Genomic DNA, 81,443 nt, shown 5'->3' with positions numbered 1-81,443 from the left:
CACCACACAAGCCCTGGTCACCACGCCGACAGGCCGGTCAGTGTCCGTGAGGTCCTGAAACATCAACTGTCCGACATGTCCTGAACTCAGACATGTCGTTAGAACGACACTTGCCACTCACGACCTCACTCCTCCGAGGGCCTTGACGACGGCCACCATGTCCTCCTCACCGAGACCGAGCCGCTCGGTCTCGGCGTACAGGGCGCGGGACGCCTCGATCAGCGGCAACTCCAGGCCCGCATCACCGGCCGCCGCGGCGATCAGCTCGACGTTGGCCAGGACGTTCGCGATCGAGGCCTGCGGCGCGAAGTCCTCTTCGATCAGCTTGGGCACCTTGACCCGCAGGATCGGGCTGGCGAGCTGCCCCGCACCGAGGACGTCGGCGAGCAGGCCGAGCTCGAGCCCGTGCGCCCTGGCGAACTGCACCGTCTCGGCCAGCGAAGTCACGACCGCGGTCAAGTGCACGTTGACCGCCAGCTTCATCAGGAGCCCGTTGGGGACAGGCCCGCAGTACACGGTTTCCCGGCACATCGGCCCGAACAGCTCCCGGATCTCCTCGACCGCGCCGGGGTCGCCGGCGAGCATCGCGACCAGTTCACCCGCCTCCGCCGGGACACGCGAACCCGAAACCGGCGCCTCCACGTACTTCGCCCCCGCCGCGACGAGATCCGCCTCCAGCGGTCGGGAATGACCCGGTGCCGTCGTTCCCATGTGGACGATCGTGCGCCCCGCCACCCGCCCGGCGAACTCGGGCCCGCCGCGGCCGAGCACGGCGTCGACGGCGGCCGCGTCCTTGAGCATCAGGATCACGACGTCGCACCGTGCGAAGAGCTCGGCGACGTCGGCCACCTGGTCGGCCTTGCCCGGTGTGCGGTTCCAGACGAGCAACGGGATCCCGGCCCGCGCCAGATTCCGTGCCATCGGCGCGCCCATACTGCCCAGCCCGGCGAACCCGACCCGCGAGATGTCCATGGATCCACTGTGCGGCACCGGCGGGCGACACTACGCCCGGTGCGACGATTCCGGCGGAAATCGCGAGGATTGGGCCGCTCAGAACGGATGCTCCATCCACACGTTCGCCTCCACGTACACCCCGAGATCCCGCTCGACGTCCGCGTGCACCGGCGCGATCCCGCCGGGGATCACGTTGTCGCCGTCGACGAGGTTGACGCCGCTCCACTCCTTCCAGTCCGCGATCGAACCCGAGATGGTCACCGCGAACGGGCACACCTTGATCATCCGCGCGCCGAGCCGTTCGTGGGTGCGCAGCCAGCGATCGGCGAACAGCCCGTCCTCGCGCCGCCGGACGGCGTATTCCTCCATGGGGGCATCGGGTTCGTCCTCCTTGCCGATCGGGCGCACCGAGACGATCAGCCGTTTCAACCCCGTCTCGGCGGCCCGCGCCTTCAGTGCCTTGAGCATCGGCGTGGACAGGCCCGTCCCGCGCATCCGCGGCGCCACAACGACTTCGAGTGCGCACAGGGTGTCCGGCGCGCGGCCGTCCATCAGATCTTGCGCGGCCCACTGGATCGCCTCGTCCCAGCCGTGCGCCGGCAGTTCCCGGCGGTCTTCGGCCGGATAGGTCAACGGGACGGACAGCGCCCGGGCGATCGGTTCGCCGTCATCGTCCAGCGCGATCAGGAAATACCGGGACCAGTGGCGCAGGAAACGTTCCGGGGTGATCATCTTGCCGCTGGACCCGGCGTAGATGAACTCACCGCCGACATCGCCGAGATTCAGCGCGGGATCGAGGAGATCGGGACGGGACGCAAGATCGACGATTCGCATGCCGCCCAGTCAACCGAGCCGGTGACCGGCCCGATAGCTGCTTCCGGGCGATGATCAAGCCGGCTGACGCGGCGCGGCCTGCAACCGGGACAGGACGTCGGTGAGCCTGCCCGCGGCGACGTCCCATTCCTCGAGGACGCTGCTGCGCGCGAGCGCCGACGTCCGCAGGGAATGGCGGAGTTCGGCGTCGAGCGACCAGCGCAGCAACGCCGCCGCGAGCGCCGACGGGTTGTTCGGCGGCACCAGCAGGCCGGGGACCCCGCCGCCGGGCGCCGTGCCCAGTGCGTCGTGCGCGCCCGCGGTTTCGGTGGCCACCACGGGGATCCCGCGCGCCAGCGCCTCGGCGACGACCAGCCCCGAAGTGCCGCCGCGGGCGGGCAGGACCAGCAGATCCGCGCCGTCGTAGACCAGGTCGAGGTCGTCCGGCGGCTGGATGAGGCTGATCCGGGAGCCGAGCCCGAGCCGCTCGACCGTCCACCGCAGTTCGTCGACGTAAACGGGATCGTGGTGGGTCGCGCCGGCGAACACGCATTTGAACGCCAGTTCGTCGATCGTCGAGAGCGCCCGGATGAGCACGTCCTGGCCGTGGCGCGCGGTCATGGGCGCGAGACACAGCAGCCGGGAGACGCCGTCGGCTCCGGCGGCGAGCGGCGCCGCGTCCGTGCCGGGGGTCGCGACGTAGACCCGCGTCGGATCGAGGTCGTGCCGGTCGATCAGCTGCCGCGCGAGCCACGGCCCGGTGGCGACGATCATCCCCGTCAGCCGCAGGGTCTCCCGTTCACAGGCGTCGAGTTCGGCGGCCTGCGCCGGGTCGAGCGCGGGATCGTCGGCGAGCGGCCGATGGACCAGGACGGCCAGCCGGAGCCGCCGGGCGTGCGGGATCACGATCTCCGGGACCCCGCAGGCGACCGTGCCGTCGATCAGGACGACGGTGTCGTCGGGCAGCGCGGCGAGCGAACGGGCCAGTCTCGACCGGGACAGTGGCCCCGGCATCGGCCATTCCCCGGCGATCGGCAGTTCCAGCAACGGGAGGCCGGTGGCCGGCAGGTTCTGGCACATCCGGCGGTCGTATTCGCCGCTGGTGTCCTCGATGTCCCCCGGCAGGACGAAGACGACCGGTTCGGTCACGCGGACATTCGAGGTGAACACGGTTACCTCCAGATGCGGGCGCCTTATCAGGAGACACGGATACGGCGCCTGATCGGTTCACATCCGGGGCGAGAAATCTTCAGCCGTTCGCGCGTCCGACCGCCGCGACGATCTCGTCCCGCAGCCCGGCCCCGACCGCGATGGTCGCCGCCGAGCCCACCGTGTGGTCGGCGCCGTCGATGTCGACGACCACTCCCCCGGCCTCGCGCACCAGCAGGACACCCGCCATCGTGTCCCACGGCGCGTTGGCCAGTATCACGCTCGCGTCGAGTTTGCCGTCCGCGACCCAGGCCAGGTCGATCGCGGCGGAGCCGAGGAAACGGATCCGCTGCACGCGGCCGCCGAGTTCGTCCAGCAACGCGATCCGGACGCGGTTCATGACCTCCGCGCCCTCGCCGACCGCGAAGTCGCCGATACTCACGATCGCGTCGGACAGCTCCGTCGCTTTCGACGCTTCGAGACGATCTTCGCCCACGTACGCGCCCTGCCCCTCCGCGGCGGTGTAGGTGACGTCGAGGAACGGCAGGGAGATCGCCGCGACCGTGCTCTTCAGACCGTCGACGAGCCCGAGCGAGACACCGCACAGCGGAATTCCGCGCGCGAAGTTCGCCGTGCCGTCGACCGGGTCGAGCGCCCACCAGAGGTCCTTGTCGCCCTCGTGCCCGCGCTCTTCGCCGAGGATGCCGATCTCCGGTGTCTCACGCGCCAGGAATTCGCGGACGGCGTCCTCCACGGCGAGGTCGACGTCGGTCACCATATCGCGATCACCTTTGGCGGCAACGGAAAACGACGTCATCGAGCGGATGATCCCGGTGGCCTTGGCGACGGCCTCGCGGGCCACGGACAACAATGCGGCGTGGTCGGTCATATGGGTACCGTAGCCCGGTGAACCTGTTCCCGACGGCCACGACGGCCGACGAGCGCGCCCGCGGCGCCGAGGTCGCGGTGCTGCCCGTCGGCAGTTTCGAACAGCACGGCGCGCACCTCCCGCTCGCCACCGACGCGGTGATCGCGACGACGATCGCCGACGCCCTCGCCGCGGCGTATCCGGTGCTGCGGCTCCCGCCGATCACGATCGGCTGCTCGCACGAACACGCGGACTGGGCGGGCACGGTCAGCATCTCCGCCGCCACGCTGTACGCCGTGGTGAACGACGTCGCCGCCTCGCTGCGCCGTTCCGGCGTCCCGAAACTGGTGCTGGTGAACGCGCACGGCGGCAACTACGTCCTGTCGAACGTCGTGCAGGAATCGACGTCGCCGATGGCCCTCTTCCCCGGTGTCGAGGGCTGGCAGGCGGCACATGACGCGGCCGGGCTGGAAACCTCGCTGGACAGCGACATGCACGCCGGCGAGCTGGAGACCTCCCTTCTGCTGCACGCGCATCCTTCGCTGGTCCGGCCCGGTTTCACGGAGGCGGACCACCTCGCCGACGACAGGCGGCACCTGCTGACGGTGGGTCTGCGGCCCTATTCGGAATCCGGTGTGGTCGGGCGGCCTTCGCTGGCGACGGCGGAAAAGGGACGGCTGGTGCTGGAGTCACTGGTGGAGAGCTTCGGGGACACCTTGGCCGCTCTCGGCTGACTCGATCAGGTCCAGATGCGGCAGGAAATGGTGCATCCGTTCCTGTTTGGTCCGCAGGTACCGCAGATTCTCGTCGTTCGGCGTGACCAGCAGCGGCACCCGCTCGCTGATCCGCACGCCGTGCCGTTCCAGCTGGTCGACCTTCGCCGGGTTGTTGGACAGCAGCCGCACCGACCGCACGCCGAGATCGTTCAGGATCTCCGCCGCGGCGCGGTAGTCGCGCGCGTCCACCGGCAGCCCCAGCGCGATGTTCGCCTCGACGGTGTCGAGCCCTTCGTCCTGCAGCCGCATCGCTTTCAGCTTCGCGAGCAGGCCGATTCCGCGGCCTTCGTGCCCCTGGGCGTACACGAGGACTCCGGCTCCCTCGTCGACGATCGCCCGCAGCGCGGCGGCGAGCTGGTCGCCGCATTCGCAGTGCATCGAGCTGAACACGTCGCCGGTGAGGCATTCCGAATGGACCCGCGCCAGCGTGCCGGAGGTCGCGACGTCGCCGTGCACCAGCGCCATCTGTTCGGTGCCGTCGGCGTCCAGGTACCCATACGCGCGGAAGACGCCGTACCGGGTGGGCAGTCTGGTCTCCACGACCCTCTCGACGGTCATCGGGCTTCTCCTGTCTGTTCGGTGACTCTTGACAGAACGCGCGAGCAGGACGCCCGCACCGGGAAGGCTGGAGACGAGCGCGAGCACGCCGTAGACGACGGCCACGGTGACGCCCTGCGCCGAACCGAGGCCCGCGGCGCCGAAGAGCAGCGCGCAAACGCCTTCGCGCGGGCCCCATCCGCCGATGTTCAGCGGCAGGCCCATCGCGAGCAGGGCGAGGATCATCAGCGGCAGCAGGTCGCCGACCGGCGCGGTGACGCCCGCCGCGCGCGCGGCGACGACGAACAGGGCGAGGTGCCCGGCCAGAGTGGCGACCGAAAGCAGGCCTACCCCGGGCCAGGTTTCCTTGGTCAGCAGGCCGAGCCGGACGTCGGCGAGGGAGACGGCGAATCCGCGGCGCCATTTCGATCCACTGTGGATCCACCGCCTGCCCGCCGTCATCCCGGTGACGACGGCCGCGAACGCGAGCACGACCACCACGATCCCGGCGACCGTCACCACGCGATCGATCGGCGGCGGCACCACGGAAGGCGCGCCGATCACGACGGCGACCGAAGCGCCGATCACCACGATCTGCCCGGCTGTGCGCTCCAGCACCACCGCGCGGACGCCGCGCGGGACGTCGCCGGATTCGCGGCCGTGCTGCACGGCGCGGTTGACGTCGCCGAGGACGCCCGCCGGCAGGACACCGTTGAGGAACAACGCGCGGTAGTACTCGCCGACGGCGCTCGGCAGCGACAACCGCAGACTGAGCCTTCGCGCGACCAGGCACCAGCGCCAGGCGCTGAAAACCGTGGTGGCGAAACCGATTCCGAGCGCGGCGGCGATCCCGCCCGCGTCGACCTCGCGCAGCCCGTCCAGGAACGCGCCGGTGCCGAGCTGCCAGACCAGCACCCCGAGGATGGCGAGCGCGCCGAGGATCCGAAGCCAGGGCCAGAACCGCTTCACGCCGGCACCACCAGGAGATCTTCGTGCTGGATCACCGCGTTCAGCTCGCCCGCCGCGCATTGCGCGAGCCGCCACCGCAGGTAGGCGTCGCCGTCCTGGGCGAGTTCCGGCCGCTGCTCACACGCGGCGACGACCCAGCCGCTGAGCCATTCCGCGGTCAGCGCGGCCTGATCGGCCCCGAGCCGCCATGGGCTCGGCGCGCGCCGCACGGTGGCGCCGAGGCGTTCGAACACGCCGAAAGCGACGTCCACCGCGTCCGGGCCGAGCAGCCACCGGCCGTCGGTCACCCGGCGCTGGTGCGCGTTGAAGGCGTCGGAGATCTCGATGTCGAACTTGTCCTTGGGCGACAACACGACCCGGCCCGAAACGCTCAAGGTGAACAAGACCGCGCAGCGGGCTTCGACGCAGGCCTCCGCCAGCCGGGACATCTCCTCGGCGGTGAGCAGGTCGAGCAGCGCCGACGCCGCGACGAGCGAGGTCCCGGCGAGGTCCTCCGCCCGCAACCCGGTGATGTCACGCTGTTCGGTGACGACGGTGACCTCGCTTCCGTCCAACGCGTGCTCCGGACGGCTGGTGCGGGCCAGCGCGTGGGTGAGCAGTTCGGGATCGCGGTCGTGCAGGATCCAGCGCTGGCGGCCGGGCAGCCGCCTGGCCAGCCAGCGGCCGAGCGAACCGGTGCCGCAGCCGAGATCCCGGATGACGACCTCGTCCGGTCCGCGCAGGAACGCCCGCACCGGCTCGATCAGCTCGGTCGCGCGAGCGGCGGCGTCGGCGTCTTCACGCAGCTGGAGCCAGCTGGGCGCGTACCTGGTCATGCCGCCGCCGTCCGTTCGCTCAGCAGTACTGCGGCGACGCCGCGGGCGGTCGCGTCCCAGCCGGTTAGCGTCTCGCGGCGAAGGCGCGCGGAGGCGCGAAGGCGGTCACGCAGGTCGGGTTCGGTGAGCCAGCGACGGAGGGCCGCGGCCAGCGCGTTGACGTCCTCACCGGGGACGAGCATCCCGGGCACACTGCCGTCGGGCGCCCGGCCGAGCGTGTCCGGCAGGGCGTCGACGGCGGTCGTGAGCACGGGGATGCCGTGCGCGAGCGCCTCGGTGACGACCATGCCGTAGGTCTCCGCACGCGAAGGCAACACGAGAAGGTCTGCGCCCGCGTAGGTCGCTTCGAGCGCTTCGCCGGACCGGGGTCCGGTCAGGCTGAAACGGTCGCCGAGGGAGTGCCGCCGCAGACGTTCGACGTAGCGGGTCTCGCGGCGGATGGCGCCGACGCACTCACAGCTCCACGGGAGATCCTTGAGCGATTTCAACGCGTCCGCGAGCAGGCCCTGGCCCTTGCGCGGCGTCACGTTGGCGACGCAGATCAGCCGCGTCCCGCCCAGGCTCCCGGAAGCGACTTCGGCCTTGTCGGCCCCGGGTGGCACCGCGTGCACGCGGTGCGGGTCGAGGCCGTGGTGCTCGATCAGCCGTCGCGCCGCCCAGTCGCTGGTCGCGACCACGGCGTCGACCGCGCCGAGCGTCTCGGCCTCCAGCCGGTCCAGTTCGGCGGCGAGCGAAGGCGAAAGCCCCGTTTCGTCGGCCAGCGGCAGATGCACCAGCACCGCGATCGACAGCCGCCGCGCCGCGGGCCCGATCACCTCGGGCACCCCGCAGGCGACCAGCCCGTCGAGCAGGACCGCGGCACCGTCGGGCAGTCCGGCCAGCTTGCGCGCCAGCACCTTGCGCGTTTCGGTGTCGGGCCGCGGCCAGTTCCCGCGCACGGGGATCTCGTGGACCGCCACCCCCTCGTCGGCGAGGCCGTCGCACAAGCGGCGGTCGTAGACGTTGCCGCCGCTGGGCGCGCTCGAGTCGTCGATGTCGCCGGGAAGGACGACGTGGAGGTCGCTCACAGCGCACGCTCGTAGCTCGCCCACGCGACGTGGGATTCGTGGAGCGAGACGGTGAGCCCTTCGAGCCCGCGCGCGCCCTCACCGAGCGCTCCCGCGTGGACGCGGCCGGCGAGCCTGTCGGCGATGACCTTGGCGAGGAACTCGGTCGAGGTGTTGATCCCGGCGAACTCGGGCACGTCGTCGAGGTTGCGGTAGTTCAGGTCGGCGAGCACCGCTTTGAGCTCTTCGGTCGCCTTGCCGATGTCGACGACGATGTTGTCGGCGTCCAGTTCGGACCGGCGGAACGTCGCGTCCACCAGGAAGGTCGCGCCGTGCAGTGCCTGCGCGGGACCGAAGACCTCGCCGCGGAAGCTGTGGGCAACCATGACGTGGTCGCGGACGGTGATACTGAACAACGGACCTCCCGGGTCGAACCCTTAACGCGTGTCCTCCATCTGATAGGTGACACGGAGGCAGAGCGTTCCTGGTTCATTCGCGGCCAGACGCCCCACGACGTCCGGTAGTTCACGGAACTGACATTCCCCGCTGACCAGCACTTCAAAGCCCGGATCGGCGAGAAGACGCAAAGCGAGCGCCAAGCGGTCGGCGTAGCCCCGGTTCAGGCGACGGGACGACGAGACCATGCCGACCTGGCTGCTGCGGATCGCCAGCCGTCGTGAATGGAAGTTCTCGCCGAGCGGGACGCTGATCCTCCGGTCGCCGTACCAGCTCAGCTCGATGACCTCGCCCTCCGGCGCGAGCAGCTCCAGCGCCCGGGCGAGCCCGGCTTCGCTGGCGCTGGCGTGCACGACGAGGTCGCAGTCGCCCAGCGCGTCCTCCGGTGTCGAGAAGTCGACACCGAGCGCTTCGGCGATCTTCGCGCGCTCCGGGTCGACGTCGATCAGCTGGACCCTGGTCGCGGGGAAACCGGCCAGGAGTTTCGCGACACTGCTCCCGACCATCCCGGCACCGACCACGGCGATCCGGTCGCCGAGTTTCGGCGACGCGTCCCAGACTGCGTTGACCGCGGTCTCGATCGTCCCCGCGAGGATCGCGCGTTCCGGCGGCACCTCGCGCGGCACCGGCGTGACGGCCGACGCCGGGACGACATAGCGCGTCTGGTGTGGATAGAGGCAGAACACGACCTGTCCGGCCAGGTCATCCGGACCACGTTCGACCACGCCGACGTTGAGGTATCCGTACTTCACGGGACCAGGGAAGTCGCCTTCCTGGAACGGCGCGCGCATGGCCACACGTTGACTCGGTGGGACCTCGCCGCGGAAGACGAGCGTCTCGGTGCCGCGGCTCACGCCCGTGTACAGGGTGCGGACCAGTACTTCGCCGTCGCCGACCGGAGGGAGCGTGACCGGCCTGAGCTCACCGTCACCGGAGCCACTGAACCAGAAGGCGCGTTCCATCGTGTCCTCTCATGTCGGACCCTGGAAGCGGGGTCACCGCCACCATAACGAGGAGGCCTCGTGATCAACCCCGGAGTTTTCCTGGGGGTCCTCGTCCAGCTGGCGTTGCTGGGGACGCTGGACGCCGTCGCCGGGCTGGGCCCGCTGGGCTGGCTCACCGGAGCGGCCTACGGCCTCGCCGTGGGCGGATTCCTGACCTACGGCCTGAACCGGAGCACCGCGCGCTCCCTGGGCCCCGCCGACGCCGTCACGCTCGCCCGGTCCGGGCTGGTCGGCTGCGTGACCGCGCTCGTCGTCGACACCGCGGGCCGCGAGATCGTCACGATGGTCGTCCTCGCGTCGGTCGCGCTCGCCCTGGACGCCGTCGACGGCCAGGTCGCCCGCCGCACCGGAACGGCGTCGCCGCTGGGCGCGCGGTTCGACATGGAGGTCGACGCGTATCTGATCCTGATCCTGAGCGTGGTCGTCGCGCAGTCGCTCGGCCCGTGGGTGCTCACGATCGGCGCGATGCGCTACGTCTTCGTCGCCGCGAGCAGGCTGTGGCCGTGGCTGAACACGCCGCTTCCGCCGAGCCTGGCGCGCAAGACGGTCGCCGCGGTCCAGGGCATCGTGCTGGTCGCGGTGGCCTCGACGATCCTGCCGCTCTGGGCCGGTTTCGTGGTCACGCTGGGCGCGCTGGCGCTGCTGACCTGGTCGTTCGGACGCGACACGTGGTGGCTGCTGGAGCAGCACGCCTTCGCCGCCGCACCCGCCTGATCACGCGTACTGCGCTTCGCCGTTCCCGATCGACCAGTCGATCGGCTCGTTCTCCGTGATCGTGACGAGCACGTTCCGCGGCTCGGTCCCCGCGTACTCCTCGGCGAGTTCCGCGATCCGCCGGTAAAGGGCCTTCTTCTGCTCGTCGGTGCGCCCCCTCCGCATGGTGATCGCGACGAACACGACTCCCTCGTCGCGGTGGATCCCCAGGTAGTCGTCGTATTTAAGGGTGCCTTGGCCGTTGAGGACCTGGAAGCGGTCGTCGGCCGGGATGCCGAGCGCGTCGACCATCGCGTCGTGGACGGCGTTGCCGAGGGCTTCGAGCGTGTCGGTCCCGACGGCGTCGATACGGACGAAGGGCATGTCAGTTCTCCTTGGTGGCGAGCAGGCCGAGAGCGCCGTCGACGGCTTTCGCGAACACGTCCGGGGAGCCGGCGGCGCGGGCGAGGATGTACCCGCCCTGCAGCACCGCGACCAGCGCGGTCGCGGTGGCGAGCGGGTCGAGCTTCTGGTCGAGTTCGCCGGCCTCGCGCCCCTCGTCGAGCAGCTCGGCGAGACGGCCGGTGAGCCAGCCGAAGAACTCCTCGACCGGCTTTCGCAGATCCGCGTCGGCCATCACGTCGGGATCCTGGGCGAGCCTGCCGACCGGGCAGCCCTTGAGCACGGCGCGCTCGCGGCGCAGGTAGACGGTGACGCGCTCGACGACCGTGCCGGGACCGGAGAACTCGGCCTCCGCCCTGGCGCGCAGATCGTCGGCGCTGCGAGCGATCGCGGCGAGCGCGAGCTCGGACTTGCCCTGGAAGTGGTGGTACATGCTGCCCTGACCGGCGCCGGAACGTTCCTGGATCGCCTTCGGGCTGGTGCCGACGTAGCCGCGTTCCCACAGGAGCTCGCGGGTGCTCTCGATGAGCTGTTCCCTCTTGTCCACGCCTTGGACCGTACATACTAGTAGGTACAGAGACAAGTCGACCCCGCGGGGAGCAAGGGACCTTTGCTACCACTTTCGCGCTTTCCCGCAGGTCAGCGCCCACATTCCGCAGTTAGTCGACCAACTGCGCCCCACGAGGGGCCGCCTGTCCGTGAAGGCCTCCTTGAGGGACTCTGGGTCCCTCAAGGAGGCCTTCACGGACCACCCAAGCAACCCAAGACTCAAGACCGCGACTCATGCCCGAACCGTTCCCACTCCCGGTCCCAAGCCGCCGACCGCGCCCGGTCCAGCAGGTGCCGAGCCGTCAGATACCCCGCCGCCAGCAGCGTCACCGCGCCCAGCCACACCCCCACCCCGACGCCGATCCCCGTACTGGTCGCGTCCAGCGGCAGCACGGGCGGCCCGGTCACGGCACCGGACTCGTCGAGCCACACGGTCACCGCCTCCCCCGCCGAAGCGCCGAGATCGGAGATGACAGGCGCCTCCCGAAAGCCCCCGTCCGGCAGCGCCCAGCGAGCCGGCACCCGAGCGGTCTCCGCGGAAGGCGTCCCATCGACACCAACGCGCGCCGACGGAGCGTCTTCGAGCAGGAACGCGGTCGTCGAGTGACGCGAAGCCGTCTCGACGGCCGAGCGCGCCATCATGGTCGCGTAGGCCTCCGAACCGGCGGCCGCGGCGAGCGGCACACCGAGCAGCGCGATCAGGACGCCGACGACGAGGATCGCCGCCTCGACCCGGTCCGCGCCGCGGGCGAGCGGATTCCGGCCGAGGTGGATCCGGCGCCACAGGTACACAAGCGACACGACGGACCTCCTTCACCGACAAAGCGTGCGCCGGGAAGAGCCCGAGGAACAGGAGGCTTTGGTCCCGCATCCAGGACCACGTACGCGGTGAGCGCCCGGTTCACCGCACAACGTGTTCGTACGCGGGTTTCAGGTCTTCGACCCGGCCCGGCGGCGCCACGAGCGGCCCCTTCGCCCAATCGCAGCCGAGTTCGTGCAGGACCTCCAGTTGCCGCGCGGTCTCCACCCCTTCCGCGACGACCACGAGGTCGACGGCGTGCGCCATCGCCATGATCCCGGCGACGATCGGTTCGGCGTCGCTCGACCGCCCGAGGTCGGCCACGAACGACCGGTCGATCTCGATCACGTTCAGATCGAGGCGGCACAGCTGAGCGAGCGACGAATACCCGGCGCCGAACCGTTCCGCGGTCACCCGCACGCCGGTCTTCCGCAGCGCGTCGACGGCGTCGGCCGCGTCCTTCAGCGCCGTCTCGTCGACGTCGAGGCTCAGGTCCTGCGGCCCGAGGCCCGCCCCCTCCAAGGTTGTCTGAACCACTTGTAGCAACGTGGGATCGCCCAGTTGGCGGACCGAAAGGCTCACATTCACATTACAGTGCACAGCATGATCGGCACGCCATCGAGAGATCTCGCAGGCGGCCTTGGCAAGGACCTCCGCACCGATGACCGTCAAAAGATCGCCGTCGTCGGCGAGCTCGGCCAATTCCGCCGGATCGATCGGCCCGCGGACGGGATGATCCCAACAGGACTTCGCCTTCACCGCGACCATGCCACCGGTCCGCAAATCGACGACCGGCTGATAAACGGTCTCGACCAGGCCTTCGGCGACGGCGTTCCGCAGATCCTGTTCCAGCGCGAAACGGTCTTGAACGCGTTTACGCATGATCGGCGCATAGAACGCGTAACGGCCGGGGCCGAATGTTTTCGCTTGATACATCGCCAAATCGGCGTCTTCCAGCAATTCGTCGGCGCTGCGCGTATCGCCCGATTCGGCGATCACTATTCCAATGCTCGTATTGATATGCAGTTCGCGGCCGTGCACGGTGAGCGATTCGGCCAGCCGTCGCTGGAGATGATCGGCCAGTGCCCGCACCTCGGCGGCTTCGGTATAACCGGTGGTGATGACCAGGAACTCGTCCCCGCCGAGCCGTCCGACCAGGTCCGAAGGCCCGGCGGCGGCCCGCAGCCGGTCGCCGATGATGCGCAGCACCTGGTCGCCGACGGTATGCCCGAGCGAATCGTTGATGATCTTGAACTTGTCGAGGTCGATGAACATCACCGTGGCCGTCCGCGCCGGATCGGCGATCGTGCGGCGCAGATGGTTCAGCGCGAACGTGCGGTTCGCGAGCCTGGTCAGCGGATCATGCGTGGCTTCGTAGGCCAGCCGTTCGCTGATCGCCCGCCGTTCGGTGATGTCGGCGAAGGAGGTCAGCACCGAGGGCACGCTCTGACCCGGCGCCATCAACGGTCCCGACGTCAGCGAAAGCCACCGGTGCGCGCCGTCGCGCCGCCGCACTTGCACGACCCGCCCGGTCTCGACCTTTCCGGACCGCCGCACGCGCGCGGACGGCAGATCGTCGACGGGCACCGGAACGCCGTTCTCGTCGTGCAGCCGCAGCGTCCGGCTTTCCAGCCCGACCAGGGAACCCGGCGGCACCCCGGCGATCCGGTGCGCCGCGGAGTTCGCCAGCTCGATCCGTCCACCCGGGCTGACCAGCAGCACTCCTTCGTCGAGCGTCTCGACGACGGTGGCGAATTCGGCTTCGGCCCGGCGCTGCGCGGTCTCGTCGGCGCACAGCAGCACGTATCCGTCGAACATTTCGGCCGCGGAGACGCGCACCGCGAGCGCCGTGCCGTCGGCGCTGTAATGCGTCGCCTGCACGACACCGCCCGCCGCGACGACCTGCCGCGGGCTCATCGGCGCGCCGACGACCTCCGCCACCGGGACGCCGATGACCTCGTCGAGGTCGTGCCCGTAGACGGCCTCGGCCGCCGGGTTCCAGCTGGTCACCAGCCCGTCGGGCGAGGTCGCGATGATCGCGTCGCTCGCGTGGCCGACCAGCGCGGCTTGAAACCGCAGGCCCGCCTCGGCCGCCTTCTGCGTGGTCAGGTCGCGCATGATCACCTGATACGCGGGTTTGCCCTCCCAGGTGGTGAGCACCGCCTGCGATTCGACGGCGACGCCGTGGCCCTGCAGGGTCCGCAGCGTCATCTCGGTCGGTTCGCTGAACGAGCCGGGCGACTCCAGCGAGCCGATCCGCGCCAGCAGCGCGTCCTGCGACCCCGCGTCGACCAGATCCGTGATGTGCATCCCGATGATCTCGGTCGACACCTTCGCGCCGACGAAGCGCATGGTGGCCGAGTTCACGAACACGACTTTGCCCCGCTGATGGACACAGATCCCGTAAGGGCTCGCTTCCACCATCGTGAGATATTGCGTTCCCAAAGCGCCGCCGTCGGAGTTTTGCTCCAAAAGGCGGTACCCCTGACCGAGAAAGGCGAGCGCGGGTTCGCCGCGCCGATCCCTCTCGGTGGACAACTCGGTCAGCAAACGGACGAGCGACGCGTGCCGGCCGGGTTTTCCCACCGTGCGGGTCGCGGTGCCGTTCGCTGGCGAGGAATCCTGATCCGAGGGCCGGTGGGTGTCGGGAGTCCCACCGTCGAGATCGTCAGGATCCATCTTGATCCAAACCCCCTACTCGACTGATGTAGCTTCCGATTAGATCACTAAATCGACGTAGCCGTCCTCCCCGGACAGCTGATCGGTGCGGCAATTCCACCCTGGCGTTGACTGAATGTAGTTGAAGGGAAACACGTGCGGAGCAAAACAGACATCTGCGGCATCGGCGCCGTAACCGCCTACGGCTGGGGACGCGAATCCCTGTGGGAGGGCCTGGCGAGCGGCGTTCCCTGCGCGCAATTCACCGAAGGCTTCGGAGAAACCCCGGATCTGCCCGGCTGGGTCGCACACGTCGCCGAGGGCGGCAAGGCGCGGGACGGCAGCCTGCACGCCCGCGCCCTGCTCGCCGCGGCACGCGAGGCGATCGAAGACGCCGGCGCGCGCGGCTGGACGCCCGGACGCCGGGTCGGCGTCATCTCCGGCGGCGTCCGCGAAGACCTGCGCACCTGGGACAGGCTCACCGAACTCGGCGAACAGCTCATGTACCGGCGCGAGTTCATCGGCATGATGCCCTCGACGCCGATCGCCACGCTCATGGCGGAGTTCGGCTTCCACGGCCCTTCGATGGCCACGTCCGCGATGTGCGCGACCGGCAGCGCCGCCGTGCTCACCGCGAAGATGTGGCTGGACGCGGACATGGCCGACGACGTCGTCGTGGTCACCACCGATCTGTCCGCGACCAGGCCGATGGTGCGCAACTTCGTGCACTGCGGGGTGGCGGTCACCGACTTGCCCCCGCTCGAGGCCTGCCGTCCTTTCCAAGAGGGCACAAAGGGTTTCACCTTCTCCGAGGCCGCGGTCGCGGTGGTGCTCACCCAGCGGAAGACCGACGCGTACGCGACGCTGCGAGGCGGCGCAATGACCCATGAGGCGCACAACGCGATGGCTCTCGACCCCGATTCGACGAACGCGATCGAGGCGGTGACCGGCGCGCTCGAGAACGCGGCCGCCGCACCGTCGGACGTCCGTTACCTGAACGCGCACGGAACGGGGACGAAACTCTGCCACCGCACGGAATCCCAGATCCTCGAAGCGGTCTTCCCCAGCGAGACCGGGATCTACTCGATCAAACCGCTGACCGGGCACAGCCAGTCGGGCAGCGCGCTGACCGAGATCGCGGCGATCTGCCTCGCGGCGGAGCGGGACCTGATCCCGGCGCCGAAACCGGTGGCGGACGGGCATCCGCAGCTGATGGACGGGCCGTCCCGGCCGGAAAGCGGGCTCACCGTCAAGACGTCGATCGGGATGGGCGGGTACGTCGCGGCCGTCGTACTGGAAACCGCCTAGCGAGCAATTCGATAACACACGGTCTCAACGTCGTCACGAAACGTCATTCTCCGTGCTCAGCTGGTCGATACTTCCCAGTAGCGACAAGCGCTGAGCACGGAGGCGACCATGAGCGCGCGAACGGCATCCGACAACCTCGTCCGCAACTACCTGTTCTTGCGACGCGCCATAGGTTTCCTCGGGATCGGGCTGCCCTTCGTGCTGGTCTTCGGGAAGCTGGTCGTCGACGGTGGCGGCCTGCTCAATTCGATCAGCGGCTACTACTACTCGGGGATGCGTGACGTCTGGGTCGGCGTCATGTGCGCCATCGGCGTCTTCCTGTTGTCCTATCGGGGTTACGGCCGGGTCGACGACATCGCCGGGAACATCGCGGCGGTGGCCGCCGTCGGGGTGGCGCTCTTCCCCACGACACCGGCGAACGGTGATCGCACGGACGAGATCATCGGCTCACTGCATCTCGGCTTCGCCGCGGTCTTCTTCCTCACCTTGGCGTTCTTCTGCATCGTGCTGTTCACCAAGTCGGACAAGGAGATCCCCGGCGCCCGCAAACCCGAACGGAACCGGCTGTACGTCGCCTCGGGCGTGATCATGCTGGTGTGCCTGGCGTTGATCGTGCTCTGCGGGCTGGTGTTCGACGACCTGACGAAGGATCTGTATCCGGCGCTGTGGCTGGAGTCGGTGGCGATCCTCGCGTTCGGCGTCGCGTGGCTCACCAAGGGCGGGACGCTGCTGCCGGACAAGACGGCGCTGCCGGGAACGCGGGTGACGGCCTGACCTGTGCCGATCAAGGTAAAGGAACCTTTATCATCGGCCGGGTCGTTGACGCCGTATGACCGATCGCATCGCACTCCGGCTCGGCCGTCGCGACCTGCTGGTGGTGGCGGGGATTCCCGGGGCTGGCAAGACCACCCTGCTGTCCCGGGCGGCGACCGGCGCGCTACCGGTGCTCGATTCCGACCAGGTCCGCGCGCGGCTGCGCGAACGGCTGCCTCCCGCGCTGCCGTACCGGATCTACCGGCCGCTGGTCCACCTCTGGCATCGCGCGCGGGTCGTCCGTTCCGCACTGGCGGACGGCGGCCCGCTCGTCGTGCACGAACCGTCGACCAGGGCCACCACCCGCGGCCTGCTGGCCCTACTCGGCCTGCTGAGCCGCCGCCCGGTCCGGTTGCTGTGGCTCGACGTCGCCCCGGAGGACGCCCGCGCGGGCCAAGTCGCACGCGGGCGCGTCATCCGGCGGCATTCGTTCGCCCGCCACGTCAAAAGGGCCGAAAAGGTACGCCGGGCCCTGCGTGAAGGCTGGGTCCCGGCGGGCTGGCACAGCGCGCGGATGGTGACCCGCGAGGTCACCGGGGCGCTGCGGTTCGTCACCGAGGAGGAGCCGGGGAGACACCGCTCAGGCGGCGTCCGGCTCCTCCGCGTCGAGCGGCCCGCACCGCCCTCCGTCCGCGCGGGCTAGCGGTTCCGGCTCTGGTTCGTCCGCGGGGCGGGGACGGTCGGGATGCGGGTTCAACGGCGTCCAGCGAATGCGTACCGGCATCGTCGTTCGTCCTTTCCACTCCGCGAAGGCCCTCTTACCGGGATACGGACGCGACGAGCGATCGGTTCAGATACCCACATAGTTCTCGGCGAAGAAGTCTTGATGCGCACGGGAAACCCGCAGGCTCTCCAGTCGCGCGTCCCGCAGCGCCCGCTGGAAGACGGCCTCGTCGTCGTATCCCGCCGGGCCGTGCAGAAGGTTGATCATCCAGAGCGAGAACTCCTGCGCACGCCAGATCCTCGGCAGGCATTCGGCGGAGTAGCGATCGAGCGCCGTCCTGTCGTTCGCGGTGTGGGCTTCGATCAACGCGTGCGCCAGGATCTCGGCCTCCATCAGCGCGAGATTCGCGCCCTTCGCGGCGGCGGGGCTGATGAGGCTCGCCGCGTCCCCCGCGAGGAACAGGTTCCCCCGCTGGATCGTGTCCATCACGCGCGAGGCCATGTCCACGATCCGGCGCTCGATGATGGCGCCGCGTTTGAGCTCGCCGTAACGGTCGGCTCGCATCCGCAGGTGCAGTTCGTCCCAGATCCGGTCGTCTCCCCAGCCCTCCGGATCCTCGCCACGCGGGACTTCGAGGTAATAGCGTGTCACCGTCGGCGTCCTCGCCATATGCCCGGCGAATCCCCGTTCGTGGATCGCGTAGCCGATCGCGGACATGCTCGGCGGCGCCTCGGCGAGGATCGCGAGCCACGAGATGTCGTGATCCCGCCGGAAGACCCGCGCGGGGACGGATCTCAGCGACACCCCGCGCCTGCCGTCGCAGCCGGCGATGTACTTGGCACGCAACAGAAGATCATCGGCGATGACCGTCGCGTCCATCCCCGACACGGAGGTGACCTCGGTGCCGAACCTGATCTCCCCGCCGCGGGCGAGGAATTCCGCGATCAGGTCGGTGACCAGGAACTGTTGCGGATAAACGGTGTGCACCTCGCCGTTCCCGAGCTCGCTGTACTTGAGCTCGAATTCGGCCTGATCATTGCGGAAGGCGCAGGTGTCGTGCCTCGCGCCCTTCTCGATCAGCCCGGCGGCGAGCCCGTTCTCGGTGAGCACACGGACGCTGTTCGCGGCGAGGAAACCCGCCCTCGCCCGGTTTTCGACATGTTCACGGCTTTGCCGTTCGAGGATCAAGCAGTCGATTCCGGCGGCCCGTAACAGGTTTCCCAGTACGAGCCCCGCCGGACCGGCCCCCACGATCACCACGTCGGCATCGATCTTTCCCACGAAAGCCCCCAGTACCTTCGCCCGCCCCCAGCGCGGTCCAAGGTACACAAAAACGCCGTGGCGCCGTGGGCGTTCAGTCCTTCCGGTCGCGTGCCCTCGCCCGGCGCTTCCCTTCGTGCATCGCCACGACCCGCGCGATCGGGATCGTGTGTCCTTGCTCGACGAGGTCTGCGGGCAGGGCCTGCGGCTCCGGCATCGACTCGGCCCAGGGATCCTTGCCGCCCAGGAGATCGGGCGCCGTGCGCACGGTGAAATCGGCGGGAACCACGTTTTCGAGCTCGTCCCAGGACACCGGGAACGACACCGTCAGCCCTGGCCGCAGCCTCGGGCTGTACGCCGCCGCGACGGTGTTGCCGCCCGCCCGCGTCGGATCGAGGTACACCTTCCCCTCGCGGTCTTCCACGATGTACGCGGTCGTCGCGAGCGACGGATCGAGCCGCTCCGCACGGGCGGCGAGCGCGCGGGTCGCGGCCGCGACGTCTTCGAAGCCTTGTCCCGGCACGAGCGGGACGAAGATGTGCACTCCCTTGGAACCACTGGTCTTCACCGTCCCGACGAGCCCGGAATCGGCGAGCGCCTGCCGCACCAGCACCGCGGCCTTCACGACGTGCGCGAAATCGTCCCCGGCGGGCGGATCCAGGTCCAGCACGAGATGGGTCGGCCCCGCGTCGGCGTCCGCGGTCATCAACGTCGGGTGATACTCGACGGCGCGCTGATTCGCGAACCACAACAGCGTGCGGCGGTCGTCGCAAAGCGCGTACGACACCTGCCGCTTCGACGTCTCCGCCCACATCCCGTACCGCTTCACCCAGTCGGGCGTGTACTTGGGCAGGTTCTTCTGCATGAACGGGCCCTGGCCGCGCAGGATGCGGATCACCGAAAGCGGCCGGTTAGCCAGCACCGGGACGAGACGGTCCGCGACGGCGTCCAGATAGTCCACCAGCTCGCGTTTGGTCACGCCCTCGAACAAGGGCTGGTCGAGGTTGGTCAGCTTGACGCCGTCCCGTTCGCACATGGGACGAGCCTGACATAAAAGCCTCGTGAGCGGTAACGACGGCCGGAGCCGTCATCACCGCTCACGCACGCCGCCCTTAGCTGATGTTGGCGTCGATACAGGCGTAGAACGCGTTCGCCGTGTCGTAGACGTTCCAGCGGGCGAGGATCTTGTGCCGCCCGCTCTGCTGCAGGTTCACGCTGTGGGTGACCGTGGCGCCCGGCTGCGCGCCGTTGTCGTTGATGCTGGCGACCTTGGCGCCGTCGACGAAGTACTCCCAGGTGCTGGTGCGGTGTCGAGCCGTCAGCGTCCACCGGAACGTGGTGGTACGGCCGAGGGAATGCACCTGCCAGCCCTTGCTGTCATCGTTGAGGTCCGCGAAACGGCCGACACCGCCGTTGCAGCTCATGAGACCCTTGGGGCCTTCGACACTTTGCGGCTCCCATTTGATGGAGCCACAGGAAACGGTGTTCTGGGCGCATTGCGCCTGCCTGCTCGCAGGCGAGGAAACGTAGCCGTGCGCGCTGGCGGTGCCCGCCGGGATCGCGACCAGTGCCGCCGGCACCATCGCCGCACCTGCCGCCAGGGTCAAAAGCCGTCGTTTGAAGCTCATGCCTACCCCTTTTCCCATCTCTACACCCACCGCGGACTCGAGATTCCTGGGCCACAGCGAGCGAAATACCAATGAAGGTCGGGACACATCCGCCGAAGCGCCGAGCAGGCGAATGTGGTCTAGACCATAATTGGTTCAGACGACTCGGTCAAGAGTAACCAACCGGGCACTTGGAGTCGTGAAGATCGAACAGGGATTGTCAAGCCGGGCGCTCAGCCCGCACCCAAACAGACGAACGGTCGCCGGAACGGATCAACGGCGACGGTGTCCGCCAAGGCCGTCGCCGGCCCGGCCCCACCCGCGAGGCCGCGGTGGTAATCGTCCATCGCGGCCGCCGCGGCCTCGTCACCGACTCGGCTCAACGGCGCGATCACCGTCCGCGAACCGCTCGCGAGCAACGCGCTGGCGAAACCGAGGACCTCGTCGCCGGGACGGATCCGGTTCAGCGCCAGTTCGCACGCCGCGAAGACGACCTGTGACGGCGGCTGCGCGAGACCGGCCATCTCGTGCGCGAAGAGCGCGCCATCGGCCAGTTCCAGCCGGGAGAACAAGGCGTTCTCGGGTTCGTGCGCGCCGTGCGCGGCGATATGCGCGAGCTTCGCCCCGTCCAGTGCGCGCAAAACGGAGGACACGGTCGCCTCGGGGCCGGCCAGCGTATGCGCCGTCCGGTAATGCGTCGCGAGTTTCTCCAGCTCACCCCTGGTCCCGACGAGGCCGGGGCCACTGACGAGGACCACCTTCCGCGCGCGCGACACCGCCGAGCGCTCCGCGCCCAGCCACGCCGTCGCGGACGGAGCGACGACGATCGGCCGCGACCTCAGTGCCGGCAACACTCCCCAGGGGACGGCGAACAACGGGCCGGTCGGCACGACGACCAGGCCGCGGTCCCCGAGCAGCGTTTCCAGCGGCCGGATCAGCTGGGCGTCCAGCCGTTCTGCCTGTTTCCGCGCCGACCCGAGCACCGACCGGACCAGGGGCTCCGGCAAGCGATCCGGCGCGAGGGCGTCGAGATCGACGTTCAGCATCCGCGCCGACTCCGCCGCCCGCTCGGCCGAACCGAGCCGCACCAGTTCGCATTGCCCGCTGACGACGACCATCGCCACCAGGTCGTCCCCTGACGACGCGAGACTCACCAGCGCGCGTTCGCCCAGTTCTCCGGCGACCTCCGCGAGCCGCGCGACCGGCCGCGGCCTGCCCCAGCGCCCCGTATGCCACCCGAGCCGATGCGCCTCGCGCAACCGCTCACTGTGTTTCGCGCGCAAGGCCGCCGTCGAATGCCCCTCGTGCTGCGCCTGATGGATCGCCTGATCGAGCCCCCGGACCTCGCCGACCCGCTCGGCGAGCTCCGGATCGCCCGTCACGACCGGCTCGTACCGGTAACTCTGCGCGCGGGTCCGCTCCGTCCAGCCGAACAACCGGGCCGCGTCGGCCCGCTCCAGCACGATCTTGACCGCCAGATCCGCCAGCTCCCTGCCGTGCAGCGCCGTACCGGACACCAGCTCGATGCCGCCCATCCGGTCGCGGACGCGGTCGAGTTCGGTGAGCCCTACCCGGATCTCCGCCAGCGCCTTGGTCTTGTCCCCCTCGGCGATCGCGAGTTCCGCACGGCAAAGCCTGCGCAACATCCGATAATCGACGGAAGTCAGCCGCCCGGGCCGCGGAATCCGCGCGAGCAGTTCGGCGGCGCGTTTGTGTTTTCCCTTCCGCAGCTCGACCCGGACGGCCAGCATCCGCGCCAGCGCGGCCTGATCGGCGAGGCGCGGCATCGGCATCCCGTTCGCCGCACGCAGCGCGCGCGACGTCAGGGTTGGCGGTATTTCGTTGGTGCGCAAGGCTTCCTGCACGTCGGCACGCAGGCCGACGATGGTCGCGTTGGCGACACAGGTCTGGCAGCCCCAGCGGAGCATTCTGCGGCGTGCGGACGCGGCGTAGGAGCGGGCGAGTTCGAGATCGTCGCTCATCAGCGCGGCGGAAGCACGGAACAGCTCCACGTCGGCGAGATCGCGGCTGATACTGGTCTGCTCGTGCATCACCATCAGCACGTCGTCGAGGTGACCCGCGGCCTCTTCCGCCAGTCCCGCGGCGAGCAGCGCCTTTCCTTGCTCGAGACGCAGGAGCGGATGGATCTCGACGTCGAGCGCCCGGTAGATCCGTTCACTTTCTTCGTAGAGCCGAAGTGCGATGGGGACGTTCCCGATCCGCAGCTCGAGCGAGCCGAGAGGCCGCCGCGCATCCGCCGCCTGCTGCCGCAGTTCGTACTTTTCCGCGATGTCCATCGCCCGCGCCAGGTCCTCGCGAGCGCGGCCGACATCGCCCAACCGCGTATACGCGAGCCCACGGGTGATCATCGTGCCCAGGAACGGGCCGAGCAAGGGGACCGGGTCGGCCGCCGAAGCGAGCACGAATTCCTTGTGCTCGATCGAGTCGTCGAAGTAAGCGATGCCTTCTTCATTTCTGCCCACCGCCATGAGCATGAGCCCGTAATTGTGGTCAATGGCGCCGCTCAGCTCCGCACGCAGCTTCGGATCGCCGATCCCGTCGAGCAGCGACCGCACCTCGTCGAGTTCGGCGAGACCGGCCGCGACCTCACCCCCTGTCTCCACCCCCAGTGCGACGAGCGAATTCGTGAGCCGGATACGAGCGGACGACCATTCCCACCGGGCGGGCTCATCGTCCGGGTCGACCGAGTCGAGCACCGACATGCCGCGGTGGAGGAGCTTCAGCCCCTCACGCGGCCGCCCCGAGCAGACCGCGTCGACCCCCGCCCGCTGCAGGGCACGCGCCTTGTCGATGGCCTCGGCCACCCCGAGTTCTGTTACGATCACTGATCTATGACAGCACAACCGGTAGCCGAAAGACCGCCGCCCGTCAGGGAATACCCCAACGAGCGGCCGTAGTCTTCCGGCTCACGCGATCAAGACGTCGGAGGCGGGGTCTGGATGCAGCCACCCGAGCATGCGAGCAGTTTGTCGCGGTAGTGCTCGCAGTCCGGGCTGTGCTCGTGCTGCGGCAGGTCGGGCTTGGGCTGAGCCGGGTCGACCGGCTCCTCCTCGCCGATGGGGTCCTTGACATCCGTAGGCGTCGACATTTTGACGATCTCCTCCCCTGATGATCTTTCTTTGTCTTACCAAGCGGCCCCATTACGGCGACCCCTCTGTTCGCAGGCCCTCTTCCTGCGAACGGGGCAATAGTGCCACAACGGAGCAGTGATCGGGAGTTTTTACCTACACTGAGTCATCGGCGGCACCCAAAAGGGGGACGCTTGGTTAGCGAGCCTCACGACCTGCGCCATCCGGCCGTATCGCCCGCCGCGCCGACGGCGAATTGAGATCATTCCACTGCGCCATCCGGCCTAAGATCCAAAACTTCTTGTGACACAAGGGTTTCCGGCCAGAAAAGCAGGGGAACTCGCCGCCTGTCGGGGGTTGACCGGCGAATATCCGGAGGAGATAACGATGCCCACGTGGTTGGTCATCATCATCGTCATCGCCGCGATCCTGGTGGTGGGAGCGGCCGCCTGGTTCGTCATCGAAGGACGACGCAGGCGGCGATTGCGCGAAACGTTCGGGCCCGAATACGACCGGGCCGTCGAGGAACACGAAACTCCGCGGGAAGCCGAACGTGAGCTTTCGTCGCGGGTGAAACGACATTCGGATCTCGACATCCGGCCGTTGCCGGCGACCACAAAGGACCGGTACGCGCAGGAATGGGCGCTGATCCAGGAACAGTTCGTCGATCGCCCGTCCGGTGCCGTCGTCGAGGCGGACCGGGTGCTGGTCTCCTTGATGGCCGAGCGCGGCTACCCGACCGAAGGGTATGACCAGCAGCTCGCGGATCTGTCCGTCCGGCACGCGAACGCGTTGCGGCACTACCGCGCCGGGCACGACACCTTGGTACGCCACCGGGAATCCGAAATGTCCACAGAGGACATGCGGGAAGCGATGAAGCACTACCGCGAAGTGTTCGAAGATCTGTTGACCGATGCCGGCGAAGGAGCGGAAAGCCATGGAAAGCAGGCCCCCGGAAACCGAGGGAACGGAACGGCTCGACGAGGATCGGATCACTGACGGCGACACCAGGCAGGCGTTGAGCACCGAGGACCTGGTGGCCACCGATTCCGGTCGCGCCACCGAAGACGACGCGCAGACGTTGTTCGAAAATGATGACGTCGCCAGGTTCCGCGACAGCTGGCAAGACATCCAGACTGCCTTTGTGGACGATCCGCGACGAGCGGTCAAGGAGGCCGACGAACTCGTCGCGGTGGTGATCCAGAACCTGGCCACGACCTTCGCGGACCACAAGAAGGAGCTGGAATCCGCCTGGAGCCAGGGCGAACCGGCCACCGCGGAAGCCACTGAGGACCTGCGGATCGCGCTTCGCCGCTACCGGGCGTTCTTCAATCAGTTGCTGAGCGCGTAGCCAAAGACTCGTGAGTGGTAAGTGTCGTTAGAACGACACTTACCACTCACGAGTCTTTCAGGCGCCGGTGGTCGACCCGGGCCGCACGATCATCAGCACCGTCACCACGGCCCACAGCAGATTGAACATCCCGGTGTACATCGCCACCCGCCCCGCGGTGACCGGCGCCGACGGCGGCTCGGCGTCCAGCGCGGCGAGGATCGCGTTCTGCCCCGGCAGGACCAGCAACGCCAGCACGCCGGCGGCCGCGGCGGTGAGCACGATCGACACGATCACCCACACGTCGCCGAAAACCCGCATGCTGCCCGCCGTCGCCAGCCCGAAGAACGGCACCGCGATCCCGAAGATCGCGTAGACACGGCAGATCCGGTTGAGCGCGCGAAGCACGGACAGCCCGGAACCCGGTTCGGCGAACGCTTTGCGCGCGGCGGCGGGGAACATGCTCGCCGCGACGGTGACCGGGCCGACCGCGATAACGGCCGCGAGCACGTGGAGGATCAAGAGGATTTTCGACACGCCACCGAGCCTATGATCGTCACCGCGACGCCCGGTACCGGTGTTTTCGACAGATGTCGCAGGATTCCGGCCATCCGGCTACGTCGGGCGACGTACACGAAGTGCCGCTCGTGAACGGATGTGACGCGGCCCTCCCGCGGGACACCATTCGTCACCATGAACCTTCCCGTGGACACAGACGAACTCACGAAACGGTACGGCGAGCAGCTCGCCGTCGACCGGATGAAACTGACCGTGCTGCCCGGCGAGATCTACGGATTCCTCGGCCCGAACGGCGCGGGCAAGACGACGACGTTGCGGATGCTGCTGGGGCTCGTCCGGCCGACTTCCGGCAGCGTCCGGCTGTTCGGCCGGCCACCCGGTGATCTGGCCGGGGTCGGCGCGCTGATCGAATCGCCGGGGTTCTACCCGTACCTGTCCGGCGCGGACAATCTCAAGGTGCTCGCCCGTTACAGCGGAACGGATCCGCTCCGCGTCGGCGAGGTGCTCGCGATGGTCGACCTCGCCGATCGCGGCAAGGACCGGTACTCGACGTACTCCCTCGGCATGAAGCAGCGGCTCGGTGTCGCGGCGGCGCTGCTGAAGGACCCGCGGCTGCTGATCCTCGACGAGCCGACCAACGGGCTCGACCCGGCCGGGATGGCCGACATGCGGGTGCTGATCCGCAGGCTCGGCGCCCAGGGCTGCACCGTGCTGCTGTCGAGCCATCTGCTGGGCGAGGTCCAGCAGATCTGCGACCGCGTCGGCGTCGTCTCGCACGGTCGGCTGGTCGCCGAGAACACGGTGGCCGAACTCCGCGGCGGCACGGTGCTGCACATCGAGTCCGACGAGATCGTGCGCGCCGCCGGCCTGGTGCGGCGCTGGATCGGCGAGGAGAACGTGCGCGAGAGCGGGACCGGTCTCGATCTGACCGTCGCCCCGGAACGCGCGTCGTGGCTGAACCGCGAGCTCGTCACGGAAGGGATCGCGGTGCGTGAACTGCACGTCCGCGAACGGGATCTGGAACAGGTCTTCTTCGAGCTCACCGGAGAGGTGGCAGGTCATGTGGGGTAGCTGCGCCGCCGAGCTGGCGAAACTCGTCCGGCGTCCGGCGAACTGGTTCATGCTGGGGATCGCCGTCGTACTCGGCCTGACCTTCACCTACCTGCTTCCGCTCGCGGGCGCGGCGGGTTCGTCGAGCGGGGCACCCGGTACGGATCGCGGGCTGGCCGCGACACTTCCGGCGAATCTGGTCGGCAACTCGATCGGCGGGCTGCCGGTGTTCCTCGGGGCGATCCTGCTCGTGCTCGGCGTGCTGGCCGTCGGCACCGAATACGGCTGGAGCACGTGGAAGACCGTTCTGACACAAGGACCTTCGCGGCTGACCGTCTACAGTGGAAAGTTGTTCGCGCTGGCCGTCGCGTCGCTGACCGTCGTGGTGACGAGCTTCGCGACCGGCGCGGTCACGAGCGCGCTCATCGCCTCTTCGGAAGGCGAGCCGATGAACTGGCCGTCGATCGGCTCACTGCTGACGGGGATCGGCGCGGGCTGGCTGATCGCGATGACCTGGGCGGCACTCGGCGCGGCGCTCGCCATCGCGATGCGCGGGGTCGCGCTGCCGATCGGGCTCGGCCTGGTGTGGCTGCTGGTGGTGCAGAACCTGTTGTTCGGGGTCGCGGCCCCGCTGGTGGACTGGGTCGGCACGCTCCAGCTGGCGCTGCCGGGGGCCAACGCCGGTTCGCTGGCGGCGTCGCTCGGGGCTTCGGGCGCGACGCCGGGAGTCGGGGAACTCGTCGGTGCTTCGCAGGCGACGCTGGTGGTGGCCGGCTACCTGGTGGTCTTCGCCGGTCTCGGCGGCTGGCTGCTGCGGCGCCGGGATGTCCTGTGAAAGTCCGTGAAGGCCTCCTTCCCTACCCTCAAGGTAGTGAAGGAGGCCTTCACGGACCCGCTAGGCGAGGGCGTCGAGGTCCGCCAGGACGTCCGCGGGCAGCTCAAGCTTCGCGGCGGCGACGTTCTCCCGCAGGTGCGCCGTCGAGGAGGTGCCCGGGATCAGCAGGGTGTTCGGCGACCGCTGGAGCAGCCACGCGAGCGCGACCTGCATCGGCGTCGCGTCGACCCGGCGAGCGCAGTCGTCGAGCACGCCGGACTGCAGCGGCGTGAACCCGCCGAGCGGGAAGTACGGCACGAAGGGGATGTTGATGGCCGCGAGGGCGTCGAGGAGCCCGTCGTTGGCGCGGTTCGCGACGTTGTACTCGTTCTGCACGCAGACGACCGGCGCGATGGCGCGCGCTTCCTTGACCTGCTCCGCCGAGACGTGGCTCAGGCCGAGGTGCCGGATCAGGCCCTGCTGCTGAAGCTCGGCGAGGACCTCGAACGGCTCCGTGATCGAGACCGGGATCGGGAAGACGCCGTGCTCCCCCGCGAGCCGCAGGTTGACGACGTCGAGGACGTCGAGGCCGAGGTTGCGCAGATTGTCGTGGACCGCGGAGGTCAGCTCCTCCCGCGAGAGCGCCGACGGCCAGCCCTTGTCCGGAGACCGCTTCGCGCCGACCTTCGTGACGATGTGCAGCTCGTCCGGGTACGGGTGCAGCGCCTCGCGGATCAGCTCGTTGGTCGTGTGCGGACCGTAGAAGTCGCTGGTGTCGATATGGGTCACGCCCAGCTCGACCGCCTCGCGGAGGACGGCGATCGCGGCGTCGCGGTCGCTCGGCGGGCCCCAGATGCCGGGACCGGACAGCTGCATGGCGCCGTAGCCCATCCGGCTCACCGTGAGATCGCCGAGGGTGAGGGTGCCGCCTGGGCTCATGATCGCTCCTTGTGCAAGTGGGTTCCGCTCACTTTATGCAGGGTCCGTCGCCGCGGCGCGTGCGGGAAGGGAGCAAGGGACCTTTGCTACCACTCGGGCCTCTGACCTGCACGAACAGCCAGGCCGACCAGCTGGTTCGCCAGCCCCTCGGTCAATCCGTCGACGAACATGGCGTGGCCGGCGGGCGCTCCGCGTTCGGCCAGGACCGTCGCCACGGCCTCGCCTGGGTTCGCGTAGGGCCACAGTCCCGCGACGAGGATGAAGACGGCCTTCGCGAAATGTCCGGCCGCTTCGGCGTCCAGCGTGACCTGAGCGCGGACGACCTCGGCGAGCCGTTCGGTCCGTTCACCGGCCCGCGTTTTGAACGTCCGGGCGGTCTCCACGGAGATGTTGCGTTCCAGTACGGCGGCCATCGTGCTGATCAGCTCGCACAACAGCCGCTGCCGCGAGATCGACGTCGCGATGACGGCCGCGACTCGCTCGTACCCACGCTTCGTGCCGTCAGGAGCGCCCAGCTCGCCTTCGAGCTCGTCAAGCCACGAGACCCACACCGAGTCGAGGACTTCCAGGAAGATCGCCTCTCGGCTGTCGAAGTACCGCAACACGTTCGACTTCGCCAGGCCTACCCGGTCACTCAATTCCCGCAAGCTGATCCGGGACACGGGCCGCTCGGACAGGAGTTCGCGCGCCACGCCGAGGATCGTCGCCCGCCGGGCCTCGACCTGCTCCGGCCGCCGTGCGCGCTGGAATTCGGGGGCCACGCGGCGCACGGTACCAGACCACCCGGCTGTTATTCGGCGTTCGCGGCCCTCCGCGCTTGCACCCGCTTGTAACTCCAGATCAGCAAAGCGAACAGGATCAGCCCGGAAAGGATCAGGCTCGACCCGGTGCTCCAGCCCGCGAGCGGCAGGCCGGGCACGAGCCTGAACCCCCAAACGATTCCCGCGGCCAGCAGCCCGAGCCCAGCCAGCACCGAACCCGCGATGCGCAGCGGCGACGAAACGCTGTCCTCAGCGGCCTTCATCGCCCTGTCACGGATCGGATCGACGTACTTCTCCACGACGGGGAACTCCGAGGCCAGCACCAGCAGCCCCGCGAGCACCAGCAGCAACCCGGGTCCGGGCAGCACGAGCAGCGCGATGCCGACCGCCAGGAGAATGACGCCCGCGACCAGGATCAGTGCCTGCTTCACGGGTTTTCCGATGCCCACCGTCGTCTCCTCGCCGTCGTCCCTTCCCTCGATTGTGCCGGTCGCGAGGGAAAAGCGCCGGTCCTGGCAGGGTGACACCGACCTGTCTGTTTCGGACGAGACCGTTCGTCGGGGTGATGAACAGTTCAGCCCAAGGAGGACCTATGCGCTACATGTTGCTGATCTGCGGGACTCCGTTCCCCGGCGCCGACGACTGCGACGACCCGCTGGACGAGCGGACCCAGGTATGGGTCGACGAGATGACCGCTCGCGGAGTGCGGCTGTCCGGCAGCAGGCTCCGGTCGGCGGCCACCGCGACCACCGTGCGCCACCGCGACGGCGAACTGCTCGTCTCGGACGGGCCGTTCGCGGAGACGAAGGAACAGATCCTCGGCTACGACCTGATCGAGTGCGCCGATCTCGACGAGGCCATCGAGGTGGCGTCGAAGCATCCGGTCACGAAGTTCGCGACCATCGAGATCCGGCCGATCTGGCCGACCCTCTGAACACGCGTCATCGTGTCACCGGCAGGCTGCCCCCAATGTGGCATTGGGGACGCTCAACGTCTCCAATGCCACATTGGGGGCATCGCGGCCTGCGCAGTGGTAGCAAAGGTCCCTTGCTCACTCCCCCGCGCGCAGCAGCTGCTCGAACGGCACGAACCCGCTGTCCGGAGCCTCGACCGCCCCCTCCGACGAGGACAGCCGGGAGGCGAACTCCCGCCCCGCCCGCGAAGCCCGCGTGTCGAGATCCCCTGGAGACGCCCAGTCCGACGAAGCCGCGTACACCGCTGTCGCGACAGGCTCGGCGCGAAGGTAGGCGAAGAGTGGGCGCAGTGCGAAGTCGAGCACCAGCGAGTGCCGTTCGGTTCCGCCGGTCGCGCCGATCAGCACCGGTTTCCCGTCGAGCGCCTTCTGGTCCAGCACGTCGAAGAACGACTTGAACAGCCCGCTGTACGACGCGGTGAACACCGGCGTCACGGCGATCAGGCCGTCCGCGGCGGTCACCGTGTCGATGGCCGCGCGCAGGGCCGGCGACGGGAATCCGGCCAGCATGTTCTTCGTGACGTCGATGGCCAGGTCGCGGAGTTCGATCACCTCGATCTCCACCTCCGGCAGCGCGGAAGAAACCGCCGCGGCGAGCTTGTCCGCGAGCAGCCGGGTCGAGGACGGCTGACTCAATCCCGCGGTCACCACTGCGATCGTGGTCATACCGTCACCTCCGAACGAAGAGAAGCGTGAGTGGGAGCCTCAGGCACGTGCGCCGGGCGAAGCGAGTCGAGTTCCTTGCGCAGCACCGGAATCACGTGCTCGCCGAGCAGGTCGAGCTGTTCCAGCACGGTCTTGAGCGGCAGTCCGGCGTGGTCCATCAGGAACAGCTGACGCTGGTAGTCGCCGAAGTGCTCGCGGAAGGTCAGCGTCTTGTCGATCACCTCTTGCGGACTGCCGACGGTCAGCGGCGTCTGCTCGGTGAACTCCTCCAGCGACGGTCCGTGCCCGTACACCGGCGCGTTGTCGAAGTACGGCCGGAACTCCCGCACCGCGTCCTGCGACTTCGGCCGCAGGAACACCTGGCCGCCGAGCCCGACGATCGCCTGATCCGCCTTGCCGTGCCCGTAGTGCTCGTACCGCTCGCGGTACAGGTTGATCAGCGACTGGAAGTGCTCCTTCGGCCAGAAGATGTGGTTCGCGAAGAAACCGTCGCCGTAGTAGGCGGCCTGTTCCGCGATCTCCGGGCTGCGGATCGAACCGTGCCACACGAACGGCGGAACACCGTCGAGCGGCCGCGGGGTGGAGGTGAACTCCTGCAGCGGCGTCCGGAACTTGCCGGACCAGCTGACCACGTCCTCGCGCCACAACCGGTGCAGCAGGTGGTAGTTCTCGATCGCCAGCGGAATGCCCTGGCGGATGTCCTGCCCGAACCACGGGTACACCGGGCCGGTGTTGCCGCGCCCCATCATCAGGTCGACGCGGCCGTCGGCGAGGTGCTGCAGCATCGCGAAGTCCTCGGCGATCTTCACCGGGTCGTTCGTGGTGATCAGCGTGGTCGAGGTGGAAAGAATGATCTTCGACGTCTGCGCGGCGATGTAGCCGAGCATCGTCGTCGGCGAAGAAGGCACGAAGGGCGGGTTGTGGTGCTCGCCGGTCGCGAAGACGTCGAGGCCGACTTCTTCGGCCTTGAGCGCGATCCGCACCATCGCCTTGATCCGCTCGTATTCGCTGGGCGCCTCCCCGGTGGTCGGGTCGGTCGTCACATCGCCCACCGTGAAGATTCCGAACTGCATGACCTGCTCCCTGGGCCGGGGTTACGTTGCTTGAGCGTTCAACCTCACGCGCGCAAGAAGTATTCCAGACCATCGGCGCGAGCTGAAAGGGTGACTTGATCGGCCCGGAAAGTGACCGCCCCCACACTCGAATCCATGTGGCTCACCTCCCTGCTTGTGACAACGTTGACATTCGCTCTCACGCCGGCCACCACCACTCCCGGACCCACCGTCTCGGCGACGATCTGCGCCAAGTACTGCGACAGCCGCGACCCCGCCTTGGCCGTCGGCGAAAGAAGACCCGGCACGACGACCGTCTGGGGCCGGGGCATCACGCTTCACCTCTCCGACGGGGACGACATGGGCTGGGGCAGCATCGCCAACGGCGACCCCGGCGACGAAGTCTGGCTCGACCGCTCCTTCGACGGCGGCCGTACCTGGTCCGGGGACAGCCGGATCGGCGACACCAGGATCCCGTCCGGCCAACGCGGCTGGCGGACCCTCATGTTCAACGTCGACGACCCCGCCACCCACCGCTTCGGCGCCCTGCGCGCCTGCGGAAAGGCGAGCAACCGGCCGGAAATCGCCTGCACGCCGTGGTTCCGCACCACGGTCGCCGCGAACGGCCGCACCGAAGCCGCCGCCACCGCGCTCATGCAGTTCTACGACAACGGCACCGGACTCTGGCAGACCACGGGCTGGTGGAACTCGGCGAACGCGCTCACCGCGATCCTCGACTACAGCACCAGAACCGGCTCGCAGAACTACCGCTACGCCATCGCCAACACCTTCGACCGCAACCGCGGCGGCAACTTCACGAACGAATACATCGACGACACCGGCTGGTGGGCGCTCGCCTGGATCCGCGCCTACGACCTGACCAAGGATCGCCGCTACCTCGACACCGCCGTCATCGCGGCGGAATACATGTACTCCTACCGCGACGGGACCTGCGGCGGCGGACTCTGGTGGTCGACGGCCAAGACGTACAAGAACGCCGTCACCAACGAGCTGTACGTCAAAGTGGCAGCATCACTGCACAATCGGCTCCCCGGCGACACACGGCAGCTCGGGCGGGCACGCGAAGTCTGGGACTGGTTCCGCGCGAGCGGCATGATCAACGGGAACGCTCTGGTCAACGACGGCCTGAACTCCTCCTGCGCCAACAACGGGCAGGCCGTCTGGAGTTACAACCAGGGCATCGTCCTCGGCGCGCTGGTCGAACTGAACCGAGCGACCGGTGACGCCGCCCTGCTCACCACAGCGCGGCGACTCGCGGACGCCTCCACCACGACGTCACTGCTGCACTCGAACGGCATCCTGCGCGACCCGTGCGAATCCGGCGACTGCGGTGCCGACGGGCCGTCGTTCAAGGGCGCGTACGCCAGGGGACTCGGCGAGCTGGACCGGGCCCTGTCCGGCAGGCCGTACCGCGCTTACCTGACGCGCCAAGCGAACTCGACGATCGCGAACAACCGCACGTCGCTCGATCAGCACGGCCTGCGCTGGGCGGGACCGGCCGACAAGATCGACGCCGCCCGTCAGCACAGCGCGCTGGACGTCCTCACGGCAGCACTCTGAACAGCGGATCCGGAACGTGCAGCCAGGCGCGGACCTCGGTCTCCTTCTCGTGCACGAGCACCTGCCGGTAGCTCATCGTGTCGAGACCGGGGCCGCCCTGGTCCTGGACGTCCTCGTGGAACCGATCCGAGACGAGCACCACCACGGGTGACTCGGCCGGCACTTCGGCGAGCGCGTCCCGCAGCACCCTCGAATCGAGCAGCCGGGCGAGCAGCACCTTCGGCCGTCCCGTCACGCCGTACTCGTCGAGCGCGATCTCGCCGGCGTGGATCGCGACCCGCACCCGGATCCGCAGGCCGGGAGCCGCGCCGACGTTGTACCGGGCCAGTTCGGCGGCCAGCCGGGAAAGGAGCGGGTACACCAGCCGGAACTTCGGGAAATGCGGCGGGACCACGACGATCATGCCGTCCCCGGTGTCGCGTTTCAGGCAGACGTCCCAGGCGATCCCACTGGCCTCGAAGGCGTCGGCCAGCACGCCGAAGAGCATCCGCCGGACCTGGACGAAGATCTCGCTGCTGCGCCCGACCTGACCGAATCCGGCGATGTCGATCGAGAACAACCCGCAGTGCATGCCGGACTCGACCCAAACCGTCGGCGGCGGATAGAGGATCTTCTTCCGCAACAGGGCGAGGTGGACGCAGGACACGGTGACGAAGAGGATCGTGCCGAAGAACCACAGGTAGCCGAACGCGATCTCGGTGTCGTTCCCCTCCCCTGACCGCGCGAGCGCGTAGAGCATCGTGCCGGACACCACGGCGTAGGCCAGGGCGTACAGCCAAACGATCGCCCGGCGCAGCCGCAAGGCGGCGTGCACGAAGGCCAGTGGGGAGAGCATGCCGAGTGACAAGGCGACCACCACGAAATACCAAAGACTCACGACGCGTCGTACGATCGAGACGCGCGTGGGACCGAGTCCGACGGTCACCTTCTTCCCCCCGTCACCCTGTGACACCGGGAACGATAACGCCTCATCCAAGCCCGGAGGAAGTCGCTTTCCCCAGCCGTGACCCGCCCATCGGGACAGGGTGATGCGCCACACCCGGGGCTCGGGAGAACGAAGCTGTCGGAGGGGGCGGATATCCTCCAGTACGGTGTCGCGTTGAACACCACCTCCACGAGCTAGTTCGCGAGCCACGACTCCAGGAGAAGTACCCAGTGACTGCTGAGACCCTGTACGGGGCCGACGACCTGACGCATCTCGAGGGTCTGGAAGCGGTCCGCAAGCGCCCCGGCATGTACATCGGCTCCACCGACAGCCGCGGCATCAACCACCTGTTCTCCGAGGTCGTGGACAACTCGACCGACGAGGGGGTGGCGGGCCACGCCACGAAGATCGTGGTCACCCTGCACGCCGACGGCAGTGTCCAGGTCGACGACGACGGCCGCGGCATCCCCACTGGCACGCACGCCAAATCCGGTTTGTCCGGTGTCGAGCTGGTGCTGACGAGGCTGCACGCCGGCGGCAAGTTCGGCGGCTCGGGCTACAAGACCTCCGGTGGCCTGCACGGCGTCGGCGCTTCGGCGGTGAACGCGCTGTCGCACCGCTTCGACGTCACGGTGAAGCAGAACGGCAAGGTCCACCAGATGTCGTTCGCGCACGGCGTCCCCGGCGTGTTCGACGGCCCCGGCCCGAAGGCGAAGTTCACCCGCAAGTCCGGGCTGAACGTCACCGGGAAGATGAAGCGCGGCGAGCGCTCGGGCACGTCGATCCGGTACTGGTACGACTCGCGCTACTTCGAGAGCGGCGCCGCGCTCGACGTCGAGGGCGTCCGCGCGAAGATGCGCAACACCGCGTTCCTGGTCCCCGGCGTGACGTACGTGCTGCGCACCGCCGTCGACGACGCGATCAGCGAAGAGACCTTCCACTTCCCCAACGGCCTCGCCGACATGGTCGACTTCCTCGCCCCGGACAGCGAGAAACCCGTCTGCGGCACGCTGATCATCAACGGCGAGGGCACGTACAAGGAGAACGCGGCCGACGCCAGCGGGGTCATGCAGTCCAATGTGGTGCGTCACGCGGAGATCGAGGTCGCGCTGCGCTGGGGCACCGGCTACGAGCGCACGGTGGAGTGCTTCACCAACACCATCCGCAACGTGCACGGCGGCACACATCGCCGCGGTTTCGACCGCGCGGTGCTGAAAGCCTTGCAGGACGCCATTTCCAAAACCCGAGGGCTGCTCAAGCCCAAGGAGGACATGCCGACCGTCGAGGACGTGCTCGAAGGCATGACGGCGGTCGTCCACGTCCGGCTGCCGGAGCCGCAGTTCACCTCGCAGACCAAGGACGAGCTGTCCACGGCCGGGATCACCCGCGTCATCCAGGGCGTCGTCGACAAGCACATCCGCTCCTGGACCGAAGAGCGCAAGACCAAGTCCGAGGCGAAGATCGTGCTGCAGAAGGTGGTCGACGCGGCACGCGTCCGGCTCACCCAGAAGCAGCAGAAGGACGCCGCCCGGCGCAAGACCGCGCTCGAAGGCGCGGCGATGCCGCCGAAGCTGGTCGACTGCCGCACCACCGGTGTCGCCCGCAGTGAGCTGTTCCTCGTCGAGGGTGACAGCGCGCTCGGTTCGGCGCGGATGGCGCGTGTCTCGGAGTACCAAGCGCTGCTTCCCTTGCGCGGCAAGATCCTCAACGTCCAGAAGGCGTCGCTCGGCGACACCTTGAAGAACGCCGAGATCGCCTCGATCGTGCAGGTGCTCGGCGCGGGCAGCGGCCGCACGTTCGACCTGTCGACCATGCGCTACGGCCGGGTGATCCTGATGGCCGACGCGGACGTCGACGGTTCGCATATCCGGACGCTGCTGATCACGCTGTTCGCCAAGTACATGCGGCCGGTGATCGAGGACGGCAGGCTGTACGCCGCCATGCCGCCGCTGCACAAACTGGTCACCAAGGGCCGCAACCCGGAAACCCATTTCACCTTCACCCAGAAGGAGATGGAGACCAAGTTCGCGGAGCTGGAGCGGGCGGGCAAGCAGATCGTCACGCCGGTGCCGCGGTTCAAGGGTCTCGGCGAGATGGACGCCGACGAGCTGTGGGACACCACGATGAACCCCGCCACCCGCTCGGTCCGCCGCATCACCCTCGACGACGTCGAAGCCGCGGAGAACGCGCTCGAACTGTTGATGGGCGAGAAGGTCGAGCCGCGCCGCAACTGGCTGGTCGAATCCTCCGACCGCGTCGACCGCGACGCCATCGACGCCTGATTTCGTTGCTATTCAAGGAGCTTTGAGCAATGGCACGCCGTAAGGGCACCACCACCAAGGTCGACCCGTCAGCGTTCGACAAGCCCGGCGCGAACGTCTTCGACAACTCGCTGAAGACGGAGATCGAGGACTCGTACCTGGAGTACGCGTACTCGGTCATCCACTCGCGGGCGCTCCCGGACGCGCGGGACGGGCTGAAGCCGGTGCACCGCCGGATCATGTACTCGATGAACGAGAACGGCTACCGGCCGACGCACGCGTACGTGAAGTCGTCCCGCGTGGTCGGCGACGTGATGGGCAAGTACCACCCGCACGGCGACACGGCGATCTACGACGCCATGGTCCGGCTCGCGCAGGACTTCTCGCTCAACGTCCCGCTGGTCGACGGGCACGGCAACTTCGGTTCCCCCGACGACGGCCCGGCCGCCTCGCGATACACCGAGGCGCGGCTGTCGCCGGAAGCGATGCTGCTGGTCGGCGAGCTCGGCGAGGACACCGTCGACTTCCGGCCGAACTACGACGGCTCGCTCGAAGAGCCGTCGGTGCTGCCCGCGGCGTTCCCGAATCTGCTGGTCAACGGCACTTCCGGGATCGCGGTCGGGATGGCGACCAACATGATCCCGCACAACCTGACCGAGGTCATCGGCGCGGCGCGGTGGCTGATCAACCACCCGAACGCCACGCTCGACAAGCTGATGGAGTTCGTCCCCGGCCCCGACCTGCCGACCGGTGGTTCGCTGCTGGGGCTGGACGAGGTCCGCCGCGCGTACGAGACCGGCCGTGGCGTGGTGCGCATGCGCGCCAGCGCCGAGACCGGGCCGCTGGAAGGCAGCCGCGGCCGTCAGGCCATCACCATCACCGAGCTCCCGTACGGCGTCGGCCCGGAGAAGGTGATCGAGAAGATCACCGACGAGGTCAACAAGTCCAAGCGGCTCACCGGGATCGCCGACGTCAAAGACCTCACCGACCGCGAGAACGGCACGCGGCTGGTCATCGAATGCAAGGTCGGCGTGAACCCGCAGGCCCTGCTGGCGGATCTCTACCGGCTGACGCCGCTGGAGCAGTCGTTCGGCATCAACAACCTGGTGCTGGTCGACGGGCAGCCGCAGACGCTGGGGCTCAAGGCGCTGCTGGAGGTCTTCCTCAGCCACCGCTACGAGGTCGTCACCCGCCGCACTCGCTACCGGCGCCGCAAGCGCGAAGAGCGTCTGCACCTGGTCGACGGTCTGCTGATCGCCCTGCTCAACATCGACAAGGTGATCAAGCTGATCCGCGAGAGCGAGAACGCCGCGGCCGCGAAGGACGGCCTGATGAAGCGGTTCAAGCTCTCGGAGATCCAGGCGACGTACATCCTGGACACCCCGCTGCGGCGGCTCACGAAGTACGACCGGATCGAGCTCGAATCGGAGCAGGACAAGCTGCGCGAGGAGATCGCCGAGCTGTCGAAGATCCTCGACGACGAGTCGGTGCTGAAGAAGGTCGTCTCGGCCGAGCTGGCCAAGGTCGCCAAGGATTCCCCCGCCGAACGCCGCACCGCGCTGATCGACGGCGATCTCAAGGAGGTCCTCGCCGCGTCGAAGCCGTCGGGTCCGCTGGAGGTCGCCGACGATCCGTGCCAGGTGATCCTGTCGGCCACCGGGCTGGTCGCGCGGACGGCGGCGGAATCGGAAGAAGCGTCGGAAGTGCGGCGCCGCAACGGCCGCGTCAAACACGACTCGGTGTCCGCGGTCGTCCATTCGACCGCACGCGGTCAAGTGCTGCTGGTGACCAACCGCGGCCGCGCGTTCAAGACCGACGTGCTGCCGTTGCCGGTGCTACCCGAGCAAGCGGGCACAGTGTCGCTTCGCGGCGGGATGGCCGCGAAGGAACTGGTGCCGTTGGAGAAGGGCGAGCGCGTCATCGGCCTGGCCCCGCTCGGCGAGCAGGCGGCAGGCTCCCCGGGCCTCGCGCTCGGCACGAAACACGGCGTCGTGAAGGTGTGCGCGCCGGAATGGCCGGTCCGCTCCGACGAGTTCGACGTGATCAGCTTGAAGGACGGCGACGAGGTCGTCGGCGCCACCTGGCTCACCGACGGCGACGAGACTCTGGCGTTCCTGTCGTCCGAAGCGTCACTGCTGCGCTACCCGGCTTCGCTCGTGCGGCCGCAGGGTCTCAAGGGCGGCGGCATGGCCGGGATCACCGTGCGCGGTGAAGCGGAAGTCGTCTTCTTCGGCGCGATCCGCACCGACGACGCCGAACACGGCGAGCCGATGGTCGTCACCGCGACCGGCGCGAGTGTGAAGGTGACCCCGTTCAGCGAGTACCCGGCCAAGGGCCGCGCGACCGGCGGTGTCCGGGCGCAACGGTTCCTCAAGGGCGAAACGCGCCTGGTCGTCGGCTGGATCGGCCCGCGTCCGGCCGGCGCCTCGCGCACCGGTGACCCGGTGGAACTCCCGGAGGTCGACGTCCGGCGCGATGGCTCCGGCCACGCCCACCCGGGCCCCGAAGTCGTCGGTCACCTGATCGAACGCAGCTGACCACCCCCGCATTTAGTCCTCTGAATGCGGCCTCGCGTGAAGGCCCCTTTCCCTCGGCTGAGCCGAGGGAAAGGGGCCTTCACACGAGTTACGCCTTCAATCACGCGAGTCCCGTCTCCAGACACGCGAGTTCCGCCTCCAGACACGCGAGTCCCGTCTCCAAGCACGCGTGCCCCGGGACCCGAAGTGGTAGCAAAGGTCCCTTGCTCTCCTCAGCGACCCAGCAGGCCTTTCGCGATATGCGTCACCTGGATCTCGTTGCTCCCCGCGTAGATCATCAGCGACTTCGCGTCCCGCGCCAACTGCTCGACCCGGTACTCCGCCATGTACCCGTTGCCGCCGAACAGCTGCACGGCCTCCATCGCGACCTCGGTGGCCGCCTCCGACGAGTACAGCTTCATCGCCGAAGCCTCGGCCAGCGTCGGCATCTTGCCCGCGCGAAGGGTCTCGATCAGCTGGAAGACCATGTTCCGCACGTTGATCCGCGCGACCTCCATCTTCGCCAGCTTGAGCTGGATCAGCTGGAACCGCCCGATCTCCTGGCCCCACAGCTTCCGGTTCTTCGCGTAGTCCACGCAAAGCCGCTGACACTCGTTGATGATCCCGAGCGCCAGCGCCGCGACCCCGATCCGCTCGACGGCGAACCCGGATTTCACCTCGGCCTTGCTGTCACCGTCGCGGCCGGTTTCGGATTCTCCGAGCAGCCTGTCCCGCCCGAGACGGACGTCGCTGAAGAACAGCTCGCCGGTCGGCGAGGACATCATGCCCATCTTCTTGAACGGCTTGCCCTGCGTGAGCCCGGGCATGCCCTTGTCCAGCACGAACGTCAGCACCTTGCGGTCGCGGACGGCGGTACCGGTGCCGTCGTCGAGCTTCGCGTACACGATGATCGTGTCGGCATAAGGCCCGTTCGTGATGAAGGTCTTCTGTCCATTGAGGACGTACTCGTCACCGTCGCGCCGCACCGACGTCTTCATGCCGCCGAAAGCGTCCGAGCCGGAGTCGGGTTCGGTGATCGCCCACGCCCCGACCTTCTCGAACGTCGCCAGCCCGGGCAGCCACCGTTCCTTCTGCGCCTGCGTGCCCTTCGTCAGGATGGTCTGCGCGGTCAGCCCGATGCTCACGCCGAGCGAGGCGACGATGCCGAGGCTGACCCCGGCCAGCTCGCTCACCGCGATGAGCGCCATCGCCTCCTGCCCGCCGAACGCCAAGCCGCCGCCACCCGACCCGGACCCGGGCGACTTGGACAGCAGTTTCGACACCGATTCCCGGGCGAGCGCGTCGATACCGAAGGACGCGAACATCTTCCGGATGATGTCGTACGGCGGCAGCGTCCCGCTTTCCAGCGCGTCGAGGTGCGGCCGGATCTCCTTGTCGATGAACTCCCGGATGGCGTCCCTGATCAGCAGTTCGGTCTCGGACCATTCGATCACGGCAGCCTCGCGGCGATGTCGTCGATCTCCCAGGCCGCTTCGGTTTCGATCACCTTGACGTCGTGCCAGCCCGCGAGTTCGGAGATCGCGCCGCCCTGCACCGCGAACACCTTGCCGGTGAGCGGGCATTTCTCGGTCGCGAGGTAGGCGACCAGCGGCGAGATGTTCGCCGGGGAAAACGCGTCGAACTCCCCTTCTTCGACCTCCTGCGCGAAGATCGCGCCCATGCCCGGCGTCGCCAGGGTGAGCCGCGTGCGCGCGATCGGCGCGATCGCGTTGACCCGCACGCCGTAGCGCTCCAGTTCCTCGGCGGCGACCAGCGTCAGCGCTGCAATGCCCGCCTTCGCCGCGCCGTAGTTCGCCTGTCCCGCGTTCGGCAGGGTAGTCCCGGACGCCGAGGCGGTGTTGATCACCGAGCCCGCCACCGGCTCCCCGGCCTTGCTCGCGGTCTTCCAGTACGCGGCCGCGTGCCGCAGCACCGCAGCGTGCCCCTTCAGGTGCACGGCGATCACGGAATCCCATTGGGACTCCTCCAGTCCGGCGATGAACGCGTCACGCAGGATGCCCGCGTTGTTCACGACGACGTCGAGCCTGCCGAACTCGCCCACCGCCTGCGCGACCAACTCCTCGGCACCCGCCCAGTCGGCGACGTTGGCCGTGTTCGCCACGGCCTTGCCGCCCGCCGCGCGGATCTCGTCGACGACCTCCTGCGCCGGGCCGGTGTCGGCCCCGCTGCCGTCGTTCGCCCCGCCGAGGTCGTTGACGACGACGCTCGCGCCCTCCCTCGCGAACAACAGCGCGTGCTCGCGGCCGATCCCGCGGCCGGCGCCGGTGATGACGGCGACCCGCCCGTCGAGTGCTCCCATGGCTTTGCTCCTACTCCGCGAATTCCGCGAGACCGTCTTTGATCACGACGGTGTCGCCGACAGTGGTTTCGAACGCATAGCTCCCGGCGCCCGCGCGCCAGATCTGCGTGGTCAGGTCCTGCCCGGGCAGCACCGGTTTGGCGAACCGGACGGCGAACCGCTTCAGTCTGTCCACATCGGACCCGGCGACCTCGGTCAGCAGCGCCCACGACGTGAACGCCATGGTGCACAGACCGTGCGCGATGATCCCCGGCAGTCCCGAATCCTTCGCGACCTCTTCGTCGAGATGGATGGGCATGGGGTCGCCGGCGGCGGGTGCGTACCGGTACGTCTGGTCGTCGTCGACGTGCTGGTTCACCTTCGCCACCGGCGCCTGCGAGCGCAGTGCTTCATCGAACTTGTGCTCCGGTCCGAGTTCGCCCCGGGTCTCCCCGGTGTCGAACCCGCGCACGAACAACGTCACGTACTGCTCGTTGGCCAGGTCACCGTTCTCGGTCCGGCATTCGAGGTGGATGGTGCCGCGGGTGCCGTTCGGCAGGCCTTCGTAGCCGGTCATCCGCGCTCGTGACACGAGCTTGTCACCGGGGCGGATCGGCCGGTGGAACCGGAATTCCTGTTCCCCGTGCACGATCCGGCCGAACAGCCCGACCGGCACGACCTCCAGCGCGGGTTCCATCAGCGACTCGAACACCGGCACGATCGCGAAAACGGGACTCGCGACGTCCCCGGCGAGGTGCGCGGGGATCGGGTCGTTGGTGGCCTTCGCGTACTCGATCAGCCGCTCGCGGGTGACCTCGAACCGGGACTCGTCGGTCCACTTGCCGAGCCCGCCGGGGTCGAACCGCTCGGTCACGAGACCAGCGCCTTGAAGTTCTCGAGCGAGGCGTCGAGGTTCTTCTTGCCGTCCTTCTCGACGGCCTTGCCGAGCGCGCCGACGATCATCTGGCCGGCGAACTCCGCGTCGATGCTGGCGAGCGAACCCTCGCCGGACGCCTCCACCGACAGCTCGAATTTGACCTTCACCCCGGCCATCCCGGTCCCGGAGATCGCCAGCTTCGACGGCGCCTCGAACTCGTCGACCGTCCAGGTGATCGTGTTCGGCATCCCGAGCATTGTGACGACCTCGGAAGCCTGCGCCCCCTTGGAGAACTCGGCCGGGACATCACCTTTCCACTTGGTGTGGATGGTCAGCCACTTCTCGAAGTTGTTGGGGTTGGAGAACTCCGCCCACACCTTGTCGGGCGCGGCGGGGAGTTCGACGGAGGCACTGATCTTGCCCATGGTTCTTCCTTTCGGGATCAGCGCTCGGCGCGCTGGTAGGCGGTGACGACGGCGGCGCCGCCGAGTCCGATGTTGTGCTGCAGCGCGGCTTGGACGCCGTCGACCTGGCGTTTGTCGGCGGTCCCGCGCAGCTGCCAGGTGAGTTCGGCACATTGGGCGAGGCCGGTGGCGCCGAGCGGATGTCCCTTGGAGATCAGCCCGCCGGAGGGGTTGACGACCCACTTCCCGCCGTAGGTGGTGTCCCCGGAGTCGACGAGCTTCCCGGCCTCCCCTTCGGCGCAAAGCCCGAGCGCTTCGTAGAGCAGGAGTTCGTTGGCGGAGAAGCAGTCGTGCAGTTCGATGACCTGGAAGTCCTCCGCGCCGAGCCCCGCCTGGTCGTACACCTGGCGCGCCGCCTGGACGTTCATGTCGTAGCCGATGATGTTCTTCGCGGTACCGTCGAAGGTGCTGGCGAAGTCGGTGGTCATCGCCTGCCCGACGATCTCCACGGCCTGCCCGGCCAGCCCATGCGAGTCCACAAAGGACTCACTGGCGAGGATCGCCGCGCCGGAGCCGTCCGAGGTCGGCGAGCACTGAAGCTTCGTGAGCGGGTCGTAGATCATCCGCGAGTCGAGGATGTCCTGCAGCGAATAGCTTTCCTGGAACTGCGCGTACGGATTGTTCACCGAGTGCCGATGGTTCTTCTCGCCGATCTTGGCGAAGTGCTCGGCGGTGGTGCCGTAGGTCTTCATATGCTCGCGGCCCGCCGCGCCGAACATCCACGGCGCGGGCGGGAAGAGCACCTCGGAGATCTCCGCGAGCGCCTGGATGTGCCTGCCCATCGGCTGCTCGCGATCGTCGTAGGTCGAGCCGAGTGATCCAGGCTGCATCTTCTCGAAGCCGAGCGCGAGCGCGCAGTCCGCGCGACCGCCCCGGATCGCCTCCGCGGCCAGATACAGCGCGGTCGATCCGGTCGAGCAGTTGTTGTTGACGTTGACGACCGGGATCCCGGTCATGCCGAGTTCGTAGACCGCGCGCTGCCCCGAGGTCGACTCGCCGTAGACGTAGCCGACGTAGGCCTGCCGCACCTCGTCGAAGGAGATCCCGGCGTCGGCGAGCGCCTTGGTCCCGGACTCCTTGGCCATCTGCGGGTAGTCCCAGCCCTCGCGGCGTCCGGGTTTCTCGAACTTCGTCATGCCCACGCCGACGACGTACACCTTGTTGGCCACCACGACGCTCCTTGTCGTTGCCGGGTCGCTGCTGCCACTGAAGATACAGACAGGTCTGTATTTATCAACCCTTACATACAGGTCTGAACGGATGTTACTTGGCGCGCGGTACGTGTCAGATGACGCAGACGGGCGGCTCGCACCCCCGTTAAACAGGAAGAACACAACACAGGGGGTAAACGATGAAACGGACAAGCTTGGTCCTGGCGGCCACCGTCGCCGCCGGTCTGCTGTCGGCGGGCACCGCGTCGGCGACCGGATGGACGATGAGCTATCTACGGCCGCCGGGCGGAGACGCCATCCGGGTGGTCGCGACCGACGGGGCCGGAAGCTACGCGGGGCACTCTGACCGGGGCCTGCTCACCTGGTCGGGCTGGATGGTGCGGAACCACGGCTTCCCGGCGGGCTACGACAAGATCGAAGCCGTGGACGAGAACACGTCGAAGGCGATTCTCACGAACGGATACGCGATCTCGACGAGGACCGACCGCTCTTTCGTCTTCCAGAACGGCGGGTTCCAGCTCCTGGAGACGGTCCCGGGGTACTCCCAGACGGTCGTCACCGGGATGAACAATCGCGGCGACATCGTCGGCCACGTGTACAACGATCCGAGATACGGCTCGTGGGCGGCGTTCTGGCCGGCCGGCGACCGCGCGCACCCGGTGCTGCTGGACGCCCCGCCACTGCTCAGCCCGGTGGACATCGACCACGACGGCACGATCCTGATGCAGGAGCAGTTCGGCGGCGCCTGGCTCTGGAAGGACGGTGTGGCACGGCAACTCGTCCTTCCCGAGGGCGTCCGCGAAGCACGCGCCATCGCGATCCGGGACGGCAAGGTGCTGGCCGACACCCAAGGAGGACAACGGCTTTGGACGGCCTACGACACCTCCATCCCGGTGCCGGAGACCATGACGGTGACCGCGCTCAACGGGGCGGGACTCCTCACCGGATGTTTGCGGACGGCGGGAACCGCCACGATTCCCGCGGCCTGGTCGCCGGGCGGCCCGGTCGAGACGCTTCCGGCGCCGTCCAGCGGTTGCGGCGCGATCGTGAGCGACAACGGAGAAATCATGGGGACACTGCAGGACGACGACTATTTCGACAAGCTCGTGGTGTGGCGCCGTGGCTAAAGTCGGGGGATGGATCCCAAAGAGCTTCGGCAGCGGTTCTCCCTGCTGACCACGGCGCATCTGACCGACGGCTGCGTCCGCGCCGGCGTTCAGGTCCGATGCGCCCCCGCCGGCACGCGCTCGGTCGTGCCCGGCGGCCGCGTCGCCGGGCGGGTCACCCCCGCCCGGCACGTCGGCAGCGTCGACGTCTTCCTTGAGGCGTACGAAATCGCGAACCCCGGCGACGTCCTCGTCGTCGACAACGGCGGCAGGCTCGACGAGAGCTGCGTCGGGGACCTCGCGGTGCTCGAAGCCGAGGCGGCCGGGCTGAGCGGCGTGGTGATCTGGGGGCTGCACCGCGACACCGCCGACATCAAGAAGATCGGGCTGCCGGTGTTCAGCCTCGGCTCGATCCCGACCGGCCCGCTCTCGGTCTCCGCCCGCCCGGACGGCGCGCTCGAATCGGCCGTCGTCGGAGATTGGACGGTGACGCGGGAAGACCTCGTGTTCGGCGACGAGGACGGCGTCCTGTTCGTCCCGGCCGGCCGGGCGGACGAGGTCCTGGACCGCGCCGAAGGCATCCGCGACACCGAGCGGCGCCAGGCCGACCGGATCCGCGGCGGAGAGTCCCTTCGCGAGCAGGTGCGCTTCGCCGACTTCCTCGCGGAGCGGGCGAAGTCGCCTTCGCTGACATTCCGGCAGCACCTGCGGGCGGTCGGGGGCGCCATCGAGGAGTAGCAAGGGACCTTTGCTACCACCCGAGGCCCTGACCTGCGGAAACGCGTCCGGACTACGAGGTCTTCGAGCCGCCGAGCCACAGCAGACCGTCGATGACGAAGCGGTTCTGCACCTCGCTGGCGAAGGTCGACGAAAGCGGCTGATTCGTCTCGTAGTTCATCTTGTTGTGCCCGAAGTTGGCGTACAGCATCTTGTACTTCGCGTTGGTCCAGAGGATCGGGTAGTACCCGTTGTACCAGGACTGGTTCGGGTCGGTCCCGAGCGGGAAACTCACCGGATCCACTGACGCGAGGATCCGGATGTCCGGATTCTTGCGCAGGTCGCTGGTCCACGCGTACCACTCGCTCACCGACGAGGTGAACGTCGCGGGCAGCCGCGTGGTCGACGGGTGCGCCCGGTTCTCCGCCTTCAGCGTCGCCGTCGTCGGGCCCCAGGTGTTGGACTTGAACGCACCCGTGCCGAGGAACCTGTTGTGATACCAGTCCCAAGTGGACGGATCGGTGGTGAACGCCGCCACGTGGAAACCGAAGAACGCGCCGCCCGCGTTCATGTAGCGCTCGAAGCCCGAACGCTGCGCCGAGGTCTGCGGCAGGTCGTCCAGGAACAGCACGACCTGGTACCGCGAGGGCTGCAGCGAGTTCAGCCGGTTCCAGTCATTGGTCGCGGTGTAGCCGAAGTTGTGCTGTGAAGCGGTTTTCGGGAACCACTGGTTGGCTTCCTTGACGAAGCTGATGTGTGCCGCGTCGTAGGTGCCGTTGTAGAACGCCAGCACCTGGAACGCGGGCGCCGCCTGTGCCGTCACCGGCGCCAACGCCAGTGCGAGACACGAAACGAACAGCAGAGCGAGCCGGACCGCGAATTTCCTCATCTTGGCCACCACCTCATGCCGACATAAATTCACTACTTGAATTAATGCATGTCGACAGCTTGGTGGTCTAGACCTGCAAACAAAGCCGGTTCCCGCTGACCGACACCGGCCCGGATCGATAACGTGGGCATTATGGAACTGCGGGACATCGAGATCTTCCTGGCGCTGGCCGACGAACTGCATTTCGGCCGCACCGCGGAACGCCTGCACGTCTCGCAGGCCCGCGTGAGCCAGACGATCAAACAGGTCGAGCGCCGGATCGGCGTATCGCTGTTCGCCCGCACCAGCAGACGGGTCCGGCTCACGCCGATCGGCGAACGGCTGCGTGACGATCTCGGCCCCGCCTACCGCGCGCTGCACGACGGCATCGACCGCGCGATCGCGTCCGGCCGCGGGATCGGCGGCGTGCTGCGGCTGGGCTTCGAAGCCCCCGGTGTCGCCGACCTGACCGAAGACCTGCTGGACCGTTTCCGGCAGCGCTACCCGGACACCGAACTGCTCATTCGCGAGGCTGATTTCGCCGACCCGTTCGCGATGCTGCGATCGGGTGAGATCGACGCGCTGGTGACGCTGCTTCCCGCCGACGAACCCGACCTCACGACCGGACCGGCCGTGTACTCCGAACCGATGGTGCTCGCGGTGTCGTCGAAACACCCCTTCGCGCGAAGGAAGTCAGTCACCCTGGACGACCTCGCCCGCGACACCGTCCTTCGCGCGGCGCATCCGCCGGAGCCGTACTGGGTCGAGGAACCGCGCCAGTGGCTGACGCCGGCCGGGCACCCCGTGGCCCGGGGCAAACCGTTCGCGACCTTTCAAGAACTGCTCGCCGCGATCGCCACCGGTGCCGGCATCTGCCCGCTCGCCGCGCACGCGCGGGAGTACTTCAGCCACCCGCGAATCCGCTTCGTGCCCTTCGCCGGCTCACCCGACGTCGAGTGGGGCCTCGTCTGGCCGCGCTCCGCCGAGACGGCCCGGGTACAGGCCTTCGCCGCCGTCGCGTCCGCTTCGCGCCCCTGACCTGCGGAAAGGGAGCAAGGGACCTTTGCTACCACGGGGGGTGTGTGGAAATAGAGACGTTGAGTGTCCCTATTTCCACACACCCCGCACTCCGCGTAGCGGTGCGTACTGACCGTGTGGATTTTGGTGCGTCAGATGGCCCGAAGTCCACACAGTCACCACCCTGACCTGCGGAAAGGGAGCAAGGGACCTTTGCTACCACCCCGCCCCCAAGCGAGCTAGCCGACGACCTTCTGCAACCAGTCCTGCTCGAGCTTCACGACCTGCCCGTTCGCGGTGACGGTCGGCGTGCCGAAACCGGGGCCGTTGCCGAAGTCCTGCTGCAGCGACGGATCCGTGGAGATCTTCTTGTACGCGTCCTGGATCTCCTGCTCGTAGGCGCCACTGTTGACCTTGAGCGCGAAGGCCGGGTCGGTGATGCCGACGTCCTGGCCGAGCTTGATCAGCTGCGCCTTGTCGAATCCGCGCGCGCCCTCCTGCGGCTGATCCTTGAACAGCGCGTCGTGGAAGGCGAGGAACTTGCCCGCGTCGGCCGCGGCGAGCGCGGCGTTGGCGGAGTCCAGCGAGTAGCCCGGCGGGTCGGAGCGCTGGTTCAGCATCGGCAGCATGTGGTACCGGACCTGCAGAGTCCCGTTGTTCACCTGCTCGTGGATCTGCTCCTTGAACGACTCTTCGAACTGCTTGCAGACCGGGCACAGGAAGTCGGCGTAGACGTCGATGGTCTTCTTGGCCTCGGGTTTGCCGGCGGTCACGACGGCTCCATCGCGCTTCTCGACGACACCGGGTCCCCAGGTACCCGTCTGTGCCCCGATCACCTTGCCCTCGGTGGTGTCCTTGCTGGACGTCGTCCAGATCACGCCACCGATCACCAGCGCGGCGAGGACGACCACCGCGACGGTGATCGCGACGACCTTCTTCTTGTCCCCGCCCGCGACGCCCCTGGCCTGTGCCACCGAACGCGCCGCCGTCTGCTGCTGCTTGCGTTTCCGAGCGTTGCGCTCAGCTCCACCCACGATTATTCGTTCCCTTCAGCGATACCCACATAGTCGTCGTCGGCGGGGCCACGAGAGTTCCCGAGCCAGCCGTCCACGGAAAGCCAGGTCCGCGGCCGCACGATCAGCCAGACACCCAGTAGCGCGAACCCGAGGTCCCTGGCGATCTCCTGCGGATACGCCGTCTGATCCGCGGCGATCTGACCGCCACCGCCGAAGCAGCCGCAGTCGATGCTCAGCCCGCGCGCCCAGGATTGGGCGATCGCGGCGATGAGCACCGCGAGCAGCAGCACCGACAGCACCGACACCCACCGGGTCACGAATCCGGCGAGCAGGAACAGGCCGAGCGCCAGTTCGACGAGCGGCATCCCGATCGCGACCGGGCGGACGAGCCCGTCCGGCAGGACATCGAAGGCCTGGACCGCGATATAGGTCTGTCCCGGGTCGCTGATCTTCAGCGCTCCGGAAATCAACCAGACGGCGGCCAGTCCGAGCCGGGCGAGTGTGCCCACGGCGTCGAGTACGACTTGGGGCGGTCTACGCACGGGCCTAGGCTAACCGCCGACCCTGAGAACAACGTGAGGCGGCGGACGGAGGCACCCGATGAGGGGACGCGCCCTGCTGATGGCCTGCTTGATGCTGGTCACAGCGGCGGCCTGCGGCGAAGAGGCCGGTCCGTCGGATTCCCTCGTCGCGCGCGCCGTCGCGTCCAACAAGCTCACCATCGGCATCCGCTTCGACCAGCCGGGGCTTTCCAAACGGACGGTCGACGGCCGCTATGTCGGCTTCGACGTCGACGTGGCGAAGTACGTGGCGAGCGAATTGGGCGTCGACGAGGATCACATCACCTGGCACGACAGCAGGCCGTCCTCCCGCGAGACGGACATCACCTCGGGGACCACGGATCTGATGGTGGCGACCTACTCGATCACCGAGAAACGCAAACAGCTGGTCTCCTTCGCCGGTCCCTATTTCGACACCGGCCAGGATCTCCTCGTCCGCCTCCGGTCGACCGACATCACCGGTCCCGAAAACCTCAACGGCCGCAAGCTGTGCGCCGTGGGCGGCACCACCTCCGCCGAGCAGGTACGCGACAAGTTCGCCCAGGCCGTGCAGCTCGTCGAGTATCCGCGCTACCAGGATTGCGTCACGGCGCTGCTCGCCGGGCAGGTGGACGCGGTGACCACCGACGACGTCATCCTCGCCGGTTACGTGGCGCAGAACCCGGAGTTGCTGAGGGTCGTCGGCAAACCGTTCTCGAAGGAGAAGTACGGCGTCGGCCTCCGCAAGAACGACTCCGAGGGCCGCGCGGCGGTGGCCAAGGCGATCCAGAAGATGATCTCGTCCGGGGAGTGGCTCGAATCGCTGAACCGCAACATCGGCCCGTCCGGCTACCGGATCCCGCCTCCGCCGCAGGTCACCGAGAAGTGACCCTTCCCGATCTGCCGGTTCGCGCCGTCCTGCCCGAACTCGAAGCCGCGCTCGACACCCACGGCACCGCCGTGCTCGTCGCGCCCCCTGGCACCGGCAAGACCACATTGGTACCGCTCGCGCTGGACAACGGCGAAGGCCGGGTGATCGTCGCCGAACCGAGGCGCCTCGCCGCGCGGGCCGCGGCGGCGCGGATGGCGTCCCTGCTGGGCGAAAAGGTCGGTGAGACGGTCGGCTATTCGGTCCGCGGAGACCGGAAGGTGTCTTCTTCGACGCGGATCGAAGTGGTCACGTCGGGCTTGCTGGTCCGGCGGGTGCAAGGCGACCCCGAACTCGCCGGGGTGTCGACGGTTCTGCTCGACGAATGCCACGAACGCCATCTCGACGCGGATCTTTTGCTCGCGCTGCTGCTGGACGTGCGCGCCGGGCTGCGAGAAGACCTGCGCCTGCTCGCGACGTCCGCCACGGTGGCCTCCGGACGGCTGGCCGCCCTGCTCGGCGACGCGCCGGTGATCACCGCGCACGCGAGGACCTACCCGGTCGACGTCTCGTACTCCCCGCCCGCGCGCGGCGAGCGGATCGAGGCGACCGTGGCCCGCGTGATCCACAAAGCACTGTCCGAAGGGGACGGTGATGTACTCGCTTTCCTGCCCGGTGCCGGTGAGATCGCGAGGGTGAGCGGGCTTCTCAGCGGCCTCGACGCCGATGTGCTGCCCCTGCACGGACGGCTTTCGGCGGCGAGCCAGGACGACGCGCTGCGCCCGCGCGCCCGTCGCCGGGTGGTGCTGTCGACCTCGGTCGCCGAGTCCAGCCTGACCGTGCCGGGGGTACGCGCCGTGGTGGACTGCGGGCTTTCCCGCGTGCCCCGCGTCGATCACCGGCGCGGCCTGCCGGGTCTGGCGACCGTCCGGGTTTCGGCCGCGGTCGCCGAGCAGCGCGCCGGGCGTGCCGGACGTGAGGCGCCGGGACGCGCGTACCGATGCTGGGCGGCGCACGAACAGGGTTCCCTGCCCGCGTATCCCGAGCCCGAGATCCGGACGGCTGAACTGGCGCGGTTCGCCCTCGAACTCGCCTGCTGGTCCACTCCGGACGGTTCCGGCCTCGCCTGGTGGGATCCGCCGGGTGAAGGCGCGCTGGCCGCCGGACGCGCGTTGCTGACGACGCTCGGGGCGACCGCGGAGGACGGCACGGTGACCGAGCGCGGCCGCAAGATGGCCGGGCTGGGCCTGCATCCGCGGTTGGCGAGGGCATTGCTGGACGGCGCGGCGCGGACCAACGCGCGATCGGCCGCCGAGGTCGTCGCACTGCTGGACAGCGGCGGCACGCTGACCGACCTCGAGGCCGAACTGCGCCGAGTGCGCGGCGACGAGCGCTGGAAGCGTGACGTGCGAAGGCTTTCCCGGCTGGTGCCCGACGGCGGCAACGCGTCCGATCCCGCGCTGGTCGTGGCGCTCGCGCATCCCGAACGGCTCGCGCGACGGCGTTCCGCCGGGACGCCGGTGTATCTGATGGCCGGCGGAACGGCCGCCGAGCTTCCGCGTGGCAGCGGGCTGGCCGACGTCGAATGGCTGGCCGTGGCCGAAGCGACCCGCGATCCCGGCCGCGCACAGGGCATCATCCGGCTGGCCGCACCCGCCGACGAGGATCTCGCCGTGCGCGCGGCCCCGAATCTGGTGTCCTCAGTGGACGAAGTGCGCTGGTCTTCCGGTGACGTCGTCGCGCGATCGGTGCGACAGCTCGGGGCGATCGTGCTTTCGGAGAAACCGTTGCGCTCGCCTCCGCCGGACGCGATCCGCGCCGCGCTCCTGGAGGGTCTGCACACCGAAGGACTGGGCCTGTTGCGCTGGTCGGACGACGGGAAAAGACTGCGCGAGCGGCTGGCCTTCCTGCATCGTGTGCTGGGACCGCCTTGGCCCGCCGTCTCCGACGCGGACCTCCTGTCCACTTTGGACAGCTGGCTCGATCTCGGCTCGGCTCGCCGACGATCGGACCTGGCAGCGCTGGACGCAGGCGCCGCACTGCGCGGATTGCTGCCGTGGCCCGAAGCGTCGCGTTTGGACGAACTGGCGCCGGACCGGCTGGAGGTACCGTCGGGCTCGCGGATCCGGGTCGACTACTCGGGCGAGCAACCGGTGCTGGCCGTGAAACTGCAGGAGACCTTCGGCTGGCTCGCGACGCCGGAGCTGGCGGGTGTCCCCGTGGTGCTGCACCTGCTCTCCCCCGCCGGTCGGCCCGCCGCCGTCACCGCCGATCTGGAATCGTTCTGGCGCAACGGGTACGCGGCCGTGCGTGGCGATCTCCGCGGACGCTATCCGAAGCATCCTTGGCCGGAGGACCCGCTGAACGCCGCGCCCACCCGGCGCACCTCACGAGGTCAATCCATCAACTGATGCTGAGGCCTGGTCGGCAACTGGGCCGCCAGCTCCTCGTCGTCCTCACGCTCGTTCAGCCCCAGCTGCACGGCGCTGCGGATCTGCTCGCGGTTCTCCCGCACCACATGCGCGAAGAACTCGTCGATCCGCGGATCGGTCAGCACTTCGAGGATCACGCGCATCGCGGTGTCGATCACCGAACGCACCACCTCGTCGTGGAACGGCAGCTTCGAAAGCCGCCCCGCCTGCGGATCGTCCTTGAGTTTCTCGGCGATGATCCCCCGCAGCAGCGTCTGGTTCTCGCCGAGTGAGCGTGCGAGGTTCTGCGGATAGTTCCCGGTTTCCACCACCTTCACGACTTCGTCGAGCACCGCGATCGTGATCGGCTTCTTGATCGCGAGCACGATCGGCCGCGAAAGCCGTTCGACCAGCCGCTGCGTGAACCGCTCCCCGAAAGCGCGGTCGGCAGTGCGCGCGAGCCGGATCAGCACCACGATGATCCGCAGCAGCCGGAAGCCGCGCAGCGCCGGATGCGCGATGGGGATCATGCCGAGGATTTCGTACCAATTGCGCAGCGGGAACCGCTTCTCCCAGCCGTTGCGCCGCCACCGCCAGAGGAATTCCAGCGCGAAGATCCCGCACACCGTCGTGTCGATGACGAAGACGCGGTGCGCCGTCTCCGCCGAATGCGGGAAGAACGTGACATAGGCGAGCAGCCCGACGGAGAACACGGCGAGTACGAGCATCACCAGGTCGAGCGGGTTCACGCGCCGTTGTTCGCGGGTGGTCATGGCGTCGATTCTGCCTTTCCGCGGCGACTCGTGCCGAGCGGCACCTGCCGAAAGTAAGGGGTGACCGATGACTTCGGGGCAATGCCCTCGGGTGTCCCCGCGCCGGAGGATTCAGGGACACGAAGGAGGACGCGGATGATCACGCTTCGAGGACTCACGAAGCGCTATGGCGAGAAGACGGTGGTCGACGGGCTGACGTTCGCCGTCGAGCCGGGCAAGGTGACCGGTTTCCTCGGTCCCAACGGCGCGGGCAAGTCGACGACCATGCGGATGACGCTCGGCCTCGACGCGCCGAGCCCCGGCGAGGTCCGCATCGACGGCGCGAAGTATCAAGACCTGCCTCATCCGCTGCGCCAGGTCGGCGCGCTGCTCGAAGCCAAGGCACTGCATCCCGGCCGGAGCGCGGGCAAGCATCTCCTGGCGATGGCGCGCAGCAACGGGATCCCGGCGAGCCGGGTGGACGAAGTGCTCGCGACGGTGGGCCTCACCGACGTCGCGGGCAAACGCGCCGGGACGTTTTCCCTCGGCATGGGGCAGCGGCTCGGGATCGCCGGCGCGCTGCTGGGCGACCCTGGCGTGCTGATGTTCGACGAGCCGGTCAACGGGCTCGACCCGGACGGTGTCCGCTGGGTACGGCACCTGATGCGTTCGCTCGCGGAGGAGGGCCGCACGGTGTTCGTGTCGAGCCACCTGATGAGCGAGATGCAGCTGACCGCCGACCGGCTGGTCGTCATCGGCAAGGGAAAGCTGCTCGCCGACGCCCCCGTCGACGAGTTCATCGCGGGCAATTCGCGGACGTCGGTCGCGGTGCGGGTGCCCGCTCCCGCCGACCTGCGCGTACTCGAACAGCGCCTGCATGCGCTCGGCGCGACCACGGACTCCGATCAGGGCGAGCTGATCGTGCACGACCTGCCCATTCATCTCGTCGGCGACGCGGTGCACGAACTCGGGATCCGCGTGCACGGGCTGACCGAACGGACCGCCTCGCTCGAACAGGCGTACATGGAACTGACCGCGTCGTCGGTCGAATACGGAACGGGAGTCGCGGCATGAAGTCGCTCATGGTCTTGGTGGCGGTGCTCGCAGGCCTGCTGGGGGTACCCGCGGCCGCGTCGGCGGCGCCGGAATTGTCACTGCCCGCACCGGGCGGCCCGCTCCCGATCGGGCTGCGCACGCTGCATCTCACCGATCAGCGGAGAGCCGACCCCTGGGTGCCCGAAAAGCGACGTGAGCTCATGGTCAACGTCTGGTATCCGGCCGTGCCGATCGGGCGCGCGCCGCTGTACATGACCAAGGCGGAGTCGGCGGCCGCGGTCGCCGGGCGGAAGCTCGACCTGCCGCCGGACGCGTTGAGCAAGGTGCGGGTCCACTCGCGGGAGAACGCGCCTTCCCTTCCGGGACGGCGTCCGCTGGTGGTGCTGTCCCCGGGTGCGGGCAACAACCGGATCACCCTGACCTCGGTGGCCGAACACCTTGCCGCACAAGGTTTCGTGGTCGCCGGGATCGACCACGCCTACGAAGCCTGGGCGACGGAGTTCCCCGACGGGCTGCGCCAGTGTGTCGCTTGTGGACTCCCCGGCGAGCCGTGGCCCGCGGCGATCGCGAACCGCGCGGTGGACACGACGTTCGTCGTCGACACGCTGCTGAAGGACCGGCGCTGGTCGATCGACGCGACGAAGATCGGGATGGCCGGTCACTCCGCCGGCGGTTCGGCGACCGCCGCCTCGATGGTCGCCGACCGGCGGATCAAGGCGGGCGTGAACATCGACGGCCCGTTCTACGGCACCGTCTCGCTCGACCGGCCGTTCCTGCTGCTGATCAGCCCGACCGGCGAGAAGTACTTCCGCGCGTCCTGGGACGAGACCTGGCCGCGGCTCACCGGCCCGAAGAAGCAGGACCTGGTCGAGAACAGCGGCCATTCGTCGGTGACCGACGCGGCGATCCTGATCGATCAGCTGGGGCTCCGACCGCACCTTCCGCCGTCCGAGGTCGAGAACCAGTACGGCTCGATCGACTCATGGAAGGCGCTGGACTTCTTCCGTAACGAGCTGACGGCCTTCTTCAAGCAGTGGAGCGCGCGATGAACGCGATCTCTTCGGAATGGACCAAGTTCTGGTCGGTCCGGTCCACCTGGTGGTGCCTGATCAGCGGCATCCTCCTGATGCTCGCCTACTCCGCCGCCGTAGGTCTCGCCGCGAACGCCGGCGTCGAACGCTCGATGGCTCCGCACGCCGTGGTGGCCGGGGCGGCGTTCTACCTCACGCAGTTCGCCGTGGTCGCGCTGGCGGCGCTGTTCATCACGAGCGAATACGCCAGTGGCAGCATCCGCTCGACCCTGCAGTGGGTCCCGGTGCGGAACCGGGTCCTCGCGGCGAAATCGGCCGTCCTGCTGCCGGTACTTTTCGGCTACGGCGTGCTGAACACGCTCGCCGGTGCGGCGGTCTCGGCGCCGCTGATCCCCGCGCCCGGCTCCTCGGTGGGCGAGATCCTCGCGACCGCGGCGGGCATGGGCGCTTACTTCGCGCTGCTGGGCCTGCTCTGCCTCGGGCTGGGGACGGCGCTGCGCTCGACGGCGGGGACGATCGTGACGGTGTTCGTGCTGCTGGTGATGATCCCGATGTTCGCCGGGTCGCTCGGCTGGGAAGACCTCGTGAACTACTTCCCCGGCTTCGCGGGCGTCAACGCGATGGTCACCGCAGGGCAGCCGAACCCTATCTTCGGCGGCGTCGCGCCCTACGCGCCTTGGGTCGGCGTCGCGCTGTGTGCGGCTTGGGCGGCGGCTGGTCTGGTCACGGGTTCCACCGTGCTGCGGCGGCGGGACGCCTGAGGGGGAGCAAGGGACCTTTGCTATCGATTGGTTAGCATGCCTACGTAAGTGATAGCAAAGGTCCCTTGCTCTCTTTCCGCAGGTCAACGCGGCGACCGTGTGGATTTCGGGTCACCCAACGCACCAAAATCCACACAGTCACTATGCACCACTACGCGGAGTACAGGGTGTGTGGATTTAGGGACACTCAACGTCCCTATATCCACACACCCCCCGCCCGCGCAGCCCCCGTGGTACCAAAGGTCCCCCGCTCCCTTTTCGCAGGTCAGCGCCCCCAGCGGTAGCAAAGGTCCCTTGCTACCCCGTCACCCCAAGCCCCGCCAACACCTCCCGCGCCCCCCGCGTCAGCTCCTCCAGCTCCGGCGGCCGCAGCGACCCGGTCCCGGCCAGCGCGTCGAAGACCGTCCCCTCCAGCCACGCGACGAGCACCCGCGCGTGCCGCTCCGGCTCCGCCGATCCGCACGCGGCCAGCACCTCGGCACACCGCCGCCGGATGACCAGCCCGCCGCGGTCGTAGGCCTCGCGCAGCTCCGGTCGCCGCGTCGCCTCCAGCGCGAACTCGTACCGCGCGAGCATCCGCGTCCGCCCGCCCGTGATCGCCGCATGCGCGAACCCCGCCACATACTCGGCCAACCGCCCGGGCGGCGGGTCGAGGGTGACGTCGTCGAGTTCGACCATCCGCGAGATCGCCAGTTCCAGCAGCGCCGCCCGCGTCCGCGCGTAGTACGAGGTCGAACCCGGCGGCAGCCCGGCGCATCGGTCGACCGCGCGATGCGTCAGCCCCCGCATCCCCTCGGCCGCGATGACCTCGATGGCCGCGTCCCCGATCATCGCCTTTCGCACTCTACAAGTGTAGTAGTACTCTACAAATGTAGAGGAGGTCGACATGCGCAAAGCGATCGTGATCGGCGGGGGAATCGGCGGACTGAGCGCCGCCATCGGGCTGCACGGCATCGGCTGGGAGGTCACCGTCCTCGAACAGGCGCCGGAACTCACCGCAGTCGGCGCGGGCATCTCCCTGTGGCCGAACGCCCTGCGCTCACTCGAGACACTGGGCGTCGACCTCGCCGAACAACAAGAACAATCTTCCGGCGGCCTCCACGACCGCCACGGTCGCCGCATCACCCGATGGGACGCCGAGGCGTTCCGCCGTCACCACGGCCGCCCGCTCGCCGCCATCCACCGCGCGGACCTCATCGAGGCGCTCCGCGACGCCCTGCCCGACGGCTGCGTCCGCACCGGCACCGAGGTCACCGGCCTCGACGCTCTCGACGCCGACGTCGTCGTCGCCGCGGACGGAATCCACAGCACCGCCCGCAAGCAGCTGTGGCCGCGGCATCCCGAGCCGGTCTACAGCGGCAGCACGGCCTTCCGCGCGGTGACCACGCTCCCCCATCCGACAGAACTCAGCACGAGCTGGGACAACGGCGCCGAGATCGGCGTCATCCCGTTGCACGACGGCAGCGTCTATTGGTGGGCCAGCTACGTCGCCGAAGCGGGCGTCCGCCACGAGGACCCGAAGTCGTATCTGCGAGAACGCTTCGGCGGCTGGCACGACCCCATCCCCGAGCTCATCGACGCGACCGCACCCGAGACGCTGCTCCACCACGACCTCTACCTGCTCGGCACTCCCCTGCCCTCGTACGTGAAGGGCCGCGTCGCGCTCCTCGGCGACGCGGCCCACGCGATGCCGCCCTTCCTCGGCCAAGGTGGCTGCCAAGCGATCGAAGACGCCGTCGTCCTCGCCGCCACGCTCAGCACCACCGAAGACGTCGACACGGCACTGAAGAGTTACGACGAGCAGCGTCGTCCGCGCAGCCAAGGTGTCGTGAAAGCCTCGGTCCAGGCGGGGAAAATGGGGCCACAGTTGCGCAATCCGCTCGCCGTGGCCGCCCGCAACCGCGTGCTCCGGCTGCTCCCTGGCGCGCTCACCGCACGCATCGGCGCCGGCGTCAGCGGCTGGACGCCTCCGGTCCCCCGCCGACCAGCCCCGCCTCGTACGCGGTGATCGCGGCCTGCACCCGGTTCCGCGCGCCGAGCCGGTTGAGGATGGTGCTCACGTAGGCCTTCACCGTACCCTCGACAACGAACAGCTTCGCCGCGATGTCCGCATTGGACAGTCCAGAACCCAGCAGCGCCAACACTTCCTGCTCACGTGGGGTCAATTTCCCGATCAGCGCCTTCGCCTCTTCGGCGCGCGAAACCTGATTGCCGGAGAACCGGGCGATGACCCGCTGCGCGACCTTCGGCGAAAGGAACGCCGCGCCACCCGCGACCGCGTGGATCCCGCCGAGCAGTTCACGGGGATCGCCGGATTTCAGCAGGAAACCGCTCGCGCCCAGGCCGAGCGCGCGTTCGATGTAGGCGTCCTCGCCGAACGTGGTCAGCATGATCACGCCCACCTCGGGCAGCAACCGTCGGATCTCCTCGGCTGCCTTGAGCCCGTCCATGACCGGCATCCGGATGTCGAGGAGTACGACGTCCGGCCTGGTCGCGCGAGCCTGCTCGACAGCGGCGCGACCGTCCTCGGCCTCCGCGACCACTTCGATCCCGGCGTCCGCCGCCAGGATCGCCGACACGCCGGCGCGGATCATCGCCTCGTCATCGGCCAGCACCACCCGGATCATCCGGGTTCCCCCTTTGCTCGTCTTCGGTGATCATGTCCTTCGCCACGAGTTTCCCCTCGGCGAAGCACAGCCGGTAGGCCTCGTAGTTCAAGTTGAACACGGTGCGCTCGGTGCCGTAGTACTCGCATGTCGCTCCCGCCGGCACCGGCGGTTCCACCACGCGCGGCCGGGCGATCCGCTGGCCGCCGGGCAGGACGGACGCGATCTCCGCCCGCGTCTGGCCGATCCGGATCCGGTCGTAGTCGCCACCGGCGAGGACGGAGCCGTACCACTGGACGAGGAACACCACCCCGCTGATCCCAACCACCAGGCCGAACAGCCCGATCGGCACGAAGATCGCCTGGATCAGGCTGCGCCGGACGTCACGACGGGCGCGTTCCAGTTCCCTGGCCGACATCGACTGCCCCACCTCGGCGTCCATCGCCGCCTGGCTCTCGGGGGATTCCTCCGACGGCGCCGCGTCGTGCGGCAAGGTCGCGCTGACCTCGAATCCGCCTTCGTGAGGTCCTGCCCGCAGCGTCCCGCCGACCAGCCGCACCCGCTCGCGCAACCCGATCAAGCCGCGCCTGCCCGAAGCCCGGCCCGGCAACGGGCCCGCGGGCGGTGCCGCGTTGGTGACCACGACGTCCGTCTGTCCTTCGGCCCGCACGACCCGGACCGTGACCGCGGCACCCGGCGCGTGTTTCACCACGTTCGTGACCGATTCCTGGACAACGCGATACGCGGCGCGGTCGACCATCGGCGGCTCACCGTCGACCCGTTCGTCCACAGAGGACTCGATCAGCACGCCCGAAGCCCTGGACCGGTCGAGCAGTTCGTCGATGCTCTCGTGCACCGGCTCGGTCGGCGCGTCGTCCTCGCGCAGGACCCCGATGATCTCGCGCAGCCGTTCGGTCGCCGTCGCGGCGCTCTCCCGCAGCTCGCCCGCGGCCTGCCGCTGCCGCTCGTCGAGCCCGCCCGCGACCTCCAGGGCCGCCGCGCGCACCGCGATCAGGCTCAGCTCATGGCCCAGCGAGTCGTGCATGTCGCTGGCGATCCTCGTCCGTTCGCGCAGCCGCGCGCGGTCGGCGATGAGCCGCTGACGGCTCTCCATCTCTTCGGCACGGCGCCAGCCGTCACGCGCCATGTCCTCGCGTTGCCGGATGTAGCGGCCCAGCAGCCACGGCGTCACCGAGGCGAAGACCAAGATGCCGAGCAACGCGCCCCAGGACGCGAACCCGTCCTTGCTCCACGCCAGCGCGACGGGGACCGCGACCACGGAAACGATCGCGAAAAGGCGCAGCATCGGTTTCGCGACCGGCTGCCGGTAGCCGGCGAGGTAGCTCACCGCGACGAGGACGAACCCCTCCCAGATCGGCACCCGGCCACCGAAGCTGCCCAGCACGATGAAGCTCGCGATCATGGCGATGGCGAGTGAGACCAGCGGGTACCGGCGCGCCACCGCGATCGCGGCCGTGGTCGCGACGAGCCCGAAGAGCAGTTCCCAGTGCTTCGTGCTGGATCCGGCGTCGATGACCACCCAGCCGCAGAGCCCGAGCCACAGCGCGACGTCCATCATCAGCCGCCGCCCGCGCCGCACGGGCTCCTCTCCGTCCATCACAGACCTGGACGCTACAAGCCGTGACGAGCGGTCCGCCATGGACGAAAGTAAAGGTCCCCTGCTTCCGCGGCCCGATGAGGCATGATGATCGACCATGGCCGAGCGCACACTCACCGGTCAGCTAGGCGGTCCTGTCCCGGCAGGCATCGAAGCGCTGGCCGACCACGAGAAACAGGACCTCTCCGACGCGCTGCGCGACGCGCGCCACCGTCAGGCCAAAGCCTTGGCCGAAGCGGGCGAAGAGGGCCTGAAGTACGTACCCGCGCTTCTCCGCGGCACCGTTCGCAAGGTGGTGGGCCTGTGACCACCGAAAACTTCGCCTCGCAGGCGGAGATCCTCAAGCTCGCGCGCGTCCTCGGCACCACCCCGGAGCGGCTCTCGTACCTGGCGAACGTGGACGCGGCCGAACTCCAGGCGTTCCGCGAGCAGGTCACGGACACGCTGTTCGACGCCAACCTCGCCGCGCTGGAGCGGATGGCGATGGCGAGCAAGCTCGTGCCGAGCCCGATTCTCGCGAAGATCGCCGAGAAGGTCTTCGGCCCGCTCCTGTGCGCGCGGATCGCCGGACTGGTGGACGTCTCGCGGGGCGTCGACGTCGCGAAGCGGCTGAAGCCGCCCTTCCTGGCCGACGTCGCGGCCGAGCTGGACCCGCGCCGCGCGAGCGCGATCATCGCGCGGATCCCGCTCGACACCGTTGTCGCGGTGGCCGGTGAGCTGGTACGCCGCGAGGACTGGATCACCGTCGGCCGGTTCGTCGGTCACCTGCCCGATCCGACGGTGCGCCGGGCGCTGGCCGTCATCAGTGACGAAGCCCTGATCCGGATCGCGTTCGTCCTCGACGACAAGAGCCGGATCGATCACGTCCTCGGGCTGCTCCCCGAAGCCCGGTTCCGCGGTCTCTTGCAGGTCGCGGCCGCCGATGAGGACCTGTGGGCGCCGGTGCTCGATCTGCTCACCCACCTGAGTGAGAAGCGGGTCGAACAGTGGTCCCACCTGATCGGCGAACTCCCGCCCGCCCTGCGTGAGCGCGTCCAGGAGACGCTCGACCAGGCCTCCTGACCGCCGAGGGGGAGCAAGGGACCTTTGCTACCACTTTGAGACGAAACCGCTGGTCAAACGCTTGCCGTGCCGCCACACAGCGGCCGTCAGCGGCACCCCGGGCCGGTACGCGAGGTGAGTCGTCGAAGGCGCCTCCAGCACGTGAAGGTCGGCACGCGCCCCCGGCCGTACGAAGCCCACATCGTCACGCCGCAACGCGCGCGCCCCGCCCGCCGTCGCCGACCACACCGCCTCGTCGATCGTCATCCGCATCTGCAGCACCGCGGTCGTCACGCAGAACGCCATCGAGGTCGTGTACGAGCTCCCCGGGTTCGCGTTGCTGGCCAGCGCGACCGTCGCCCCCGCGTCCAGAAGCCGCCGCGCCGGCGCCAGCGCCTGCCGGGTCGACAGGTCGCACGCCGGCAGCAAGGTCGCGACAGTGTCCGAAGCGGCGAGAGCCTCGACGTCCGCTTCGCTCAGGTACGTGCAGTGGTCGACACTCGCCGCCCCCAGTTCGACGGCGAGCCGCACTCCGGGCCCCTCCCCCAGCTGGTTCCCGTGCACCCGCAGCCCCAGCCCGCGTTCCCGCGCCGCCTTCAGCACGCGCCCGGACTGCGCCTCGTCGAACGCGCCGGTCTCGCAGAACACATCGGCCCATCGCACGAGCGGCGCGACGGCGTCGAGCATGTCGCCGCACACCAGGTCCACATAGGACTCCGCGTCCGCGCCCGGCGGCACCAGATGCGCGCCGAGGAACGTGACCTCGTCGGCCACCTCGGCGGCGATCCGCGCCGAACGCGCCTCGTCTTCGACGTTCAGCCCGTACCCGGTCTTCGTTTCCAGACAGGTCGTGCCCTGCCTCGCCGCTTCGTCGACGTGCCGCCGCAGATTCGCCGCCAGCTGCTCGTCGGAAGCCGACCGCGTCGCGTCGACGGTGACCGCGATGCCCCCGGCGCTGTACGCCTTCCCGGCCATCCGCGCCTCGAACTCGGCGGTGCGGTCCCCCGCGAAAACGAGATGCGTGTGGCTGTCCACCCAGCCGGGCAGCAGCGCACGACCCTCGACGTCGACCCGCTCGTCCGCGTCGGGCGCGTCCGCCGCCGAACCGACCCACGCGATCGTTTCGCCCTCGATGACAACGGCCGCGTCGCGGAGTTTGCCCAGTTCGGCGTCGTTCGTCGTGAGCTCGCCGATTCCCGTGATCAGGACTGCCACAATGCCTCGATCTCCTTGGCCAAGACCGTTTCCGGCCGGTCGATCAGCTGATGCACGCCGTCGCGGACGATCTCACGCCCGGCGACGACGACGTCCCGGACGTCCGCGCCGGAAGCGGCGAAGACGACCCCGGACGGCTCGATCCCCGCGGTCCGCACCGAACCGAGCCCCACCGTGACCAGGTCCGCGCCCGCGCCGGGAGCCAGCTCACCGACCTCGTCCCAGCCGACCGCGCCGTGATCCGTCGCCGCCGCGAGCAGCTCCTCCGCGGTGAACCGGCCGCGTTTCTCGCTGGCGAGCCGTTCGTTCAGTTCCAGCGCCCTGGTCTCCTCGAACGCGTCGACGACCGCGTTGCTGTCGCTGCCGAGCGACAACCGCACCCCCGCGTCCAGCAACGTCCGCGCGGGGCCGATGCCGTCACCGAGGTCCCGTTCGGTCGTCGGGCAGAAGCAGGCACGGCTGCCGGCTTCGCCGAGCCATTTGATATCGCCCGGTGTCAGGTGCGTCGCGTGCACCGCGGTGAGCCGCTCGGTGAGCACGCCGTTGTCCCAGAGCAGCCCCGTCGGAGTCCAGTGGTAAGCCGCCATGCACTGCTCGTTTTCGGCTCGCTGCTCGGAAAGATGAATGTGCAGCGGCCGATTCTCGGGCGTCCCGTTGTCCACTTCGGACAGTTCATCTTCGGGAACGGCCCGCACGGAATGGATCGCGCCCCCCACCCGGAACGTCGCGTCTTCCCGCAATTCGCCGGCTCGTTGCGCCCACTTCGTGGCCGACCCATCGGAAAACCGCTGCTGCACCTCGTCGGGCTCCACCCCGATACCGCCCGCCAGGTAGCAGGTGTCGAGAAGCGTCAGCCGGATCCCGGCGTCCCTGGCGGCCTGCCGCAACGCCTCACCCATCACGTTCGGCTCGGCGTAAGGCTTTCCGCCCGGCGCGTGGTGCAAGTAGTGGAACTCGCCGACACTCGTGTACCCGGCGAGCACCATCTCGGCGTAGACCCCACGCGCCAGGCGGTAGTACGAATCAGGATCGAGCCGTGACGCGAGCGAGTACATCCGCTCACGCCACGTCCAGAAGGTCCCGCGATCGTGATGCGTACGGCCACGCAGCGCACGGTGGAACGCGTGCGAGTGCCCGTTGGCGAAGCCCGGCAAGGTCAGTCCACTCAGGACAGTTCCTTCGCGAGGCGCGTTCGCCGTCACGGAAGTGATCTTGCCGCCGTCGATGTCGATCCGGACGGCATCGGCGATGCCGCCCGGAAGCCAGGCACGCTCACACCAATATGTCGTCATGTCGACAGTTTCTCCAGGACGTCCGCGAGTGCGCGAGCACCGTGGTCGACGTCTTCCGCCTCGGAGAACTCCTCCGGCGAGTGGCTGATCCCGGTCGGATTGCGCACGTAAAGCATCCCGGACGGGACGAATCCGGCGAGGATCGCCGCGTCGTGCCCGGCGCCGGTCGGCAGTTCCGGCGGTCCGCCCAGCCAGGTGCCCAGGTCACGGCGCAGCGCGTCGTCGAAGACCACGTCATCGGAGTACGACTCCCTGGACACCTCGACTCGGCAACCTTCCTGCCCGGCCGCTTCTTCGGCCAGTTTCGCGATCTCCGCGACCAATTCCGGCGTGTCCGTGCCCGGCACGCGCGCGTCCAGCCACAAGTCCACAGTGGACGCGATGACGTTGGTCCCGCCGGGAGTCGGCACGAGCCTGCCGACGGTGGCCCTCGCGTCGGCGGTCGCCTTCGCCAGTTTACGTACGGCGAGCACGGTCTCGGCCGCCGGGATCATCGGGTCACGGCGATCGCCGATCAGCGTGGCACCGGCGTGGTTTCCCTGTCCCTGGAAGGAGAACCGCCATCGGCCGTGCGCGATCACCGTATTGCCGACGGCGACCGGCGAGCCGAGGTCGATCAGCCCTCGCCCCTGTTCGACGTGCAGTTCCAGGAACCGGCCGATCAGCCCGAGCCGGTCGGAGTCGCGGCCGACCCGATCGGGATCGAGGCCGGATTTCGCCGCCGCTTCGGCGAACGTGACGCCGTCCGGATCGCGCAGGCCGCGCGCCTTGTCCGCGTCGATCGTCCCGGTCAGCAGCCTTGAGCCGAGGCACGGCACACCGAAGCGGCCGCCCTCCTCTTCGGCGAAGACCACGACGGCGAACGGCTTGGCGGGACGGAATCCCTTGGCCTGCAAGATCTCCACCGCGTCGAGCGCGCTCGCGACCCCGAGCGGGCCGTCGAAGGCGCCACCGCCGGGCACCGAGTCGAGATGGCTCCCGGTGACGACCGCGTCCGGGCCGGGGGTGCCCCACCAGGCCCAGATGTTGCCGTTGCGGTCGGTCTCGACGCCCAGTCCCAGCCGCCCGGCGCGCTCGACGAACCACGCGCGCAGCTCGGTTTCGGCCGCGTCGAAGGCGTGGCGCGAGTAGCCGCCGCGCTTCGGATCGCGGCCGACGTCCGAGATCTCCGCCAGCAGCGAGGACGCGGTCACTCGGCGTCCCGCATCGGCACGCGCACGCCGCGCTCGTCGGCGACGTCGGCGGCGCGGTCGTAGCCCGCGTCGACGTGCCGGATGACGCCCATACCCGGGTCGTTGGTGAGCACGCGTTCGAGTTTCTGTGCCGCCAGCAGGGTTCCGTCCGCCACGCTGACCTGACCCGCGTGGATGGAGCGGCCCATGCCGACGCCGCCACCGTGGTGGATCGACACCCAGCTGGCGCCGGACGAGGTGTTGACCAGCGCGTTCAGCAGCGGCCAGTCGGCGATCGCGTCGGAACCGTCCGCCATGCCCTCGGTCTCGCGGTACGGCGAGGCCACACTGCCGGAGTCGAGGTGGTCACGGCCGATGACGACCGGCGCCTTCAGCTCGCCGCTGGCGACCATCTCGTTGAACCGCAGGCCCGCGAGGTGCCGCTCGCCGTAGCCGAGCCAGCAGATCCGCGACGGAAGCCCCTGGAAGGCGACGCGTTCGCCGGCCAGCTTGATCCAGCGTGCGAGGGATTCGTTCTCCGGGAACAGTTCCAGCATCGCGCGGTCGGTCGCCGCGATGTCCTCGGGGTCTCCCGACAGCGCCGCCCAGCGGAACGGGCCGTTGCCCTCGCAGAACAGCGGGCGGATGTAGGCGGGCACGAACCCCGGGAAGTCGAACGCGCGCTCGCAGCCGCCGAGTTTCGCCTCACCGCGCAGGGAGTTGCCGTAGTCGAAGACCTCGGCGCCCTTGTCGAGGAAGCCGAGCATCGCCTCGACGTGCTCCGCCATCGACTCGCGGGCGCGCTCGGTGAACTCGTCGGGCTTCTTGTCCGCGTAGTCCTGCCACTCGTCGACGGCGATTCCCTTGGGCAGATAGGAAAGCGGGTCGTGCGCGGAGGTCTGGTCGGTGACGATGTCGACCTCGACGCCGCGGCGCAGCAGTTCGGGCAGCACCTCGGCGGCGTTGCCGACCACGCCGACGGACAGCGCGCGCTTCTCCTTCTTCGCGGCCTCGACCCGGCGGATCGCGTCGTCGAGGTCGTCGGCGACCTCGTCGAGGTAGCGGGTCTCGACGCGGCGGTGGGCGCGCTGCGGGTCGCATTCGATGACGAGCGCGACACCGTCGTTCATCGTGACCGCCAGCGGCTGCGCGCCACCCATGCCGCCGAGACCTGCGGTGACGGTGAGCGTGCCCTTGAGGCTGCCACCGAACCGCTTCTTGGCGACCGCGGCGAAAGTTTCGTACGTGCCCTGCAGGATTCCCTGCGTGCCGATGTAGATCCAGGACCCCGCGGTCATCTGGCCGTACATGGTCAGGCCCTGCGCTTCGAGGCGGCGGAATTCCGGCCACGTCGCCCAGTCGCCGACGAGGTTGGAGTTCGCGATGAGCACGCGCGGCGCCCATTCGTGCGTGCGGAACACGCCGACCGGCTTGCCGGACTGGACGAGCAGCGTCTCGTCGGCGTCCAAAGTGGTCAGTTCGCGGGTGATCGCGTCGAAGCTGGCCCAGTTGCGGGCGGCCTTGCCGGTGCCGCCGTAGACCACCAGGTCTTCGGGGCGCTCGGCGACCTCGGGGTCGAGGTTGTTGTGGAACATCCGCAGCGCGGCTTCGGTCTGCCAGTTCTTCGCGGTGAGCGTGGTGCCTCGGGCGGCACGGACCGTGCGGGTCATGGGCTCAGACCTCCAGTTGGGCCGCGGCGAGGACGGCACCCGACGCGACGAGTTCTTCGGCGGCGACGATCTCCGGCGCCAGATGACGGTCGGGGCCGGGGCCCTCGACCTTGGTACGGACGAGATCCCGGACCCGGCCGGTGACCGGCGACGGGACCAGGGGCGCGCGCATGTCGAGGGCGCGCGCGGCGGTGAGCAGTTCGATGGCGAGGACGGTGTTGAGCCCCTCGACGGCCTTGCGCAGCTTGCGCGCGGCGGACCAGCCCATGGAGACGTGGTCCTCCTGCATGGCGCTGCTCGGAATCGAGTCGACCGACGCCGGCACGGCGAGCCGCTTGAGCTCGCTGACCACGGCCGCCTGCGTGTACTGGGCGATCATGTGGCCGGAATCGACGCCGGGGTCGAACGCGAGGAACGGCGGCAGACCGTGCGAACGAGCCTTGTCGAGCATGCGGTCCGTGCGGCGCTCGGCGATGCTCGCGACGTCCGCGAGCGGGATGGCGAGGAAGTCGAGCACGTACGCGACCGGGGCGCCGTGGAAGTTGCCGTTCGACTCGACACGGCCGTCGGACAACACGACCGGGTTGTCGACCGCGGACTGGAGCTCACGCCCGGCGACGAGTTCGGCGTGGGTGAGGCTGTCCCGCGCGCCGCCGTGCACCTGGGGCGCGCAGCGGAGGGAGTACGCGTCCTGGACACGGTTGCAGTCCGGGCTGCGGTGGCTCTCGACGATCTTCGAGTCCTGCAGCGCCGTCCACATACGCTGGGCGCTCAGCGCCTGGCCCGGGTGCGGGCGCAGAGCCTGGAGGTCGGCCGCGAAGGCGCGGTCGGTCCCGAGGAGCGCTTCGACGCTCATCGCCGCGGTGATGTCGGCGGTGTCGAGAAGCTTGCGAAGGTCGGCGGCGGCCAGCAGGAGCATGCCGAGCATGCCATCGGTCCCGTTCGTGAGGGCGAGGCCCTCCTTCTCCGCGAGAACGACCGGCTCGATGCCAGCGTGCTTCAGCGCTACGCCGGCCGGGACGACTTCGCCGTTGTATTCGACTTCGCCCTCTCCCATCAACGCGAGCGCGACAGCGGCGAGGGGCGCGAGGTCGCCGGAGCAGCCGAGGGAGCCGTACTCGTGAACGAGCGGGGTGATCCCGGCGTTGAGCAGGGCCGCAAGCGCTTGCGCGGTCTGCGGGCGGATGCCGGTGTACCCACTGGCGAGGGTGCGGAGACGCAGCAGCATCAGCGCGCGGACGACCTCGGTCTCCACCACCGGCCCCGCGCCGGCCGCGTGCGACCGGATCAGCGACCGCTGGAGCGCGGTGCGGCTCTCGAGCGGGATGTGCCTGGTGGCGAGCGCCCCGAAGCCCGTCGAGACGCCGTACGTCGGCGTCTTGGCGTGGGCGAGGTCGTCGATGTGCTGACGCGTCGCGGCAAGGTTCTTCTCGGCCGCTTCGCTGACCGCGACGGGCGAGTGGTCACGGGCGACCGCGACGACCTGTTCGGGCCGAAGCGGTTCGGAGCCCAGAAGTACGGTTTCCGGCATAGCCCCATTGGACAACGCCATGCCCGCTGGTGGGCGGTGCCAACCGGTGGTTGTGTCTGGTATCCAAGACACGCACGGTGGGAGCAAGGGACCTTTGCTACCGCGCTCCTCGGCGGGCGGGGGGTGTGTGGATATAGGGACGTTGAGTGTCCCTATATCCACACACCCACTACCCCGCGTAGCGATGAATACCGACCGTGTGGATTTTGGTGCGTTAGATGACCCGAAATCCACACGGTCACAGCGCCCACCTGCGGAAAGAGAGCAAGGGCCCTTTGCTACCACTGTCTCAACATCGAGAGAAGTGATAGCAAAGGTCCCTTGCTCCCACCGCCGAGCAAAACAGGAGGTCGGCATGGGTGAGAGCAGCGAAGTACCGGCCCTACGACGAGGCCTCGGCATCCTCCGCGCCCTGGCCGCGAGGCCGGGCCCGGTGTCAGCGGCCGCGATCGCGCGCGAACTCGGCCTCCCGCGTTCGACGACGTATCACCTGCTCGCCGAGCTGGAGGCCGCCGGTTTCGTGACGCACTTGCCCGCCGAGCGCCGGTACGGCCTCGGCATCGCCGCGTTCGAACTCGGCTCGGCCTACCTACGGCACGATCCGCTGGAACGGCTCGCGGTCCCGTTGCTGCGCAAACTCGCCGACCGCGTCGGCCACACCGCACATCTCGGCGTGCTGCACGGCAACGAGTCGCTCTACCTGGTCAAAGAACGACCTACGCGCCCGGAAACCCTGGTCACCGAGGTCGGCGTCCGGCTGCCCGGCCAGCTCACGGCATCAGGCAGGGCGATCCTGCGGCACCTGCCGTCGCCGCACGTGCGCGCGCTCTTCCCGGCCGTGTCGGCGTTCGTACTGCGCACCGGCCGAGGCCCGCGCACCCTCGCCGAACTGCGCCGCACGCTGAACGCGGAGGGCAGGCTCGGCTGGGCGGTCGAAAACGGTCACGTCACCGAAGGATTCGCCTCGGTGGCCTGCCCGGTCTTCGACCACGGCGGCCGGCCGATGGCCGCGATCAGCGTGACCCTCCGCCACCTCTGCCCGGGAGCCGAGGGGTGCGAGGAGACTTGGCCGGACCTCGCCGAGGAGGTCCGCCTGACCGCGGCCGAACTGACCACCCGGATCGGGGGTCAGATGCGCTGAGCGTGCTTCTTCTGGACTCCCTCGAGCCCGAGCATCGCCAGCAGTTCAGCACAGTCGAGAGCATCCGAAGCGTGCCCTGCGACGGTTCGTGCGGCCCTGCCGTTCTGCAGCGTGAGGCGGACTTCTTCCTCCGCTCGCACACCGGCCATCCGGCTCTGGTCTTCAGCGGGGTCGGGACGACTGGAATGCCTAGCCCAGGTCATCTGCCACCTTCTTCCGGCCCTCCGGCGACACGGGGTCGTTTCGAAAGAGGGCCATGGTCGGACACTCAGCATGACATCCCACCCTGCGACAGTTCCCGGCGCGGGTGAATTGAGACAAAAATGATCTAGTTTCCGCTACTCTCCGTGATTCAAAAAGGACTCAAGCCGGGCATTGAACGGCGCACCCGTGTCGGGCACCAAATGCCCCATCCCCGTCACGACGTCGCGGCCCGCACCGGTCCCGGCCACGATCGCGTCGGCGATGATCTCGTACTCCGGACGATGGTCACCGGTGATCACGAGCATCGGGAAATCCGCCGAGGCCAACGCATCGAGCGGAAGTTTCGCGTCACCGGGCGGCCGCATCCCGATCAACGCGCGCGCCCCGCGCCGCAACGTTTCCGGCACCGGATCGGGGATGGGCAGCGGCACACCGGCGAGCGGAAAGAACGCCTTGAACACTTCACGAGGATCGTCGAGCGGACCGTCGAGAAATCTCCGCAATTCGGCGTCCCACGCGTCGACGGCCTCGTCTCCACGAACGACCCCAGCCGCGGGCGGTTCGACCACGGTGAGCGTCCGGACCATCTCCGGCCGTCGTGCGGCGGCGAGCATCGCGACGATCGCACCGTAGGACAGCCCGACCAGATGCGACGGCTCGTCGAGCACCTGCTCCGCGATCAGCTCGGCGTCGACCTCGAAATCCTGTACGCCGTCCGGCGATTTCCCGTGGCCGAGCCGGTCCGGCGCGAGCAACGTCCACCGCTCGCTCAACGGGCGCTGCGCCCGCCACGCCTCACGGCCGCCGAGCAGCACGCCGTGCACGAGCACGACGCGCGGTCCGGCCCCCCACTGATGCACATGAAGCGGCATACTCCGACATTAGCCGCAGGCGGATACCGTGGTGGCGACAAGACGATGTGCTGGGCCGCGTGACGCGGCACCGGCCGATCAAGGAATCGCGGTCGCCCGCTGAGCGAGCGCCCGATTCATCGCCTCGAACTGCGGCAGCGTGTCGGCCCGCAGACTGCCCGCCATGAACGGCACCAGCGCGCCGGTGAATCGCTCGCTCTGCACCAGCCGGGTGCGGCCGGGGCCGAGCGACCGCAGTTCGAACCGGTGCTCACCGTCGAAGATCAGTCCGGGACCGACCCGCCCGAGCCAGCGCAGTTCCCTTTCCGGTGTCACCGCGAGCACGGTCGGGGTGAACGTGGTGTCGCCGGTCACATCGTGCATGACGTTGCGCAAGGTGGCGCCCTCCTTGAGCGCGCCGCCGTCCGAGGTCACTTCCGCCGAGGTGACGAACGGGTTCCACGCCGGATAAGCGCGGAGATCGGTGAGCACTCGCCACACCTTGTCCACCGGGGCGTCGATCTCGATCGAGGAGGTCAGGGTGTCCGGGCGCAGGTTGCTCCAGGTGACATAGCCGGCCAGCACGGTGAGCACGATCCCACCGATGATCGCGATCCGGCGACGGCGGGACATTCGAACTCTCGGCGACGACGTGGTGGTCATGACGTGGTCCTTTTCGCGGGGAGGGTTGGGGAGATTCCGCTGAGCGCGGTGCCGACCAGCGTGCGGACGTAGGCCGGTCCGATCGGGTTACCAGTGATCAGCAGCCGGTAGTAGAGCGCGCCGGCGAGCTGGTCGAACAGCGCCTCCGGGTCGACGTCTTCCGGCAGGTCGCCGCGCTCGCGCGCCCGGTGGATGAGGCCGATCGGCAGGGTGTTGCGTCGTGCGAAGAGTTGCCCCACCGCGGCACCGATGTCCGGATGCCGGGCGGCCGCCGCGGTGATCTCGGCGACCAGCCCGGCGGACCGGTCGCTCGCCTCCTTCGACCTGGCGGCCTTACGCATCCGGTTCAGCCCGGCGGCGATCTCGGTGAGGTAGCCGACCAGGTCCGCGCGCAGATCGCCGGTGTCGGACACCGGCACCTCGTCCTGCATCCTGGCCACCACGGCCACGATCACGTGATCCTTGGTCGGCCAGCGCCGGTACAGCGTGGTCTTGGCGACCCCGGCCTTCGTGGCGACCGTGTCGGTGGAGAACCGGTCGTATCCGTTCTCCAGCAACACCTCCAGTGCGGCGTCGAGAATCCGCCCATCGGCCTGCTCATCCCTCGGCCGCCCCCGGCGCTTCTCCTCGGCTGACATCCAGCTCCTTTTCGATACTGCTGTTTCGCAAATGAACCATAGCGAATCTCGAGCTGATTACGCAACTACTGTAGCGAAAGTCTGCCCCAGGCGGCGCACCGCGGGCCATGGCGACCCAAGGCCGGCTGGCAAACGAAAGGGCCACCCGCGGATGCGGGTGGCCCTTGCTCGCCGTTCGGCGTAGCGGTCCTACTCTGCGGCCTGCGAACAGGCACTTTGTTCGGTAAAACCTCGACCAGTGGAGGTGCCGGGAATTGAACCCGGGTCCTCTGGCGTATCACCAGGGCTTCTCCGTGCGCAGTCCGCTATGTCTCTACTTGGCCCCTTCAGTCACGCGAACAAGCTGAAGTGACGAGCCCAGCCACTGTTTGTTTCCCAACCACACCCCGTAGCCGAGTGTGGCGGTAAGCCTCCTAGCTGATGCCGGTGACCGGGTCGGAGGCGACCCCGGACCGACAGAGTTGCTCTACTGCTTAGGCAGCAAGAGCGAACTCGCGCTGGCTCTTAGGCTCGGCGCTTATTGGTTTGCGATGACGCTTACGGTGGTCTCTCGCCTGCACCGGCACGCTTCTCCTGATTCAACGTCCAAAGTCGAAACCGTTCACCCCCTTGGTGGGACACAACCTCTACATCATAACTCGGTCGGCAACCGGGTTATTCCCGCAGGTGGGGCTAGCCCCACCTGGGAGATGCCCGTGGGCACCATGTCAGCGGGCCCGCGCGGACGCGATGCTGGTCTCCTCGCACCAGAGAGGAGCACGACCATGAGTTCGCTAGCGGCCGAGCGGGAGCTGAGCAGGTCCGATCCGTCGTTCGGCGGCTCGCTGGTCTACCTGTTGATGAACCTGCCGATGGGCGTTCTGGCCTTCGCGCTCCTGGTTTCCTTCATCTCGGCGGGCATCGGCACGGCGGTCGTCTGGATCGGGTTGCCGATCCTCGCGCTGGTGATCCTGACGGTCCGCGGCGCGGCCCGGATGGAGCGCGCCAGGGTGTACGCGCTCCTCGACCGCTTCATCGACCTGCCGTACCTCCCGTTGCCGGTCGCCGGCCAGTCCGTGCGCTGGAAGGCGCGCCTGAAGGACGCCTCGACCTGGCGCGACCTCGGCTACTTCTTCCTGCTCTTCCCGCTCGGGATCATCGAATTCGTCCTGGTCACGGCGTTCTGGGCGACCAGTCTCGGCCTCGCGACGCTGCCGATCCACTACCGCTTCCTGCCCGGCGGTGAATACCGCTTCCCGAACTGGGAGAACGCGTGGTTCACGGTCGACTCGACGGTCTCGGCGCTGCCTTGGGCGGCGCTCGGAGTCCTCTGCATCGCGCTCTCGGTAGCGTTGACGAAGGCGCTGGCCGGGACGCATGCCCGGCTGGCGGCGGCGTTGCTGGGGCCGACTCACGCCCAGCGCCGCCGTCTGGAGGATTCATGGGGCGAGGTCCACGGATGACGATCGACCAGCAGGTACAGCAGGTGGGGATCCCGCGGCCGCGGCCGATGCGATCGATCGCCTACATGTTCGTCAGCTTCTTCTTCCGGCTGCTCCAGTTCATCCTCATCGTCGTCGGCCTCGCGGTCGGCATCGGGACGGCGGTGGTGTGGATCGGCTTCCCGATCCTGATGGCCACCACCAGCTTCATCCGCTGGTCCGCCGACCGGGAGCGGGGCTGGGCGCGGACGATGCTCGAAACCCCGCTGGATCCGGTCGAGCGCCTTCCCGTCGAAGGACTTCCGCTGGTCAAGCGCTGGCTGACCCGGCTGACCGATCCGACGACGTGGCGCGACCTCGCCTACCTGATGGTGGCGTTCCCGCTGGCCTGTGTGGAGCTCCCGATCGCGATCGCGTCGATCGTGCTCCTGCCGATGGCGATCTGGGTGACGCCGTGGCTCGGCTGGCTGCACGGCAACCTGGCGTACTCGCTGCTCGGGCCGAACCGCACGCAGAAGCTGGAGCAGAAGGCCGAACGGCTGCAGGCGTCGCGGGCTCGCGGTGTCGACGCCGCGGAGGCCGAACGCCGCCGCATCGAGCGCGACCTGCACGACGGCGCCCAGCAGCGTCTGGTCGCCGTCGCGATGAGCCTCGGCCGCGCGAAGTCGAAGTTCGACCAGGACCCGAACGCCGTGCGTGAACTGATCGACGAAGCGCACCTCGACGCCAAGCTCGCGGTGTCGGAACTGCGCGATCTCGCCCGCGGGATCTACCCGGCCGTGCTCGGCGACCGCGGCCTCGACGCCGCCTTGTCCGCGCAGGCCGCGAAATCGCCGATCCACGTCGACGTCGAGGTGGACGTCGAGCCGAGGCCGCCGGCGGCCGTCGAGACGACGGCGTACTTCATCGTCGGCGAGACGCTGACGAACATCGCGAAGCACTCGGGCGCGACCGAAGCGGGCGTGAAGGTGTGGCGCACCGACTCGATGGTCATCGTCGAGATCACCGACAACGGGCACGGTGGCGCAGAAGTCCGGCCAGGCGGCGGTCTCGCCGGGCTCGCCGACCGGGCGGCCACGATCGACGGCGTGATCACCGTCGTCAGCCCGCCCGGTGGCCCGACGGTGATTCGCGCGGACCTGCCGTGCCAATGGTGACCCGCTCGTGAGTGAATAGGCTCTGCCATTCACTCACGACGCTGGGGGCAGCATGCGGGTTGTCATCGCCGAAGACGCGGTTCTGTTGCGTGCGGGGGTGATCCGACTGCTCGCCGACGAGGACATCGAGACGGTCGCCGCCGTGGACAACGGCGAAGACCTGCTGGTCGCGGTCAAGGAACACCGGCCGGACCTCGCGATCGTCGATGTGCGGATGCCGCCCACCTTCACCGACGAGGGCCTGCGCGCCGCGCTGGGCGCCCGTGAGGTCGTTCCCGGTCTTCCGGTTCTCGTGCTTTCCCAGTATGTCGAAGAGAGCTACGCCGTCGAGCTGCTTTCCGGCGGCGCGGGCGGAGTCGGTTACCTGCTCAAGGAACGCGTCGCCGACGTCGGGGACTTCCTCGACGCGGTCAAGCGGGTCGCCGGCGGTGGCACGGCCATCGATCCGGACGTCATCGCACAGCTGATGGCGCGGGGGCGCAAGAACCCGCTCGACGCGCTCACCGCCCGCGAGTCCGAGGTGCTGGGACTGATGGCGCAGGGGCTGTCGAACACCGCGATCGCGAACTCGCTCGTCGTCTCGCACGGCGCGGTCGAGAAGCACATCGGCAACATCTTCTCGAAGCTCGGTCTCGAAGCGAGTTCGGTGGAGCACCGCCGGGTCCGCGCGGTGCTCACTTACTTAGGACGCTGAAGTAGCTCTTGGTGGCGAAGCCGTCACTCACCTAACATGGGCAGACTGTTGGTGGGGAACGAGCCGAACCGAGGAGGACCCATGACCGACCGGACCTCCCGCAGCGTCCGCTTCTTCGGCGGGCCCCTCGACGGACGCGTCCAGGATCTCGGGGACACCGAGCCGATCGTGGGCACCGTCCTCAAACACGTCCATCTGCACGACGGGCCGAAGATCGAAACCCGGTACGAACTCGGCCTCGCCGAGGACGACTGCTGGGAATTCAGGCTGTGCGCGGCGCCGGTTCCGGAGCCCGCCCCGCGGCCCGAGCCCGAACCCGACGGCGTGGGGTAGGGAAAACTCCACCTTCCGAGGGGGAAAACAGGAAGATCGATACGGCGGTCCGCACCGCTGTTTTCGCGGTCCCGAAGCACCAGGCTCTTTTCCATGCACACAAGCGGGAAACAGGGCCGGGACAGGTTCCTGGACATCGTCCGAGCGGTCGCGATCCTCGCGGTCGTCGTCCAGCACTGGGGAATGCCGGTGCTCTCCTACGCCGACGGCAAACTCTCCACCGGGAACGCCCTCGCGACGCCCGGCTGGTGGGTCATCACCTGGCTCAGTCAGGTCATGCCGCTCGTCTTCTTCGCCGGCGGCGCGGCGAACCTGATCTCGTTGAGCCGCGCGGAAAGTTCCCGTTCCTGGCTCGCGGCCCGCCTCAAGCGGCTGATGATCCCGGTGCTGCCGCTGGTGGCCGTCTGGCTGTTCGTCCCGGACATCCTGCGCGGCATGGGCATTCCGGAGCAGCCGCTGCAGGTCGGCGGCGCGATCGCCGCGCAGCTGCTGTGGTTCCTGGCCGTGTACGTGCTCACCGTGCTGCTCACCCCGATGTTGGCCGCGGCACATCGCCGCTGGGGGCTCAAGGTCCCGCTCGTGATGCTCGCCGCCGCCGTCCTCGTCGACGTCGCCCGCTTCAACGACCTCGGCCTGATCGGTTTCGCGAACGCCGTCTTCGTCTGGATGGCCGTGCACCAGCTCGGTTTCCACTACACGCGAGGCCGTCTCGGCTCGCTGAGCCGCAACGCCGCGCTGGGCATGGCAAGTATCGGGTTCGGCATCACCGCGATGATGGTCGCCTTCGGCCCGTACCCGGCCAGCATGATCGGCATGCCGGGCGCCCCGGTGTCGAACATGAGCCCGCCGACCGTGCTGCTGGCCTTCCTCGCGATCGGCCAGATCGGGCTTCTGCTGGCCTTCAAACCGCAGCTGAACGCGCTTGCCACCCGGCCGAGTCTCGACGCCGCCCTGAAGTGGATCGGCCCGCGGTTCATGAGCGTCTACCTGTGGCACATGCCGGCGCTGATCGTCGTTTCCGGTGTCGCGGTCTACGGCCTGGGTTACGAAACGCCCGAACCGGGTTCCGTGCTGTGGCTGACGATGCTCCCCGCCTGGCTCGGCGCCTGCGGCATGGTGCTTCTCGGCCTGCTGCGGATGTTCGCCCGGTTCGAAACGCAGGGTTCCGGCCCGGCCTCGACCGCCCAGACGCCTCAGCTGGTGGTGGCCGGACTGGCGATCGCCGGTGGTCTGCTCGGCCTCGCCGCGCACGGTTTCGCCCCGCTGAGCGACGGTCTCGCGCAGGGCCCGGCACCGTGGGTGGCGCTGGCGACGGGCGGATTCCTCTTGGCGGGCAAACAGATCCCGGTCTCGGACCTGGGGACGCGGCTGCTCGGCCGCGCCGTCTCGGTCACCGAAGTGGCCCAGCTCAAACGCTGAGCAGTTTCGCGGGGGTGTCGTGCAGCACCGCCCGCAGGAACGGTTCACCCAGGCGATCGTCGGCGGCCCAGCCGGCGATCGCCTGCAGCTGTGTGGCGTACGAGTACGGGATGTTGGGGAAGTCGGTGCCGAGCACGACGCGGTCCGGGAATTCCACCAGCAGGTCCTGCCAGTCCGGCGGGAGCGGGTTGCCGCGCGAGGTGAACTCCACCCCGACCATCGTGGTGTCGAGGTACACGCGCGAATACTTCCCGGCCAGCTCGAAAGCGAAGTCGATCTCCGGCATGCCGGCGTGGGCGAGCACCAGTGTCAGGCGGGGATGCCGGACCAAGATCTCCTCGAACAGCCGTAGCCCGGTGTAGGCGCCCTTCAACGGACCGTGTCCACAATGGACGACCACCGGGACGCCCGCGTCCGCCAGCGCGCCCCAGACGCCGTCGAGTAGCTCGTCACGCGGATCGTAGGCGCCGACCTGGACGTGCGCCTTGAAACAGCGGGCGCCCGCGCGCAGCGCACCGTCCACAACGGACAGCGCGCCGGGCTCCGGGAAGAACGTGCCGGTCGGCACCGCCTCCGGGACGCGTTCCGCGAACTCCAGCGCCCACGAGGTCAGCCATTCGGCCATGCCCGGCTTGTGCGGATACACCAGCGGCGCGAACCTGCGCACGCCGAACGAGCGCAGGGTTTCGACGCGTTCTTCTTCCGGCGTGCGGTAATGCACCGGCCAGGCCATGCCGTAGTGCTCCTCGGCCTGGTCGAAATAGGCCCACACCTTGTCCATGACCCGCTTCGGCAGGAAGTGCAGGTGAAGGTCCACGAGCCCGTCGATACCCAGCGCCGAGATCCAGCCGGGGATCTCGGCGTCCGACGCGGGGCCGTGGATCAATCGCTGTACCGGCCCTTCAGCGCCCGGCCCATGGCCCGGCTGATGGTGCGGTCCGCGTCCCGCTTGGCGATGTCCTGCCGCTTGTCGTAGGACTTCTTGCCCTTCGCCAGCGCGATCTCGACCTTGACCTTGCCGTCCTTGAAGTACATCGACAGCGGGACCAGCGAAAGGCCGCTCTCCTTGGTCTTGCCGATGAGCTTCTCGATCTCCTGGCGGTGCAACAGCAGTTTCCGGGTGCGCCGGGGCGTGTGGTTCGTCCACGTGCCCTGCACGTACTCCGGGATGTGCACGTTCCGCAGCCAGACCTCGCCGTCGTCCACCGTGGCGAACGCGTCGGCCAGCGATGCCCGTCCTTCACGCAGGCTCTTCACCTCGGTACCGACGAGCACGAGACCGGCTTCGTAGGTATCGAGGATGGAGTAATCGTGGCGAGCCTTGCGGTTCGACACGATCACCTTGTGTCCACGTTCCTTGGGCATAGCGGCGACTCTACGTGAGTTTCTGTGTTCGGGCAGGTGGTTATCGGGGCGGCTAGTGGCGCACGTACAGGCGCAGCGTCACGTAGCCGGTGATCGCCGAAATCACGATCGAGACGGCGAGCAGGATCGGCGCCACCGGGAACAGCAACTCGAGCATGCCGACCGCGGGGAACACGTCACCGGTGAGCACCAAGTCGAGCAACAGCACCTTGGTGAGCACCAGGAAGACGATACCGATGATCGCACCGACAAGGCCGGCGACCACCGCCTCCAGGAGGAACGGCAGCTGTGTGTACCAGCGGGTCGCACCGACGAGGCGCATGATGCCGACCTCGGTGCGCCGGGTGAACGCCGACACCTGGATCGTGTTGGCGATCAGCAACAGCGCGGCGATGGCCATGATCAGCGCGGCGCCGAAGGCCAGGTTCCGCACACCGTTGAGCGCGTTGAACACGCGGTCGAGCGCCTTCTGCTGGTCGTCGACCTTGGAGACGCCCGGTTTGCCGGTGTACTCCTGAATGATCGCCTGGCTGCGCTCGGGGTTCTTCAGCTTGACGTGGAGCGACGCGGGCAGCGCCTCCGGCCCGGTCAGCGCGAGCAGTTCGGGCTGGCTCTCGAACATCTTCTTGAACCGCTCGTAGGACTGCTCGCGGTTCTCGAAGACGACCGACTCGACCCCTTCGTTGCCCTGCAACTGCTGACGCAGCGTCTGGCACGCGGACTGCGAGCAGTTCGGGTCACCCGCGCTGATGTCGTTGACCAGATAGACCGAAACCTCGACGTCGGCGAGGAAGTTGGCCTTCATCTTGTCGATCGTGCCGACGGCCAGCAGGCCGAAGCCGAGCATGGCGAGGGAGACCGCGGTGGTGAGGATCATCGCGATGGTCATCGTGACGTTCCGGCGCAAGCCGGTGACTACCTCGCTGAAGACGAAACTGGCGCGCATCGGGGTTGATGTCCCTTGGAAGTCGTGGGTTACGGAGGAGGGCGGGGCCGGTCAGCGGCCGATGCCGTAGACGCCTCGGGCGTCGTCACGGATGACCTTGCCGAGCTGGAGCTCGACGACCCTTCGCCGCATCGAGTCCACGATCGAATGGTCGTGGGTGGCCATCAGCACCGTCGTGCCGGTGCGGTTGATCCGCTCCAGCAGCAACATGATGTCCTGGCTGGTATCGGGGTCCAGGTTCCCGGTCGGCTCGTCGGCGAGCAGCACGAGCGGGCGGTTCACGAACGCGCGGGCGATCGCCACGCGCTGCTGCTCACCACCGGAGAGTTCGTTGGGGAGACGGTCGGCCTTGCCGTCGAGGCCCACGAGTTCGAGCACCTCGGGCACGACCTTGCGGATCGTGGGGCGCGGCTTGCCGATGACTTCGAGCGCGAAAGCGACGTTCTCGGCGACGGTCTTGTTCGACAGCAGACGGAAGTCCTGGAAGACGCAGCCGATGGTCTGCCGCAGCCGCGGCACCCGGCGACGGGCGAGCTTGGCGACGTCGAAGTTGGAGACCATGACGCGACCCTTGCTCGGCACCTCTTCGCGCAGCAGGAGACGCAGGAAGGTCGACTTCCCGGATCCCGAGGGACCGATCAGGAAGACGAACTCGCCTTTGTCGATCTCGACCGACACCCTTTCGAGGGCGGGACGGGTCGAGGTCTTGTAGACCTTGGAAACCTCTTCGAGCCGGATCACGGTTCGGCATACTACCCATGCCTGTCGTTAAGCCCGGGTAGCCCGGTCCCGGCGGCCAAGCGAGCAAGGGACCTTTGCTCCCACTCTCTCGCGGAAAGTGGTAGCAAAGGTCCCTTGCTCTCTCACGCAGGGTTGTTACGCGGCTCCGGACTGCTTGCGCCAGCGGATGCCCGCCTCCAGGAAACCGTCGATCTCACCGTCGAGCACGGACGACGGGTTGCCGACCTCGAACTCGGTCCGCAGGTCCTTGACCATCTGGTACGGGTGCAGCACGTAGGAGCGCATCTGGTTGCCCCAGCTGGAGCCGCCGTCCTTGAGCGCGTCCATCTCGGCGCGCTCCTCCTCCTTCTTCCGCTGCAGCAGCCGCGCCTGGAGGACCTTCATCGCGGCAGCCTTGTTCTGCAGCTGCGACTTCTCGTTCTGGCACGAAACGACCACACCGGTCGGGATATGCGTGATCCGCACCGCCGAGTCCGTCGTGTTCACGCTCTGGCCACCGGGGCCGGACGAGCGGTACACGTCGACGCGGATGTCCTTCTCGGGGATGTCGACGTGGTCGACCTCCTCGACCTCGGGCATCACCTCGACGTGCGCGAAGGAGGTCTGGCGCCGGCTCTGGTTGTCGAACGGCGAGATGCGCACCAGCCGGTGCGTGCCCTGCTCGACCGAGAGCGTGCCGTAGACGTACGGGGCGCTCACCTTGAAGGTGGCGGACTTGATGCCCGCTTCCTCGGCGTAGGAGATGTCGTAGACGTCCGTCGGGTAGTTGTGGCGCTCCGCCCACCGCAGGTACATCCGGAGCAGCATCTCGGCCCAGTCGGCGGCGTCGACGCCACCCGCCTCGGACCGGATGGTGACCACGGCGTTGCGCGGGTCGTATTCACCCGACAGCAGGGTGCGGACCTCGAGCCCGTCGATGTCCTTGGTGAGCGCCGTGAGCTCGGTCTCGGACTCGGCGACGCTGGCGGAGTCGCCCTCCGCCTCGGCCAGCTCATAGAGGACGCCCAGATCGTCGAGCCGCTGCCGCAGCTCGGAAATGCGTCGCAGCTCACTCTGCCGGTGGGACAACTGGCTGGTGACCTTCTGCGCCGCTTCGGGGTCGTCCCAGAGGTTCGGGCTGGACGCCTGTTCCTCCAGCTCGGCCACCTGGGCACGCAGCGCATCCAGGTCCATCACCGACTCGATCTGCGTCAGCTTGCCGGCCAGGTCCTTCAGTGCCGCATCGAACTCATCACTCACGTCGGCCAAGGTTACGGCAAAACCCACGACCGGTTGCGGGGAACCGGTCGTGGGCACCTGTCCGGGTCAGGTCTGAGGGATGGAATCCAGCAGTTTCAGTGCGGCTTTCGCCTGCGCCTGCGCGAACTCGGCGACCGCCTTGGCGTACGGGCCGTCGGCGGCCTTGGTGGCGGCCTTGGCGTCGTCGAGCTGCTGGGTGTAGCTCGCACGGGCCGACTCGAGCAGCGCCGCGCGCTGCTTCACCGTCAACGAACCGGCGTGCACGAGACGCAGGATCAGCGGGCTGCGGAGGTGGTCAGGACCGGCTTCGGAGGACAGCCACGTCTTGAACGCCTTCTTGCCCGCCGCGGTGATGAGGTACTGCTGGCTCGACCGCGGCCCCTGCTTGCCGAGGCGGACGAGGCCCTCCTTCGACAAGGCGGGAAGCTCCCGGTACACCTGGCTGCGAGTCACGCTGAAGAAGGCGCCGAAACGCTCACCCGCCCCCGCGACCAGCTGCCCGCCCGTGGCGGGACCGTCGTGGAGAAGACCGAGCAGTGCGGCGGCTGTTGCATTCAATTCGGACACGTCCTCTACGGTCCCACTTTTCGGAACCTGTGTCCACTGTGGTCAACACATCTGTCCATTGTGGCTAGTGATATGCGCTCATTCGGCCCAACGCGCTACGCCTGTCCACAATGGACCGGACACGCTACGCAACCGGCCTTCGCCACGGACAGCGGTACACGTCCCCCGCCCCGACCAACAACGGCGAGTGATCGCCCCGGAGGGCGCATGGGCCGCGGAACCGGAAAACGAAGAAGCGGGGGGGGGGGGGTTTAGCACAGACCCGCGGGGGGTTTTGTGTTTGGGGGGCCCGGGATTTTAAAACGCCCCCGCGGGTATTTTACCACCCCGCGAACCCGCCGGAGCACCC

The 81,443-nt window shown here is 68.5% G+C and carries 82 protein-coding genes and 1 other RNA gene; 30 read left to right on the top strand and 53 right to left on the bottom strand.

Going from position 1 to position 81,443, the window contains the following annotated elements; all coding sequences use genetic code 11:
* Positions 1-117: 117 nt before the first annotated feature.
* The 4 genes from ACIRGA_RS21520 to ACIRGA_RS21505 all read right to left on the bottom strand — a co-directional run bounded on the left by ACIRGA_RS21520 (position 118) and on the right by ACIRGA_RS21505 (position 3,805).
* Positions 118-972, bottom strand: coding sequence for an NAD(P)-dependent oxidoreductase (locus ACIRGA_RS21520; RefSeq protein ID WP_400943515.1), 855 nt, complete (start codon positions 970-972; stop codon positions 118-120).
* Between the two features lie 78 nt (positions 973-1,050).
* The gene (locus tag ACIRGA_RS21515) at positions 1,051-1,788 is read right to left on the bottom strand and encodes a GNAT family N-acetyltransferase (RefSeq protein ID WP_400943512.1); all 738 of its coding nucleotides are present in this window, start codon (positions 1,786-1,788) and stop codon (positions 1,051-1,053) included.
* A gap of 54 nt (positions 1,789-1,842) precedes the next feature.
* Positions 1,843-2,937: a glycosyltransferase family 4 protein gene (locus ACIRGA_RS21510; RefSeq protein WP_400943509.1), complete on the bottom strand. Its 1,095-nt coding sequence runs from the start codon at positions 2,935-2,937 to the stop codon at positions 1,843-1,845.
* 79 nt (positions 2,938-3,016) lie between these two features.
* The gene (locus ACIRGA_RS21505; protein ID WP_400943506.1) at positions 3,017-3,805 is read right to left on the bottom strand and encodes an inositol monophosphatase family protein; all 789 of its coding nucleotides are present in this window, start codon (positions 3,803-3,805) and stop codon (positions 3,017-3,019) included.
* A gap of 17 nt (positions 3,806-3,822) precedes the next feature.
* Between ACIRGA_RS21505 and ACIRGA_RS21500 the strand changes: the two genes are divergently transcribed.
* A complete protein-coding gene (locus tag ACIRGA_RS21500; RefSeq protein ID WP_400943503.1) occupies positions 3,823-4,518 on the top strand; it encodes a creatininase family protein in 696 nt (231 codons plus the stop codon).
* Here ACIRGA_RS21500 and ribA read toward each other — a convergent pair.
* Genes ribA through ACIRGA_RS21475 form a run of 5 tightly spaced genes read right to left on the bottom strand, consistent with a single transcriptional unit; the run spans position 4,474 to position 9,345 of the window.
* The gene (gene ribA, locus ACIRGA_RS21495; protein WP_400943500.1) at positions 4,474-6,066 is read right to left on the bottom strand and encodes a GTP cyclohydrolase II; all 1,593 of its coding nucleotides are present in this window, start codon (positions 6,064-6,066) and stop codon (positions 4,474-4,476) included. The genes ACIRGA_RS21500 and ribA overlap by 45 nt on opposite strands.
* The gene (locus tag ACIRGA_RS21490; RefSeq protein WP_400943497.1) at positions 6,063-6,881 is read right to left on the bottom strand and encodes a methyltransferase domain-containing protein; all 819 of its coding nucleotides are present in this window, start codon (positions 6,879-6,881) and stop codon (positions 6,063-6,065) included. Before ACIRGA_RS21490 ends, ribA begins: the two co-directional genes overlap by 4 nt.
* Positions 6,878-7,948, bottom strand: coding sequence for a glycosyltransferase family 4 protein (locus tag ACIRGA_RS21485; RefSeq protein ID WP_400943494.1), 1,071 nt, complete (start codon positions 7,946-7,948; stop codon positions 6,878-6,880). The genes ACIRGA_RS21490 and ACIRGA_RS21485 overlap by 4 nt, the downstream gene beginning before the upstream one ends.
* On the bottom strand, positions 7,945-8,343 hold the full coding sequence (locus tag ACIRGA_RS21480; RefSeq protein ID WP_400943491.1) for a 6-pyruvoyl trahydropterin synthase family protein: 399 nt from the start codon (positions 8,341-8,343) through the stop codon (positions 7,945-7,947). The genes ACIRGA_RS21485 and ACIRGA_RS21480 overlap by 4 nt, the downstream gene beginning before the upstream one ends.
* 21 nt (positions 8,344-8,364) lie before the next feature.
* Positions 8,365-9,345 carry a zinc-binding alcohol dehydrogenase gene (locus ACIRGA_RS21475; RefSeq protein WP_400943488.1) on the bottom strand — a complete coding sequence of 327 codons (981 nt, stop codon included), beginning with the start codon at positions 9,343-9,345 and terminating at the stop codon, positions 8,365-8,367.
* Positions 9,346-9,405: 60 nt separating this feature from the next.
* On the opposite strand from ACIRGA_RS21475, the gene ACIRGA_RS21470 reads away from it, so the two are divergent.
* Entirely contained in the window at positions 9,406-10,101 is a 696-nt protein-coding gene (locus ACIRGA_RS21470; protein WP_400943485.1) for a CDP-alcohol phosphatidyltransferase family protein, read from the top strand.
* On the opposite strand, the gene ACIRGA_RS21465 is transcribed toward ACIRGA_RS21470, so the two are convergent.
* The 4 genes from ACIRGA_RS21465 to ACIRGA_RS21450 form a co-directional block, all read right to left on the bottom strand.
* Positions 10,102-10,464 (bottom strand): tautomerase family protein, encoded by a 363-nt coding sequence (locus ACIRGA_RS21465; RefSeq protein WP_400943482.1) that lies wholly within the window; start codon positions 10,462-10,464, stop codon positions 10,102-10,104. It lies immediately after the preceding gene.
* Position 10,465: 1 nt separating this feature from the next.
* Entirely contained in the window at positions 10,466-11,029 is a 564-nt protein-coding gene (locus ACIRGA_RS21460) for a TetR/AcrR family transcriptional regulator (protein ID WP_400943479.1), read from the bottom strand.
* A gap of 221 nt (positions 11,030-11,250) precedes the next feature.
* Entirely contained in the window at positions 11,251-11,832 is a 582-nt protein-coding gene (locus ACIRGA_RS21455) for a hypothetical protein (protein ID WP_400943476.1), read from the bottom strand.
* A gap of 100 nt (positions 11,833-11,932) precedes the next feature.
* Complete coding sequence (locus tag ACIRGA_RS21450; RefSeq protein WP_400943472.1) at positions 11,933-14,509, bottom strand: EAL domain-containing protein; 2,577 nt, start codon at positions 14,507-14,509, stop codon at positions 11,933-11,935.
* Between the two features lie 135 nt (positions 14,510-14,644).
* On the opposite strand from ACIRGA_RS21450, the gene ACIRGA_RS21445 reads away from it, so the two are divergent.
* The 3 genes from ACIRGA_RS21445 (at position 14,645) to ACIRGA_RS21435 (ending at position 17,252) form a co-directional block, all read left to right on the top strand.
* Positions 14,645-15,796 carry a beta-ketoacyl synthase N-terminal-like domain-containing protein gene (locus ACIRGA_RS21445; RefSeq protein WP_400943469.1) on the top strand — a complete coding sequence of 384 codons (1,152 nt, stop codon included), beginning with the start codon at positions 14,645-14,647 and terminating at the stop codon, positions 15,794-15,796.
* A gap of 108 nt (positions 15,797-15,904) precedes the next feature.
* Positions 15,905-16,570, top strand: a complete 666-nt coding sequence (locus ACIRGA_RS21440; RefSeq protein ID WP_400943466.1) for a DUF998 domain-containing protein — start codon at positions 15,905-15,907, stop codon at positions 16,568-16,570.
* A gap of 55 nt (positions 16,571-16,625) precedes the next feature.
* The gene (locus ACIRGA_RS21435; protein WP_400943463.1) at positions 16,626-17,252 is read left to right on the top strand and encodes an AAA family ATPase; all 627 of its coding nucleotides are present in this window, start codon (positions 16,626-16,628) and stop codon (positions 17,250-17,252) included.
* Positions 17,253-17,399: 147 nt separating this feature from the next.
* On the opposite strand, the gene ACIRGA_RS21430 is transcribed toward ACIRGA_RS21435, so the two are convergent.
* From ACIRGA_RS21430 to ACIRGA_RS21410, 5 genes are all read right to left on the bottom strand, one after another.
* The gene (locus ACIRGA_RS21430; protein ID WP_400943460.1) at positions 17,400-18,554 is read right to left on the bottom strand and encodes a 4-hydroxybenzoate 3-monooxygenase; all 1,155 of its coding nucleotides are present in this window, start codon (positions 18,552-18,554) and stop codon (positions 17,400-17,402) included.
* Between the two features lie 73 nt (positions 18,555-18,627).
* Positions 18,628-19,569, bottom strand: a complete 942-nt coding sequence (locus ACIRGA_RS21425) for a DNA polymerase domain-containing protein (protein WP_400943457.1) — start codon at positions 19,567-19,569, stop codon at positions 18,628-18,630.
* Between the two features lie 76 nt (positions 19,570-19,645).
* A complete protein-coding gene (locus ACIRGA_RS21420; RefSeq protein WP_400943454.1) occupies positions 19,646-20,161 on the bottom strand; it encodes a lytic polysaccharide monooxygenase auxiliary activity family 9 protein in 516 nt (171 codons plus the stop codon).
* A gap of 212 nt (positions 20,162-20,373) precedes the next feature.
* A complete protein-coding gene (locus ACIRGA_RS21415) occupies positions 20,374-22,986 on the bottom strand; it encodes a CHAT domain-containing protein (protein WP_400943451.1) in 2,613 nt (870 codons plus the stop codon).
* Between the two features lie 89 nt (positions 22,987-23,075).
* Entirely contained in the window at positions 23,076-23,249 is a 174-nt protein-coding gene (locus ACIRGA_RS21410) for a hypothetical protein (protein ID WP_400943448.1), read from the bottom strand.
* Between the two features lie 367 nt (positions 23,250-23,616).
* Between ACIRGA_RS21410 and ACIRGA_RS21405 the strand changes: the two genes are divergently transcribed.
* Positions 23,617-24,228, top strand: coding sequence for a hypothetical protein (locus ACIRGA_RS21405; protein ID WP_400943445.1), 612 nt, complete (start codon positions 23,617-23,619; stop codon positions 24,226-24,228).
* Entirely contained in the window at positions 24,167-24,580 is a 414-nt protein-coding gene (locus tag ACIRGA_RS21400) for a hypothetical protein (RefSeq protein ID WP_400943442.1), read from the top strand. Before ACIRGA_RS21405 ends, ACIRGA_RS21400 begins: the two co-directional genes overlap by 62 nt.
* A 57-nt stretch (positions 24,581-24,637) precedes the next feature.
* Here ACIRGA_RS21400 and ACIRGA_RS21395 read toward each other — a convergent pair whose 3' ends face one another.
* Positions 24,638-25,096, bottom strand: a complete 459-nt coding sequence (locus ACIRGA_RS21395) for a hypothetical protein (protein ID WP_400943439.1) — start codon at positions 25,094-25,096, stop codon at positions 24,638-24,640.
* Positions 25,097-25,252: 156 nt separating this feature from the next.
* Between ACIRGA_RS21395 and ACIRGA_RS21390 the strand changes: the two genes are divergently transcribed.
* Both ACIRGA_RS21390 and ACIRGA_RS21385 read left to right on the top strand, forming a co-directional pair.
* Positions 25,253-26,149 (top strand): ABC transporter ATP-binding protein, encoded by an 897-nt coding sequence (locus ACIRGA_RS21390; RefSeq protein ID WP_400943436.1) that lies wholly within the window; start codon positions 25,253-25,255, stop codon positions 26,147-26,149.
* On the top strand, positions 26,139-26,963 hold the full coding sequence (locus tag ACIRGA_RS21385; protein ID WP_400943433.1) for an ABC transporter permease: 825 nt from the start codon (positions 26,139-26,141) through the stop codon (positions 26,961-26,963). Before ACIRGA_RS21390 ends, ACIRGA_RS21385 begins: the two co-directional genes overlap by 11 nt.
* Before the next feature lie 60 nt (positions 26,964-27,023).
* Here the strand turns inward: ACIRGA_RS21385 and ACIRGA_RS21380 are convergent, their stop codons facing one another.
* From ACIRGA_RS21380 to ACIRGA_RS21370, 3 genes are all read right to left on the bottom strand, one after another.
* Positions 27,024-27,881: an aldo/keto reductase family oxidoreductase gene (locus ACIRGA_RS21380; protein WP_400943430.1), complete on the bottom strand. Its 858-nt coding sequence runs from the start codon at positions 27,879-27,881 to the stop codon at positions 27,024-27,026.
* A gap of 86 nt (positions 27,882-27,967) precedes the next feature.
* Positions 27,968-28,642, bottom strand: coding sequence for a TetR family transcriptional regulator (locus tag ACIRGA_RS21375; RefSeq protein WP_400943427.1), 675 nt, complete (start codon positions 28,640-28,642; stop codon positions 27,968-27,970).
* Between the two features lie 29 nt (positions 28,643-28,671).
* Positions 28,672-29,091, bottom strand: a complete 420-nt coding sequence (locus ACIRGA_RS21370) for a PGPGW domain-containing protein (protein WP_400943424.1) — start codon at positions 29,089-29,091, stop codon at positions 28,672-28,674.
* Between the two features lie 143 nt (positions 29,092-29,234).
* Between ACIRGA_RS21370 and ACIRGA_RS21365 the strand changes: the two genes are divergently transcribed.
* A complete protein-coding gene (locus ACIRGA_RS21365; RefSeq protein ID WP_400943421.1) occupies positions 29,235-29,576 on the top strand; it encodes a YciI family protein in 342 nt (113 codons plus the stop codon).
* A 117-nt stretch (positions 29,577-29,693) separates the two neighbouring features.
* Here the strand turns inward: ACIRGA_RS21365 and ACIRGA_RS21360 are convergent, their stop codons facing one another.
* The gene (locus tag ACIRGA_RS21360; protein ID WP_400943418.1) at positions 29,694-30,281 is read right to left on the bottom strand and encodes an FMN reductase; all 588 of its coding nucleotides are present in this window, start codon (positions 30,279-30,281) and stop codon (positions 29,694-29,696) included.
* Positions 30,278-31,354 (bottom strand): LLM class flavin-dependent oxidoreductase, encoded by a 1,077-nt coding sequence (locus tag ACIRGA_RS21355; RefSeq protein ID WP_400943415.1) that lies wholly within the window; start codon positions 31,352-31,354, stop codon positions 30,278-30,280. The genes ACIRGA_RS21360 and ACIRGA_RS21355 overlap by 4 nt, the downstream gene beginning before the upstream one ends.
* A 135-nt stretch (positions 31,355-31,489) precedes the next feature.
* On the opposite strand from ACIRGA_RS21355, the gene ACIRGA_RS21350 reads away from it, so the two are divergent.
* Positions 31,490-32,914, top strand: a complete 1,425-nt coding sequence (locus ACIRGA_RS21350) for a glycoside hydrolase family 76 protein (RefSeq protein ID WP_400943412.1) — start codon at positions 31,490-31,492, stop codon at positions 32,912-32,914.
* On the opposite strand, the gene ACIRGA_RS21345 is transcribed toward ACIRGA_RS21350, so the two are convergent.
* Entirely contained in the window at positions 32,898-33,791 is an 894-nt protein-coding gene (locus tag ACIRGA_RS21345; protein WP_400943409.1) for a hypothetical protein, read from the bottom strand. The genes ACIRGA_RS21350 and ACIRGA_RS21345 overlap by 17 nt on opposite strands.
* A gap of 278 nt (positions 33,792-34,069) precedes the next feature.
* On the opposite strand from ACIRGA_RS21345, the gene ACIRGA_RS21340 reads away from it, so the two are divergent.
* Together ACIRGA_RS21340 and ACIRGA_RS21335 are read left to right on the top strand one after the other, a co-directional pair.
* The gene (locus ACIRGA_RS21340) at positions 34,070-36,121 is read left to right on the top strand and encodes a type IIA DNA topoisomerase subunit B (protein ID WP_400943406.1); all 2,052 of its coding nucleotides are present in this window, start codon (positions 34,070-34,072) and stop codon (positions 36,119-36,121) included.
* Positions 36,122-36,150: 29 nt separating this feature from the next.
* Complete coding sequence (locus ACIRGA_RS21335) at positions 36,151-38,637, top strand: DNA topoisomerase (ATP-hydrolyzing) subunit A (RefSeq protein WP_400943403.1); 2,487 nt, start codon at positions 36,151-36,153, stop codon at positions 38,635-38,637.
* A gap of 212 nt (positions 38,638-38,849) precedes the next feature.
* On the opposite strand, the gene ACIRGA_RS21330 is transcribed toward ACIRGA_RS21335, so the two are convergent.
* From ACIRGA_RS21330 to ACIRGA_RS21310, 5 genes are read right to left on the bottom strand one after another with little or no spacing between them, the layout of a single operon-like run.
* Positions 38,850-40,070 (bottom strand): acyl-CoA dehydrogenase family protein, encoded by a 1,221-nt coding sequence (locus tag ACIRGA_RS21330; RefSeq protein WP_400943400.1) that lies wholly within the window; start codon positions 40,068-40,070, stop codon positions 38,850-38,852.
* On the bottom strand, positions 40,067-40,936 hold the full coding sequence (locus tag ACIRGA_RS21325) for an SDR family oxidoreductase (RefSeq protein WP_400943397.1): 870 nt from the start codon (positions 40,934-40,936) through the stop codon (positions 40,067-40,069). The genes ACIRGA_RS21330 and ACIRGA_RS21325 overlap by 4 nt, the downstream gene beginning before the upstream one ends.
* Positions 40,937-40,946: 10 nt before the next feature.
* On the bottom strand, positions 40,947-41,789 hold the full coding sequence (locus tag ACIRGA_RS21320; protein WP_400943394.1) for a MaoC/PaaZ C-terminal domain-containing protein: 843 nt from the start codon (positions 41,787-41,789) through the stop codon (positions 40,947-40,949).
* Positions 41,786-42,217: an SRPBCC family protein gene (locus ACIRGA_RS21315; protein ID WP_400943391.1), complete on the bottom strand. Its 432-nt coding sequence runs from the start codon at positions 42,215-42,217 to the stop codon at positions 41,786-41,788. The genes ACIRGA_RS21320 and ACIRGA_RS21315 overlap by 4 nt, the downstream gene beginning before the upstream one ends.
* Before the next feature lie 17 nt (positions 42,218-42,234).
* Entirely contained in the window at positions 42,235-43,428 is a 1,194-nt protein-coding gene (locus tag ACIRGA_RS21310; protein WP_199755096.1) for a lipid-transfer protein, read from the bottom strand.
* A 179-nt stretch (positions 43,429-43,607) separates the two neighbouring features.
* Here ACIRGA_RS21310 and ACIRGA_RS21305 point away from each other — a divergent pair, with 179 nt between their 5' ends.
* Positions 43,608-44,555: a hypothetical protein gene (locus tag ACIRGA_RS21305; protein WP_400943387.1), complete on the top strand. Its 948-nt coding sequence runs from the start codon at positions 43,608-43,610 to the stop codon at positions 44,553-44,555.
* Between the two features lie 9 nt (positions 44,556-44,564).
* Entirely contained in the window at positions 44,565-45,272 is a 708-nt protein-coding gene (locus ACIRGA_RS21300; RefSeq protein ID WP_400943384.1) for an RraA family protein, read from the top strand.
* Positions 45,273-45,324: 52 nt separating this feature from the next.
* Here the strand turns inward: ACIRGA_RS21300 and ACIRGA_RS21295 are convergent, their stop codons facing one another.
* The gene (locus ACIRGA_RS21295; protein ID WP_400943381.1) at positions 45,325-46,140 is read right to left on the bottom strand and encodes a ThuA domain-containing protein; all 816 of its coding nucleotides are present in this window, start codon (positions 46,138-46,140) and stop codon (positions 45,325-45,327) included.
* Between the two features lie 132 nt (positions 46,141-46,272).
* On the opposite strand from ACIRGA_RS21295, the gene ACIRGA_RS21290 reads away from it, so the two are divergent.
* A complete protein-coding gene (locus tag ACIRGA_RS21290; protein ID WP_400943378.1) occupies positions 46,273-47,157 on the top strand; it encodes a LysR family transcriptional regulator in 885 nt (294 codons plus the stop codon).
* Between the two features lie 218 nt (positions 47,158-47,375).
* Here the strand turns inward: ACIRGA_RS21290 and ACIRGA_RS21285 are convergent, their stop codons facing one another.
* Together ACIRGA_RS21285 and ACIRGA_RS21280 are read right to left on the bottom strand one after the other, a co-directional pair.
* Entirely contained in the window at positions 47,376-48,170 is a 795-nt protein-coding gene (locus ACIRGA_RS21285; protein WP_400943375.1) for a DsbA family protein, read from the bottom strand.
* A gap of 2 nt (positions 48,171-48,172) precedes the next feature.
* Positions 48,173-48,661 (bottom strand): MauE/DoxX family redox-associated membrane protein, encoded by a 489-nt coding sequence (locus ACIRGA_RS21280; protein ID WP_400943533.1) that lies wholly within the window; start codon positions 48,659-48,661, stop codon positions 48,173-48,175.
* 91 nt (positions 48,662-48,752) lie between these two features.
* Between ACIRGA_RS21280 and ACIRGA_RS21275 the strand changes: the two genes are divergently transcribed.
* Together ACIRGA_RS21275 and hrpB are read left to right on the top strand one after the other, a co-directional pair.
* The gene (locus ACIRGA_RS21275; RefSeq protein WP_400943372.1) at positions 48,753-49,580 is read left to right on the top strand and encodes a glutamate ABC transporter substrate-binding protein; all 828 of its coding nucleotides are present in this window, start codon (positions 48,753-48,755) and stop codon (positions 49,578-49,580) included.
* Positions 49,577-51,970 carry an ATP-dependent helicase HrpB gene (gene hrpB / locus ACIRGA_RS21270; RefSeq protein WP_400943369.1) on the top strand — a complete coding sequence of 798 codons (2,394 nt, stop codon included), beginning with the start codon at positions 49,577-49,579 and terminating at the stop codon, positions 51,968-51,970. The genes ACIRGA_RS21275 and hrpB overlap by 4 nt, the downstream gene beginning before the upstream one ends.
* Here hrpB and ACIRGA_RS21265 read toward each other — a convergent pair.
* Positions 51,955-52,743, bottom strand: a complete 789-nt coding sequence (locus ACIRGA_RS21265) for an ion transporter (protein WP_400943366.1) — start codon at positions 52,741-52,743, stop codon at positions 51,955-51,957. The two genes, hrpB and ACIRGA_RS21265, sit on opposite strands and share 16 nt — an antisense overlap.
* Before the next feature lie 135 nt (positions 52,744-52,878).
* Here ACIRGA_RS21265 and ACIRGA_RS21260 point away from each other — a divergent pair, with 135 nt between their 5' ends.
* The 3 genes from ACIRGA_RS21260 to ACIRGA_RS21250 are packed head-to-tail and all read left to right on the top strand — an operon-like array spanning position 52,879 to position 55,570.
* The gene (locus ACIRGA_RS21260; protein ID WP_400943363.1) at positions 52,879-53,796 is read left to right on the top strand and encodes an ABC transporter ATP-binding protein; all 918 of its coding nucleotides are present in this window, start codon (positions 52,879-52,881) and stop codon (positions 53,794-53,796) included.
* Positions 53,793-54,827 (top strand): alpha/beta hydrolase family protein, encoded by a 1,035-nt coding sequence (locus ACIRGA_RS21255; protein ID WP_400943360.1) that lies wholly within the window; start codon positions 53,793-53,795, stop codon positions 54,825-54,827. Before ACIRGA_RS21260 ends, ACIRGA_RS21255 begins: the two co-directional genes overlap by 4 nt.
* Positions 54,824-55,570 (top strand): ABC transporter permease, encoded by a 747-nt coding sequence (locus tag ACIRGA_RS21250; protein WP_400943357.1) that lies wholly within the window; start codon positions 54,824-54,826, stop codon positions 55,568-55,570. The genes ACIRGA_RS21255 and ACIRGA_RS21250 overlap by 4 nt, the downstream gene beginning before the upstream one ends.
* 297 nt (positions 55,571-55,867) lie before the next feature.
* On the opposite strand, the gene ACIRGA_RS21245 is transcribed toward ACIRGA_RS21250, so the two are convergent.
* Positions 55,868-56,413, bottom strand: coding sequence for a TetR/AcrR family transcriptional regulator (locus tag ACIRGA_RS21245; protein ID WP_400943354.1), 546 nt, complete (start codon positions 56,411-56,413; stop codon positions 55,868-55,870).
* A 43-nt stretch (positions 56,414-56,456) separates the two neighbouring features.
* Here ACIRGA_RS21245 and ACIRGA_RS21240 point away from each other — a divergent pair, with 43 nt between their 5' ends.
* The gene (locus ACIRGA_RS21240; RefSeq protein ID WP_400943351.1) at positions 56,457-57,578 is read left to right on the top strand and encodes an FAD-dependent monooxygenase; all 1,122 of its coding nucleotides are present in this window, start codon (positions 56,457-56,459) and stop codon (positions 57,576-57,578) included.
* Here the strand turns inward: ACIRGA_RS21240 and ACIRGA_RS21235 are convergent.
* Both ACIRGA_RS21235 and ACIRGA_RS21230 read right to left on the bottom strand, forming a co-directional pair.
* Positions 57,523-58,197, bottom strand: a complete 675-nt coding sequence (locus ACIRGA_RS21235) for a response regulator transcription factor (RefSeq protein ID WP_340684272.1) — start codon at positions 58,195-58,197, stop codon at positions 57,523-57,525. The two genes, ACIRGA_RS21240 and ACIRGA_RS21235, sit on opposite strands and share 56 nt — an antisense overlap.
* Entirely contained in the window at positions 58,172-59,794 is a 1,623-nt protein-coding gene (locus ACIRGA_RS21230) for a histidine kinase (protein WP_400943530.1), read from the bottom strand. Before ACIRGA_RS21230 ends, ACIRGA_RS21235 begins: the two co-directional genes overlap by 26 nt.
* 97 nt (positions 59,795-59,891) lie before the next feature.
* Here ACIRGA_RS21230 and ACIRGA_RS21225 point away from each other — a divergent pair, with 97 nt between their 5' ends.
* Together ACIRGA_RS21225 and ACIRGA_RS21220 are read left to right on the top strand one after the other, a co-directional pair.
* A complete protein-coding gene (locus tag ACIRGA_RS21225) occupies positions 59,892-60,101 on the top strand; it encodes a hypothetical protein (RefSeq protein WP_034322109.1) in 210 nt (69 codons plus the stop codon).
* Positions 60,098-60,856: a hypothetical protein gene (locus ACIRGA_RS21220; protein ID WP_400943346.1), complete on the top strand. Its 759-nt coding sequence runs from the start codon at positions 60,098-60,100 to the stop codon at positions 60,854-60,856. The genes ACIRGA_RS21225 and ACIRGA_RS21220 overlap by 4 nt, the downstream gene beginning before the upstream one ends.
* Before the next feature lie 27 nt (positions 60,857-60,883).
* Here ACIRGA_RS21220 and hutI read toward each other — a convergent pair whose 3' ends face one another.
* Genes hutI through hutH form a run of 5 tightly spaced genes read right to left on the bottom strand, consistent with a single transcriptional unit; the run spans position 60,884 to position 67,715 of the window.
* On the bottom strand, positions 60,884-62,050 hold the full coding sequence (gene hutI / locus ACIRGA_RS21215; protein WP_400943343.1) for an imidazolonepropionase: 1,167 nt from the start codon (positions 62,048-62,050) through the stop codon (positions 60,884-60,886).
* Positions 62,038-63,342: a formimidoylglutamate deiminase gene (locus ACIRGA_RS21210; RefSeq protein ID WP_400943340.1), complete on the bottom strand. Its 1,305-nt coding sequence runs from the start codon at positions 63,340-63,342 to the stop codon at positions 62,038-62,040. The genes hutI and ACIRGA_RS21210 overlap by 13 nt, the downstream gene beginning before the upstream one ends.
* Positions 63,339-64,535: an allantoate amidohydrolase gene (locus tag ACIRGA_RS21205; RefSeq protein WP_400943337.1), complete on the bottom strand. Its 1,197-nt coding sequence runs from the start codon at positions 64,533-64,535 to the stop codon at positions 63,339-63,341. The genes ACIRGA_RS21210 and ACIRGA_RS21205 overlap by 4 nt, the downstream gene beginning before the upstream one ends.
* Positions 64,532-66,184, bottom strand: coding sequence for a urocanate hydratase (gene hutU, locus ACIRGA_RS21200; protein ID WP_400943334.1), 1,653 nt, complete (start codon positions 66,182-66,184; stop codon positions 64,532-64,534). Before hutU ends, ACIRGA_RS21205 begins: the two co-directional genes overlap by 4 nt.
* A 4-nt stretch (positions 66,185-66,188) precedes the next feature.
* Positions 66,189-67,715 carry a histidine ammonia-lyase gene (hutH, locus tag ACIRGA_RS21195; protein WP_400943331.1) on the bottom strand — a complete coding sequence of 509 codons (1,527 nt, stop codon included), beginning with the start codon at positions 67,713-67,715 and terminating at the stop codon, positions 66,189-66,191.
* Between the two features lie 355 nt (positions 67,716-68,070).
* Here hutH and ACIRGA_RS21190 point away from each other — a divergent pair, with 355 nt between their 5' ends.
* Positions 68,071-68,856: an IclR family transcriptional regulator gene (locus ACIRGA_RS21190; RefSeq protein WP_400943328.1), complete on the top strand. Its 786-nt coding sequence runs from the start codon at positions 68,071-68,073 to the stop codon at positions 68,854-68,856.
* Here the strand turns inward: ACIRGA_RS21190 and ACIRGA_RS21185 are convergent.
* The 5 genes from ACIRGA_RS21185 to ssrA form a co-directional block, all read right to left on the bottom strand.
* Positions 68,844-69,059 carry a hypothetical protein gene (locus ACIRGA_RS21185; RefSeq protein WP_125680489.1) on the bottom strand — a complete coding sequence of 72 codons (216 nt, stop codon included), beginning with the start codon at positions 69,057-69,059 and terminating at the stop codon, positions 68,844-68,846. The two genes, ACIRGA_RS21190 and ACIRGA_RS21185, sit on opposite strands and share 13 nt — an antisense overlap.
* Before the next feature lie 135 nt (positions 69,060-69,194).
* Positions 69,195-69,932 (bottom strand): alpha/beta fold hydrolase, encoded by a 738-nt coding sequence (locus ACIRGA_RS21180; protein ID WP_400943323.1) that lies wholly within the window; start codon positions 69,930-69,932, stop codon positions 69,195-69,197.
* A 78-nt stretch (positions 69,933-70,010) separates the two neighbouring features.
* Positions 70,011-70,574 carry an SRPBCC family protein gene (locus tag ACIRGA_RS21175; protein ID WP_400943320.1) on the bottom strand — a complete coding sequence of 188 codons (564 nt, stop codon included), beginning with the start codon at positions 70,572-70,574 and terminating at the stop codon, positions 70,011-70,013.
* The gene (locus ACIRGA_RS21170) at positions 70,571-71,212 is read right to left on the bottom strand and encodes a TetR/AcrR family transcriptional regulator (protein ID WP_400943317.1); all 642 of its coding nucleotides are present in this window, start codon (positions 71,210-71,212) and stop codon (positions 70,571-70,573) included. The genes ACIRGA_RS21175 and ACIRGA_RS21170 overlap by 4 nt, the downstream gene beginning before the upstream one ends.
* A gap of 236 nt (positions 71,213-71,448) precedes the next feature.
* Positions 71,449-71,821, bottom strand: a transfer-messenger RNA (tmRNA) gene (gene ssrA / locus ACIRGA_RS21165).
* A 155-nt stretch (positions 71,822-71,976) separates the two neighbouring features.
* On the opposite strand from ssrA, the gene ACIRGA_RS21160 reads away from it, so the two are divergent.
* The 5 genes from ACIRGA_RS21160 (at position 71,977) to ACIRGA_RS21140 (ending at position 76,236) form a co-directional block, all read left to right on the top strand.
* The gene (locus ACIRGA_RS21160) at positions 71,977-72,654 is read left to right on the top strand and encodes a sensor domain-containing protein (RefSeq protein ID WP_400943314.1); all 678 of its coding nucleotides are present in this window, start codon (positions 71,977-71,979) and stop codon (positions 72,652-72,654) included.
* On the top strand, positions 72,651-73,790 hold the full coding sequence (locus tag ACIRGA_RS21155; RefSeq protein WP_400943311.1) for a sensor histidine kinase: 1,140 nt from the start codon (positions 72,651-72,653) through the stop codon (positions 73,788-73,790). Before ACIRGA_RS21160 ends, ACIRGA_RS21155 begins: the two co-directional genes overlap by 4 nt.
* Before the next feature lie 52 nt (positions 73,791-73,842).
* Positions 73,843-74,484, top strand: a complete 642-nt coding sequence (locus ACIRGA_RS21150; RefSeq protein ID WP_395883103.1) for a response regulator — start codon at positions 73,843-73,845, stop codon at positions 74,482-74,484.
* Positions 74,485-74,565: 81 nt separating this feature from the next.
* Complete coding sequence (locus tag ACIRGA_RS21145; protein ID WP_400943307.1) at positions 74,566-74,817, top strand: hypothetical protein; 252 nt, start codon at positions 74,566-74,568, stop codon at positions 74,815-74,817.
* Positions 74,818-74,910: 93 nt separating this feature from the next.
* A complete protein-coding gene (locus ACIRGA_RS21140) occupies positions 74,911-76,236 on the top strand; it encodes an acyltransferase (protein WP_400943304.1) in 1,326 nt (441 codons plus the stop codon).
* On the opposite strand, the gene ACIRGA_RS21135 is transcribed toward ACIRGA_RS21140, so the two are convergent.
* The 6 genes from ACIRGA_RS21135 to ACIRGA_RS21110 all read right to left on the bottom strand — a co-directional run bounded on the left by ACIRGA_RS21135 (position 76,226) and on the right by ACIRGA_RS21110 (position 81,094).
* Positions 76,226-77,122, bottom strand: a complete 897-nt coding sequence (locus ACIRGA_RS21135) for an amidohydrolase family protein (protein WP_400943301.1) — start codon at positions 77,120-77,122, stop codon at positions 76,226-76,228. The genes ACIRGA_RS21140 and ACIRGA_RS21135 overlap by 11 nt on opposite strands.
* Positions 77,119-77,601 (bottom strand): SsrA-binding protein SmpB, encoded by a 483-nt coding sequence (gene smpB, locus ACIRGA_RS21130; RefSeq protein ID WP_400943298.1) that lies wholly within the window; start codon positions 77,599-77,601, stop codon positions 77,119-77,121. The genes ACIRGA_RS21135 and smpB overlap by 4 nt, the downstream gene beginning before the upstream one ends.
* Positions 77,602-77,653: 52 nt before the next feature.
* On the bottom strand, positions 77,654-78,547 hold the full coding sequence (ftsX, locus tag ACIRGA_RS21125; protein ID WP_037345952.1) for a permease-like cell division protein FtsX: 894 nt from the start codon (positions 78,545-78,547) through the stop codon (positions 77,654-77,656).
* 51 nt (positions 78,548-78,598) lie between these two features.
* Entirely contained in the window at positions 78,599-79,288 is a 690-nt protein-coding gene (gene ftsE, locus ACIRGA_RS21120) for a cell division ATP-binding protein FtsE (RefSeq protein WP_005168409.1), read from the bottom strand.
* Positions 79,289-79,423: 135 nt separating this feature from the next.
* Positions 79,424-80,527: a peptide chain release factor 2 gene (gene prfB / locus ACIRGA_RS21115; protein ID WP_039920096.1), complete on the bottom strand. Its 1,104-nt coding sequence runs from the start codon at positions 80,525-80,527 to the stop codon at positions 79,424-79,426.
* 66 nt (positions 80,528-80,593) lie between these two features.
* A complete protein-coding gene (locus ACIRGA_RS21110) occupies positions 80,594-81,094 on the bottom strand; it encodes a PadR family transcriptional regulator (protein WP_400943293.1) in 501 nt (166 codons plus the stop codon).
* Between the last annotated feature and the right edge of the window lie 349 nt (positions 81,095-81,443).

The sequence above is a fragment of the Amycolatopsis sp. NPDC102389 genome (assembly GCF_044765885.1).
Taxonomy (GTDB): Bacteria; Actinomycetota; Actinomycetes; order Mycobacteriales; family Pseudonocardiaceae; genus Amycolatopsis.
The sequence above is the reverse complement of the archived record's forward strand: the minus strand, read 5'-3'. Positions and strand labels throughout refer to the sequence as shown.

What these genes read in the sequence shown, in the direction of transcription:
- ACIRGA_RS21520 (WP_400943515.1), bottom strand. Translation starts at nt 972, where the DNA reads ATGGACATCTCGCGGGTCGGGTTCGCCGGGCTGGGCAGTATGGGCGCG.
- ACIRGA_RS21515 (WP_400943512.1), bottom strand. Translation starts at nt 1,788, where the DNA reads ATGCGAATCGTCGATCTTGCGTCCCGTCCCGATCTCCTCGATCCCGCG.
- ACIRGA_RS21505 (WP_400943506.1), bottom strand. Translation starts at nt 3,805, where the DNA reads ATGACCGACCACGCCGCATTGTTGTCCGTGGCCCGCGAGGCCGTCGCC.
- ACIRGA_RS21490 (WP_400943497.1), bottom strand. Translation starts at nt 6,881, where the DNA reads ATGACCAGGTACGCGCCCAGCTGGCTCCAGCTGCGTGAAGACGCCGAC.
- ACIRGA_RS21475 (WP_400943488.1), bottom strand. Translation starts at nt 9,345, where the DNA reads ATGGAACGCGCCTTCTGGTTCAGTGGCTCCGGTGACGGTGAGCTCAGG.
- ACIRGA_RS21465 (WP_400943482.1), bottom strand. Translation starts at nt 10,464, where the DNA reads ATGCCCTTCGTCCGTATCGACGCCGTCGGGACCGACACGCTCGAAGCC.
- ACIRGA_RS21450 (WP_400943472.1), bottom strand. Translation starts at nt 14,509, where the DNA reads ATGGATCCTGACGATCTCGACGGTGGGACTCCCGACACCCACCGGCCC.
- ACIRGA_RS21440 (WP_400943466.1), top strand. Translation starts at nt 15,905, where the DNA reads ATGAGCGCGCGAACGGCATCCGACAACCTCGTCCGCAACTACCTGTTC.
- ACIRGA_RS21435 (WP_400943463.1), top strand. Translation starts at nt 16,626, where the DNA reads ATGACCGATCGCATCGCACTCCGGCTCGGCCGTCGCGACCTGCTGGTG.
- ACIRGA_RS21425 (WP_400943457.1), bottom strand. Translation starts at nt 19,569, where the DNA reads ATGTGCGAACGGGACGGCGTCAAGCTGACCAACCTCGACCAGCCCTTG.
- ACIRGA_RS21420 (WP_400943454.1), bottom strand. Translation starts at nt 20,161, where the DNA reads ATGAGCTTCAAACGACGGCTTTTGACCCTGGCGGCAGGTGCGGCGATG.
- ACIRGA_RS21410 (WP_400943448.1), bottom strand. Translation starts at nt 23,249, where the DNA reads ATGTCGACGCCTACGGATGTCAAGGACCCCATCGGCGAGGAGGAGCCG.
- ACIRGA_RS21405 (WP_400943445.1), top strand. Translation starts at nt 23,617, where the DNA reads ATGCCCACGTGGTTGGTCATCATCATCGTCATCGCCGCGATCCTGGTG.
- ACIRGA_RS21400 (WP_400943442.1), top strand. Translation starts at nt 24,167, where the DNA reads ATGGAAAGCAGGCCCCCGGAAACCGAGGGAACGGAACGGCTCGACGAG.
- ACIRGA_RS21390 (WP_400943436.1), top strand. Translation starts at nt 25,253, where the DNA reads ATGAACCTTCCCGTGGACACAGACGAACTCACGAAACGGTACGGCGAG.
- ACIRGA_RS21385 (WP_400943433.1), top strand. Translation starts at nt 26,139, where the DNA reads ATGTGGGGTAGCTGCGCCGCCGAGCTGGCGAAACTCGTCCGGCGTCCG.
- ACIRGA_RS21380 (WP_400943430.1), bottom strand. Translation starts at nt 27,881, where the DNA reads ATGAGCCCAGGCGGCACCCTCACCCTCGGCGATCTCACGGTGAGCCGG.
- ACIRGA_RS21365 (WP_400943421.1), top strand. Translation starts at nt 29,235, where the DNA reads ATGCGCTACATGTTGCTGATCTGCGGGACTCCGTTCCCCGGCGCCGAC.
- ACIRGA_RS21360 (WP_400943418.1), bottom strand. Translation starts at nt 30,281, where the DNA reads ATGACCACGATCGCAGTGGTGACCGCGGGATTGAGTCAGCCGTCCTCG.
- ACIRGA_RS21355 (WP_400943415.1), bottom strand. Translation starts at nt 31,354, where the DNA reads ATGCAGTTCGGAATCTTCACGGTGGGCGATGTGACGACCGACCCGACC.
- ACIRGA_RS21350 (WP_400943412.1), top strand. Translation starts at nt 31,490, where the DNA reads ATGTGGCTCACCTCCCTGCTTGTGACAACGTTGACATTCGCTCTCACG.
- ACIRGA_RS21335 (WP_400943403.1), top strand. Translation starts at nt 36,151, where the DNA reads ATGGCACGCCGTAAGGGCACCACCACCAAGGTCGACCCGTCAGCGTTC.
- ACIRGA_RS21325 (WP_400943397.1), bottom strand. Translation starts at nt 40,936, where the DNA reads ATGGGAGCACTCGACGGGCGGGTCGCCGTCATCACCGGCGCCGGCCGC.
- ACIRGA_RS21315 (WP_400943391.1), bottom strand. Translation starts at nt 42,217, where the DNA reads ATGGGCAAGATCAGTGCCTCCGTCGAACTCCCCGCCGCGCCCGACAAG.
- ACIRGA_RS21305 (WP_400943387.1), top strand. Translation starts at nt 43,608, where the DNA reads ATGAAACGGACAAGCTTGGTCCTGGCGGCCACCGTCGCCGCCGGTCTG.
- ACIRGA_RS21300 (WP_400943384.1), top strand. Translation starts at nt 44,565, where the DNA reads ATGGATCCCAAAGAGCTTCGGCAGCGGTTCTCCCTGCTGACCACGGCG.
- ACIRGA_RS21295 (WP_400943381.1), bottom strand. Translation starts at nt 46,140, where the DNA reads ATGAGGAAATTCGCGGTCCGGCTCGCTCTGCTGTTCGTTTCGTGTCTC.
- ACIRGA_RS21290 (WP_400943378.1), top strand. Translation starts at nt 46,273, where the DNA reads ATGGAACTGCGGGACATCGAGATCTTCCTGGCGCTGGCCGACGAACTG.
- ACIRGA_RS21275 (WP_400943372.1), top strand. Translation starts at nt 48,753, where the DNA reads ATGAGGGGACGCGCCCTGCTGATGGCCTGCTTGATGCTGGTCACAGCG.
- ACIRGA_RS21265 (WP_400943366.1), bottom strand. Translation starts at nt 52,743, where the DNA reads ATGACCACCCGCGAACAACGGCGCGTGAACCCGCTCGACCTGGTGATG.
- ACIRGA_RS21260 (WP_400943363.1), top strand. Translation starts at nt 52,879, where the DNA reads ATGATCACGCTTCGAGGACTCACGAAGCGCTATGGCGAGAAGACGGTG.
- ACIRGA_RS21255 (WP_400943360.1), top strand. Translation starts at nt 53,793, where the DNA reads ATGAAGTCGCTCATGGTCTTGGTGGCGGTGCTCGCAGGCCTGCTGGGG.
- ACIRGA_RS21250 (WP_400943357.1), top strand. Translation starts at nt 54,824, where the DNA reads ATGAACGCGATCTCTTCGGAATGGACCAAGTTCTGGTCGGTCCGGTCC.
- ACIRGA_RS21240 (WP_400943351.1), top strand. Translation starts at nt 56,457, where the DNA reads ATGCGCAAAGCGATCGTGATCGGCGGGGGAATCGGCGGACTGAGCGCC.
- ACIRGA_RS21235 (WP_340684272.1), bottom strand. Translation starts at nt 58,197, where the DNA reads ATGATCCGGGTGGTGCTGGCCGATGACGAGGCGATGATCCGCGCCGGC.
- ACIRGA_RS21230 (WP_400943530.1), bottom strand. Translation starts at nt 59,794, where the DNA reads ATGGACGGAGAGGAGCCCGTGCGGCGCGGGCGGCGGCTGATGATGGAC.
- ACIRGA_RS21225 (WP_034322109.1), top strand. Translation starts at nt 59,892, where the DNA reads ATGGCCGAGCGCACACTCACCGGTCAGCTAGGCGGTCCTGTCCCGGCA.
- ACIRGA_RS21210 (WP_400943340.1), bottom strand. Translation starts at nt 63,342, where the DNA reads ATGACGACATATTGGTGTGAGCGTGCCTGGCTTCCGGGCGGCATCGCC.
- hutU (WP_400943334.1), bottom strand. Translation starts at nt 66,184, where the DNA reads ATGACCCGCACGGTCCGTGCCGCCCGAGGCACCACGCTCACCGCGAAG.
- hutH (WP_400943331.1), bottom strand. Translation starts at nt 67,715, where the DNA reads ATGCCGGAAACCGTACTTCTGGGCTCCGAACCGCTTCGGCCCGAACAG.
- ACIRGA_RS21190 (WP_400943328.1), top strand. Translation starts at nt 68,071, where the DNA reads ATGGGTGAGAGCAGCGAAGTACCGGCCCTACGACGAGGCCTCGGCATC.
- ACIRGA_RS21185 (WP_125680489.1), bottom strand. Translation starts at nt 69,059, where the DNA reads ATGACCTGGGCTAGGCATTCCAGTCGTCCCGACCCCGCTGAAGACCAG.
- ACIRGA_RS21180 (WP_400943323.1), bottom strand. Translation starts at nt 69,932, where the DNA reads ATGCCGCTTCATGTGCATCAGTGGGGGGCCGGACCGCGCGTCGTGCTC.
- ACIRGA_RS21175 (WP_400943320.1), bottom strand. Translation starts at nt 70,574, where the DNA reads ATGACCACCACGTCGTCGCCGAGAGTTCGAATGTCCCGCCGTCGCCGG.
- ACIRGA_RS21170 (WP_400943317.1), bottom strand. Translation starts at nt 71,212, where the DNA reads ATGTCAGCCGAGGAGAAGCGCCGGGGGCGGCCGAGGGATGAGCAGGCC.
- ACIRGA_RS21160 (WP_400943314.1), top strand. Translation starts at nt 71,977, where the DNA reads ATGAGTTCGCTAGCGGCCGAGCGGGAGCTGAGCAGGTCCGATCCGTCG.
- ACIRGA_RS21155 (WP_400943311.1), top strand. Translation starts at nt 72,651, where the DNA reads ATGACGATCGACCAGCAGGTACAGCAGGTGGGGATCCCGCGGCCGCGG.
- ACIRGA_RS21150 (WP_395883103.1), top strand. Translation starts at nt 73,843, where the DNA reads ATGCGGGTTGTCATCGCCGAAGACGCGGTTCTGTTGCGTGCGGGGGTG.
- ACIRGA_RS21145 (WP_400943307.1), top strand. Translation starts at nt 74,566, where the DNA reads ATGACCGACCGGACCTCCCGCAGCGTCCGCTTCTTCGGCGGGCCCCTC.
- ACIRGA_RS21140 (WP_400943304.1), top strand. Translation starts at nt 74,911, where the DNA reads ATGCACACAAGCGGGAAACAGGGCCGGGACAGGTTCCTGGACATCGTC.
- smpB (WP_400943298.1), bottom strand. Translation starts at nt 77,601, where the DNA reads ATGCCCAAGGAACGTGGACACAAGGTGATCGTGTCGAACCGCAAGGCT.
- ftsX (WP_037345952.1), bottom strand. Translation starts at nt 78,547, where the DNA reads ATGCGCGCCAGTTTCGTCTTCAGCGAGGTAGTCACCGGCTTGCGCCGG.